The sequence below is a fragment of the Agromyces binzhouensis genome, assembly GCF_042672355.1.
Lineage (GTDB): Bacteria > Actinomycetota > Actinomycetes > Actinomycetales > Microbacteriaceae > Agromyces > Agromyces binzhouensis.
The window spans coordinates 1-109,313 of sequence record NZ_JBHXVJ010000007.1 but is presented as its reverse complement, the minus strand read 5'-3'; the positions used below and the strand labels follow the sequence as shown (position 1 = coordinate 109,313).

Here is a 109,313-nt window from a genome sequence, read left to right as displayed (position 1 = left end):
GCCCGACCGAGGCGATGGGCCGACCCTCGATCGCGTGCAGGGGCGGATCGAACGTCTTCAGTGCCGCGATCGCGACGACCCGGGCGGACGTGATGGCATGCCCCTGGGTGCGCTCGGCGAGGAACTCGGCGAGCGCCTGGACCTCCGGCATCTCCGGCACGGGTCCATGGTGGCACCGGCCGCCGACTTCCGCGACCGGGACCCCTCGATCAGCTCGCGGGCGAGGGCGCCCCTGCGTCCACCCGGGCACCGCCGATGGCGGCCAGCTCCTCGATCGCCTCCGGCGTCAGCTGCAGTCCGCCGACGCCGTTCGCCGAGCGCATGAGGCGCTCGAGCCAGTCACGGACGAGACCGATCCGGTCGTCGGCGTCGTAGTTCACGACGACCGGCATCGTGGGGTGCACGAGCACCTCGTCGCGATGCCCCTCGGGCGAGACCCATCCGACGAGCACGGGCTCGTGGATGCGGAGCTTGGCGATGACGACGGCGTGAACGTGGGCGAGCACGATGTCGGGGAGATCGATCCGCGTGATGCGGCCGACGTGGAGCGTTCCCAAACGGGGTCCTTCCGGGCATGGCGATGGAACGGGTCAGGCCGTCGATCGCCCGGGTGTCCCGGGACGTCCGCGTGGATGAGGATCCGCGCGGTGACCGACGGCCTGTGGCGGGCTTCGGGGACCCGCGCAGTCAGTTCTACGGACTGTTCCCCGATCGCGGGAGGGACTTGACACCGGCCCGTCGCGCGTGATCCGGTCCCCGCTCCGTCAGTTCACGCGGTGCGCGGCCTCGAGCAGCGAGGTGAGCTCGTCGCGGAGCCGCTCGAGCCGTTCGACGGGGTAACCGAGACGCGCGACGACCTCTCCGGGCACTGCGAGCGCGCGTTCGCGCAGCGCCTCGCCGTCGGCGGTGAGCTCGATGTCGATGGCGCGCTCGTCGTCCGCGCTGCGCCGCCGGGTCACGAGCCCGGCCGACTCGAGGCGCCCGACGAGCGGACTGGCGGTGGCCGGCTCGAGGTGCAGGCGGTCGGCGATCTCGCGCAGTCGCAACGGGCTCTGCTCCCACAGTGCGAGCATGACGAGGTACTGCGGGTGGGTGAGGCCGAGCGGATCGAGCGACGGGCGGTACAGCCGCACGACCTCGCGGCTCGTCGCGGCGAGCGCGAAGCAGAGCTGACGGTCGAGCTCGAGCGGGTCGATCATGCGCTCCAGAATAGTCTGTACACTAATCATTCGTGCACGAACAAAAACTGCCGAACCCGTGGAAGGGCGTGCCCGGGTTCTGGTCGCGCGTCAACCAGTTCCTCTATCCCGTCGCCGGGCCCGCTCAGGTCGGCATCGGACGGCCCGAGGCGCCCTACGTGCCGCCGGCCGATCCCGCATGCCCGCTGTGCGGTGCGCCGATGGCCGAGCACCGCATCGATCGCGGGGATGCCACGACGCCGACGCACCTGCACTGCCCCTGAGCGCACGGGCAGCCGGCCCCGATCGCGCCCACCCGGGTCACGTCGACGCGCAGCGCGCACGGTGGCGCGGTGCCGTGCTCAGGCGCCCGCGCCGTCGGTGCAGCGCACCTGGTCGATCCAGCCGAACTCACGGTCGTCGTTGCCGAACACGACCGGCACCGCCTCGTCGGCTCGCACGTCCGACACGAGTCGCGTCTCGGTCTCCTCCGCGACCCACGAGTCGGCGTCGTCGTTGAAGACGAGGGTCACCTCGAGCACGTCGCAATCGGCCTCGGTGAACAGCGCCATCTGCCAGCAGCCCTCCGCGAACCCGATCGCGCAGTCGTCGTCGTAGCGCCCGTCCCAGTACATCTCGATCGCGGAGGGGAACTCGTAGCCGGTCTCGTACGACTCGTACCGTTCGACGTCGGCGCTGACCGCACCCGGGCCGGCCGACTCGGACGACTCGGCGATCGCCGTCTCCGCGACGCCCCGGACGAGGCCGAACAGGCCGATGCCTCCGGCGACGAGCACCGCGACGAGCGCCACCCCGCCGACCACGATCGCCGCGATCGCACCCCCGGAGAGCCGGCGTCGCGGCGCGGTCGCCGCGATCGCTCCCGTCGGCGCGGGCGACGCGAGCTCCGCCACGAGCACCGCTCGGGCGCGGGTCAGCGTGTCGCGCCACGCCTCCGCGGCACGGCGACCGTCGGCGTCCGGGTATCGAGAGGGATGCCGCAGCCAGAACTCGCGCTGGTAGGCGTCGTCGATGAGCTCCATCGACAGCCGGGCGTCGGGCGGGATCTGGAGGGTCGCGCGAGCGGCGTACGGGTCCACAGCGCGATCATAGGGACGACCACCGGCGCCCGGCATCCGCGCGAGGCCCCGGGCGGGCACTCGGAATCCGATCGATACACGGCGGGCCCACGGGAATGCTGGTGACCGCGGCCCGGTGCGCGATAGCGTGACGGCGACGCCGCATCTCGGCGGCCCAGACGGACGGAGCACGAAATGGCGACTCGACCCGGCGGCGTGACCCTCGTCGCGGTTCTCGCGTGGATCTCCGGACTGCTGCAGATCATCGGCGGCGTCCTCACCCTCACCGGAGACGGTTCGGCCGCGACCGGGTGGACGCAGGTGGTGATCGGGGCGATCACGTTCCTCGTCAGCCTGGGGCTGTTCCGCGGCAGCAACGGGGCACGCATCCTCGTCTCCATCGTGTTCGTGCTGAACCTGATCACGGCCGTGTGGGCCATGATCGCGGTTCCGGCCGTGTTCTGGCCCGCGCTGGTGGCCGCGCTGGTCGCCCTCGTCGGGCTGCTGCTGCTCTACACGCGCGCGGCGAACGAGTTCTTCCGCAGCTGACGCGGAGGGCACATGCCGCTGCGAGCATGCTCGCTCGCATAGGGTTGCCGGATGCTCCGAGGTCTCGTCGCCCGCGTCTACTGGGCCTTCAGCAGGTGGTCTCTCGCGGGCGAATCGGCTCCCGGCCGCCCTTCCGTGCTGATCGGCGCCCCGCACACCTCCAACTGGGACTTCGTGCTCATGCTCGCGATCGCATGGCACTACCGCATCGACGTGCGCTGGCTCGGCAAGAAGAGCCTGTTCAGCGGATGGCGCGGCCCGATCATGCGCGGACTCGGCGGCATCCCGGTCGACCGCGACGACCCGAGCCGGGTCGTCGGCGAGGTCGTGGCGCGGATCCACGCGGGCGAGGTGTTCGGGCTGGTCGTGACCCCCGACGGCACGCGCGGCTCGAACGCGTACTGGAAGTCGGGCTTCTACCGCATCGCGCGAGAGACGGGGATGCCGGTGACCCTCGGGTTCGTCGACCGCACGACCATGACGACGGGCCTCGGCCCGACGTTCGAGCTCACGGGCGACGTCGCGTCCGACATGGACCGGATCCGCGCCTTCTACGCGGACAAGGCGGGCGTGCGCCCCGAGCTTCGCACCGAGCCGCGCCTGCGGAACGAGCCGCGCGACGACACCACCGCGGGGCTCGGCTAGCTCCCGTCGCGGTCACGGCACCGGCTGCGGCCGGTCCCCTACTCCTCGAGTCGGAACCCGACCTTCAGCGTGACCTGGAAGTGCGCGACGCCGCCGTCCTCGACGACACCGCGCGTGGAGACGACCTCGAACCAGTCGACGTGCCGCAGCGTCGCGGTCGCTCGCGCGATGGCGTTGCGGATCGCGGTGTCCGTGCCCTCCGGCGAACTCCCGACGATCTCGGTGACGCGGTAGACGTGATCGCTCATGTGCCTCGGCTCCCCCTCCCGCACCGGCGCGGGATGCCTCGACCCTAGCCCGATCGTCCGGGCTCCGACAGGCCGCCCCGCTGTCCGAGTCCCCGGCGCCGGCCTATTCCATCGAGAAGTCGAGCCGCTCCTCGGCGACCGCGACGACGGACCAGGCGCCGCCCTCGGCGTCGGTGAACTCGTACGCCGGGACGACGAGGACGCTGCCGTCGGACTGCCACTGGCTCGCGAGCCCGAGTCGGGCCTCGACGATGTCGACGTCGTTCACCGGCCACGAGATCGCGGTGCCGGGGGCGGGAACGGCGGGCGGCTCGGTCGGCGGCACCCACTCGGCGATGTCGTCGCTCGCCGGCTCGCGGACCGCGAACGGCATGATGGTCATCTGCGCGCCGAACCGTGGATCGGAGAGCCGCTCGAACGCCTCCTGCTCGCTCACGACCGGGTAGTCGCCGAGCGGCACGAGTTCGGCGAGGGCACCGTAGGCGCTGTACAGGCCGTCCTGCGTGACCTCGACCGACCAGCCGGTGTCGACGCGCTGGCCGTCGACGACGGGCCACGCGGACGCCGTGCGGGTGACCGCGCCCTCCCAGGTCTCGGACGAGAACTCGTACGATCCGGGGTCGCGGCCGGCCGATGCGAGGAGGTCGCGCAGCGCGGCGATCGCGGCATCCTCGCTGGGGAGGTCGCCTGTCGGCTCGCACACCCCGGTGCCCTCCTCGCAGACCCAGGGGTCCTTGCCGGGGTCCGAGTAGGAGAAGCTCATCGTGCCGTCGAGCGACACCCACAGCGTCGGTGCGGTGCCGTCCTGCGGGCCGACCGTCCAGGCGCCGTCGGCGAGCACGGGCTCCCCAGCGACGCCGAGCGCCGCGGCGAGCGCCGCGATCGTGTCGGGGTCGGATGCCGCGGGCGCATCGAACGCGTACGCGGCGGCCGTGCCGCGCGTGGTCGACAGCCCGTCCGCATGGAACGCGTTGCGGCCGAACCCGTAGGGATACGACAGGTCGGCGGCGCCCGGTCCGGCCATCCGCTGGTCGACCGCCCCGGGTTCGATGAGGCCGCCCTCGGTCGCCCCGGCGCCGGCGGCGCCCTGGAGCGAGATCGGCGGGGCGGCGGCATCCGCCAGGTTCACGGACGGGCCGGCCGTCGCGCCGACGCCGTACCCGACGGCGCCGACGACCGCGAGCGAGGCCGCGACGGCCGCGATCGGAATCCAGCGCGGGCGCCGGCGGGCGCGCTCGGTCGCGAGATCGGCGACGGGCGGCGAGGCGGATGTCGCGGCATCCGTCGTCTCGGCCGTGGCCTCGTGCGCTGCCGCGCCTGCGGCATCGGCCGTGACGCTCGCGACGACCTCGTCGGCGAAGCCCTCGCGGGGCTCGACCCGGGCGGCCGGGTCGGCGGCGCGCAGCTCCTCCATCGGATCGCGGCGGTCCTCGTCGTCACGCATGTCGCTCACCCTCGCTCGCCTTCCTGCCGGACTGTCTCACCCATGCATGTGTGCCGCGGCCGCGGAACCTTGCACGGCTCAGAAGGACAGCCGCTCGCCCCACGCCTCGCGGAGGCGCTTGCGCGCACGCGAGAGCGCGGCATCCGCCCCCGACCGCGAGATGCCGAGCACCTGGGCCAGCGCCTCGCCGTCGAGTCCCTCCCACGCGTGGAGGAGGAGGATGCGGCGATCGCGGTCGCCGATGCTGTGCAGGGCGCCGCGCAGCTCGGCATCGAAGAGCGCGCTGAGCTCGGGGTCCTCGTCGACGCGCGAGCTGCCCGCTTCGGGCAGGTGCTCGACCGGGAGGTCGACGGACTTGCGCCGGTGGTTGGCGAGCGTGAATCCCGCCGTGCGGTACAGCCACGGCAGCACCGCCTCGCGCGGCACGTCGGCGCGGCGGCGCCACGCGGTGGCGAACACGTCGGCCGCGAGATCCTCGGCGTCCTGTCGCGGACCGCGGCGCGCGAAGTACTTCACGAGCGCGGTCGAGTGCTCGTGCACGACGAGGGTGAACCAGGCCAGGTCCTCGTCGGCGGCCGGCGTGGCGGGCGGTTCCGCGGCATCGGGCATCGCCACCCCCTGGGTCGTGTCGGCGTCTGCGGCGTCGGTGCTGGCGATCCTCACGCCCTGCTTGTGTCGCGACTGCTGCGAGTCTTGCACGCGCCGCGCAGATCGGTCCGGACGCACCCCGGGCATCCCGCGATCCGCTCGCGGTCGCGCCACGCCCCCGCGAGGCGTAGCCTCCGAGCAGCACGGGCTCGCGTGCTCGTCTGCGTGGAGGGACGTGAGGGCATGGCCATCAAGGTGATCGTGGAGTTGACGGCGCACCCGGGTCGGAGGGACGAGCTCGTGAGGTGGCTCGACGACCTCATCGCCTCGCAGGGCGCCGACCAGCCGGGGTTCATCGGCAGCACCCGCTACGAGGTGCTCGGCGACCCCGACGCACTGGTCGAGATCGCGGACTGGGAGTCGGCGGAGGCGCGCGCCGCGCACATGGAGCAGGCCGCAGCGACGGGGGCGTACGCACCCCTGGCGGAGATGCTCGCCGCGCCGTTCCGAGTCACCGTCGTCAGCGAACTCGCGTAACGGCCCCAGACAGCCTGAAAGGCCTCGGCGTCTGTCGACTCGTCGGGGCCTTTCTATGCCGGAGCGTCCTCCGGTGGTGATCACGATCATACGCCCCTGTGCTCAGGATGCAAGCGATTCGTGACACTTGCTCATGTTTTCTGGGCGCCCGATCGAACCGAACGCGGCCGCCCCCGCCGGCGCGTGCGCGACGCTAGACGTTGAAGCGGAACTCCACCACGTCGCCGTCCTGCATGACGTACTCCTTGCCCTCCATGCGGGCCTTGCCCTTGGCACGGGCCTCGGCGACCGAGCCGGTCGCGACGAGGTCCTCGAACGAGATGACCTCGGCCTTGATGAACCCCTTCTCGAAGTCGGTGTGGATCACGCCGGCCGCCTGCGGGGCCTTGTCGCCCTTGCGGATGGTCCAGGCGCGCGACTCCTTGGGCCCCGCGGTGAGGTAGGTCTGGAGGCCCAGCGTGTCGAAGCCGACGCGCGCGAGCTGGTCGAGGCCCGACTCCTCCTGGCCGGTCGAGGCGAGGAGCTCCGCCGCGTCCTCCGGGTCGAGGTCGATGAGCTCCGACTCGATCTTCGCGTCGAGGAAGACCGCTTCCGCGGGCGCCACCAGTGCGGCGAGCTCCGCCTTGCGGGCGGCATCCGTCAGCACCGCCTCGTCGACGTTGAAGACGTAGATGAACGGCTTCGCCGTCAGCAGTCCGAGCTCGGCGATCGGCGAGAGGTCGAGGCTCGAGGCCGACAGCGGCGTGCCCTTCTGCAGCGCCTCCTGCGCCTCCTTCGCCGCCGCGAGCACCGACGGGTCGAGCTTCTTGCCCTTGACCTCCTTCTCGTAGCGCGTGATCGCGCGCTCGAGGGTCTCGAGGTCGGCGAGGATCAGCTCGGCGTTGATCGTCTCCATGTCGTTCTTCGGGTCGACCTTGCCGTCGACGTGCACGACGTCGGAGTCCTCGAAGCCGCGCACGACCTGCGCGATCGCGTCGGCCTCGCGGATGTTCGCGAGGAACTTGTTGCCGAGGCCCTCGCCCTCGGATGCGCCCTTCACGATGCCGGCGATGTCGACGAACGACACGGCAGCGGGCAGGATGCGCTCGGAGCCGAAGATGCCCGCGAGCACCTCGAGCCGGGGATCGGGCAGGTTCACCACGCCGATGTTGGGCTCGATCGTCGCGAACGGGTAGTTCGCCGCGAGCACCGTGTTCTTGGTGAGGGCGTTGAAGAGGGTCGACTTGCCGACGTTGGGGAGGCCGACGATTCCGATGGTGAGTGCCACGGGCGACCAGTCTACCGGGGCAGGGGCACCGGGCCCGTCGCCGGCGAACCCGCGACCTCCCCGTCCTGGCCGGGGAGGTCGTCGCCCGCCGGCTCCATCGCGATGGGCCGGGCCCGCGGCACGCGCACCGTGAGGTAGACGCCCACGAGCACGACGACGCCGCCGATGATCGCGGCCGGGTCGATCGGGCGCCCGAGCAGCAGCGCGATGACCACCGTGAAGACGGGCAGCAGGTTGAGGAAGACCCCGGCGCGGGCGGGCCCGAGGCTCGCCGAGCCGGCATTCCAGAGCGCGTAGCCGGCGACCGAGGGCAGCAGGACGATGTAGGCGACGGCGAGCGTTCCGCCGAGGTCGGAGGGCGTCGTGAGCCCGGTGACCGCGATCACCGGCAGCATCGTGACGGTGGCGAACACGGCCTGCAGCGCGGTGGCGGTGATCGGCGGGGTCGTGAGGCGCCGGGCGATGATGGAGTACACGGTCCACGCGATCACGGCGCCGAGCACGAGCAGGTCGCCCGCGCCGAACCCCTGCGAGAACGCCGCGACCGGGTCGCCTCCCGTGAGCACGACGGCGACCCCGACGAACGCGAGCACGATGCCGAAGCCCTGGGCCCGCGACATCCGCTCGCCCAGCACGACCGCCGCGGCGAGCGCGATCGTCGCCGGGTTGATGGCGCTGATGACGGATGCCGTCACCGATCCCGTCATCCCGATGCCCGCGTACAGCAGCAGCGCGTACCCGGTCAGGCCGAAGACCGACTGCACGAGGTGCCAGGGCCACTCGCGCGCCGCGGCACGCCAGTCGGGACGCTCCGCGATCCACGCCACGACGAGGAGCGGGAGCGCGGCGAGGGACCACCGCCAGAACGTCAGCGAGACCGGATCCACCTGCTCCGCGATGATCGCGGAGAACACGAAGTTGCCCGCCCAGAACAGGTTGGCGAGCGAGAGCACGAGGAACGCGCGGCGACGTGGCACCGGGGAATGCTACGGCCTCGTCGGCTGTGCGGACGCCGTGAGTCGCAACCTGCGCCGCACCGGCGGTTTCGCGGTCGGCTCGCCCCGGTCGACGCGGCGCGGCCGGACCGGACCGGATGGGTCGGCTCGAGCTCGGTGCCCGCCCTGAGGCGGCGGCGACCTCCGCCGCGTAGCGTCCACCTGCGGGCGCCCACTCGGGCGCCCGGATGCCTGTACGGCCGCCGCGCCGTCGAAGGGGGAACGGATGCCGCAGGACGGACGCGTCGCAGCACGGGGAGGCGCAGCGGCGCATCTGCAGGCCGAGCTCACGCCGATCGTGACGGTGGGGTCGACCGCGACGCTCACGGTCCGGTTGGTGCGAACGGATGCCGCGACGGCGCCGGGCGGGCCGACGCCGGTCGACGGCGAAGCCGGGCGGATCGTGGCCGGCGGGCCGGTCACCGTGACGGTCGTCCCCCGCGGCCTCCGATTCCTCGTGGGCGCACGTCGCAGCCGCCTCGTTCGCCTGCCCTCCGGCACGGCCGCGGAGGCGCGGTTCACCATGCTCGCCGTCGATCGCGGCCCCGCGGAGGTGACGGTGCTCGTGCGCGGCGACGGGGAACTGCCGCTCGCGACGGTCCGACTCACGAGCGAGGTCGTCGGTTCGGACGACCACGGCCAGGCCGGCCTGGCGCGCGCATCCGCTCGGATCGCGACGGCCGACCCGCTGATCACGAGCCGTCCGACGCTGCGGATCGACGAGGAGATCGCCCGGGGCCGCTCGATCCTGCACGCCGCCCTGAGCGTCGGCGGCGAGTCGCACCGCTTCCGGATCCGCCTCGCCGACAAGGCGCGGCTCGTGGCGGACGTGCGCGCCTCCCTCGCCCGGGCGAAGGAGGTCGGCGCGGACCTGCCCGCCGCCGAGCGCGCGGACGCGGTCGAGCGCGGACTGCGCGAGGTCGGCGCGCGGCTCGCCGACCAGCTGCTCGACCGGCGCGCGCGAGACCTGCTCTGGGTGCACCGCGACCGCCTCGACGGACTCGTGGTCCAGACGACCGGCGAGACCGAACTGCCGTGGGAGCTCCTCGTGGTGCGCCGCCCGGGCTCGGCACCGTCCGACGCGGACCCGTTCCTCGGCCAGTTCGGCCTCACCCGCTGGCTGTACGACGTCGCGCCCCCTGCCGCGGTGCGCCTGTCGACGACGACGGATGCCTCGGCGCCGCGCCCCGCCACGGCGATCGCCTCCTCGTCCGTCGTCGCCCTCGGTTCCACGGCCGGCGCCGTGGAGGGTGCGGCCGCCGCGATGCGCAACGGCGCGGGCGTGGTCGTCGAGTGCGGCGGCAGCGGCGGACGGGCCGCGCTCTCGGAGACGTTCCTCGCGACCTTCTCGGCCGAGCTCGCCGACGGCTCGCCCGTCGACCGGGCGTCGCGTCGGGCCCGCGAGGCCGCGCGCGCGGCCGGCGAGGCGTGCGCGATCGCGTACGCGGTCTACGGGCACCCGGACGCACGGGCCCGGGCGGCCTGACCGGACGCCTCAGCGCCGGATCGCTCGGAAGCAGTCGGTCACGTACGGCACCGAGAGCTCGTCGGCGCCCGCGACATCCGGATGCGTGACGAGGAGCGTCTCGACGGCGGCGAGCACGGTGCGCTGCTCGCCGGGCGGCGCGGTCAGCCAGCCGCGGCGCGAGCGGACCAGGTCGAGGAACGTCGCCCGCGACATCCGCCGGACCCACTCGACGCGGTGCGACTCGACCGGACCGAACGGACCACCGACCCGGACGGACGGGTCGGACGACGACGGGTCGGGTTGCTCGTGCATGATCTCCCCCGCAGCGACCAGCCAGTCGGGGCTCGTGTCCCGGCGGTTCCAGGCGAGGCCGAGCACGCCGCCGCGGCGGAGCACCCGCGCGATCTCGGGCACGGCGCGCTCGCGCTGGAACCAGTGCCACGCCCGGCCCGCGACGACCGCGTCGACCGAGTCGTCCTCGACGGGGAGGTCCTCGGCCGTACCGAGGATGCGCGGAACTCCGGGCACGCGGACCTCGAGCTCCTCGAGCATCTCCTCCACCGGGTCGACCGCGACGACCTCGCGATCGAGCGCGACGAGCGCCTCGGTCAGGCCGCCGGTGCCCGCGCCGAGGTCGAGCACGCTGGCGGCGTCGCCGACCAGCCACTCGACCGCCTCGAGCGGGTACCCGGGCGCGGCGGCCCCATAGGCGGATGCCACTGCGCCGACCGGGCGCGCACCCCGACGCGGGTCCGGGTCGGACGGATCCACGAGGAGTCCACCGCGCACCGCGGTCGCGCCGTCGCCCTCGCCAGCCATCGCCCACCCCCGGATGCCGCCCACCGCACATTCCACGCCACCCGGGCGCGCGCGTCAATGGCGAGGCGCGCCGACCGGGTCGCGGGCCGCGTCGGCGGCGCGTGCGAGGATGCCCGCGTGCCAGTGAGCTTCACCGCGATCGACTTCGAGACCGCCAACTCCTCCGCCGCCTCGGCCTGCTCGATCGGGCTGGTGAAGGTCGTCGCCGGCCGCGTCGTCGCGCGCGAGCACCGGTACATCCGCCCCCCGTTCCCGCACGGCGACTTCTCGCCATGGAACGTGCGCATCCACGGGATCACGCCCGACATGGTCGAGCGCGCCGACGACTGGCGGACCCACCTGCCGTTCCTCCGCGAGTTCGCCGGCGACGACTGGCTCGTCGCGCACAACGCGGGCTTCGACATGGGCGTCATCCGCGCGACCTCCGAGGCGCTCGGCCTCGACGTGCCCGACTTCAGGTACGTGTGCAGCCTCCAGGTCGCCCGGAGGACGTACCACCTCGACTCGTACCGGCTGACGTCGGCGGCCGCGGCCGCCGGGTTCGACGACTTCGCGCACCACGACGCGCTCGCCGACGCCGAGGCGTGCGCGGCGATCGTCGTGCACGCCGCGGAGCGGCACGACGCCGGCGACCTCGCCCGGCTCGCCCACGTGACGCGGGTGCGGGTCGGCGCGATCGGCCCGGCGGCCTCGCGCGCGCAGGCGTCGCTCCACGGGCCGATGGCCCTGCAGTAGTCCCCCGCCGGGCCCGACGGCCTGCCGGGTCGCCTGCCGACGGATGTCGGGGGCCGCTGCCACACTTGCCGACATGGACATCCTCCTCCTCATCATCGGGCTCGTCGTCGGCGGCACGCTCGGCGCCCTCGTCATGCACGTCGTCGCGCAGCGCCGGCCCGCGGGCGACGGTGCCACGGTCGAGGACCCGGCGCTCGTCGAGGCCCGACACGAGCGCGCCCTGCTCGAGCAGCGCGCGGCCGCCGAAGCGGAACGAGCGCGCCTGCTCTCCGAGCAGCAGGGCCTCCAGGCGGCGCTCCGCGCCGAGCTCGCCGCCGCCGAGACGGCGGCCGCCGGACTGCGCGAGCAGGTGGAGCAGCAGGGGCAGCGCCAGCGCGAGCTCCTGGAGCAGCAGCGGCTCGACCAGGCCGAGCGCAGCGAGCGGGAACGCCGCGAGAGCGCCGTCCTGCAGGCACTCAGCCCCGTGCGCGAGACGCTGTCGACGATGCAGCGCAAGGTGTCCGAGCTCGAGCAGCAGCGCAGCGAGCAGTACGGATCGATCGCCGAGCAGCTCAAGCGCGCGCAGATGTCCGACGCCGAGCTCCGCGCCACGACCGAGTCGCTCGCGAGCGCGCTCCGGAACAACAGCACGCGCGGCGTCTGGGGCGAGACGCAGCTGAGGCGCGTCGTCGAGGCGGCGGGCCTCACGCAGCACGTCGACTTCGAGCTGCAGACGCAGGTCACGACCGATCAGGGCCGCGGGCGTCCCGACATGGTCGTGAACCTGCCCGGCGGCAAGTTCATCCCGCTCGACTCGAAGGTGCCGCTCGAGCACTACCTCGAGGCGTCGAGCATCCCCGAGACCGCGACCGGCGAAGAGGGCGCGCGGCGCAAGTCGCTCATCGAGAAGCACGTCAAGGCGATGCGCTCGCACATCGACGCGCTCGGCAAGAAGACCTACTGGGAGGGGTTGGCGGCGAGCCCGGAGTTCGTGATCGCGTTCATCCCGAACGAGTCGCTGCTCTCGGCCGCACTCGAGGCCGATGCGGGGCTGCTGAACTACGCGTTCGAGCGTCGCGTCGCGCTGGCGTCGCCGGTGAACCTGTTCGCCGTGCTCAAGACGATCGACTACGCCTGGCAGCAGCAGGCGGTCTCCGACGAGGCCAAGAAGCTCTTCGACCTCGGCACGACCCTCTACCAGCGCATCGGCGTGCTCGCCGGCCACGCCGACTCGCTGCGCAAGGCGATCGAGCGCACGGTCGACAGCTACAACAAGTTCGCCAGTTCGCTCGAGTCGCGTGTCCTCGTGACGGCCCGCCAGTTCCCGGGAATCAACGAGACGAAGCTGTCGCTGGTCGAGGAGCCGACGCCCATCCACGAGTCGCCCCGACGCCTGTCGGCGCCCGAGCTGACCGATGGCGATCCGTTCGATGCGAGCGCGGAGTCGGTTCCCGCACTCGAGGTCGAGCAGGACGACGCCGCATCGGCCTCCACGCCGCTCGATGATGCCGATGACGCACTCGCGCTCCCGATCGACGACGACTTCGACGGCGCCGATCTCGACGAGCACATCCGACGTACGGCCTCGTCCTGAGCCCGGCGCTTGCGTCCGTAGCCGAGACGGGATCCGGACGGGCGAACGTTCACTCCTCGTCCGCAGCGACCGTGCGCCCGCCGCCGGGACCGTCGGCTCCGGACGACGGATCGCGGACCGGATGCGGCTCGTCGACCGGCGCGGCGAATCCCGCCGCGGCCTCGGCACCGGTCGTCTGCGTGGCATCCATCGGGCCGTCGTCGAGCGGGTGCGCGAGCTCGTCCTGACCGAGGCGCGCCGTGGCGAGGGTCACGACGGCGAGCAGCGGCGGCACGACCCCGGCGATCAGGAACGCCGGAGCGAGCCCGAGCCACTCGCCGACGGGACCGGCGATCGCCATCGACAATGGCATCAGCGCGAGCGACACGAAGAAGTCGAGGCTCGACACCCGGCCGAGCATCGCCGGGGGCACCCGCCGCTGCAGCAGGGTGCCCCAGACGACCTGCCCGGCGTCGAAGAAGAACCCGACGACGAACGCCGCGACCACCATCGCCCACAGCCACGTCGTCACGCCCATGACGGCGAGCGGCAGGCAGCCGAAGCCCCACGCGAGGATCATCAGCGTGAGGTAGCGCCGCGGCAGCCGGAACGACGACACCAGCAGCGACCCGGCGGCACCGCCGATGCCGAACGACGCCAGCACCAGTGCGAACTCGCCCGCGCCGCCGCCCGTCTGGTCGCGCACCGCGAACGGGATCAGCACCTCGAGCGGCCCGACGACCACGAGCACGAGCAGGATCGAGAACGCGAGAGTCGCGAAGAGCCACCGCGTGCGCAGCAGGTACGCGAACCCGTCGCGGAGGTCCACCGCCATCTGCCGGAGCGGGTGGGCGTCGGACGGCTCGAGGTCGCGCCGCAACGGCGTGGTCCGCATGAGCGCGAGCGCGACGATCGCGACGACCTGCAGCCCGCCGACCACGAGGAATGCGAGCCACGGAGCCTGGACGGCGATGAGCAGGCTCGCGAGCGCCGGGCCGGCGGCGTTCTGGGCGACGGGACGCAGCACGCCCTCGACGCCGTTGGCAGCGAGCAGCTGCTCCGCGGGAAGCAGTGCCGGAAGCCAGGCCGAGTACGCCGGATAGAAGAATCCGTCGGCGACGCCGAGCACGAACGAGAGCACCGCGAGGTGCCACACCTCGATGGACCCGGTCGCGGCGAGGAGGCCCGCCGCCGCGAACACGACGGCGCGCGCCGTCTCGACGACGAGGAGGACCCGCCGCTGCGGCACGCGGTCGGCGACCACGCCGCCGACGAGCACCGCGAGCACCAGGCCGAGGCTCGCACCCACCGCCACGATCGAGAGATCGATCGGCGTTCCGCCGAGCTCGATGACCTGCCACGCGGCAGCGACGATCCACGCCCCCGCGGAGAGCAACGATGCGGCGAGGGCGACCACCAGCCGGCGGTACTGCGCCGAGGAGAACGGCCGCAGCGCACGCGGCATCCGGGTCTCGGAGGTCACCCGACCAGTCTGCGGCACTCCGCCGACATCGGACAGGCTCGTCCGCTCACGGCAGCGCGGCGCGAGCCGGCGGTCGAGGGGTCAGCGGCCGGTGTCGTCGAGCCACTTCTCGACGAGGTGGTCGGCGACGATCCGCCGGATGGTGCCCGACTTGCCGCGCAGCACGATCGACTCGGTGCGGATGATCGGCCCCTTCTTGCGCACGCCGTCGACGAGTTCGCCATCGGTCACGCCCGTCGCGACGAAGAACGTGTTGTCGCTGCGCACCAGGTCGTCGAGCTCGTACACTTGGTCGCAGTCGAGGCCGGCCGCCTCGCCGCGCGCCCGCTCCTCGTCGTCCTTCGGCGCGAGCCGGCCCTGCATGAACCCGCCGAGCGCCTTGATCGCGCACGCCGTCGTGATGCCCTCGGGGCTGCCGCCGATGCCGACGCACATGTCGATGCGCGACTCGTACCGGGCCGCGTTGATGCCGCCCGCGACGTCGCCGTCCGAGATCAGCCGGGTCCCCGCACCCGCCTCGCGGATCTCGGCGATCAGCTGCTCGTGACGAGGACGGTTCAGGACCGCGACGCGCAGCTCGCCGACCTCCTTGCCCTTCGCCTTCGCCAGCGCACGCAGGTTCTCGCCGATCGGCTTGCGGATGTCGACGACGCCGATGCCCGAGGCATCCGTGACGATCTTGTCCATGTAGAACACCGACGACGCGTCGAGCATCGTGCCTCGGTCGGCGACCGCGATGACCGACAGCGCGTTCTGACGGCCGGACGCGGTGAGCGAGGTGCCGTCGATCGGGTCGACGGCGATGTCGCACGCCGGCCCCCGCCCGTTGCCGACCCGCTCGCCGTTGAAGAGCATGGGCGCCTCGTCCTTCTCGCCCTCGCCGATCACCACGACGCCGTCGAAGTTCACCGTGCCGAGGAACGCGCGCATCGCGTCGACCGCGGCGCCGTCGGCGGCCAGCTTCTCGCCGCGGCCGATCCACGGGTACGAGCGGATGGCGGCCGCCTCGGTCGCACGGACCAGTTCGAGGGCGATGTTGCGGTCGGGGTGCAGGTAGAGGCTGTCGTGTTCGCTGCTCGCCATCGAGGGGTCCTCCTGGTTCGTGGGTGCGGCGCCCGCGCGGTTCGCACGACCGGGCCGCCTGCCTTCGAGCCTAGTGACGGGCTTGCCCGAACGGGCCGGTGCGGCCCGGATCGGGCGTGAAAGTTCGTGCATTCTTAACGGGTCGGGACCCGCCACGACTGTCCCGGATCCAGCCGGCTGCCGGGCCCCAGGTCGCACGGCGTCACGGCGGTGAGGAACACCGCCACCCGGTCGCCGCAGAGATCCTCGAGCCCGGAGACCCGGCCGAGGGGGATGCCGGCCGCAGCGAGCCGGTCGGACTCGCCCGCGGACTGCGGCGCCAGCCGCGCCTGCATCCAGCCGCCGAGCGCCCGAACTGCTGCGGCCGTGAGCACGCCTTCGGGCGCTCCGCCGACGCCGACGACCAGGTCGAGGTCGCCGTCCGGGCGCGCGGCGCGCAGGCACCGCTCGACGTCGCCGTGCACGAAGCGCTCGACGTGCGCCCCGGCCGCCTCGGCGGCATCCGCGACCGGAGCGTTCCGCGGCCGGTCCTGGACCGCGACCCGTACGTCCCCGGCGGGCACGCCTCGGACCTCGGCGATCCGCACGATCGCCTCCCGGACCGGCGCATCGATCTCGAGGCCCGGCACCCGGGAGACCAGCTTCGCCATGTAGTGGGCGGGTCCGATGTCGAGGAAGGCGCCTCGCGGAGCGACCGCGAGGATCGCCATCGCTCCGGGGGATCCCGCGGCGGCGAGGCTCGTGCCGTCGACCGGATCCACTGCGACGTCGACGGCGGGTCCGTCGCCGGAGCCGAACCGCTCGCCGAGGTGCAGCATGGGCGCCTCGTCCTTCTCGCCCTCGCCGACGACGACCCGCCCGTCGATCGCGAGCCCCGCGAGCGCCGACCGCATCGCGGCCACCGCGGCGCCGTCCACCGCATCGCGGTCCCCGGAGCCGACGAACGGCACGGCCGCGAGCGCGGCGGCCCGGACCGCAGCGGCGAACCCGTCTGCGAGCGCCGGGTCGATCACGGCGTCCGGGGCCGCGCGGTCCACGTCGGCGGGTCCTGCGTCCTGTGTCACGACTCAATCCTGCCGCGCGAGGCCCGACATCCGGCACCCCTTGCGTCATCGCACCTGAGGCGGACTCGACACGTCGGTAGACTCGTGCCGATCCCACTCACCTCCGAAGGAGCAAGGTATGCCCATCGCAACGCCCGAGCAGTACGCCGAGATGCTCGACACCGCCAAGGCCAAGGGTTTCGCCTTCCCGGCGTTCAACGTCTCGAGCTCGCAGACGCTGAACGCGGTGCTGCAGGGCCTGACCGAGTCGGGTTCCGACGGCATCATCCAGGTCACCACCGGTGGAGCGGACTACTTCGCCGGCCACACGGTCAAGGCCCGCGCCACCGGCGCGCTCGCCTTCGCCAAGTTCGCGCACGAGGTCGCGAAGTCGTACCCCGTGACCGTCGCGCTCCACACCGACCACTGCCCGAAGAACGCGCTCGACGACTTCGTGTACCCGCTGATCGCCGCCTCGGAGGAGGAGGTCAAGGCCGGTCGGAACCCGATCTTCCAGTCGCACATGTGGGACGGCTCGGCCGTGCCGCTCGAGGAGAACCTCGAGATCGCCAAGGAGATCCTCCCGAAGCTCAAGAACATCAACGCCATCCTCGAGGTCGAGATCGGCGTCGTCGGCGGCGAGGAGGACGGCGTCAAGCACGAGGGCTCGAACGAGGCGCTCTACACGACCCTGAACGACGCCATCGCCGCCGTCGAGGCCCTCGGACTGGGCGAGCAGGGCCGCTACATGGCCGCCCTCACCTTCGGCAACGTGCACGGCGTCTACAAGCCCGGCAACGTCAAGCTCCGCCCGGCGCTGCTCAAGGAGATCCAGGACGGCCTGGCCGCCAAGTACGGCACCGGCGACAAGCCGCTCGACCTCGTCTTCCACGGCGGCTCCGGCTCGACCGACGACGAGATCGCCGAGGCCGTCGCCAACGGCGTCGTCAAGATGAACATCGACACCGACACGCAGTACGCGTTCACGCGCTCGATCGCTGGCTACATGTTCAGCAACTACGACGGCGTGCTCAAGGTCGACGGCGAGGTCGGCAACAAGAAGCAGTACGACCCGCGCGCGTGGGGCAAGGTGGCCGAGTCGGCCATGGCGGTCCGCGTCGGCGAGTCCACCCACCAGCTCGGCTCCGCCGGCAACTCGCTCACGGCGTAGGGCGACGGATGACGCAGGACGAGGCCGCTCGGCACGACACGCAGGGGCGCGGCGCCGACGACGGCGCCGCTCCCCCGCCGCGCGACGAGCGGCCTCGCCCGCAGTACGGCGAGTACGCCCCCGAGGGCTGGTCGTGGCAGCCGCCGGGCGACGATCGAGCGGATGCCGCGGCATCCGCCCCGGCACCGCCGCCCCCTCCGCCCGCCGCGATGCGGCCCGGCGCGGAGCAGGATGCGGTCGACGCGTCGGCGAGGCGCCCGCGCACGACCGACCGGTTCTTCACGATCCTGCTGCTCGCGCTCGGCGCGATCGGCGCATGGAACACGTCGGTCAGCCTGCAGCAGCTCCCCGGCGCGATCCAGTCCGTGTACTCCGACCAGGGCGTCGGCACCTACACCCCGCAGCCCTGGCTTCCGACGCTCGCGCTGATCGGCACGGTGTTCATGCTCGCGCTCTACGCGGCGGTGCTCGGATGGTCGATCATGCGGCTGCGCGCGCGGAGGCTCGCGTTCTGGGTGCCGCTCGTCGGCGGAGCGGTCGCGTTCCTCGCGACGATGGTGCTCACGTCGATCGTGTTCTTCACCGACCCGACGTTCCAGTCGTACCTGGAGCGGATGACGGGCGGCTGAGCCGTCACGCCTCGAGCGGCGGGGCCGCTCGAGGCGGGCGAGCGCTCAGGCCGTGGCGCCCGCGCGGTTGCGGCCGCCGATCGCGCGCGCGTCGCGGTTGCCCTGCAGGTCCTTGCGGAGTTCCTTCGGCAGCGAGAACATCAGGTCCTCCTCGGCCGTCTTGACCTCCTCGACCTCGCCGAAGCCGGCGTCCTCGAGCTCGAGGAGCACCTCCTTCACGAGCCCCTCGGGCACCGAGGCGCCGCTCGTGACGCCGACCGTCTCGACGCCCTCGAGCCACTCCTGCTTCACCTCGGTCGAGTAGTCGACCCGGTACGCGGCCTTCGCGCCGTACTCGAGGGCGACCTCGACGAGGCGCACGCTGTTCGACGAGTTGGCCGAGCCGACCACGATCACGAGGTCGGCGTCCTGCGCGACCTTCTTGATCGCGACCTGGCGGTTCTGGGTGGCGTAGCAGATGTCGTCGGAGGGCGGGTCCTGCAGGTTCGGGAAACGCTCGCGCAGGCGCCGCACGGTCTCCATCGTCTCGTCGACCGACAGCGTCGTCTGCGAGAGCCACACGACCTTCTCGGGGTCGCGGACGTCGATGTTCGGCACGTCGTCGGGGCTGTTGACGAGGGTGACGTGGTCGGGCGCCTCGCCGGCGGTCCCCTCGACCTCCTCGTGGCCCTCGTGGCCGATGAGCAGGATCTCGTAGTCGTCGCGGGCGAAGCGCACGGCCTCGCGGTGCACCTTCGTGACGAGGGGGCAGGTGGCGTCGATCGCGTGCAGGCCGCGCTCGGCGGCCGAGTTCACGACCGCGGGCGAGACGCCGTGCGCGCTGAAGACCACGTGGGCGCCCTCCGGCACCTCGTCGACCTCCTCGACGAAGATCGCGCCGCGCTTCTCGAGTTCGGTCACGACGTGGATGTTGTGCACGATCTGCTTGCGCACGTACACCGGCGCCCCGTAGTGGTCGAGCGCCTTCTCGACGGCGATCACCGCCCGGTCCACGCCCGCACAGTAGCCGCGCGGCGCCGCGAGCAGCACCTTCTTGCGCCCCTGCACGGGGATATCCTTGAGCCGGCCGCGCACGCTCGGGATCCGAGGCATGCCGAGGTCGATTCGCGGGGCATCCGTCAAGCTCGTCACGGAGGCCATCCTACGCGGGCGATGATGACGGGCTGCTGGGAGGCGCATGGCCGACGGACCGACGACCCGCGAGACCCCATGGCCCGTCTCGGTGCTCTCGGCGAAGCTCAAGGAGTACCTCGACCGCCTCGGCACGGTCTGGATCGAGGGCGAGATCACGCAGTGGGGCGTCTCTGCCGGCAACGTCTACGGCAAGCTGAAGGACCTCGAGACGGATGCCACGGTGTCGTTCACGATCTGGTCGTCGACGCGCGCGAAGCTCACCGAGCAGTTCAAGGCCGGAGACCACGCCGTCGCCCTGGTGAAGCCGAACTGGTGGGTCAAGGGCGGCTCCCTGACGATGCAGGTGTTCGACCTCAGGCACGTCGGGCTCGGCGACCTGCTCGAGCGGCTCGAGCGGCTGCGCGCGCAGCTCGCCGCGGAGGGCCTGTTCGCCGCCGACCGCAAGCGGCCGCTGCCCTTCCTGCCGCAGGTGATCGGACTGGTCACGGGCAAGGACAGCGACGCCGAGAAGGACGTCGTGCGCAACGCGCGCCTTCGCTGGCCGGCCGTCGAGTTCCGGACGGCCTACGCGGCCGTGCAGGGCGACCGGTGCGCGCCCGAGGTGGTCGGGGCCATCCGTCGGCTCGATGCCGACCCCGAGGTCGACGTCATCATCGTCGCGCGCGGCGGCGGCGACTTCCAGAACCTGCTGGGCTTCAGCGACGAGCGCGTCGTGCGGGCCGCGGCCGCGGCGACCACGCCGATCGTGAGCGCGATCGGGCACGAGGCCGATCGTCCGCTGCTCGACGAGGTCGCCGACCTCAGGGCGTCGACGCCGACGGATGCCGCGAAGCGGGTGGTGCCCGACGTGGCCGAGGAGCTCATCAGGGTCGAGCAGGCCCGCGCGCGCCTGCGCATGCGCGTCACCACGCTCGTGAACCACGAGATCGACCGGCTCGGGCACCTGCGGAGCCGCCCGGCGCTCGCCGACCCGGGCTGGATGGTCGACCGGCGCGCCGAGGAGGTCACGCGCTGGGTCGCGCGCGGCAGCGAGCTCGCCGAGCGCGCGATCGAGCGCGCCGCGACACGTGTCGCCGAGCTCCGCTCGCAGCTGCGCGCGCTCTCCCCGCTCGCGACGCTCGAACGCGGGTACGCGATCGTGCAGCGCGACCACGACGGCGTGCTGACGAACCCCGAGCAGGCCCCGGCGGGCACGCCGCTGCGGATCACGCTCGCCGAGGGACGTCTCGGAGCGACATCTCGGGGAGCGGTCGGCGACGCCGAATAGAATGCCCTCCATGCCCCCCACTTCCACGGATGTCGCCGAGCTCAGCTACGAGCAGGCCCGCGACGAGCTGGTGCGCGTCGTCGCCGAGCTCGAGCAGGGTTCCGCGACGCTCGAGCAGTCGCTCGCGCTGTGGGAGCGCGGCGAGGCGCTCGCGCAGCGGTGCGAGGAGTGGCTCGTGGGCGCCAAGGCGCGACTCGACGCGGCACGAGCCGGAGCCGCCGGCGGACCGGCGGCCCCCGCGTCCGGCGACCTCGACGGCGGCGAGGCATGATGGCCGCGCGCGCCCCGCGGGTCGTCGCCGAACTCGGCCGCCCCGAGACCCCGCAGGAGACGGCCGAACGCCGGGCCGAGCAGTCCCGCAAGCACCGCGAACGGCAGACGCTGCGGAACCTCGTCGGCTCGCTCCTGGCGTGCGTGGCGGTCGTCGCGCTCATCGTCCTGCTGGTCCCGCGCAGCGACACCCCGATCGAGCGCGACATCGACGTGGCCGCGGTCGCCGCGCAGGCGCAGGTCGGCATCGACCCGCCGCTCGCCGTGCCCGACCTGCCCTCCGGGTGGCGGTCGAACGCCGCAGAGCTCCGCACGCGCGACGCCGACGGCATCACCTCGTGGTACGCGGGCTACCTCACGCCGAGCGACGAGTACGCGGGGCTGTACCAGGGGCTCGGTGCGAACCCGACCTGGACCGCCGAGCTGCTGAAGAACACGATCGCCACCGGCGTCGTCACGATCGACGGGGTCGAGTGGACCGCCTACGACAACCGCGAGACCGACGCCGACGTCGGCAACGCGCGCTACGGACTCGTGACCGAGGCGGGCGAGAGCACGTTCGTGCTCCTCGGCACCGCCACCCCCGAGGAGTTCGAGACCCTCGCCGGCGCACTCGCGCCGACGATCGACGCACAGCGCTGAGAGGAGCGGCCGTGAGCAAGTCCGCACCCGCACGACCGACCACCCCCGCCGAGACGTGGCGCGAGCTGCGCGCCGGGAATGCCCGGTTCGTGGCCGGAACGCCCCTGCACCCCCGACAGGACGTCGACCGCCGCACCGAGCTCGCGAACCACCAGCGCCCGCTCGTCGCCATCTTCGGCTGCAGCGACTCGCGCCTGTCCGCCGAGATCATCTTCGACGTCGGCCTCGGGGACGCGTTCGTGGTCCGCAACGCCGGACAGGTGCCCTCGGACTCGGTGCTCGGCTCGCTCGAGTACGCCGTCGCCGTCCTCGGCGTCCCGCTCATCCTCGTCCTCGGCCACGACGAGTGCGGTGCGGTGCGCGCCGCGATCGACTCGCAGGCCGAGGACGCCGCACCGCTGCCCGCTCACATCCGGGGCATCGTCGACGAGATCGTGCCCGCCGTGCGCAAGGTCGCCGGGGTCGAAGACGGGCCGATCGCGCCCGACCACCTCGACGCCGGGTACGTCGGGCGCGAGCACCTCCGCAACGCCGTGTCGCAGCTCCTCGAGCGCTCCGAGGTGATCAGCGACGCGATCGCAGCGGGTACGCTGGCTGTCGTCGGCGCGAACTACCGCCTGCTCGAGGGCCGCGCCGAGACCGACGTCGTCGTCGGTCGCATCTGACGCCGCCGGCGGCATCCCACCGCCGCGCCGCACGTTCCGAATCGAAGGGGAGCACACCGTGGTGGACAACGCCGCCGACTACCGGATCGAACACGACACGATGGGCGAGGTGCGGGTCCCCGCAGCCGCGCTCTATCGCGCCCAGACCCAGCGCGCGGTCGAGAACTTCCCGATCTCGGGCTCCGGTCTCGAGCCCGCCCAGATCGCGGCGCTCGCCCGCATCAAGAAGTCCGCGGCGCTCGCCAACGCGCGCCTCGGAGTCCTCGACCACCAGCTCGCGCAGGCGATCGCCGACGCCGCCGACGAGGTCATCGCGGGAACGCACGGCTTCGCCGAGCACTTCCCGGTCGACGTGTACCAGACCGGCTCCGGCACGTCCTCGAACATGAACATGAACGAGGTGCTGGCGACGATCGCGACGCAGAAGCTCGGCAGCGCGGTGCACCCGAACGACCACGTCAACGCCTCGCAGTCCTCGAACGACGTCTTCCCGACCTCGGTCCACATCGCCGTGACCGCCGCGCTCATCGACGACCTCATCCCGGCGCTCGATCACCTCGCGGTGGCCCTCGAGGCCAAGGCGGAGGCGTGGTCCGACGTCGTCAAGGCCGGCCGCACGCACCTCATGGACGCGACACCCGTCACGCTCGGGCAGGAGTTCGGCGGCTACGCCCGCCAGATCCGCCTCGGCATCGAGCGCGTCCGCACGGCGCTCCCCCGGGTCGCGGAGGTGCCGCTCGGCGGAACCGCGGTCGGCACGGGCATCAACACGCCGGCGGGTTTCCCCCAGCTCGTGATCGAGCTGCTCCAGCAGGAGACCGAGCTGCCGATCACCGAGGCCGCCGACCACTTCGAGGCGCAGGCCAACCGCGACGGCCTGGTCGACGCGTCGGGCGCGCTGCGCACGATCGCCGTGAGCCTCACCAAGATCTGCAACGACCTGCGCTGGATGGGCTCGGGCCCGAACACCGGGCTCGGCGAGCTGTTCATCCCCGACCTGCAGCCCGGCTCGTCGATCATGCCCGGCAAGGTCAACCCCGTCGTGCCGGAGGCCGTCCTCATGGTCGCCTCGCGCGTGGTCGGCAACGACGCCACGATCGCGTGGGCCGGCGCCTCCGGGTCGTTCGAGCTCAACGTGCAGATCCCGGTGATGGGCACCGCACTCCTCGAGTCGATCCGCCTGCTCTCGAGCTCGGTGCGGGTGCTCGCCGACAAGACCGTCGACGGCCTCCGGGTCAACGAGGCGCGCACGACGGCGCTCGCCGGCATGTCGCCCTCGATCGTCACGCCCCTCAACAAGGCCATCGGCTACGAGGCCGCGGCGAAGATCGCGAAGCACTCGGTCGCCAAGGGCATCACGGTCCGCGAGGCCGTGATCGACCTCGGTCACGTCGAGCGCGGAGACCTGACGGAGGCCGAGCTCGACGTCGCGCTCGACCTGCTCTCGATGACGCGTCCGCCCCAGCAGGGCTGAGCCCGCGGCGTTCGCTCGCAGGAGTCGACGACGGCCCCGGAACCTCGCGGTTCCGGGGCCGTCGTTCGTCCGGCGGGTCGGTGTCAGGCCAGGTCGGCGCCGTCGAGCATCTCGGAGACGAGCGCGGCGATCGCGGACCGCTCCGACCGGGTGAGCGTGATGTGGGCGAAGAGCGGATGTCCCTTCAGCGTCTCGATCACGCTCGCGACGCCGTCGTGGCGGCCGACGCGGAGGTTGTCGCGCTGCGCGACGTCGTGCGTGAGCACGACGCGCGAGTTCTGCCCGACGCGACTGAGGACGGTGAGCAGGACGTTCCGCTCGAGCGACTGCGCCTCGTCGACGATCACGTAGGCGTCGTGGAGCGACCGGCCGCGGATGTGCGTGAGCGGCAGCACCTCGAGGATGCCGCGGTCGACGACCTCGTCGAGGACGTTGTCGGAGACGAGCGCGCCGAGCGTGTCGAACACCGCCTGCGCCCACGGGTTCATCTTCTCGCCCTGGTCGCCGGGCAGGTAGCCGAGCTCCTGGCCGCCCACCGCGTACAGCGGTCGGAAGACCATGATCTTCTTGTGCTGCTGCCGTTCGAGCACGGCCTCCAGCCCCGCGCAGAGCGCGAGCGCCGACTTGCCGGTTCCCGCACGGCCGCCGAGCGAGACGATGCCGACCTCGGGATCGAGCAGGAGGTCGATGGCCAGGCGCTGCTCGGCCGAACGGCCGTGCACGCCGAACGCCTCGCGATCGCCGCGGACCAGCCGCACCTCCCGGTCGCCGATCACGCGTGCGAGCGCCGACCCGCGATCGGAGTGGATCACGAGGCCGGTGTTCACCGGCATGCCCGCGACGGCCGCCGTCTCGAGCTGCTCGTGCTCATAGAGCTTGGCCATGTCGTTCGAGCCGAGGTCGACCTCGGCCATGCCGGTCCAGCCGGAGTCGACGGCGAGCTCGGCGCGGTACTCCTGGGCGTCGAGGCCGATCGAGGCGGCCTTGATGCGCAGCGGCAGGTCCTTCGAGACGACGGTCACGGCGACGCCGTCGTTCGAGAGGTTCATCGCGCACGCGAGGATGCGCGAGTCGTTGTCGGCCAGCTGCAGCCCGCTGGGCAGCACCGACAGGCTCGAGTGGTTCAGCTCGACCCGGAGGGACCCACCGTCGCCGACCGGGATCGGGAAGTCGAGTCGCTCGTGCTGCACGCGGAGGTCGTCGAGCAGCCGGAGCGCGGCCCGGGCGAAGTACCCGATCTCGGGGTCGTTGCGCTTGGCCTCGAGCTCCGTGATGACCACGACCGGCAGCACCACGGGATGCTCCGCGAACCGGAACAGGGCGCGCGGGTCCGAGAGCAGGACCGACGTGTCCAGCACGTAGGTCCGTTCGTCCTGCGCGGCACCCCCGGGAGACGCCGCACCGGGACGACGCTGGTGCTGCGCGTCCGGCTCGACCGGTCCGAGGGGCTTGATGGGATCGACAGAGGTCACGACCGCTCCTGCCCCGAGCTCTCGCTCGGCTCACGCGCCGGCCGGCGATCCTCCCACGAGCGGTTCACGAGCCGACTCGACCGGGCGCCTTGCCCGATGTCCTGACGGTACGTCCGACCGGCGACATCCGCAGAAGCGACACGCGGCGCGACATCCCCTGTTCACAATCCGGGGGGTCAGTACGCCGCCGCGGTGTTGAACGAGACGAAGGCGCCGCGCAGCATCTCGATGGTCTCCTCGTCGAGCGCGGCGTGCACGCTGAGGCGCACGGTTCCGAGTCGGGTCGTCGTGGTGAGCCCGTGGTTGTGCAGCGACGCGGTGAGCACGGTGACCTGCTCGGGTTCGGGCTCCAGCACGACGATGCCGGCGCGCTCGCGCTCGTCGCGAGAACTGACCACCGGGACCGCGAACTCGTCGGCGAGGTCGATCACGCGGCTGACGTTCTCGGCCATGCGGGCGTTGACCGCCTCGACGCCGACCTCGGCGAGCTCCTCCAGCGCAGCGGCGAAGCGGGCGGCGGCGACCGGGTCGGGGTTCGACACGCGGAAGGCCCGAGCCCCGGGCGCGGGCGGCGGCACCTCGTCCCACACCTCGTCGTCGACCGTGCCGGTGTAGCCCGAGAAGACGGGCGTGAGCCGCTCGGCCGCGCGCTCGGAGAGGGCCATGACGCCGGTGCCCCAGCCGGCCCGGCACCACTTCTGCCCGCCCGTCACGACGACGTCGGCGGCATCCCACGGCGCATCGACGATGCCGAAGCCCTGGATCGCGTCGACGATGAGCAACCGGTCGCCGATCACCTGCCGGATGCCCTCGAGGTCGCAGAGGTACCCGGTGCGGCTGTCGACGAGGCTCACGGCGACCGCCGCGACGTTCGCCTCGAGCTGGTCGCGGATCAGGCCCGGCGTCACCTTGCCGTGGTCGGTCTCGAGCCAGGCGGGCTGCACCGAGTGCAGGGCCTCGTTCGCACGCACCGCGGCGATCGGCACGCTCGGGAACTCCGCCGGCGAGAGCAGCACCGTGCCGGTGAGCCCGAACATCGCATGCATGAGCCCGGTGGTGGTGTTCGGGATCGCGACGATGCGGTCGGCGGCGATCCCGGTCAGGGCGGATGCCGCGTCGCGGAGCCTGCGGTCCTGGTCGCGGAACGCGTCCATGCTCCCGTGCCGGGCGCGCTCGAGCACCTGCGTGAACGCCAGGGCCTCCTCGGCGGCGACGCGGGCCAGCGGCCCGACTCGTGCGTAGTCGAGGTAGCCGGGCTCCTCGCCGAACCCGGCCAGGTAGTCGTCCATGCTCACGTGCGGTGCCCCCTTCTCCGAGGCATATCCTGACAGACTCCTGATCGGATCGTGAGCGTCGTCAACCGCCGTACCGCCGGTGCCGGCGGGTGTAGTCGCGGACGGCGCGCAGGAAGTCGACCTCGCGGAGGTCGGGTCCGAGCGCCTCGACGAAGTAGAACTCGCTGTGCGCGGCCTGCCACAGCATGAAGTCGCTGAGGCGCTGCTCGCCCGAGGTGCGGATCACGAGGTCGGGGTCGGGCTGGCCGCCGGTGTAGAGGTGCTCCCCGATGAGCTCCGGCGTGAGCGATTCCGCGAGGTCCTCGAGGCTCCGTCCCTCGGCATGGTGGGATGCCACGATCGAGCGCATCGCATCGGTGATCTCGCGACGTCCTCCGTAGCCGACGGCGAGATTCACGTGGAGGCCCTTCTTGCCCTCCGTCCGATGCTCCGCGGCGTCGAGGGCGGCGACGAGCGGCACCGGGAGTCCGGCGTCCGATCCGACGTGCTGGACGCGCCAGTCGCGGTAGTGGCTGAGCTCCTCGGCGAGTTCGGCGATGATCTCGATGAGGTCGGCGAGCTCCTCGGACGTGCGATTGCCCAGGTTGTCGGACGAGAGCAGGTAGAGCGTCACCACCGAGATGCCCAGGTCGTCGCACCACTCGAGGAACTCCCGCATCTTCGCGGCGCCGGCACGGTGGCCGTGCACGGCGGAGTCGTAGCCCAGCTGCCTCGCCCACCGACGGTTGCCGTCGATGATCATCGCCACGTGTCGTGGCAGTTCCGCCTCGTCGAGTTCCCGGCGGAGCCGATTCTGGTAGAGCCGATAGAGAAGGCCGCGACCGGGGCGCTGATCGCTCGTCTGCACCCGACCACGCTACTCCCCTGCGCGCGTTCGGACACTCACAGCAGGCCGTGATGAGGCTCCCCCTACGCTGGCAGCATGACCCAACGCGAACCCGAGGACGTCGCCGAGCACCTGCACCGACCGGCGGCCGAACTCGATCGCGCCGACGCCGCGGTCGCCGCCGACGAGCGCCTCGGCCCCGACATCCCGAACCTCCCCCTCATCGACGCCTCCCCGGAGCATCCGGCCGACGTCAAGCCGACGTGGCGAGGGTGGATCCACGCCGCCACCTTCCCAGTCACCATCGTGGCCGGCATCGTGCTCATCGCCCTCGCCGACGGCGCGCCCGCGAAGTGGGCGTCGGCGGTCTTCGTGCTCACGTCGATGCTGCTCTTCGGCAACTCGGCGCTGTACCACCGGTTCGACTGGAAGCCGCGCACGAAGGTGATCCTGAAGCGCGTCGACCACGCGAACATCTTCCTGCTCATCGCGGGCACCTACACGCCGCTGGCGATCCTCGCGCTGCCGCCGGAGAAGGGCTGGCTGCTGCTCGGCCTGGTCTGGGCGGGCGCGCTCGTCGGCATCGCGTTCCGGGTGTTCTGGATCGGCGCACCGCGCTGGCTGTACGTGCCGATCTACATCCTGCTCGGCTGGGCCGCCGTGATGTACCTCGGCGACCTGCTCGAGGCCAGCGTCGCGATGATGGTGCTCGTCATCGTCGGCGGCCTGCTCTACACCGGCGGCGCGATCGTCTACGGGCTCAAGAAGCCGAACCCGTGGCCCGGCCACTTCGGCTTCCACGAGATCTTCCACGTCTGCACGGTGCTCGCGTTCATGTGCCACTGGACGGCGACCCTGCTCATCGCGATCGACCCCGTGTACCACACGGGCTGACGGGCGGACCGCGTCGACCCGGCCGGACCGCAGGTCCGGCGCGAGGCTGCTACCGCTCGTCTCGGGCCGGACCGCAGGTCCGGCGCGAGGCTGCTACCGCTCGTCTCGGGCCGGACCGCAGGTCCGGCGCGAGGCTGCTACCGCTCGTCTCGCTCCGCCGGCGGAGCATCGGATGCCGGGGCGTCCGCCTGCGACGCATCCGCGTCCTCGACCGGCGTGTCGCCGCCGGCCGCGTCCTCGGCCGCGGCGGCCTCCTCGGCCGCGATGCGCTCGCGCGCCTCGGCCCGATAGTTCACCCGGCGGATGCGTCGGACCATGTCGATCACGAGCAGCAGCACCGCGGCCATGATCAGGATGGTGGCGATGAACCCCACCACGCCGGGAGTGACGTCGTTGGGGTCGAACTCCTCCTCGGCGGCCGCGACGAGCGTGAGCGCCGACGCGAGCGCGGGGCTCATCGGCGGTCTCCGCGAATGGTGACGGCGGGCGCGACGAGCATCGGATTCCCTTCAGGGACGGCGGGTTAGGCTGGGAGCCAAGCCTAGACGATCCACCCGGGAAGGAGCCGCGCGGTGCCCCGACGCGAGTCCGCCGACGCGGCGGCCGAGGACGCCGCACTCGATGGCGTCCCCGCACCGGCGGGAACCCGATCCTCCACCGACGCGAGCGGATCGACCGGCGCACCCGACCTCGCCCGGCGGTACGGCCGCACGCCCGCTCGCCGTCGCCGCGACCGGTCCATCCTCATCGGCGGCGCGATCGCGTTCGCGGCGGTCCTCGTCTCGTGGGTGGTCTGGGCGGGGCTCGACGGCAACACGCCCCTCGTGCAGGCCACCGATCTCGGTCACGAACTCCTCGACACACGCGCGGTCGAGGTGACCTGGCGGCTGTCGGTTCCGTCGGGGAACGCCACCGCGTGCGTCGTGCAGGCGTTCAACGAGGACTTCACCGTCGTCGGATGGAAGGTGGTCGAGATCCCGGCGTCCGACCGGCCGTTGCGCACCTTCACCGAGACCGTCCGGACGGCGCAGGAGGCCAACACCGGTTTGATCTCCACCTGCTGGCTTCGGTAGAATGGGTGATTCGCCCCGGCACACGCTGGGGCGACATGTCTATCCACGGGAGTGTGCACCATGGCGCAGGACGCCACCGTCACCTGGCTCACCCAGGAGGCCTTCGACCGCCTGAACGCCGAGCTCGAGCACCTCTCCACGACCGGCCGGGACGAGATCGCCAAGCGCATCGAGGCCGCGCGTGAGGAGGGCGACCTCAAGGAGAACGGCGGCTACCACGCCGCGAAGGACGAGCAGGGCAAGCAGGAGGCCCGCATCCGCCAGCTCACCGAGCTGCTCCGCCACGCCGAGGTCGGCGAGGCGCCGACCTCGAGCGGCGTCGTCGAGTCCGGCACCGTCATCACCGCGGTCGTCGCGGGCGACGAGGAGCGGTTCCTCATCGGCAGCCGCGAGATCGCGGGCGACTCCGAGCTCGACGTCTTCAGCGAGCAGTCGCCCCTCGGCGCGGCGATCCTCGGCCTGAAGGTCGGCGATTCCACCACGTACACCACGCCGAACGGCCGCGAGATCGCCGTCGAGATCACCGGCGTCGACACCTGGTCCGGGCAGTGACGCGCTGACCCGGTGAATCGCGAACGGCCCCTCCGATCGGAGGGGCCGTTCCGCGTTCCGGGATCAGCCGCCGGTCACTCGGCGATGATCTCCGGCTCGTATCCGGCGCGACGCAGGATCGCGACGACCTCCTCGCGATGCACCGGCCCCCGCGTCTCGACGGAGAGCTGCAGCGCGACCTCGGAGATCTGCATGCCGGCGCCGTGGCGCGTGTGCAGCACCTCGACGACGTTCGCGTTCGCCGCGGCGAGCAGCTCGGAGATGCGCGCGAGCTGGCCCGGGCGGTCGGGCAGCCCGATCCGCAGCGTCAGGTAGCGGTCGGATGCCGCCAGGCCGTGTGCGATCACGCGCTGCATGAGCAGCGGGTCGATGTTCCCGCCCGAGAGCACGACCACCATCGGGCCGTCCGAGCGCACCCTCCCGGTCATGAGTGCGGCCACCCCGACCGCCCCGGCCGGCTCGACGACGAGCTTCGCCCGCTCGAGCAGCACGAGCAGCGCCCGGGCGATGTCGTCCTCGCTGACCGTGACGACCTCGTCGATCGCGTCGCGGATGATCTCGAAGTTCAACTCGCCGGGCCGGTACACCGCGATGCCGTCGGCGATCGTCGGCACGACCGGGACGGCGGTCGGCTCGCCCGATGCCAGCGACGGCACGTAGGGCGAGGCGTTCTGGGCCTGGACGCCGATCACGCGCACCGTCCGGCCGAGCGCCGCGGCCTTCTGCTTGGCCGCGCTCGCGATGCCGGAGGCGAGCCCGCCGCCGCCGATCGGCACGACGATGGTCGTCGCGTCCGGAGCCTGCTCGAGGATCTCGAGGCCGAGCGTGCCCTGTCCGGCGATGACGTCCGCGTGGTCGTAGGGCGGGATCACGGTCGCGCCGGTCTCGGTCGCGAACCGGGCGGCCGCCTCGAGCGTCTCGCCGATCGAGTCGCCGCGGAGCACGACGTCGGCGCCGTACGCCCTGGTCGCCTCGAGCTTCGGCAGCGCGACGCCGACGGGCATGAAGATGGTCGCCCGGATGCCGAGTTCTCTCGCCGCGTAGGCGACGCCCTGCGCGTGGTTTCCGGCGGACGCCGCCACGACGCCCCTCGCGCGTTCGTCGGCGGTGAGCGACGAGAGCCGGTTGAATGCGCCGCGGAGCTTGTAGGACCCCGTTCGCTGCAGGTTCTCGCACTTGAGGTGCACCGGCACCCCCGCGATCGCGCCGAGGTAGCGCGAGGTCTCCATCGGCGTGCGGCGGGCGATGGCGGCGACCGTGCGCTGGGCGTGCTCGAAGTCGGCGAGGGTCGGGCCGGGGAGCGCTGCTCCGGCGGTTCCGCTCACCGCGGCGGAGGTGGTGTCGAGGGCGTGGTTCATGTCACCGTCCGTATCCGGGTCGCTGGGGTACCGTGCGCCACAGCGGAGATCGGATCTCGGCGGGCGGGGGCGGTTCGGCCTGCCTCCAGGCGCCGCCCGAGATGTACATGATCATGACGTTGGCCACGGCGGCGACCGGCACCGCGAAGAGCGCGCCCGGGATGCCCGCGAGGAGCGACCCGGTGGCGACCGCGACGACCACGCCGAGCGGATGCACCTTGACGGCGGTGCCCATGATCAGCGGCTGCAGCACGTGACCCTCGACCTGCTGCACCAGCAGCACGACGCCGAGCATCGCGAGCGCGATGCCCCAGCCGTTGTAGACGAGTGCCACGAACACGGCCAGCGCACCCGTCACGACCGCACCGACGATCGGGATGAACGAGCCGAGGAAGACGAGCACGGCGATCGGGATCGCGAGGGGAACGCCGAGGAGGAGCGCGCCGAGGCCGATGCCGACCGCGTCGATGGCCGCGACGAAGATCTGGACGCGGACGAAGTTCTCGAGGGTCGACCAGCCCGATCGGCCGGCCCCGTCGATCGCGGCGCGCGCGCGGCGGGGGAAGATCCCGACGATCCAGTCCCAGATGCCGCGGCCATCGATCAGGATGAAGAGCGTGGCGAAGAGCGCCAGCAGGAGCCCGGCGAGGAAGTGCCCGATCGACGAGCTCACCGACAGCGCGCCCGACACGAGCACCCCGCTCTGCTGCTGCGCGGCCTCGACCACCTGCTGCACCACCTGGTCGAACTGCTGGGAGGTCACGTGCAGCGGCCCTTCGAGGAGCCAGGCGCGGAAGTCCTCCCACGCCACGACGCTCTGCTCGGCGAGGTCGGCGGAGCCGCGCACGATCTGGGAGATGCCGAGTGTCAGCAGCCCTCCGACGAAGGCGAGCGTCGCGACCATCGCGGCGGCGACCGCGAGTCCCTTGGGCCACCGGTGCCGTTGGAGGAACTCCGAGAACGGCACGAGGAGGGCCGAGATGAGCATGGCGACGAGGACCGGGATGATCACGAGTCGCAGCTGGATGACCAGGAAGATGACGACGGCGAGCACCCCGCCGACGAGCAGCAGCCGCCACGACCACGCGGCGGCGACGCGCATGGGATAGGGCACGGATGCCGCCGCGTCGCGCACGGGCTCGGCATCCGGCCGCTCGGCGCCTCGGTACGCCCGCTCGGACGTGGAGGATCGGCGCACGCGCATCCGCCGCGCACGCGAGGTCCCCTTCGCCTCGGTCACCGTCACAGTCTAGGCGCGGGTGCATGCGCGGACGGCCATGTGTCGGCGGTCATCGCTATGGTCGAGACACCATGGTCGACCAGGTCTCTCCCGCGCTCGCACGTCGCATCGCCCTCGCTGCCCAGGGCTTCGGTCGCGCCGCTCCCGAATCGCCCGGCACGCGACAGCTCGCGGGCGTCGTCGACCGGCTGGGGCTCCTGCAGATCGACTCGGTGAACGTGTTCGAGCGCAGCCACTACCTCCCGGCGTTCAGTCGTCTCGGCTCGTACGACCGCGAGCTGCTCGACCGGATGTCGTGGGGGCGCAAGGGGCGCATGGTCGAGTACTGGGCGCACCAGGCGGCCTTCATCCCGCGCGACCTCTGGCCGCTGTTCGAGTTCCGGCGTGCCGAGTACCGCCGGGAGGGCGCGTCCGCCTGGGGCGGGTGGCTGACCGAGAACCGCGACCTGGCGACCTGGCTGCTGGCCGAGCTCGCCGAGAACGGGCCGATGCCCGCGAGCGCGATCGAGCACGATGCGAACGAGCGTCGGGGCCCGTGGTGGGGCTGGTCCGACGCGAAGCGCGCGCTCGAGTGGATGTTCCGGACCGGCGAGGTCGTCTGCGTCGAGCGCCGGCGATTCGAGCGCGTCTACGCGCTGCCCGAGCAGGCCCTCGAACCGCACCTGCTCGAACACGGGCCATCCGAGCCCGACGCGATCCGCGTCCTCGTCGAGCGGGCCGCGGTCGCGCTGGGCATCGCGACCGTCGCCGACCTCGCCGACTACTGGCGGATGCTCCAGACGCAGGTCCGGCCCGCGATCGCCGACCTCGTCGACGCGGGGGTGCTGGTGCCGGTGGAGGTGCCGGGCTGGGGCAACGGCGGCCGGGCGGCGACCGCCTGGGTGCACCGCGACGCCCGACGACCCCGACGCATCGAGGCCGTCGCGCTGCTCTCGCCGTTCGACCCCGTCGTCTGGTTCCGCCCGCGCACCGAGCGCCTCTTCGACTTCCACTACCGCATCGAGATCTACACCCCGGAGCCCCAGCGCAAGTTCGGCTACTACTCGCTGCCCGTGCTCCTCGACGACCGCGTGGTCGGCAGGGTCGACCTCAAGAGCGATCGCAAGGCGGGCGTGCTGCGCGTCCAGTCCGCCTGGGCCGAGGCCGGCGCCCCCGGAGACACCGCAGAGCGGCTCGTACCGGTCCTCCGCGCAGCGGCGGCATGGCAGGGCCTCGACGACGTGACGGTGACCGGTCGCGGCGACCTCTCGCCTGCCATCCGCTCGGCCCTCGGCGACTCCGCGCGGGCGACGACCGTACCGACGAGCGCCGTCCCGTGACGCCGAGCACCCCGGCCACGACGGAGGCGGTCTAGAAGCTCCGGCCCATCTCGTGCAGTCGCTTCACCCGATCGGGGATCGGCGGGTGCGTCGCGAACAGGCGGTCGATCACGCCGGGCTTCAGCGGGTCGGCGATCCAGAGGTGCGCCATCGACGAGTTCTGGCGCCGCATCGGACGGCCGTACTGCTCGAGCTTGAGCAGTGCGCGTGCGAGCGCGTCGGGATGACGGGTGGTCATCGCGCCCGTGGCATCCGCCAGGTACTCGCGCTGCCGCGAGATCGCGAGCTGGACGAGGCTCGCGACGAGCGGCGCGATGAGCATCGCCACCAGGCCGAAGATCATCACGACCGGGTTGCCGTTGCTGTTCCGCCCGAAGAAGGCCATGCGCACGAACATGTCGGAGATGAAGCCGACGGCGACGACGAGGCCGAACACGATCATGGAAAGCCGGATGTCGTAGTTGCGGACGTGCCCGAGCTCGTGCGCCATGACGCCCTCCAGCTCGGAGTCGTCCATGATCTCGAGCAACCCCGTGGTCGCCGCGACGATCGCGTGCTCGGGGTCGCGCCCGGTGGCGAACGCGTTCGGTGCAGGATCCGAGATGACGAAGACGCGCGGCATCTGCGTGCCGGTCGTGATCGAGAGGTTCTCGACCGTGCGCCAGAGCCGCGGATGCTCCGACACGCTGTGGATCTCGACCGCGCCCGACATGGCGAGGGCCTGCCGGTCGGCGGTGAAGTACTGGAAGAGCGCGTACGCCGTCGCGATGACGAGCGTGATCACGACGATGGTCAGGTCCTGGTAGATCACCGCGGCGAGGTAGCCGAGCCCGCCGACGATGGCGAGGAAGAGCAGGATCGTGAAGACGGAGTTGCGCTTGTTCCGGGCGATCGCTCGGTACATCGGCGGCTAGAACTGCACGCGCGGAGGTTCGGCGATGGCCGCCGCCTCCGTCACCTCGAAGAACTCCCGCTCGTGGAAGCCGAGGCTGCGCACGAACAGCGTGTTCGGGAAGACCTTGATCTTCGTGTTGAGCTCGCGGACGCCGCCGTTGTAGAACCGGCGCGACGCCTGGATCTTGTCCTCGGTGTCGACGAGCTCGGACTGCAGCTGCAGGAAGTTCTGGCTGGCCTGGAGCTGCGGGTACGCCTCGGCGACCGCGAAGATCGACTTCAACGCCTGCTGCATGTGGTTCTCGGCAGCGGATGCCTCGGCCGGGCCACCGGCGGAGAGCGTCTCGGCACGTGCCTTGGTGACGTTCTCGAAGACGGCTTTCTCATGGGCCGCGTAGCCCTTGACCGCCTCGATGAGGTTCGGGATCAGGTCGGCGCGACGCTTCAGCTGCACCGTGATGTCGCTCCACGCCTCGTCGACGCGGACGTTCAGCGTCACGAGGGAGTTGTAGGTCGCCCACAGGTAGATGCCGATCACCAGGACGAGGACGACGACGATGATGAGCGGGATCAGCCATTCCATGGCGGGGACTCCTGAGGCTTCGGCGACGAATTCACTGGACGATCAATCCTAGCGATCGGCCCCGCGAGGCGCCTCAACTCCCATGAGACTCGAAGCGAGCGGAGGCGTCCCTCCGGGGCGTAGGCTCGGCCACGTGGACGAGTCCGCCACCCCGCACGCACGACACCGCGCACCGACGGCGGCCGTGGCCGCGACCGCACCCCGTGGGACGCCCGAGGGCGACGGCGCGGACTCCGTCATCGTCGTCCGCGACCTGCACGTGCGCCGCGCGAGGACGCCCGTGCTCCACGGGCTCTCGCTCACGGTGCAGCGCGGGCGGATCGTCGGCCTCCTCGGCCCGAGCGGCAGCGGCAAGACGACGCTCATGCGCTCGATCGTCGGCGTGCAGGTCGTGCAGTCGGGCACGGTCGAGGTGCTCGGACTCCCCGCCGGCTCGCGCGAGCTCCGCCGCCGCGTCGCGTACGTGACCCAGCAGCCGAGCGTGTACGACGACCTCACCGTGCGGCAGAACCTCGCCTACTTCGCCCGCGTGCTCGGCGTCCGGAGGACGAAGGTCGACGAGGCGATCGCGAGGACGCATCTCGGCGACGTCGAGCGACGCCTCGCCGGCTCGCTCTCCGGCGGGCAGCGGAGCCGTGTCTCGCTCGCCGCCGCACTCCTCGGCGACGCCGAACTGCTCGTGCTGGACGAACCCACGGTCGGGCTCGACCCGGTGCTGCGCGTCGAGCTGTGGGAGCTCTTCCACCAGTTGGCGAACGAGGGAGCGACCCTCATCGTCTCGAGCCACGTGATGGACGAGGCCAAGCGCTGCGACCAGCTCCTGCTGATGCGGAACGGCGAGCTGCTCGCCGACGCGTCGGTCGCGAGCGTGCTCGCCGCGACCGGGACCGACGACATGGAGACCGCGTTCCTCACGCTCATCGAGCGCGCGACCACGCCGATGACCGACGAGGAGACGTCGCGATGACGCCCGCGCGCACGCTCGCGACCGCCGGTCGGGTGCTCAGCCAGATCCGGCACGATCCGCGCACCATCGGGCTGCTGCTCGTCGTGCCGAGCCTGCTCATCGGCCTCGTCGCCTGGATCTTCACCGACACCGACGTGTTCGCGACGATCGGCCCGGCGATGATCGCGCTGTTCCCCTTCATCGTGATGTTCCTCGTCACGAGCATCGCGACGCTCCGCGAGCGGCGTTCGGGGACCCTGGAGCGGCTCTTCTCGATGCCGCTCGGCAAGGGCGACTTCATCCTGGGCTACGCGCTGGCGTTCGGACTCCTGGCGATCTTCCAGACGGCGATCGCGGTGTCGTGGGCCGTCTGGGTGTGCGGCCTCGAGATCGAGGGGTCGATCTGGCTCCTGTTCGCCGTGGCGGTCTCCGATGCCCTCCTCGGCACGGCGCTCGGGCTCCTCGCGAGCGCGTTCGCGCGCACCGAGTTCCAGGTGGTGCAGTTCATGCCCGTGCTGGTGTTCCCGCAGATCCTGCTGGGCGGGATCTTCCTGCCGCGCGACCAGCTGCCCGAGGTGCTCCAGGCGATCGGCGACGCGCTCCCGCTGAGCTTCGCGATCGACGCGCTGACCGCCGTCGCCGACGGTTCGGAGGACGCGGCGTGGATCTGGGGGAAGGTCCTGGTGATCGGGGCCTGGATCGTCGGGTCGATCGTGCTCGGGTCGATCACGCTGCGCCGTCGAACGCCCTGACCTCCGACCGGCCGCCGGCCCCTTCGGCGCCGCCCAGCACGCGGTCGAGGTACGGGTTGGCGAATCGCCGCTCCGGATCGAGTTCGGCGCGCACCGCGAGGAAGTCGTCGAACCGCGGGTACAGCCGCCGGAGGGACTCGGCGGTCTGCGTGTGCATCTTGCCCCAGTGCGGCCGTCCGCCGAGCGAGCGCATGATGTCCTCGACCCCCGCGAAGTACGCGGCAGGGTCCTCGCGAACGTAGCGGTGGACGGCGATGTACCCGGTCTCCCGCCGATACGCGGTCGACAGCCAGTTCTCGTCGGGAGCGGCGGCCCGTACCTCGATCGGGAAGCTGATGCGCCATCCGCGGGTCGCGATGAGGGAGCGGATGGCGCGGAACGCCTCGGGAACCGCGTCGAGCGGGATCGCGTACTCCATCTCGCGGAACCGAACCGACCGGTTCGTCGTGAAGACGTTCGGCGAGAGGTCGCTGAAGTCCCGGTTGCCGGTGAATCGCTCGACGAGGCGCGCGAGGGGCGGCGTGGCACCGGGGGCGACCGTGCCGAGCGCGCACATCGCCCGGTAGACGCCGTTCGCGAGCACCTCGTCGGAGAGCCAGCGCTCGGCGCGACCGAGCGGGTTCCGTCGGGCGTCGCCCGGCAGCCGCGTGTTGGTCTTCGTGAGGGCCGTCACCGTGTGCGGGAACCAGTAGAACTCGAAGTGGTCGTGGGCGCGGACGCGCGGCATCCACTCGTCGAGGACCTGGTCGACCGGCTCGGTCCGCTCGACGGCGTGCAGCACGAACCGCGGCACGAGCTGGAGCGTGAGCTCGGTGAGCACGCCGAGGGCCCCGAGGCCGAGCCGCACCGCGGGGAGCAGTTCGGCCCGCTCGGCCTCGCCGATCGTGAGGAGCTCTCCCGTGCCGGTCACGATCCGAGCGCCGACGACCTGCGTCGCGAGACCGCCGAAGCGGATCCCCGTCCCGTGCGTCCCGGTCGAGGTCGCGCCCGAGATGGTCTGCCGGTCGATGTCGCCCATGTTCGCCATCGCGAGCCCGTAGGGCTCGAGCAGGTGGGGCAGGCGATGCAGCGGGGTGCCGGCGCCGAGCGTGACGCGGCCGGAGGCGGCATCCGCGGCGAGCACGCCCGAGAGGTCGGTGAGGTCGAGCTGGATGTCCGCCGCTGCCGCGATCGCGGTGAAGCTGTGGCCGGACCCGACGGGCTTGATGCGCCGACCCTCCGCGGCGAGCACCGCACGCTGCACCGCACCCTCGTCGGCCGGACGCTCGATCCGATTCGGGCGCACCGCCGCGGTGCGCCCCCAGTTGCGCCAGACCGCTCCGCTCGCCGTCACAGGAATGCCTCCCCCTCTCCACGATACGTCGGCACCGTGCCGACGAACTCGTCGCCGTCGACCACGGCGAACTCGTTCAGGTGCTCGGCGAGCTCCCCGGACTTGGTGTGCCGGAACCACACCCGGTCGCCCGGTCGCAGGCGCCCGGCGCCGTCGCCGGTCAGCGGGGTCTGCACCTCCCCCGCACCCTCGCGCGGCAGCATCCGGAGCCCCTCCGGCCAGACGATGCGGGGCAGCCTGTCGGCCGCGGGAGGGCCGGACGCGACCCAACCGCCGCCGAGGACCGTCGCGTGCCGCGGGCTCGGGGAACGCACGACGTCGAGCGCGAACGCCGCGGCCGGCGCGGGCGTGAAGTGGGCGTAGCCGTCGAAGAGATGACCCGCGAGGATGCCGGATCCCGCGCCGAGCTCGGTGATCGACGGGTCCGCGGCGGTCGCCTCGAGCGATCCGGTGCCGCCGCCGTTCACGAACTCGAGTTCGGCATGGCGCCGCACCGCGGCGACCGCGCGGGCGCGGCGCTCGACGAGTTCGGGCAGCGAGCGGGACTGCATCCAGCGGTTCACCGCCCCGTCGACGGGGCGGCCGCGCGGTGCGTTCGCGACGCCCGCGATCTGCGCCTCGTAGGCCATCAGCCCGACGACGCGGAAGCCGGGACGCGCGGCGACGTACGCGGCGAGCGCGCCGGCGTCCTCGGGCTCGTGCACCGGCGAGCGGCGCACGCCGAGGTGGCCGAGCAGGGGCGCGTGCCAGGATGCGTCGAGTTCGAGGCACACCCTGAGGGTCTCGCGCTGCGCCGGCGGCAGGACCGCGTCCACGAGGTCGAGCTGGGCGGGCGAGTCGACCATGAGGGTGATGCGGCGCGCGAGGTCGGGGTCGGTCGCGAGCCGGCGGATGCCCGCGACCTCGGCGGTCGGGTAGCCGACGACGAGGTCGTCGAGCTGCGGCATCCGCTCGGCCAGCCGGATCGCCTCGCCGAGGGCGTACGCGAGGACGCCCCGATAGCCGGGCAGCGCGAGGAGCGCCTCGACGACCGCACGGACCCGGATCGACTTGGTGGCGATGCGGATGGGCGTGCCGGCGGCGCGGCGCAGCATCTCCTGCGCGTTCCAGCGCAGGGCGCCGAGGTGCAGGGCGCCGACCGGCGCGTCGAGGTGCCGAGTCGCCTCGGTGAGTGCCGGCCAGTGGGCGGACGGCTCGAGCCACGTCCGTGCGGCGGACGGACGGAGGTCGAGCGCGGCCGGAGGCGTCGGTGCTGCGGCGGCGTCGGTCCGGGTCACGTGGGGTCCGCCATTCTCGAGAGCGCGTCGGCGGCCGCACGCGCGGCCGCCAGTGCCGCGCGGTCGTCGCGGTGGACGAGCCAGTTCAGGGTGATGCCGTCGGAGAACGCGACGAGCACGCCCGCGACCTCCGAGACCGAGGCGCGCCACGCGACGCCGGCGCGCTCGGCGGCCAGCGTCAGCGCCTCCTCGGCGAAGTCGGCGTAGCGGCGGTACTGGGCGACGGCGACCGGATGGCGCTCCGGCGCGCGCAGGGCGTGCTGCGTGAGCTCGAGCATGGCCTGCTCGCGCGCCGGATCGGCGCGGAGGTGCTGGAGGTAGCGCAGGAAACCCGCCTCGATGACCTCGCGCAGGTCGCCGTCCATCTCCGGCAACGGCAGCACGGCCTGCGTCTCACGGGCCACGACCGCCGCCGTCAGCTCGTCGAGGAACACCTCGCGCGACGGGAACGCGTAGTGGAAGCTCGCGAGGGACATCCCCGCCTCGGCGACGATGGCCCGCGTGGAAGCACCGGAGATGCCCTCGCGGGCGATCACCCGCAGGCCTGCCTCGATGAGCGCCGGGCGGCGCTCGGCGGCGGACATGCGGGACACGGCACTCCTCTCGACGTGCTCGACTTCGGCGCCGGAGACACGGGAACTGGGACACGCGTCCCAGTCCGACCAAGTATGCAGCCCCCGCGCGCGCCGCACCAGTCGCCCGGTACGCTCGCAGCATGCGCCTCGGGGTTCTCGACGTCGGATCCAACACCGTCCATCTGCTGGTGGTCGACGCGCACCCCGGCGCCCGGCCGATCCCCGCCGCGTCGCACAAGGCGGTCCTCCGACTCATGCGCTACCTGGACGACGACGGGTCGATCAGCGAGGCCGGCGTCGAGGCCATCCTCGAGGCCGTCCGCGAAGCGTCCGCCGTCGCGAAGGAATCCGGCATCGACGAGCTCCTGGCGTTCGCCACCTCGGCCATCCGCGAGGCGACGAACGGCGCAGAGGTGCTCGCGCTCATCGAGGAGGCCGCAGGGATCCACCTCGACGTGCTGAGCGGTGCCGATGAGGCCCGGATCACGTTCCTCGCCGTCCGCCGCTGGTACGGCTGGTCGGCGGGCCGCATCCTGCTCTTCGACATCGGCGGCGGGTCGCTCGAGATCGCCCACGGCGGCGACGAGGTCCCCGACAACGCGCGCTCCGTGCCGCTCGGCGCCGGCCGGTCCACGATCGAGTACCTCTCGACCGACCCGCCGACCGACGAGCAGGTCGACGCGCTCCGCACGCACGCCCGAGCCGTCCTCCGATCGACCGTCGACGAGATCGGCGGCATCCCCGAGGTCGACCACGTGGTCGGGTCGTCGAAGACCATCCGCTCGCTCGCCCGGCTCGCGGGGAGCACCGAGGAGGGCGTCGGCTCGGAGGAACGCAGCATCCTGAAGCTCTCGCGCCTCGACGACTGGATCCCGCGTCTGGCGAAGATCCCGGCCGACGCGAGGCCCAACCTCCCCGGCATCACCGCCGACCGGACGTTCCAGATCGTCGCGGGCGCGGTCGTGCTCTCCGAGACGATGCGCGCGTTCAAGGCGAAGACGCTCGAGGTCTCGCCGTGGGCGCTCCGCGAGGGGCTGATCCTGCGTCGGATCGACCGGTTGTCCTGACCCGCTCGGCAGCGACCGCCGACGCAGCCGGCAGCGACGGCCGATCGAGTGCTCCCGCTGGGATTCGAACCCAGACTGAGGCGAGTTTAAGTCGCCTGCCTCTGCCGATTGGGCTACGGGAGCGCGGTGCCGGCCGAAGGGGCCGGCACCGCGTCACAGCATAGGACGCGCTACTTGGCGGCGACGGCCTTCTCGACCTGCTTGGCCGACTTCGCAGCGGGCTTCTTGGCCTCCGACTTCGCCGGAGCGGTCGGCGCCGCGACCTCGCCAGCGGGCTTCGGACGCGCGGCGAAGCGCTCGAACTCGGCGCGCGGATTCTGCACCGCGCTGAGCGAGACGATGTCGCGCCCGAGCCAGAAGTTGTTCCACCAGCCCCAGAACACGCGGAACTTGCGCTCCCACGTCGGCATCGCGAGACCGTGGTAGCCGCGGTGCGCGAACCACGCGAGCAGGCCCGTGATCGCGATCTTGCCCGACTGGAAGGCGCCGGATCCGATGCCGAGGCCTGCGACCGCGCCGAGGTTCTTGTGGAAGTAGTCCTTCGGCTCCTCACCGCGCAGGACCGCGACGATGTTCTTCGCCATGAGCTTGCCCTGGCGCACCGCGTGCTGCGCGTTCGGCACGCAGTAGCCGCCGACGCCGCCGCCCGTGAGGTCGGGCACGGCGGCGATGTCGCCGGCCGCCCAGGCGTCGGCGACGATGTCGTCCTCGTCGCCCACGCGAAGGTCGGGGCGCGCCTTGATGCGGCCCCGCTCCTCGACGGGCAGGTCGCTCGTGCGCACGATCGCCGGGTTCGCCATGACGCCGGCGGTCCACACGATGAGGTCGGTCTCGAAGGTCTCACCCGTCGAGAGCTCGATCCGGCCGTCGACGGCGCTCGTGAGCTGGGTGTCGAGGTGGATCTCGGCGCCGCGCTGGGCGAGGTGCTTGATCACCCAGTGGCTCGTGGGCAGCGACACCTCGGGCATGATCCGGCCCATCGCCTCGATGAGGTGGAAGTGGGTGTCGTCGAACGAGAGCTGCGGGTAGAACTCGAGCAGCGCGCTCGCGAAGGAGCGGAGCTCGGCGAACACCTCGATGCCGGCGAAGCCGCCGCCGACGACGACGACCGTCAGCAGGCGGTCGCGCTCGGGGCCCGCGGGGAGGTTCGCGGCCTTGTCGAAGTTCGTGAGCAGGCGGTCGCGGATCGCGACGGCCTCCTCGATGGTCTTGAGGCCGTACGCCTGGTCTGCCACGCCCGGGATCGGGAACGTGCGCGAGACGGCGCCGCCCGTGACGACGACCACGTCGTAGTCGAACTGCCACGGCTCGCCGGCCTCGGGCGTGATGGTGGCGGTCTTCGACGCGTGGTCGATGCCGGTCACCTTCGCCGTGATGACGTTGGTCTTCTTGAGGTGGCGACGCAGCGACACGACCGAGTGGCGGGCCTCGATCGAGCCCGCGGCCACCTCGGGGAGGAACGGCTGGTAGGTCATGTACGGCAGCGGGTCGACGACGGTCACCTCGGCTTCGCCGGGACGCAGCCACTTCTCGAGCTTCCACGCCGTGTAGAACCCCGCATAGCCGCCACCGACGATCAGAATCTTGGGCACGGTGAATGGACTCCTTGGATCTGTGATGCCTGCGTCGCCTACGCGTCGGAGCGCGTGGAACGCCTGATGTGCCGAGTGGCGCCGATGCCCAACAGCGCTGCTAGCGTACCAAACCCGGCGACCAGCGAGAGCGGCACCGTGATATAGGACAACGTCCACGGCGTCGGCAGGAGGGTCTTCGCGCTGTCCGCGCGCGGAGGCGGAGGGTCGGCGATGGGCACGATCTCCTGGTCATCGGTGCTCTCCGAGCCGCCATCCGCGTCGGGGAGGTCGGCGCGCCGATGCACGCGGATCCAGTCCTCGAGGCTGCCGAGCGGGTTCTGCTCCACGGCCTCGACCTCGGCCGTGAGCGCCGCGACCGGGTCGATGATGCCGTAGCCGTAGAGCGGGCCGGGCACCTCCTCGCCCTTCGGATCGGAGGTGCGGATGATTCGGTTGATGACGTTCGCGGCGTCCAGCTCGGGGTACGCGGAACGGACGAGCGCGACGAGACCGGAGACGAGGGGCGCCGCAGCGCTCGTGCCGGACCAGACCACATGGCTCCCGTCGGGCAGCACGCCGACCAGGTCCTCGCTCGGAGCGGCGACGGCGATGGTGATGCCCTGCGAGCTCGCGTCGAAGCTCGCGTTCTGGTCGCGGTCCACGCCGGCGACGGCGAGCACTCCCGGGACCGTCGCCGGCGCGCCGACCTGGGTCGTGCCCGACCCGCGGTTCCCCGCGGCGGCGACCACCACCACGTCGTTCTCGAACGCGTAGCGGAACGCGTCGTCCCAGCTCTCCGGCCAGTCCGGCGTGTTCCGAGTCAGCGACATGTTGATCACGTCGGCACCGTTGTCGACCGCCCAGACGACGGCCTCGGCGATCTGGTCGTCGTTGGTCTTCTCCGCCCCCGTGTCGAGACCGAAGGCGACGGATGCCGTCAGCAGGTCGGCATCGGGGGCGACACCGATCACGCCGTTGCCCTCGCCGGTGCCGCGGCCCGCCAGGAGCGAGGCGACCATGGTGCCGTGCTCGTCCTCTTCCCCCACGGGCGTCTGGCCGTCGGACGATCCGATGCCCGAGACATCCGTGCCGCCGATCACGACGCCCTCGAGTTCGGCGACGTCGCCGTTCACGCCGGTGTCGATGATCGCGACCGTCACGTCGTCGCCGCGCGACATCGTCCACGCCTGGGTGAAGCCGTAGTCGTTCAGCCAGTACTGGAGGTCGCGGACCGTGTCGGCCTGCGCGGGGGCGGCGCCCGAGAGCGCGAGCACGCCGGCGACGACGGCCGCGACGCCCGCGCGCCAGATCGGCCGGCGACGCGCACCCGGGAGCGCCCGGCCGACCGGCCGGGTGCGACGGCTGCGGGCACGGCTCACGCGGTCGCCCCCTCTTCGACGTCGTCGACGCCGTAGTCGGGGCACCGGCAGACGTCGGGCGACCAGGTCGACCGCTCGAGCGCCAGGTCGCCGATCGGGTTCACTCCGGGGCCGGCGGCGAGCGCGTGGCCGGCGAGCGCGTGCAGGCACTTGACGCGAGTCGGCATGCCGCCCGCCGAGACGCCCGCGATCTCCTCGACGACACCGAACATCGCGCGGTCGGCGAGGTACTGCTCGTGGGCCGCTCGGTACGCCGTGCGGACGTCCTCGTCGCGGCCGAGCAGGTCGGTGAACTCGACCATGAGCTGCGCGGCCTCGAGGAACGACATCGCGGCGGTCGCCACCGGATGGGTGAGGTAGTAGAACGTCGGGAACGGCGTGCCGTCGGACAGCCGCGGCCGCGTGGAGACGACCGTCGGCGCGCCGCACGCGCAGCGCGCCGCGATGCCCACGACGTCGCGCGCGGGTCGCCCGAGCTGCGCCGAGACGATCCGGAGGTCGCGCTCGGAGACGGGTTCGAACGGCGGGCGGGTCATCGGTTCCCCTCGTCAGCGGGTGGGTCGGTCGGGTCGGACTCGGTTCCGGTCGGGTCGGGCGTCCGCCCCGAGGCATCCGTCGCGCTCTGCGCCAGGCCGGCGGTCATGACCGATCGGAGCATCGTCTGCATCCAGTCGCCGCGCGCCTCGGTCACCTCGGCGGAGACCGCGCGGTCGGCGGTGATCGCCATCGCAGGGTCGCGGTCGTCGATCACGAGGTAGCTCACCTCGCCCGGAAGCACGTAGTAGAGCCGCTCGCGCGCCTGCGTGACGATGAAGGTCTCGTCGTTCCAGCGTTCGCGCTCCTCCGTGAGTCGCGCGACCTCGGCCTCCTGCCGGGCGACGTCGGCCTTCAGCTCGGCGATCTGCTGGCGCTGCGCCGCGTACGCCGCGATGCTCGGGGCGAGCACGACCACGGCCAGCACGAGCACGCCCATCATGATGATCGAGAACCCCGAGAAGCGGATGCCGGCGAGCCAGGTCTCGGCGACCTGGCGGATCGACTGGCCCGGCGCGCGCTTCGCGCCCTTCGGAGCGGTCGAGCGCTTCGGAGCCGTCGAGCGCTTCGAAGCGGTCGAGCGCTTCGCACTCGGCGCGGACTTCGAGCCCCGGCCCGCCTGGGTGCGATCCGGACGCGAGGGACGACGTGCAGCGTTCATCGTCCTCCTCACCTCTGGAATGACCGACGGGGGCGGCCACCGGCCACCCCCGTCGTGCGTCTCAGGTACGCGTCACGCCGTGAAGCGCGGGAATGCCGAGCGGCCCGCGTACTCCGCGGCCTCGCCGAGCTCTTCTTCGATCCTCAGAAGCTGATTGTACTTGGCGACCCGCTCGGACCTGGCGGGCGCGCCCGTCTTGATCTGACCGCAGTCGGTCGCGACCGCGAGGTCGGCGATCGTCGTGTCCTCGGTCTCGCCCGAGCGGTGCGACAGCACGGCGGTGTAGCCGGCGCGCTGCGCGAGCTTGACGGCGTCGAGCGTCTCGGTGAGCGTGCCGATCTGGTTCACCTTCACCAGGATCGAGTTGCCGGCGCGCTTCGCGATGCCGTCCGCGAGGCGAGCCGGGTTGGTGACGAACAGGTCGTCGCCGACGAGCTGCAGCTTCGAGCCGAGCTGTTCGGTGAGCGTCGCCCAGCCCTCCCAGTCGTCCTCGGCCAGCGGGTCCTCGATCGAGACCAGCGGGTACGCGGCGGCGAGCTCGCCGTAGTACGCGCTCATCTCGGCCGCCGTGCGGTCCTGGCCCTCGAAGCGGTACACGCCGTTCTCGAAGAACTCGGTCGACGCGACGTCGAGGCCGAGCGCGATGTCGGTGCCGAGCGTGAAGCCGGCCTTGCCGATCGCCTCGGCGATCAGGTCGAGCGCCGCGCGGTTGCTCGCGAGGTCGGGCGCGAAGCCGCCCTCGTCGCCGAGGCCCGTCGAGAGCCCCTTCGACTTCAGCAGGCTCTTCAGCGCGTGGTACGTCTCGACGCCCCAGCGGAGCCCCTCGGAGTAGGTCGGCGCGCCGACGGGCAGCACCATGAACTCCTGGATGTCGACACCGGTGTCGGCGTGCGCGCCGCCGTTGATGATGTTCATCATCGGCACGGGCAGCACGTGCGCGTTGGGGCCGCCGAGGTAGCGGAACAGCGGCAGGTCGGCCGAGTCGGCCGCGGCCTTGGCGACGGCGAGGCTCACGCCGAGGATGGCGTTCGCGCCGAGTCGGCCCTTGTTGTCGGTGCCGTCGGCCTCGATGAGCGCGGCGTCGACGACGCGCTGGTCGGCGGCGTCGAGGTCCTCGATGGCCGGGCCGAGCTCGTCGAGCACGGCGTCGACGGCCTTCTGCACGCCCTTGCCGAGGTAGCGATCGGCTTCGCCGTCGCGCAGCTCGTACGCCTCGAACGCTCCGGTCGATGCCCCCGAGGGCACCGCGGCCCGCGAGACGGTCCCGTCGTCGAGGAGCACCTCGACCTCGACCGTGGGGTTGCCGCGCGAATCCAGGATCTCCCGTGCGCCGACAGCTTCGATGAATGCCACAGTGAACTCCTCTGTGATGGGGATGTGCGAGGACGACTCCGTCGTTGCCCGCAGGACAGTCTAGGACCCCGGTTCCGAGGCCCGCTCGCGTATGTCGGCGACGGACCGGCGCACGGACCCGAGGGGCGCGCGGGGCCTCAGCCGAGGTCGCGGAACTCGAGCGACGCGGCATCCGTCGTCTCGGCCGTGACGGGAACCCACGCGTCGAAGCCGTCGGCGGTCACGCGGTCGAGCAGCCCGCGCAGGTTCTTCACGCGCCGCTCGAACCGCACGCGCATGCCGGATGCCACGAGCTCGTGCTTGAGCGAGAGCAGCGCGGCGGGTGCGAGGTCGGCGTCGTGGACGAGCACGACCGAGCGCGGGCGCCCGTCGTCGCGCACGGCGAGCAGGTCGACGATGCGCTCGAACCCGATCGAGAACCCGCATGCGGGCACCTCGTGCCCGAGGAAGCGGCCGATCATGTGGTCGTAGCGGCCGCCACCGCCGAGCGAGTAGCCGTGGTCGGGGTGCGCGATCTCGAAGATCGTGCCGGTGTAGTAGCCCATGCCGCGGACGAGCGTGGGGTCGAAGTCGATCGCGGTTCCGGGCACGGCGTCGCGGAGCGCCATGAGCTCGCGGTACGCGTCGAGGTCGAGCCAGGCGAGTGGCGGCGCGACGCCGTCCGCGAGGTGCCAGTCCGCCGTCGCGAGCTGCCGCAGCTCGTCGGCGACATCCGCCTTCTCGACACCGAGCGTCGCGAGTTCGGCGGCGACGCCGTCGGGCCCGATCTTGTCGAGCTTGTCGATCGTGATGAGCGCGCGCTCGCGGAGCTCGCCGGGCACGCCCCACGAGCCGAGGATGCCGGCCAGGATGCGCCGGTCGTTCAGCCGGATGCGGCACCCCTCGAGCCCGAGCGCGTCGAGCGCGCCGACGGTAGCGGTGAGCAGCTCGAGCTCGGCGAGCGGCCCGGCCTCCCCGATGATGTCGATGTCGCACTGCACGAACTGCCGGTAGCGGCCCTTCTGCGGCCGCTCCGCGCGCCACACGGGCGCGATCTGGATGGCGCGGAACACCGGCGGCAGCGCGGCGCGGTGGGTCGCGTAGAACCGGGCGAGCGGCACGGTGAGGTCGTAGCGCAGCCCGAGGTCGGCGAGCGAGAGGGCGTCGCCGGATGCCGCGGCGGCGGCGAGGTCGTCGGGCGTGATGCCGCGCTTCATGACCGCGAACGCGAGCTTCTCGTTGTCGCCCCCGAGCCCCGCGTGCAGGCGTGACGAGTCCTCCATGACGGGCGTCTCGATCTCGTCGAACCCGTGCGTCGCGTACACCCCGCGGATGACCGCGAGCGCGTGCTCGCGGCGGGCCTTCTCGGCGGGCAGGAAGTCGCGCATGCCGCGCGGGGGCGTGACGGTCTGGGCCATGCGCTCCATTCTTCCAGCAGCGGATGGCGCCTCGCGCCGTGCCCGGGGGCGCACGCGCCCGGAGGGAGTTCTCCACATCCGTGCGATCCCCGATCCCCTGACGCCCCTGCGTCGCTAGGCTCCCGTAGCGTCGGTGCAGCGCCGACCCGAAGGAGGTCGGATGGCCGGCATCGAGGTGTCCGGGGTGGCACGCGCGTTCGGCGACGTGCACGCCGTGCGGAACGCGACGTTCACGGTCGAGCCCGGCCACGTTGCCGGGCTCATCGGCCCGAACGGCGCGGGCAAGACCACGCTGTTGCTCATGCTCGCGTCCCTGCTGCGACCCGATGCGGGCACCATCCGGGTGGCGGGCTTCGATCCCGTGACCGATCCGGCCGAGGTCCGCGCGCGGATGGGCTGGATGCCCGACCTGCTGGGATCGTGGGCATCGCTCACCGTGCGCGAGGCGCTCGTCACGAGCGCCCGCCTCTACGGCCGTTCGACGGATGCCGCGACGGCGCGCGCCGACGAGCTGATCGACCTCGTCGACCTCGACGAGCTCGCGGACCGTCCGACCCGCGTGCTCTCGCGCGGGCAGAAGCAGCGGCTGAGCCTCGCCCGCGCGCTCGTCCACGACCCGGAGGTGCTGCTCCTCGACGAGCCCGCCTCGGGGCTCGACCCGGTCGCACGAGCCGCACTGCGCGCGCTCGTGCGGCGGCTCGCATCCGAGGGTCGCACGGTGCTCGTCTCCAGCCACGTGCTCGCCGAGCTCGAGGAGATGGCCGACCAGGCCGTCTACCTCGCCGGCGGCGTGACCGCGGCGGCCGACCAGGTCGCGCGTGCCGAGCGCACCGCGCGGGACTGGCGCATCCGATCCCTCGACCGCGACCGCCTGCGAGGGGCGCTCGAGGCGGCGGGCTGGGCCGAGGCCGCGCGGATCGACAACCTCGGGGCGGTGGTCCCCGTGGCGTCCGAGGAGGAGGCGGCGCAGCTGCTCGCGCACCTCATCGGGTCCAGCGTGCCGGTCTCGTCATTCGCTCCGGCGGTCGGCGACCTGGAGCACGTGTTCCTCGATCTCAGCCGCAACGGGGAGGAGGACGCATGACCGGCTTCCTGCAGGGCCTCTGGCTGGTCGTGACGCTCGACCTGCGCCAACGCGTGCGCACGGCGGCGTGGTACGTGCTCCTCGGCGTGTTCGTCGTGCTCGTCGCCGGCGTCACCGTCCTGCTGGTCCTGGCGACCGACGCGTTCCTCGCCGGCGGCGGCGGGGTCTTCTCGTCGATCGTGTTCTTCGTGCTGCTGCTCGGCACGCTCGTCTCCCCCGCACTCAGCGCGAACGCGATCAACGGCGAGCGCGACGCGGGAACACTCGCGACCACCCAGGTCACGCTCGTCACGACGACCCAGATCGTGCTGGGCAAGTGGGTCGCGGCGTGGATCACCGCGCTCGCGTTCCTCGCGGCGGCCGTGCCGTTCCTCGTGTTCGCGGTCGCGTTGGGCGAGGTCCCGGCGACCACCATCCTCGTCTCCACGATCGTGACCGCGCTCGAACTCGGCGTGGTCGCCGCGATCGGCGTCGGCCTCTCGGGCCTGCTGACCCGGCCGCTGTTCTCGGTCGCGGTGACGTACCTGGTGGTCGCGGCACTCTCGATCGGCACGCTCATCGCGTTCGGCCTCGGCGGGGCGTCGGTGCAGTCCGAGGTCCGGACGACCAGCACGTACGTCGACTGGATGGCGGTCGAGCGCGACGGGGTCCCGCCGGGCGAGGAGCCGCCCTGCCTGCCGCCCGAGACATGGATCTACGACGTGCCGCGATTCGACTACGTGTGGGGCTTCCTCGCGGCGAATCCGTACGTCGTGGTGGCGGATGCCGCGCCGGCGAGCTTCGACGACCGGGGTACGCCGACCGACCTCTTCACCTGGATCGCCGTCGGAGTCCGCCAGGCGCAGCACGCCCCCGAGCCCGAGGTCGTGTACGACGAATGCGCGAACTGGACCCCGAGCGGCGCGATCGTCGACGAGGAGTCCGAGACGCCTCGCGAGGTGTACGAGGACTCGGTCCCCTCGTGGTTCGTCGGCCTGGCCATCCACCTGCTGCTCGCGGCCGGCGCCCTGGTGTGGGCGATCCGGCGCACCACGACGCCCGCGCACCGGCTTCCCCGCGGCAGCCGGATCGCCTGATCGGAGCGCACCGCGCGGGGAGCGTGCGCTCAGGCCTCCGCGGCGCGGACGTCGTCCTGCATCGAGCGGATGGCACCCCTGAGCGCGCGTTCGGCGTCGAACCCCTGGGCGCGGGCCGAGGCCACGAGCGACATGAGCGTATCGCCGAGCTCGCCCTCCGTGGCCGGCGCGAACGCGGCATCCGCCGCCGATCGGGTGACTCCGACCTTCTCCGCCTTGCCGAGGAGCTTCTGCGCGAGCGCGAGCGCCGGCATGCCCTGCGGCACGCCGTCGAGCACGCTCGTGCGGTGCGGCTTCTCGCTGGCCTTGAGGTCATCCCAGAACGCGACGACGTCGGCCGCGGTCTCGGCCTCGCGGTCGCCGAAGACGTGCGGATGGCGCGCCACCATCTTCGCCGTCATGTGGCGGGCGACGTCGTCGATGTCGTAGTCCTCGCCGGGAGTGTGCGCGGCGAGGTCGGCGTGGAAGAGCACCTGGTAGAGCACGTCGCCGAGCTCCTCGATCATCTCTTCGCGACTGCCGGACTCGATCGCGTCGATGAGCTCCCAGCACTCCTCGACGAGGTACTGCACGAGCGATTCGTGGGTCTGCTCGGCGTCCCATGGGCATCCACCCGGTCCCCGCAGACGTCCGACCATGGCGACGAGTTCGAGCAGCCCGTCGCCGTCGACCGGAGCCGCGGCCGCGGCATCCGTCGTCGCCCACTCGGCCGCATCGTGCCCGCCGGTCGTTCGCGTCATGACCCACCGCCCCTCACCGGGCCGTGCGCGACCCGTCGCTGCGAGCCTAACCGCGCCGCCCGATAGACTCGACGGCAGGAGTGCCGGGAAGTCTGGTCGGCCGACGCGTCGCGCGTCGTCGCTGTTTCCGCACGGCTCCGTCGCCGTTTCCGACCCCCGTCAGAGGTGCCATGAACATCCTCCGCTCCGAGCGCGTCTCCGCGTCGCTCCTGCTCGCCGCCGCCGTGCTCGGCCTGATCCTCGCGAACTCGCCGATCGGTCACGACCTCGTCGAGTTCAAGCACGCGCATCTCGCGGTCCCGTTCACGGGCCTCGACCTCTCCCTCGGGCACTGGGTGAGCGACGGCCTGCTCGCGGTCTTCTTCTTCATCGTCGCGGTCGAGCTCCGACGCGAACTCGTCATCGGCGAGCTGAACAGCTTCTCGAAGGCGGCGCTGCCCGCCATCGCCGCGCTCGGCGGCGTCGTGGCACCCGCGCTCGTCTTCCTCGCGTTCGCCGGGGCAGGCCCGACCGCCGACGGCTGGCCCATTCCGACGGCGACCGACATCGCGTTCGCGCTCGGCGTGCTCGCGATGTTCGGACGCTTCATCCCGACGCGCGTTCGCGTCTTCCTGCTCGCGCTGGCCGTGCTCGACGACCTCATCGCGATCCTGATCATCGCGTTCTTCTTCACCGCCGATGCCGACCTCGCCTACCTCGGGTTCGCCGCCATCACGGTCACGCTCTTCGGCATGATGAGCCGGCTGCTCGCGCCCCGGTCGCCGTACGTGCTCGCGCGGCGCGCCCTGTGGCCGGTCATGGTCGGGCTGTGGACGCTCGCCGTGCTCACCTGGTCGTTCGTCTACCTCTCGGGCGTGCACGCGACGATCGCGGGCGTGATGCTCGGACTCGTGATGTCGCGTCGCCCCGCCGGCCGTGCCGTGCACTCGCTCGAGCCGATGTCGAACGCGGTGATCCTGCCGCTGTTCGCGTTCTCCGCCGCGCTCGTGGCCATTCCCGCGGTGCGGCCGAGCGAGCTCGACCCGGCGTTCTGGGGCATCCTCGTAGGCCTCCCGGTCGGCAAGATCGTGGGCATCACGATCATCGGCGGCATCGCCACGCTGTTCGTGCACCGACGGACGGGCATCAAGCCGCTCACCTGGTCGGACGTCGCCATGGTCGGCGCACTGGGCGGCATCGGCTTCACCGTGTCGCTGCTCATGAACGAGCTCGCCTTCCGCGAGTACCCAGAGGTCGCCGACCAGGGCGTCGTCGCCGTGCTCATCGGCTCGGGCATCGCGATCGCGATCTCGGCGGTGTTCGTCAGCCTGAAGTCGCGTGCGTACCGACGGCGCGGCGCTGCGGAGGGCGTCGGCGGACCGCTCGCGCACTGAGCGCGCCGCCCCGGCCGGGTCTCGCGCCTGCGTCAGCCGGCGGTTGCGGCCGTGCCCTCGGCGGGCGCGGCCCGCTGCTCTGCCGGGAAGATCACCCCGATCAGGTTCGAGACCCATCCGATGAGGTCGGCGTCGCCCGGCGCCTCGCCGCCCGGCGTCGGGAACGGCACGAGGATGACGTCGTTCTGCGGGAAGAGCTTCGCACCCGGGTACATGCGCTCGAGCCGCACGCGACGCGAGTCCGGCAGCTTCGCGGGCGCGATGCGCAGCTTGGAGCCCGTCGCGATGACGTCGGAGAGTCCGGCGAGCTGCGCCGTGCGGCGCAGCCGCGAGACGGCCACGAGATGCTCGACCGGTTCGGGTAGCTCGCCGTAGCGGTCGACGAGCTCCTCGACCACCAGGTCGATCTGGCCGTCCTTCGCGGCCGGGCCGCTCGCGGCCGAGAGCTTCTGGTAGGCCTCGAGTCGCAGTCGCTCGCTGTCGACGTAGTCCTCAGGGATGTGCGCGTCGACGGGCAGCTCCAGCCGCAGCTCCGTCTGCCCCTCGGCGACCTCGCCGCGGAACGCGTTGACGGCCTCGCCGATCATCCGCAGGTAGAGGTCGAAGCCCACGCCCGCGATGTGCCCGGCCTGCTCGGCACCGAGCAGGTTGCCCGCGCCGCGGATCTCGAGGTCCTTCAGGGCGACCTGCATGCCGCTGCCGAGCTCGTTGTTCGCCGCGATCGTCGAGAGCCGGTCGTGCGCGGTCTCGGAGAGCGGCTTGGCCGGATCGTAGAGGAAGTACGCGTAGGCCCGCTCGCGGCCGCGGCCGACCCGGCCGCGGAGCTGGTGCAGCTGCGACAGGCCGTACTTGTCGGCCCGGTCGATGATGATCGTGTTCGCGTTGGAGATGTCGAGTCCGGTCTCGATGATCGTCGTCGAGACGAGCACGTCGAACTTGCGCTCCCAGAAGTCCCCGACGATCTGCTCGAGCACGTGCTCGTTGAGCTGGCCGTGCGCGACCGCGATGCGCGCCTCGGGCACGAGTTCGGCGAGCTGCGCCGCGACCCGGTTGATCGAGGACACCCGATTGTGCACGAAGAACACCTGGCCCTCGCGGAGCATCTCGCGGCGGATGGCGGCGGCGACCTGCTGGTCGGTGTAGGGGCCGACGAACGTCAGGATCGGATGCCGGTCCTCGGGCGCCGTCGCAAGCGTCGACATCTCGCGGATGCCGGTGACGGCCATCTCGAGGGTGCGCGGGATCGGGGTGGCGCTCATCGCGAGGATGTCGACGTTGGTCTTCAGCTTCTTCAGCTGGTCCTTGTGCTCGACGCCGAAGCGCTGCTCCTCGTCGATGACCAGGAGACCCAGGTCCTTGAACGCGATCTGCTCGGTGAGGATCCGGTGCGTGCCGATGACCATGTCGACGGTGCCGTCCGCGAGGCCGGCGACGGTCTCGCGCACCTCCTTGTCGGTCTGGAAGCGGCTGAGCGCGCGCACGTGCACGGGGAAGCCCGCGAACCGCTCGGAGAACGTCTCGACGTGCTGACGCACGAGCAGCGTCGTCGGCACGAGCATCGCGACCTGCTTGCCGTCCTGGATCGCCTTGAACGCGGCGCGCACCGCGACCTCGGTCTTGCCGAACCCGACGTCGCCGGCGAGCAGTCGATCCATCGGGATGGGCCGCTCCATGTCGGCCTTGACCTCGTCGATGGTCTGCAGCTGGTCGGGCGTCTCGACGTACGGGAAGGCCTCCTCGAGCTCGTGCTGCCAGGGCGTGTCCTGGCCGAAGGCGTGCCCCTTGGCCGCCATCCGCGCCGAGTACAGCTTCACGAGCTCGACCGCGATGTCGCGCACGGCCTTGCGCGCACGGCTCTTGGCCTGCGACCAGTCGCTCCCGCCCATCTTCGACAGGCTCGGCGCCTCGCCGCCGACGTAGCGGCTGAGCAGGTCGAGCTGGTCCATGGGCACGTAGAGCCGGTCGCCGGGCTGCCCGCGCTTGGAGGGCGCGTACTCGAGCACGACGTACTCGCGCACGGTCTTCGGCGCCGGCTTGATCCCGGCGGTGCGGCTCGGACCGGTCGGCCGGGCGCCGGCGACCTCGCGCTGCACGAGTTCGACGAACCGGCCGATGCCGTGCGTGGAGTGGACGACGTGGTCGCCGGCCTTCAGCTGCAGGGGGTCGACGACGTTCCGTCGCCGGCTCGCGAGCTTCTTGACCTGCCGGGTGTCGTACCCGGCCGAGCGACCGTAGAACTCGGCCTCGGCGATGAGGCCGACCTTCGCCTCGGGCAGCTCGAACCCGGCAGCCGCCTGGGCCTGCACGAGGAACGCGACGCCCGGCTCGAGCTCGTCGGGCACGGTCTCGACGATGCGCCCGGCGAGCCCGTGCTCGGCGAGCACGTCGCGCGCGCGCTCGACGAGTCCGTGTCCGGCGGCGGCGACGACGAGGCTCCACCCGTCGCGCAGCCGTTCGCCGACGTGCGCGACGGCGCCCTCGACGTTGCCCTGGAAGCTCGGCACGGTCGTGGCCGCGACCCGCACGTACGCGGCATCCGCCCCGCCGGCGGTCTCGCCGACGGCCTCGGCCGCGTCGCCCTGGTCGAAGCTCGAGAAGGTCCACCACACGTGGTCGGCGTCGGGCGCGCCGGGAGCGCTGAAGAGCACGGATTCGCGCAGTGCGCGCAGGGTCAGGAAGTCGCCGGCCGCGAGGTCGATGGGCGCCGCGGCACCCGCGGTCGCGGCATCCCACGCCGCCGCCAGGAACTCGCGGTTCGTCTCGCCGAGGCTCACCGCACGACCGGCGACCCGCTCGGGCCCGACCACCGCGACCGCGGCGCCCGCGGGGAGGTAGGAGGTCACGGGAACCAGTCGCTCGACCAGCGCCGGCGCCAGCGATTCCATGCCCTCGACCGGGATGCCCTCGGCGATGCGCTCGAACATGCCCGAGAGGTTGGGGAACTCGTGGACCATTTCGCGGGCGCGCTGGCGCACCGGCTCGGTGAGCAGCATTTCGCGGCTCGGCGCGAGGACCACCCGATCGACCGCGTCGGGCAGCGATCGCTGGTCGGCGACCGAGAACGCGCGGAGCTCCTCGACCTCGTCGCCGAAGAAGTCGACGCGGACGGGGTGGTCGGCCGTCGGCGGGAAGACGTCGAGGATGCCGCCGCGCACCGCGAACTCGCCCCGGCGCGACACCATGTCGACGCGCGAGTACGCGAGGTCGACGAGCCGCAGGGCGAGGTCGGACAGGTCGTGCCCGCGCCCACCCGCGACGAGTTCGACGGGGGCGAGGTCGGCCAGGTTGTCGGCGACGGGCTGCAGCGCGGCGCGCACCGACGCGACGATGACGAGCGGATGCCTCGCGCCCTCGGCACTCCATGCGGCCATCCGCCGGATGGCGTGCAGGCGACGCCCGACCGTCTCGGCGCTCGGGCTGAGCCGCTCGTGGGGCAGCGTCTCCCATGCCGGGAACTCGAGGATCTCGGCGTCGTCGAGGTACGGGGCGAGCGAACTGCGCAGCGCCTCGCCTTCGCGACTCGTCGCGGTGATCACGAACAGGACGGGCGGGTGGCCGTTGGTCGTGCGACGGCCCAGCAGCCCCGCGAGCAGGGGCGCGTCGAGCCCGGCCGGAGCGGAGAAGTCGGCGTTCCGATCGGCCTCCGCGAGGGCTCGGTCGATCGTGGAGGCGCGCGAAAGCGCCGTGTTCAAGCCCTGCAGGATCACCGGAGCAGTCTACGCGCGCGCCCCGACATGACCGCCCGGTCCGCCGAGGTCGGGCGGCCCGTCGGCGCGATCGGGTCGGCGGCCGCCGATAGCATGGTCGCCGCCCGCCCCGACCGGAAGGACCACCGCATGATCATCGCCGCCGCCGACGGCTCCGCCCTCGGCAACCCCGGCCCGGCGGGCTGGGCCTGGTACGTCTCCGACGACTGCTGGGCGGCGGGCGGATGGCCCCGCGCGACGAACAACCAGGGCGAGCTGACCGCGGTGCTCGAGCTGTTCCGCGCGACCGCCCACCTCGACGACGAGCTCCTCGTGCAGTGCGACAGCCAGTACGTGATCAACTCGCTCACGAAGTGGATGGCCGGCTGGAAGCGCAAGGGCTGGCGCAAGGCCGACGGCTCCCCCGTGCTGAACCGCGAGCTGCTCGAACAGCTCGACGCGGCACTCGCCGGTCGCCGCTACCGGTTCGAGTGGGTCCGGGGCCACGTCGGCCACCCGATGAACGAGGCCGCCGACGACCGCGCCCGTGCCGTCGCCGAGGCGTACCGCCGCGGCGGCGACATCCCGGCCGGCCCCGGATGGGTCGGCGCCTGCGAGCCGGAGGCCGATGCCGCCGCCACCGCCGTTCCGGTCACGGCCACCGCTCCTCCCGTGCCCGCGGCGTCGGCGCTCGCCGACCGCGACGCGGAGGACGCGGCGCTCTTCGACTTCGACGAGCCCGAGGCGGACTGGCGCACCCTGTCGCTCGAGCTGACGACCGAGGAGCACACGCGGCTGGTCGAGCGCGCCCGCGCGGCCGGGGTGACCCCGGAGGAGTTCCTGCGCGGCCTGATCTAGCGCCTCCGCCGCCCGACGCCCGGCCGGGCCCGCGGCCGGGGAGCTGCGTGAGCTCCGCCGCGGCCGCGGGGAGGTCAGTCGTCGTGGTGCTCGGCCTCGCGCTCACCGGTGAGCACCGCGACCGGCACCGTGCAGGCATCCCCGCGCCATGCCTCGACGCCCTCGCGGAGCGCGAACCCCGCGATGACGAGCGCGGCGATCGAGTCCGCCCACGCCCATCCGAACAGGCCGTTCAGCAGCAGGCCGGCGAGCAGGGCTCCCGACAGGTAGGCGCAGATCAGCGTCTGCCTCGAGTCGGCGACCGCACTCGCGGAGCCGAGCTCGCGCCCGGTCCGGCGCTCGAACCAGGACAGCAGCGGCATGATCACGAGGCTCGCCGCTGCCAGCGCGAGGCCGACCGGCGAGGGATCGGGATCGGCTGCACCGAGCAGGGCGCTCGCCGCGTCGATCGTGACGAACAGGGCGAGCCCGAAGAACGACACGGCGATCAGCCGGAGCGCGAGGCGTTCCCGCCGCTCCGGGTCGGGCGCGGCGAACTGCCAGGCGACGGCGACGGCGGAGAGCACTTCGACGACGGAGTCCAGGCCGAACGCGACGAGGGCGGCGGATGACGCGATGCTGCCGGCCGTGAGGGCGATGACCGCTTCGATCACGTTGTAGGTGATCGTGGCGGCGACGATCCAGCGGATCCGTCGCTGGAGGATCGCGCGACGCGCCACCCGGGGCGCGGGGACCGGCTGCGACGGCGTCATGCGCAGGCGCACCCGTCGCTCGAGCAGCACTCGGGGTCGACCACCAGCACGAGTCGCAGCAGGTCGCCGAGCGCCGATGAGAGGGCCGGGTCGACGAGGCGGTACGAGGATCGCCGCCCGTCGGGGCTCGCCTCCACGAGGCCGCAGCCGCGGAGGCAGGCGAGCTGGTTCGACATGACCTGCCGCGAGACGCCGAGCGATGCCGCGAGGTCGGACGGATACGCGGGACCATCGCGGAGCTGCAGCAGGATCCGCGCCCGCGTGCCGTCGGAGAGCGCGTGCCCGAGTCGAGCCAGCGCGGCCGTGTGCGTGAGCGTCGTCGTGGTGGTCACGCGTCCGACGATACACGCATTCGTGTACTCACGAGTTCGTGGACGACGCGCGCCTCAGGCGGGCGAGTGGAACCGCTGCTGCGCCGCGACGAGACCGTGCTCGACGATGGCCTCGACCGCGTCCGCGGCATCCGACAGCAGGTTCGGGAGGGCCTCGCGCTCGGGCCCGGCGAAGTCGCGCAGCACGTAGTCTGCGGCATCCATGCGACCCGGCGGACGGCCGATGCCGACGCGCACGCGCGTGAAGTCGGGCGAGCCGGCGGCCTTCTGGATGTCGCGCAACCCGTTGTGGCCGCCGTGGCCGCCGCCGCGCTTGAGGCGCACGGCGTCGAACGGGATGTCGAGTTCGTCGTGCACCACGACGAGCCGGTCGGCGCCGAGCGAGTAGAACTTCAGCAGCGCCGAGACGGGCCCGCCGGAGGTGTTCATGTAGCTGTTCGGCTTGGCGAGCACGAGCTTCGGCCGCCCCGGGCCGAGGAAGCCCTCGGCGACGCGGGAGGGCGTCTTGTGGCTCTTGAACGTCGCGCCGATGCGCGAGGCGAGCTCGTCGGCGACCATCTGGCCGACGTTGTGCCGGTTGCCGGCGTACTGCGCGCCGGGGTTGCCGAGGCCGACCACGAGCCAGGTGTTGTCGGACACGGGGTCGTCCTTCCGGCGATGCAGGAGGCGGTCGATGAGGTTCACGGATGCCTCCGGGCAGGTGTCAGGGGAACGGCGGAGGGCCCGCGGCCCCGCGATCCGAGCGTACCCGGATGCGGCGACGCGGACCCTCGCGACGAAGCGGGATCGACTACTCGGCCGACTCGCCCTCGGCGGCCTCCTCGGCGGGAGCGGCCTCGACGGCCTCCTCGCCCGCGGCCTCGGGCTCCTCGCCCAGGTCGACCTTCTGCGGCACGTGCACGTTGACGACGAGCGAGTCGGGGTCGCCGAGCAGCGAGGCACCCGTGGGCAGCTCGATGTCCTTCGCGAGCAGCTGGGTGCCGTCCTCGAGGCCCTCGACGCTCACGACGACGTTCTCGGGGATGTGCGTCGCCTCGACCTCGAGCGACAGGGTGTGCGCGTCGAGGTCGGCGATCGTGCCGGCAGCGCTCTCGCCCTCGAGGTGCACGGGCACCTCGACCTGGACCTTCTCGCCGCGCGTGACGACGATGAGGTCGATGTGCTCGATGATCTGGTGCACCGGGTCCTTCTGCACGTCCTTGACGAGCGCGAGCTGGCTCTCGCCCTCGATCTGGAGCTCGAGCACGGCGTTCGCCTTGCGGATCAGCAGCGCGGTCTGGTGGCCGGGCAGGGTCACGTGGGTCGGCTCGCTGCCGTGGCCGTAGATCACGGCGGGGATCTTGTGCGCAGCGCGGATCTTGCGGGCAGCGCCCTTGCCGAACGACTCGCGCAGTTCGGCGACGACCTTGTTGTCTTCGTCCATGGTGATGGCTCCTTGCGGGCTCGCGGCCCAGGTTGGGTTCTGTCGTGTCAACTCGAACGCCCGGGGCTGCGCGCGCAGCCAGCGTGAGGAACAGCCGTGAGTCTGATTCCACCGCGTCGATAACGGATGCCGCACCGGGACGAACCCGGCTCCGGCGGCGTCCCTCGCCGAAGTTCAATAGGCCAGTCTACCCGATGCCGTGGCGCGTCCCCGACCCGCATGTGAGACCATCGTGCGCGTGAGCACACCCGGGGCACTGTGGCGGTCGTCGCACCCCGGGCCGACATCGATCGTCACCGCCCTCGCGTCGGCGCTCGGGTGGTCGGCCGGCCTCGACCCGGCTCGCATCGTCCTGCTCGCGCTCGCGGTCCTCGCCGGCCAGCTGTCGGTCGGAATCTCCAACGACGCGATCGATGCGCCGCGCGACCGCATCGCGTCGCGACCGGACAAGCCGATCGCGCGCGGCGAGGTGACCCTCGCCGTCGCCTGGGGCGCCGCCCTCGTCTCGCTCGCGACGGCCCTGACGCTGTCGGCGCTGCTCGGTGCGGGGATGCTCGCCGCGCACGCGCTCGCCCTCGGTTCGGCCTGGGCGTACAACGCGTGGCTCAAGTCGACGCCGGCGTCGATCGTGCCGTTCCTCGTGAGCTTCGGGATCTTCCCGAGCCTCGCGACCCTCTCGGCGCCGCAGCCCGCCGTCGCCCCGGGGTGGACGTGGATCGCCGGCGCCGCGCTCGGGGCGGCGGTCCACCTGACCAACGTGCTCCCCGACCTCGACCAGGATGCCGCGACGGGCGTCCGGGGACTTCCCCATCGCCTGGGGCCGAGGGTGTCGGCGGCCGTCGCCGCCTGCGCGGTGGTCGCGGGCGCGGTGGTCGTGCTGACCGGATCGGCTGGCGGAGAGGCGTCCGGGGTGTCCGCGATCTCGTGGGCGTTCTTCGCGGGCGTCGTCGTGGTCGCGGTCGCGACGCTCCTCGCCGCGCTCCTGCGCCCGCCGTCGCGCACGCTCTTCCGCCTCGTCATGCTGGCCGCCCTGCTCCTGGCCGCGCAGCTCGTCGCGGCCGGTCGCGTGCTCGCCGGGTGACTCAGAACATCGACGGCACGGGCCGGTCCGGGTAGAGCTCCCGCATCGCGCTGTCGTACCTCCGCTTCAGGAGCAGGAGGTAGAGCAGGCGGATCGGCGCGGGGACGTTCGCGTGGTACCACGCCTCGCGCTCCCCCTCGGGAACGCTCGCGAGGAGCAGGCCGAGCTGCAGCGACATCACGTCCCTCGGGAACTCCTTGCGGCGCGCCAAGAGCGTGGCGCGCGTGTGCGCCTCCAGCTCGTCCCACTCGCGCTGGGACATCACCGCGCCCGCGACCGGGAGGATGTCGTCCTCCTCCCGCCCCAGGTGCACCAGGAGCGTGTCCCGGAGGAACTCGATGTCCCCGGCGAACGCGTCGCGGCGCTCCGAGTCGGCGGTCTCGACCCAGGGGGCGAGCTGGGGCTCGATGCGCGCGAGCTGCGACGCGACCTCGGCATGCTGGGCTCGCATCAGCTCCACGTGCGCGGCACAGGCGGGCTCGCGGGCGGCCAGGCGGTCCCAGAGCACGGTGTCCTCCGTGCGGTGGTGGAGGTGGAGCGCGAAGAAGTCGAGCTTCGCGTAGATCCCGACGACCTCGGCGCGCGCGACGTCGCCGGCGCGGACGTCGCGGACCAGCAACGGGAGCTCGCGGTACAACCAGCGGAAGATGCGATGGACGAGGATCATGCCCGACGTGTCGCAGCCCGCGACCTGGCCGTCGGGCAGGGAACCGGACGACGGCAGCTTCTCGGCCATCTTCACCCCGATCTCGCCACGGGGGCTGCGGGTGGATGCCGCATCCGGCGGCGAACACCCGGATTCTACACCCGGGCGTGTTCCGATCCCGGGGCCGGTCGACGCACGACGACCGGACGATTGCGGGCGTCGCCAGCCGCGAAATACACTCACGTCCGTGGGGAGCGAGGCTTCCGCGGGTGAGGTCCCCGTCGACCGACGTCGGCGCGGGCACGAGCCGAGGCTGCGTCGCTGGGAGCGTCACGTCGTCGTGCACGCGACGGTGCACCACCCCGTCGAGGTCGTCTTCCCCTATCTGGCCGACCCGATGAGATGGCACGAGTTCGCCCCGGCCGTCGCATTCCGACGGCAGATCGACGAGGGCCCCATCCGTCTCGGCACGCGCTGGATGTCGACCGACCGGATCGGCCCGTTCAGGGCCCACTTCATCGACACGCTCGAGCACCTCGACGAGAACCGGCGGGTGGTCTGGCTGTCGTCCGCGCCGTGGAACGCGCGCGTCGAGTACGCGTGCCGAGGGACCGGAGGGGTGACGCGGATCAGGGCGGACTACTTCGGCGAGCTGAGCGGCGACCTGCGCTGGCAGGCCGGCTGGCTCCCGCGGTGGGCGACCCACCTGATCCTCGCCGGGGACTTCCGCCGGCTGGATCGCGTGCTCACGCGCAGGGTCCGCGCGGCACGTCGTTGGGAGCAGCAGCACGGGGCCCCGACGAGCTGATCGGGTCGGGATCCTGGGCGGGCGGCGCTCGCCGGTGACGGCCTCCGCCTCGTCGGCGGATCATGCGTCGCGGTCGAATCCCATCGCGTAGGCGTGGGCGAAGACACGTCCGAGCGGGGGCGCGAGCCCCAGGCGCAGGCCGGCACGTCGCGCGGCGTCGCCCGGCGGCGACTGCGGGCGACCGAGCGCGGTGTTCGTGCCCGCCAGCCGCGCGGCGACGCGCGCCGAGGCGACGCGTCGCCGCTCCCAGCGCGCGAGGGCGGACCGCGGCTCGTCTCGCGAGGCGATCCACCCCGCGAGCAGGGGCGCGAGGGTGATCGCATCGAGGAGGCCGAGGTTCATCCCCTGCCCGCCGATGGGGCTCACCTCGTGCGCCGCATCCCCGACGACGACGACCCGGCCGCGCCGCATCGACGGCGCCACGAACCGGCGCACGCCGAACGCGGTCGCCTCGGTGATCGCGTGGGCCGCGTCGGCCTCGCCTCGCACGGCGAGCGCGTGGCGAAGGCGCGCCGCACGAGCCGGGGCGGATGCCTCGGCACCCGGCGAGTCCCAGGCGACGAATCGGCGCCGACCCTCGGGCAGGGGGAAGGACTCGAGCACGCCGGTGCGGTTCAGGTGCACGACCGCGACCTCGGCGTCGGCCCGCTCGCCCACGTCGGCGTCGGCCATGAGGTAGCGGTCGTGGTAGTCGTGAACGACCGCCCGCTCGGGCCGGAACACGAGCCGTCGACCCGATGCCCCCGCGGCCACGACCACGATGCGGGTCCGCCGCTCGACGATGTCGCCCGCGATCGCGGCGCGCACGACGACGTGGTCCGGCCGTGGCAGGACGGCGAGCACCGTCGCACCGCGGACCGGTGGGGGTCCGCCCGCGGCCAGCGCCGCCTCGGTGCGGTGCTGGGGCTGCGTCGCCACGAACGGGAACCGCACGGCCAGGCGGTCGAACGGCACGACGCCGATCACCTCCCCCGCGGCGCGGGCCTCGCCCCGCGAGACGCGCACCGCGCCCTCGAGCAGTCGCTCCGTGATCCCGGACGCCTCGAGCGCGGCGAGCACGGGCGGATGCACGCCGACCGCCCTGCTGCCCTGCCCGGCGACCTCGCGCCGCTCGAGGACCTCGACGTCGAGCCCCCGCCGGGAGAGCTCGGCGGCCAGCAGGACGCCCACCGGACCCGCGCCCACGATGATCACGTCACGCACGACCGCCCCCGGTGCCGGCGAGCGAGCCGGCGCCGGGGGCGTCGGGCGGCTGCACGTGCGCCACGGCGGGTTCGGACGCCGGGCGTGCTCCTCGCGGACATGGTTCACGATATCCACGTCGGGCACCGCCGGCCCACGCCCTGCCCGCAGCCCGCCGATATGCTCGCCGCATGGGTTCCCGCCTGCACGACCTGGCCGTCGAGCACCTCGGCTCGCGGATCGTGTCGGGTGACCTCGAACCGGGCGCGGTCCTGCGCACCGAGGTGCTCGAAGCCGAACTGCGGGTGTCCCGGTCGGTGGTGCGCGAGGCCGTCCGAGTGGCGCAGTCGCTCGGACTCGTCGAGTCGGTGCGCCGCATCGGGATCCGGGTGCGCCCGATGGCGTCGTGGAACCTCTTCGATCCCTCGGTGATCCGGTGGCGGCTCGAGTCCGAGCGCAAGGGCGCGCAGCTGCGGTCGCTCACCGAGCTGCGCACGGCGGTGGAGCCGGTCGCGGCCGAGCTCGCGGCTCGGTTCGCGCCGCCCGAGCAGGGGGCCGAGCTCATGGGCATCGCGGCGGCGATGCGTGCGGCGGGGCGTGCGGGCGAGGCCGGTGCCTTCCTCGAGCACGACATCGAGTTCCACCGAACGGTGCTCCGCGCCTCGGGCAACGAGATGTTCGCCGCGCTCGGCGACGCGGTCGGCGAGGTGCTGCACGGGCGAACGTCGAGCGGCCTGATGCCGGCGCATCCGAGCGAGGACGCGATGCAGTGGCACGTCGACGTCGCCGACGCGATCCTCGCGGGCCGGGCGGATGCCGCGCGCGAGGCCATGCTCCGGGTGCTCGGCCGCACGGCCGACGATGTGGAGCGCACCTGGCGCGACATCCCGAGGTCCCTGCCGACCCCATGAGGCGGGTCGACGACGCGCGATCGCATGACGGGGCGCGTCACGTCGCGCCATCCGTTTTAAATCATACTTATTCGGTGTCATACTGATTGGCGTCTGATTCTTCGGTGGCACCGCCCTGCTAGCGTGGTGCCGGAACCCCCACCCACGCAGGAGCCATGAGCATGCCCGAGAGCACCACCACCGCCCGCGCGAACATCGGAGTCGTCGGCCTCGCCGTCATGGGCTCGAACCTCGCCCGCAACCTCGCGAGCCGCGAGGGCAACACCGTCGCCGTGTTCAACCGCTCCCCCGAGCGCACCCACACGCTCACGGGCGAGCACCCCGAGGCCGGCTTCGTCGCCTCCGAGAGCTACGACGACTTCGTGGCATCCCTCGCCCGGCCCCGCACCGCGATCATCATGGTGCAGGCGGGACGGGGCACCGACGCCGTCATCTCCGAGCTCGTCTCGCGCTTCGAGCCCGGCGACATCATCGTCGACGGCGGCAACGCGAACTTCCACGACACGATCCGCCGTGAGGCCGAGATCAAGCCGACCGGCATCCACTTCGTCGGCGCCGGCATCTCCGGCGGCGAGGAGGGCGCGCTGCACGGCCCGTCGATCATGCCCGGCGGCTCGGCGGAGTCCTACGAGACGCTCGGTCCGATCCTCGCCTCGATCGCCGCGATCGCCGAGGGCGAGCCCTGCGTCACCCACATCGGCACCGACGGCGCCGGCCACTTCGTCAAGATGGTGCACAACGGCATCGAGTACGCCGACATGCAGCTCATCGCCGAGGCCTACGACCTCATCCGCCGCGGCACGGGCAAGAGCCCCGCCGAGATCGCCGACGTGTTCGCCGAATGGAACACCGGCGAACTCGAGAGCTACCTCATCGAGATCACCGCCGAGGTCCTCCGGCAGACGGATGCCGCGACCGGGCAGCCGCTCGTCGACGTCATCCTCGACGAGGCCGGCGCCAAGGGCACCGGCGCATGGACCGTCCAGAACGCGCTCGACCTCGGTGTGCCGGTCTCCGGCATCGCCGAGGCCGTGTTCGCCCGGTCGCTGAGCTCGAAGCGCGCGCAGCGCGAGGCCGCAGCCGACCTCCCCGGCCCCGACGAGGCCTGGTCGGTCGCCCCGGAGGACGCCGACGCGTTCATCGAGGACGTCCGCAAGGCGCTCTACGCGTCGAAGATCATCGCCTACTCGCAGGGCTTCGACGAGATCATCGCCGGCGCCGAGCAGTACGGCTGGAACGTGCACAAGGGCGACGTCGCGAAGATCTGGCGCGCGGGCTGCATCATCCGCGCCCGCTTCCTCAACCGCATCGCCGACGCCTACGCCGAGGACCCGAGCCTCGTCGCACTCGCCGTCGCACCGTACTTCCGCGACGCGATCGCGAACGGCCAGTCCTCGTGGCGCCGCGTCGTCGCGACCGCCGCGCAGGCCGGCATCCCGACCCCGGCGTTCTCCTCGTCGCTCGCCTACTACGACGGCCTGCGCGCCGACCGCCTCCCGGCTGCGCTCGTGCAGGGCCAGCGCGACTTCTTCGGCGCGCACACATACAAGCGCATCGACGCGCCGGGCGTGTTCCACACGCTCTGGTCGGGCGACCGCAGCGAGATCGAGACCACGCCCTCCTCGCACTAACCGATACTGGACGAAGGGATCCCACGCGAGGCAAGGAGGCGCGCAGTGCGCGAACCATCGTGGCGCCGCGACGGCGAGCACCCGGACTACCGGTTCACGCTCGCCAACGAACGCACCTTCCTCGCGTGGATCCGCACCGCGCTCGCGCTGCTCGCGGGAGCGGTGCTCCTCGACCAGTTCGCCACCGCCCTCGAACCGCGCGTCGCGGTGCTGGTGCTCGCGGTCGTGCTCGCGATCGCGGCGGCGGTGCTCAGCGTCGGCGCCTACACGCGCTGGCGCGCCAACGAGATCGCGATGCGGCGGAACGGACCGCTCCCGTTCAGCTGGGTGCTGCCGCTGATCTCCGCCATCGGCCTGCTCGCGGCCGCGGTGCTCGCGGCCCTGTTCGTGGTGACGTCATGACGGACGCCGTCGCCCGCGATCCGGGCCTGCAGCCCGAGCGGACCGCGCTCGCCTGGACGCGCACCGCGTTCGCCGTCGCCCTCAACGCACTTCTCGTCCTCCGCGAGGGGATCGTCAGCGACACGGCCTGGCTCGTCGCGGCTTCCGTGGTCCTCCTGGCCGGCGCGGTCGCGATCCTCGCCGTCGGCTGGCATCGCCGACGGACGCTCGCCGCCGCGGCGGCGCCGCTGCCATTGCCCCTGCCCATGGCCTGGACCGTGCTCGGCGCCACGCTGCTCGCGTGCGTCGCGGCGACGTGGTCGATGTTCGCGAGCTCGGCATGGTGAACCTCGGACCCGCAGGCGGGTGGGAGGAATCCGGCGGCCTCGACGACGGCCCCGTCATCGGTGCACGCCGCAGGCGCGCCATCCGCATCGCCGTGGTCCTCGCGCTCGGCGCGATGGTGCTGCCGGTCGTGCTGTCGGCGTTCGGCGTCGCCCGCTCGGCCGCCGCGAACGCGTGCGCCGTCTACGTCGCCGACCTCAGCCGGCTCGACGACTCGCGCGTCGAATTCGACCTCTTCGCGCGCGGCGGGCCCGGATGGCTGTGCATCGCGGTCGCCCCCTCCGGGTCGAGCACGGTGCTCGGCAACCTCGGGCCGATGCCCGCGTTCCCGAAGCCCGCGGCACCCGGCCGCGACGCCTAGTCGGCCGCCGCCTGACCCGACTCGACCGATCCGGCCAGCAGCTGCTCGCGCACCTGGCGCCGGATCACCTTGCCGATGAGCGAGCGCGGCAGGTCGTCGACCGCGACGACCCGCCGGGGGACCTTGTACGGTGTCAACCGGTCGCGCACCGCGGTGCGGATTCCCTCGGCGTCGAGGTCGGCACCCGGCCGCAGCACGACTGCGGCGACGACCTGCTCGCCCGACCGCTCGTCGGGCAGGCCCACGACGGCGCAGTCCGCGACGTCGGCGTGCTGGCGGATCGCCTCCTCCACCTCGCTCGGCGCGACGTTGAAGCCGCCCGTGATGATGAGCTCCTTGATGCGATCCACGATGCGGATGAAGCCGTCCTCGTCGATCGTGACGATGTCGCCGGTGCGGAACCAGGGAGCGCCGCCCGCGGGGTCGTCGACGAAGACCGCGGCCGTCTCCTCGGGCTTGTGCCAGTAGCCGCCGAAGACCTGCGGTCCGCGCACCACCAGCTCGCCGCGCTCACCGGCCGGCACGTCGTTCGACGGCTCGTCGGGGTCGACCACGCGGCACTCGGTGTCGGGCAGCGGCAGGCCCACCGTGCCCGCCTTGCGGGTCGGAGCGACCGGGTTCGCCATGAGGACGGGCGAGCACTCCGACAGCCCGTACCCCTCGACGAGGTAGCCGCCGGTCTTCGCCTCCCACGGCTCGACGACGGATGCCGACAGCGGCATGGCTCCCGAGATCGCGATGCTGATGCCCTCGAGCGAGACGCCCTGCTCGGCCGCGGCCGCGGTGAGGCGTTCGTAGATCGGCGGAACGGCCGGGAGGAACGTGGGCGGGTGCTTCTTCACGACCTTCAGCACGAGGTCGGGGTCGAACCGCGGGAACAGCACGAGCCGCGACCCCATGCTCATCGCGAACGTGAGGCACAGCGTGAGGCCGTAGGCGTGGAACATCGGCAGCACCGCGTACACGACCGACGTGCCGCGCTCGATGTCGGGCACCCACGCGCGCGCCTGCGCGGCGTTCGCGAGCAGGTTGGCGTGCGTGAGCGTCGCGCCCTTCGGGCTGCCGGTCGTGCCGCTCGTGTACTGGATCAGGGCGACGTCGCCCACGCGCGGCGCGTGGATGTGCGGGGCGATGCGGTCGGATGCCACCAGCTCGCGCCACGGCACGGCGCCCTGCACGCTCGCGGTGAGCGCCGCCCGCGCCTCGCGGGCCCTCGCGATCGGCAGCCGCAGCGCGGCGCGCGTCGCGAACGGCATCGCGCGGGTGAGGTCGACCGACACGATGTGGCGCATCGCGAGGTCGTCGGGGAAGTCCTGGATCGTCGCGACGACGTTGTCCCACGCGATCACGACGCGAGCGCCGTGGTCCTCGAACTGGTGCCGCAGTTCGCGCGGCGTGTACAGCGGGTTGTGCTCGACGACGATCGCGCCGAGGCGGAGCACCGCGTAGAACGCCACGATGTGCTGCGGGCAGTTCGGCAGCACGATCGCGACCGGATCGCCCGGCTGCACGCCGAGCCGCCTGAGGCCCTCCGCGGCGCGGTCGATCTGCTCGCCGAGCTCGGCATACGACGTGACGCGGCCGAAGAACTCCAGCGCAGGGCGATCCGGGTACTGCTCGACCGTGCGGTGGATCAGGTCGATGAGCGACCCCTCCGGCGCGGGCAGCGAGTGCGGGACACCCGGGGCGTAGCTCGCGAGCCAGGGCTTCGCCGTGGCATCCGCCATCAGGCCGCCCCGTCGAACATGCTCGTCACCGACCCGTCCTCGAAGACCTCGTGGATGGCGCGCGCCAGCAGCGGTGCGATGGGCAGCACCGTGAGGCGGTCCCAGCGCTTCTCCTCGGGCAGGGGCAGCGTGTCGGTGACCACGACGCGGTCGATGAAGTCGGACTGCAGGATCTCGGTCGCCGGGTTGGAGAACACCGCGTGCGTCGCCGCGACGACGACGCCGGTCGCACCGTTCGCCTTCAACGCCTCTGCGGCCTTCACGATCGTGCGACCGGTGTCGATGAGGTCGTCGACCAGCAGGCACACGCGGCCGTCGACCTCGCCGACGATCTCGTGCACCGACACCTGGTTCGGCACGAGCGGGTCGCGGCGCTTGTGGATGATCGCGAGCGGCACGCCGAGCTTGTCGGACCAGATGTCGGCCACGCGGACACGCCCCATGTCGGGCGAGACGACCGTCAGGGTCTCGGGGTCGAGCGAGTTCTTGAACTCCTCGAGGAGCACCGGCATCGCGAAGAGGTGGTCGACCGGGCCGTCGAAGAAGCCCTGGATCTGGGCCGCGTGCAGGTCCACCGACATGATCCGATCGGCGCCGGCAGCCTTGTAGAGGTCGGCGACCAGGCGCGCCGAGATCGGCTCGCGGCCGCGGCCCTTCTTGTCCTGCCGGGCGTAGGGGTAGAACGGCGAGACGACGGTGATGCGCTTGGCGGACGCGCGCTTCAGCGCGTCGACCATGATGAGCTGCTCCATGAGCCACTCGTTGATCGGCGCCGCGTGCGACTGGATCACGAACGCGTCGGAGCCGCGCACGCTCTCGTCGTAGCGGGCGTAGAGCTCGCCGTTGGCGAACGTACGGGCGTCGGTCGGGACCAGCTCGCTGCCGAGCTCGGCGGCGATCTGCTTCGCGAGCGCCGGATGCGCGCGCCCCGACACGAGGACGAGCCGTTTCGATCCGGTGGTCTCGATTCCCGACATGGTCACTGTCCTTCCCACCGGCCAGGCCGGGTCCTATTCAGGGTCGCGCTCATCGTTCTCGTCGGTCTCGCCCGCGCCGTGCGCGGCCTCGGCCGCCTGTGCGGCCGCGCTCCCGGCACGGTGCTGCTGGACCCATCCGTCGATGTTGCGTTGCGGGGCCACGTTCACGCCGAGCGCACCGGCCGGCACGTCCTTGCGGACGACCGTGCCTGCCCCCGTGTACGCCCCGTCCCCAATCGTAACGGGCGCGACGAACACGCCGTGCGACCCGGTGCGAACGTGCGATCCGATGGTCGTGCGGTGCTTCTCCACGCCGTCGTAGTTCGCGGTGATCGACCCGGCGCCGACGTTCGAGCCCTCGCCGATCTCGGTGTCGCCGATGTAGGAGAGGTGCGGCACCTTGCTGCCCTCGCCGATGTGCGCGTTCTTCGTCTCGACGAACGTTCCGATCTTGCCGTCGGCGTCGAGCACGGTGCCCGGGCGGAGGTACGCGAAGGGGCCGACCGAGGCGCCGGCGCCGATCACGGCCAGCGTGGCATCCGCTCGCTTCACCTCGGCGCCCTCGCCGACCTCGCAGTCGACGAGGGTCGTGTCGGGTCCGACGACCGCTCCGGTCGCGATCGCCGTCGCGCCCTTGAGCTGCGTGCCCGGGCGGATGGTGACGTCGGGCTCGATGCGCACGGCGAGGTCGATCCAGGTCGTCGCCGGGTCCTCGATCGTCACGCCGTTGAGCTGCCAGCCGCGCACGATGAGCGCGTTCAGCCGCGCCGCGGTCTCGGAGAGCTGGGCACGATCGTTGACGCCCGCGACGAGCCATGCCTCGGAGACCGGTCGCGCCTTCACCTCGGAGCCCGCTTCCCGAAGCAGCGCGATGATGTCGGTGAGGTACTTCTCGCCCTGCGCGTTCTCGGTCGTGAGATTGGCGAGCTGGTCGCGGAGCGCCGAAGCGCCGAACGCGTAGACGCCCGCGTTGATCTCGTCGATGGCGAGCTCGTCGGCGGAGGCGTCCTTCTGCTCGACGATGCGGTCGAACGCGCCCTCGGGGCCCCGGACGATGCGCCCGTACCCGGACGGGTCGTCGTACCGGGCGGAGAGGACCGACGCCGCGAGCCCGTCGGCGCGATGGCGTTCGAGCATCTCGGCCAGGGTGGAGGCGTTGAGCAGCGGCACGTCGCCGTTCAGCACGAGCACGTCGCCGTCGAAGTCGTCGGGCAGCGCGGCGATCGCCTGCTCGACGGCGCGGCCCGTTCCGGCGACCTCGTCCTGGTCGACGATGACCGCCTCGGGCAGTTCGGCCAGGATCGCGCCCGCGACGAGGTCGCGCTCGTGCCTGACGACCGCCACGACGTGCTTCGCGTCGAGCGCGCGCGCCGTGGCGAGCACGTGCGCGATGATCGGCGCGCCCGCGAGCGGGTGCAGGATCTTCGGGGTGGCCGACTTCATCCGCGTGCCCTGGCCGGCGGCGAGCACGATGATCGCGAGGTTCTCATCCATGCTCCGCCACCAGGATTCGAACCTGGTCCTCACAGCTCCAAAGGCTGTCGTGCTGCCGTTACACCATGGCGGACCGCGCACGGGACCGCCCCCGGGCGGCCCTCGGGCGCGGTGTCAAGTCTGCCATGCGAGGCGCGTCCGGCGATGCGCGGCCGGCGGGGCGTCGACCGCCCGCCGGAGTCGAGGTCGCCGGCTCCTGGCGGTCCCCGGGCGTCGGTGGGGAGGACGCTCAGGTCGTCAGCGCCTCGGCGATCCGGCCCGACCACGCGCGGATCTCGTCCCAGTCCCGGAGGTCCTGGTAGTCCTCCGGGGTGTTCTGGAGCATCGCGCGTTCGACGAAGTTCCCGGGGTCCTGCGGCACGCGGCCGCCGAACACCACATGCTCGCGGACGCCGAGCGCCTCGGCCTGCTCGATGACCTTGCGCGGCTCGAGCCACTTGTCGTCGTCGGGCGGCGCATCGGGCTTCGGCTCCCCGATCGGGCCGGAGCTGAACACCCAGAACGGCATCTTCGCGAGCCGGTCGCGTTCATGCGAGAGGAAGTGCCGAGCCTCGCGACGCCAGCGGCCGGCGTACGTCGCACTGCCGAGCACGACGGCGTCGAAGCCGTCGGCGGTCGCGCCCCCGGCCTCCGCCGCCTCGGCGGCGTGGCCCCGTGCGCGGAGTTCGCCGGCGATCGCCCGGGCGATCTCGGCGGTGGACTGGTGCTTGGTCGCATAGGCGACGAGGACGCGTGCCATGTACTCCAGCCTGCGACCGCGGGCGGGCGCGGTCGGGACCTTGGGCCCGTGGGCGTCGACGAGCCGGCGAGCCGCCGGTGGGATACTGGCGGCATGACGACCGGCGACCAGGACGAGGTGGACCGGATCGTCGACGACTGGGAGCGCGAGCGACCCGACCTCGACTTCGCGCCGCTTCAGGTGTTCTCGCGGGTCGGCAGGCTCGCGAAGCTCCTCGATCGGGCGCGGAAGCAGGCGTTCGAGCGATCCGAGCTCGAGTCGTGGGAGTTCGACGTGCTCTCGGCCCTGCGCAGGGCCGGAGCGCCGTTCCGCCTGCCGCCGAAGGCGCTGCTCGCGCAGACGCTCGTCTCGAGCGGCACCATGACGAACCGCATCGACCGGCTCGTCGCCCGCGGCCTCGTGACGCGGCAGACCGACCCGCACGACGGCCGGGGCATCCTCGTCGAGATGACGCCCGCGGGAGTGACCCGGGTCGACGCCGCGATCACCCGCCTCGTCGATGCCGAGGCGGAACTGCTCGCCGGCCTGCCGCCGGCCGAGCAGCGCCGGCTCGCCGCGCTGCTTCGGAAGCTCTCGCTCGGCTTCGCCTGACCGGGCGGACGCCGCGGCGCACGCGCGCGCTCCGGCGCATGCGGCATGCGGCATGTGCACCGGAGCGCGACCCGTGGCCGGGCCTAGCGCCGCAGCACGCGTCGGGCGAGCCAGTTGCCGGCATACTGGACCACCTGCACGAACACGACGATGAGCAGCACCGCCGCCCACGTCACGACGGGCTCGAACTGCCGGAAGCCGTAGAGCTGCGCGAAGTAGCCCAGCCCGCCGCCGCCGATGAGGCCCGCCATGGCCGACATGTCGATCACCGCGATGACGATGAACGTGTAGCCGAGGATCAGCGGGCCGAGGGCCTCGGGCACCGCGACCGTGCGGAGGATCCGCCACGGGCCCGCTCCCATCGACCGCGCCGCCTCGATGACCCCCGGGCGCACCGTGAGCAGGTTCTGCTCCACGATCCGGCCGATCGCGAACGACGCGGCGAGCGACAGCGCGAAGATCGCGGCATCCGTCCCGATGCCGACGCCGATGACCGCGCGCGTGAGCGGCTGCACGGCGGCGATGAAGATGATGAACGGGATCGGCCGGAAGAAGTTGATGACGACGTTCAGCACGTTGTTCACCACTGCGTTCGGCAGCAGGCCGCCGCGCCTCGTGGCGTACAGCCCGAGCCCGAGCACGAATCCGCCGGCACCGCCGAACAGCATCGTGAGCGCGACCATGTAGAGGGTCTCGCCGGCCGCGGCCCAGAACTCGGGGCCCAGTTCGAGGAGGCGATCCATCAGCGCACCTCCGTCACGTCGGTGTGCCGTGCGACCGCGGCGAGCGCGCGGTCGATCGCGGCGTCCTCGCCGCGGACGGCCAGGGTCAGGTGGCCGAACGCGCGGCCGCGGATGTCGTTGATGCCGCCGTACACGAGCTCGAACTCGAGTCCGGCCTCGGCGAGGTCGAGGAACACGCGCGCCTGCGACGCGTCGCCGTCGCGGAAGGAGCACGTGACGATGCGCCCCTCGTGCCGCTCGCGGAGCACCGCGAGCTCGGCGGGCGAGGGCACGCCCTTGACCACCGTGCCGACGAACCGCTGCGACGACGGATGCCGCGGGCTCGAGAACACGTCGAAGACGTCGCCGTGCTCGATGACCCGGCCCCGGTCCATCACGGCGACCTTCGTCGCGATCGATTGGATCACGTCCATCTCGTGCGTGATCACGATGATCGTCACGCCCTGGTCCTCGTTCACGCGCTTGAGGAGCGCGAGCACCTCCTGGGTCGTCTCGGGGTCGATCGCGCTCGTCGCCTCGTCGGCGAGCAGGATGCGCGGGCGCGTCGCGAGGGCGCGGGCGATGCCGACGCGCTGCTTCTGTCCGCCGGACAGCTCGTCGGGGCGGGCGCCCGCCTTGTCGGTCAGGCCGACGAACGCGAGGAGCTCGTCGACGCGCGCGCGGATGTCGGCCTTCGCCCAGCCGGCCACCTTCAACGGGTAGGCGACGTTGCCCCGCACCGTCTTCGCGTCGAAGAGCTCGAACTGCTGGAAGACCATGCCGATGCCGAGGCGGATGCCGCGGAGCTCGCGTTCGCGAAGTCCCGTGATCTCGCGGCCGTCGATCCGGATCGAGCCGCTCGTCGCCGGCTCGAGGGCGTTGACGAGTCGCACGAGCGTCGACTTGCCGGCGCCCGAGTAGCCGATGATGCCGTAGACGTCGCCTGCCTCGATCTCGAGGGACACGTCGTCGACGGCCGTGACGGCCTCGGCCGTGCGGCCGACGGCGGGATAGGACTTGCTGACGTGCTCGAGGGTCACGAGCGCCATGCGGTACCTCCTCCACGCACGCGCGTCCGGGTGGCGACGCCCGGTCGGGGCGCGCCACCCGGGCGCGTGCCGGGTCGTGTCGTGGTCGGGTCAGCCCAGGGTGCGGGTGTCGTCCTCGACGGTGGCGAGCGAGGCCTCGAGCTCGTCGACCGGGGTCGTGAGCGGCACCGCCGTGCCGCCGGAGGCCTCGAGCAGGCCCGCCTGGACCTCGGGGTCGGTCTGGAAGATCTCGACGAGCTTCAGGTACGTCTCGTCTTCGGCGTCGTCGGCGCGCGCGGCGAAGATGTTCACGTACGGCAGCGCGTTGGGGTCGCTTGGGTCGTCCTGCGCGATCGCGTCCGCGAAGGTGAGGCCGGCGTCCTGCACGAAGTCGTTGTTGATGATCGCCGCTGCGACGTCGGGCAGGCTCGTGGGGGTCAGCGACGCCTCGAGCGGCGTGACCCGCACCTTGGAGGCGACCTCGTCGATGTCGTCGACGGTCGAGAAGATCGAGCCGCCGCCGTCGAGCTCGATGAGGCCGGCCGACTGGAGCACGAGGAGCGCACGGGCCAGGTTCGAGGGGTCGTCAGGCACGGCCACGCTCTCGCCGGCGGGGATGTCCTCGACCGAGTCGTACTCCAGCGAGTACAGGCCGAGCGGATAGATCGCGGTCGCGCCGATCGGCACGAGGTCGGCGTCGGCCGACACGTTGTAGTCGGCGAGGTACACGATGTGCTGGAACTGGTTGAGGTCGAGTTCGCCCTCGGTGAGCGCCGGGTTCGGCTGCGTGTAGTCGGCGAAGTCGACGAGCTCGATGTCGATGCCGGCGGCTGCCGCGGCCTCCTCGAATGCGGGCCACTGCGGGTCGGACTTGCCGACGACGCCGATGCGGACGACGTCGTCGCCCTCCGCGGCACCGGCCGACGAGCAGGCCGCGAGGCCGATGACGAGCGGGGCTGCGGCGAGCGCGGCGATGAGCTTGGTGGTGGTGCTGGGCATGGCGGGGTTCCTCTTCCGATCAGCGCGCGCGTTCGGATGCTGGTGGCGGTGGTGCCTGGACATGACGAACCCCACCGCTGGTGGCGGTGGGGCGTCGTTGCCGCGTTCGCGGGCGCACCTCAACGGTAGGCGAAGGATCTGCGCCTGATTGACCACCAGGTCATCGATGGTCACAGATCCTGCGACGTCATCCTTCGAGCTGCTCGGATACTTCGAGCCAGCGCGTCTCCAGGTCTGCCACGGAATCCTCGAGGGACCGCAGCTCGTCGCCGAGGGCGCCGAGCCCGACGTAGTCGGACTGGTCGTGACGGGCGAGCTTCTCGTGGTGCTCGGCGATCTGCGCCTGCAGCTTCTCGAGCCGCCGGTCGATCGACGACAGCTCCTTCTCGGCCGACCGGCGGTCGGCACCCGTGAGGGCCGGGGCGGATGCCGCGGCACTCGCGCCGCCGCCCGCTGCCGCGCCGGGCCCGCCCGCTGGCGCGGTCGGGCGCGTCGCCGCCGACGACGTCGCGGCCGCGGCATCCGTCGCCTGCTGCCGGCGCAGCTCGAGGTACTGGTCGACACCGCGCGGCAGGTCGCGCAGGTGCCCGTCGAGGATCGCGACCTGCCGGTCGGTGACGCGCTCGACGAGGTACCGGTCGTGGCTGACGACGAGCAGCGTGCCGGGCCAGGCGTCGAGGAGGTCCTCGATCGCGGCGAGCATGTCGGTGTCGAGGTCGTTCGTCGGCTCGTCGAGGATCAGCACGTTCGGCTCCTGCAGCAGGATCAACAGGAGCTGCAGGCGGCGCTTCTGCCCGCCCGAGAGGTCCTTGACCGGGGTCGCGAGCTGCTGGCTCGTGAACCCGAGCCGCTCCAGGAGCTGGCCGGGCGTGAGCTCGACGGCCTTCGAGCCCGAGCCGACGACGTACGCCGTCTTCTGCGCCGCGACCACCGCGCTCACGCGCTCCTCGGTCCACTCGGCGAGCTCGGCGAGCTCCTGGCTCAGGACCGCGATCTTCACGGTCTTGCCGCGCTTCACGCGCCCCGTCGTCGGCTCGACGTCGCCCGTCACCAGCTTCAGCAGCGTCGACTTGCCCGCCCCGTTCACGCCGAGGATGCCGGTGCGCTCCCCCGGCGCGATGCGCCACTCGAGCTCGTGCAGCACGGTCCGCGTCGCGGGCGCGCCGGGCGCGGCATCCCGCACGGGGTACTCGACCGACACGTCGAGGAGGTCGACCACGTCCTTGCCGAGCCGCGACACCGCGAGGCGGTTGAGCTCGACCGGGTTGCGCACGGGCGGCTCGTTCTCGATGAGCTCGTTCGCCGCGTCGATCCGGAACTTCGGCTTCGACGTGCGGGCCGGCGCGCCGCGGCGCAGCCACGCGAGCTCCTTGCGCATCAGGTTCTGCCGCTTGGCCTCGGATGCCGCCGCCATCCGGTCGCGCTCGACGCGCTGCAGCACGTAGGCCGCGTACCCGCCCTCGAACGGCTCGACGATGCCGTCATGCACCTCCCACGTGGCCGTGCACACCGCGTCGAGGAACCACCGGTCGTGCGTGACGACGACGAGCGCGCCGTCGCTCGCGGCCCAGCGGCCCTTCACGTGGCGCGCGAGCCACGCGATGCCCTCGACGTCGAGGTGGTTCGTCGGCTCGTCGAGGAAGAGCACGTCCCAGTCGCCGATGAGCAGCGCCGCGAGCCCGACGCGGCGACGCTGGCCGCCCGACAGGTCGCCCACGCGACCCTGCCACGGCACGTCGCCGAGCAGCCCCGCGATCACATCGCGCACCTTCGCGTCGCCCGCCCACACGTGCTCGTCGATGCCGCCGACGACGGCCTCGGCGACCGTGGCGTCCGGGTCGACGGCGTCGGCCTGGTCGAGCATGCCGATGCGGACGCCGCGTCGGACGGTCACCCGGCCGCCGTCGGGCTCGAGCCGCCCCGCGAGCAGCTTCAGCAGCGTCGACTTGCCGTCGCCGTTGCGCCCCACGATGCCGATGCGGTCGCCCTCGTCGATGCCGAGGGTGACCTCGTCGAAGACGGTGCGCGTGGGGAACTCGAGGTGCAGGCGCTCGGCGCCGAGGAGGTGTGCCATGTCGCGCTCAACCCTACTTCGCCGCGCGCAGCGCCGGCCCGCGCTCGGCTCGGCCACGGGCCGACGAGGCGTCACCCTCATGTCGAGGAGATGCCATCCGCACCGGTCACCGCGCCGCGCGGTGCAGATGCCATCCTCTCGTTCAGCCGCGGTCCGTGCCGCGCGCGACGAGTCGCCGACGCACGCGGTCGGCGAATGCCGCCGAGTCGCGCAGCTCGCCGTCCGCGCTGACGTCGTCCGCGGTCGCCTGGACGATCACCCAGCCCGCATCGGCGAGCCGCTCGATCCGGCGGATGTCGCGTCGCCACTGCGCAGTCGACCGGTGCAGGTCGCTCTGGTACTCGATCCCGACCCGACGATCGGGATACGCGAGGTCGATCATCGCGACGAGTTCGCCACGTCCGTCCAGGACCCGGTGATTGGGGACCGGCTCGGGTAGGCCCGCCCTCACGAGGTCGAGCCGCAGCAGCGTCTCCCTGCGCGACAGGGCACCCCATCGTGCGGCGGCCAGGGCTCGACGGAGCGCGTCGATCCCACGACGCCCGGGATGTGCGGCGAGGGCGGACTCGAGCTGGTCCCGTCCGCAGAGCGGTACTCGTCCGTCGAACGGCTGCGATCCGGTGATCAGGTACTCGGCGGCAGCGACGAGGTCGTCGACACGGAGCGATGCGCCGAGCTGCACCCAGGCGCTCGCCGGATCGACCACGCGCAACCCGCCATGCACGATGACCCGCACGGACTCGAACGAGATCACGTGCCCTTCGACGCCGGCGGCGCTCGGTCGCGCCGAGCCACGCGGCACCGCGACGTGCAGGAGCGGGCGCGCCGACGCGCTGTCGGCGACCGGTCCCGGGCGGGCGCGCTCGGCGCGCCTCGGTACGGGGATGCCCCACAGCGCGGCGGCCGTGACGTGACTGAACACCTGCCGGCGAGGCATCCGCTTGGCGTACGCCTCGGCGAGTTCACGGATCGAGGGCTCCGCCCCGACGTGCCGGCGCACGCCATGGAACGTCCGCTCGAGGTCGGGTGCGGCGAGCCGGCGCCACCCCACGCCGTGGCGGTTCGCCTCCGCGCGGGTGAAGGACGGCACGGCGCTGAGGTGCCACGGAAGCCCAGCGGATCTGCTCACGGACCCCAGCGTCCGGGGTCGCGCGACGGCACGGTGCCGGCTGTCCACAATCCGCGGCCTGGATTCATCGAGAGGATGTCACCTGCACCGCCCGCACGGCCGAGCGGTGCAGATGGCATCCTTTCGCTGGCGGCGCAGCACAGGGCAACTGGTTCGCGCCCGCGTCGGGAGGCGCGAGCGTGCCCGCGCGGCGCGGCCGCGGGATGGAGCGGCGCGGCCGGGGGCCGGAGCGGCGCCGCCGGGGGCCGGAGCGGCGCCGCCGCGGGTCGGGGCGGGGCGGGCGGGCGTCAGATCAGAAGGGCAGGACGCGCGCGCCGTGCACCGGACCGTGCACGTGCAACGCCGTGAGGCCCGCCGCCGAGAGCGCCACCTGGAGCTCGAGCGCACCGTCGGCGTCGTCGACGAGGAACGCGACCGTCGGGCCCGAGCCCGACACGAGACCGGCCAGGGCGCCGTTCTGCTCGCCGAGGTCGATCACCTGCGCCAGACGCCCCGCGAGCCCGATGGCGGCCGACTGGAGGTCGTTGTGGAGCGCTGCCGCGAGCTGCCGCGGGTCGCCCGCGCGGAGCGCCTGCAGCACGGCCGCGTCGACGGTCGGCGAGTCGAGCGCGGTGCGCGCGCCGTGGTGCCCGTCCCGCCACTCGGGGTCGAGGCCCGCGTCGCGTCGCCGGTCGAGCTCGCCGTACACGGCCGGCGTCGAGAGCCCGAAGTCGGCCGTCACGAGCACCCAGTGGAACGAGCCGGTGGCCAGCGCCGGGCTCAGCCGGTCGCCGCGCCCCGTGCCGATCGCCGTGCCGCCGGTCAGCGCGAACGGCACGTCGGCGCCGAGCGACGCCGCGAGCGCGTGCAGCTCCTCCTTCGGCAGCGCGGTGCCCCAGAGCGCGTCGCACGCGACGAGCGTGCCCGCGGCATCCGCCGACCCGCCGCCCATGCCGCCCGCGATCGGAACGTGCTTGTCGATCTCGAGGCGCACCCCTCCGGGCACGCCGGCATGGCGGGCGAGCAGCTTCGCGGCACGGAGCGCGAGGTTCGAGGCATCCGTCGGCAGGCCGGAGGTGTCGACCGAGCCGCCGAACGCGACCGAGAACTCGTCGTCGGGCCACGCGCGGATGTCCTCGTAGAGCGACACGGCCTGGTACGCGGTCGCGACGTCGTGGTAGCCGTCGTCGTCGAGGGCTCCGACCCGCATGAAGAGGTTGATCTTCCCGGGGGCTCGGACGTGCACTGCCGCGTCGGTCGCCGGGAACACCATGGCACCACGCTAGCCGACGCGGGCGGGCCGATCGCGCAGCGCCGAGGGCCACTTCGGGGGCCGAAGACCGGCACCGCACCCGGTGTGCGAGGTCAGGCGACGGATGCCGCGGCCCGCGCGATCCGCAGGAAGTCCTCGACGGTCAGCTGCTCGCCGCGCGCCTGGGGGTCGACGCCCGCGCGCTCGAGCACGGCGCTCGCCGTGGCGGCGGATCCGCCGAGCACGCCCGACAGCGACTGGCGGAGCATCTTGCGCCGCTGCTGGAACGCGGCGTCGACGATCGCGAACACGACCCGCCGCTCCGCCTCCGTGCCAGGCGGATCGCCGGGGGCCTCGCCGCGCTCGAATCCGACGAGCACGGAGTCGACGTTCGGCACCGGCCAGAACACCATTCGGGACACCTGGCCGGCCGTGCGCCAGTCGCCGTACCAGCTCGCCTTGACGCTCGGACCGCCGTAGACCTTCGAACCGGGCTCGGCGGCGAGCCGGTGTCCGACCTCGGCCTGCACCATGACGATGCCCGAGGTGAGCGACGGGAAGTGCTCGAGCAGGTGCAGCAGCACCGGAACGGAGACGTTGTACGGGAGGTTCGCGACGAGCCGCGTCGGCTCGCCCGGCAGGTCGGTCACGCGCAATGCGTCCTCGCGGACGACCGTGAGCGACGGGCCCGGCTGCATGACGCTGACCGTGTGCGGGAGCTGGGCCGCGAGGCGCGCGTCGATCTCGACCGCGATCACCCGCGCTCCGGCCTCGAGGAGCCCGAGCGTGAGCGACCCGAGCCCGGGTCCGATCTCGAGCACGGTCTCGCCGCGCTGCACCCCGGCGGTCTGCACGATGCGGCGGACCGTGTTGGCGTCGTGCACGAAGTTCTGGCCGAGCTTCTTCGTCGGCGTGACGTCGAGCAGTTCGGCGAGGTCGCGGATCTCGGCCGGTCCGAGCAGGCGCGGCGTGACGACGCCGCCGCCGTCGGCCTCGTGTCGATGCGCGTTCACGCCCTGCTCCCCCGCACCCTCACGATGCTCCGGCAGCCGGCGGCGCCTGCGCGCGCGGCACGCCGCGTCACGCGGAACCCGCCTCGAGCCCGTCGGCCCACGTGCCGTACGCGCGCTCGGTGTTCGCGGCGACCTGGGCGCACAGCTCGTCGAGGTCGGCACCGAGCGTTGCGGCCATGAACCGCATGGTGTGCGGCACGAGGTACGGCGCGTTCGGCCGCCCGCGCAACGGCACCGGGGTGAGGTACGGCGCGTCGGTCTCGACGAGGATCCGGTCGCGCGGCACGGCCCGCAGGGCGTCGCGGAGGTTCTCGGCGTTCTTGAACGTCACGTTGCCGGCGAACGAGCAGTACCAGCCGGCGTCGCCCGCGAGCCGGGCGAGCTCCCGACCGCCCGAGAAGCAGTGGAAGATCGTCGTGTCGGGGGCGCCGGCCCGGCGCAGCGTCGCCACCACCTCGTCGTGCGCGTCGCGGTCGTGGATCTGCAGCGCGATGCCGTGGCGCTTGGCGATCTCGATGTGCGCCTCGAACGAGCGGAACTGCGCCTCGCGGCCGTCGTCGCCGGTGCGGTAGAAGTCGAGCCCGGTCTCGCCGACGGCCCGCACGCGCGCCTGCGCGGCGAGTTCGTCGATCACCGCGATCGCCGCATCGAGCTCGCCGCGGGCGGCGAGCTCGGGCGCCTCGTTCGGGTGCAGAGCGACCGCGGCCAGCAGTCGCGGCTCGCGGGCCGCGATCTCGGCGGACCAGCGGCTCGTCGCGACATCCGTGCCGACCTGCACGGCTCCCGCGACGCCGACGGATGCCGCGCGCTCGAGGTGCTCGTGCGCCGTGAGCGGCAGCGCACCGTCGGCGATCTCGAGGTGGGTGTGGTTGTCGTAGACGGGCACCGCGAGCGGCTCGGGCGAAGGCGGGTACTCGACGGCGCGCCCGCCGTCGGACCGGGTGCGGAGGTGGTCGGCGCCAGCCGTCACTCGGTCGCCTCCACGCGCGGGAACAGCGGCTCGAGCGCCGAGGTCTGGGTGCCGACGCTCCACTCGTGTGCGCGGTCGATGCGCTGATCCTGCACGGTGCCGGGCGCGCCGAGCGCGGTCCAGAGCTTCGCCGTGGCCTTCGGCAGCACGGGCGAGAGCAGCACGGCGAGCGTGCCGACCCCGTGGTAGGCCGTCTCGAGTACGGCCTCGAGGCGCGCGCGCTTCGTCTCGTCCTTCGCGAGGACCCACGGCTCCTGCTCGGTGATGTACCCGTTCAGGGCGTCGACGAGCCTCCACGTGGCGGCGATCGCCTCGTGGATCTGCAGGCGGTCGATCGCCTGCCACGCGGCGTCCGTCGCCTCCTGCTCGATGCGCCGGATCGCCTCGTCGGCCTCGGTGCGGGCCTCCCCGGTGCCGGTGGGCACGGCGCCGCTGCAGTAGCGGCCGATCATCGCGATCACGCGCGAGGCGAGGTTGCCGAAGCCGTTCGCGAGCTCGGCCTGGTAGCGCGCCGCGAGGTCCTCCCATGAGAACGAGCCGTCCTGCCCGAAGGAGATCGCCGACAGGAAGTAGTAGCGGAACGCGTCGGAGCCGAACGTGTCGGTGATCTGCGACGGCGCGATGCCGGTGAGCTTCGACTTCGACATCTTCTCGCCGCCGACGAGCAGCCAGCCGTGGCCGAACACGCCGGTCGGCACGTCGAGGCCGGCGGCCATGAGCATCGCCGGCCAGATGACGGCGTGGAAGCGGAGGATGTCCTTGCCGACGAGGTGCTGCGCCGGCCACCGGCGCGCGAACCGGTCGTCGTCCTCGCCGTACCCGACGGCGGTGATGTAGTTGAGGAGCGCGTCGAACCAGACGTAGACGACGTGCGTCTCGTCCCACGGGACCTTCACGCCCCAGTCGAACGTGGACCGCGAGATCGAGAGGTCGTCGAGGCCGCGTCGCACGAAGCTGACGACCTCGTTGCGCGCCGACTCGGGCTGGACGAAGTCGGGCCGCTCCTCGTAGAGGGCGAGCAGCCTGTCGGCGAACGCCGACATGCGGAAGAAGTAGTTCTTCTCGTGCAGCAGCTCGACGGGCTTGGAGTGGATGGCGCAGACCAGCTGCCCCTCGTACTCGCCGGTGCCGTCGACGAGCTCGGACTGCTGCTTGTACTCCTCGCAGCCGACGCAGTAGTAGCCCTCGTACTCGCCGGTGTAGATCCACCCCTCGTCGAAGAGGTGCTGGAGGAACCGCTGGACGTTGCGCTCGTGGCGCTCGTCGGTCGTGCGGATGAAGTCGTCGTTGGCGACGTCGACCGTGTCGAGCAGCGGCTTCCACGCGTCGGCGACGAGCTTGTCGGCCCATTCCTGCGGGCTCACGCCGTTGGCGGTCGCGGTGCGCAGGATCTTCTGGCCGTGCTCGTCGGTGCCGGTGAGCATCCACGTGTCGCGACCCGCCTGGCGGTTCCACCGCGCGAGCACGTCGGCGGCCACCTCCGTGTACGCGTGCCCGATGTGGGGCACGTCGTTGACGTAGAAGATGGGGGTCGTGATGTAGAACGAGGAGGCGTCGGCCATGCCGACAATCCTACGGGCGCGCACACGCCCGCTACGCCCGGGCGGACTCCCGCCCGGCCGGACGCCCGCCCGGCCGGACGCCCGCCCGGCTCAGCCGCGGGGACCGCTCGGCTCCACCACGGGGATGGATCCGGTCCGCAGGTGCCGGGCGCGTCCGTCGCCGATGACCGGCGGCAGCACGCCCTCGACCGACATCCGCTCGTGCGGGGTCGGGACGCCGATGGTGAGGTCCTGCTGCTTGAGCCGAGACGGCTTCACCTTCTGGCCGGGGTAGTCGACGAGGTTCATGCCGATCACGATCTTCCCGGGGGCGTCGCGCCGGTCGAGCTCCCGGTAGGCGTCGGCGATGTCGGCGAGCGGGAACACGTCGGCGATCGGCAGTCGGACCTGCCGGTCGGCGATGAGCTGCGCGATGCGCCCGAGCGCGATGGTGTCGCCCGCGTACAGCTTGACCGCATCGTCGTCCTCGACCGCGTCCCAGTCCGTCGTCGTGAACACGCGCGACGCCGGGACCCCGAGCTCCGCTGCCTCCGCGGCCTGGCCTCCGAGGAAGTCGAGGAACGCGGTGACCTGCCGATCGGTGATGCTCCGGATGCGCGATGCGAGGTCGGGCCCGTACGCGATCGGCTCGATCCCGAACTGGCGGACGAAGTCGAACCGCGACTCGGTCGTGGTGCCGATCACCACCGCACCGCGAACCCGCGCGAGCTGCGCCGCGAGACACCCGATCCCGCCGGCGACCGCGGTGATCACCACGACGTCGTTCGGGCCGAGGTTCAGGCCGTCGACGGCGGCGAGCGCGGTCGTCCCCGCGACGTACAGCGACCCGGCGACCTCCCAGGACACCGACGCCGGCTTGGGAAGGAGCTGCGACGCGGGCGCGACGACGAAGGTCGCCTGGGCTCCTCGCGAGACGAATCCCATCACCTCGTCGCCGCGCCGGAACCGCGTCACGCCGTCCCCGATCGCGTCCACCACTCCTGCGACGTCGCGGCCCTGGCCGGATGGGAACTCGACCGGCCAGCGATCGGCGTGATCGCCTCGACGCACCGCCGTCTCCACGGGCGAGATCCCGCTCGCGAACACCTTGACTCGCACTTCCCCTGGGCCGGGCTCCGGGACCGGGACCTCGGTCACCTCGAGCACGTCGGGCCCCCCGAACCGGTTGAATCGCACTGCCTGTGCCATGTCCGTCACCCCCGAAACGACGCTGTTGATTCAGAGTGCGCCCGGATCATGTGAGCGGCGTGGGAGCCACCTGTGATTTCGATACGTGTGCATGGACCGCGGGGGAACGCGAACCGCCGGGAGGGCATCCGGCCGCGCGGGCACCCGGGTCCCTCGGCGTCAGCGGGCGGCGCGGGCGGCGAGCGCGGCCTCGTAGAGGTCTCGCTTGCCGAGGCCCGTCTCGCCGGCGACGAGCGCCGCGGCATCCTTCAGCCTGGTGCCGGATGCCGCGAGCGCGACGACCCGCGCGACCGCCTCGCCCGCATCGGCGACCGGGGCCTCCGTCGCCCCGCCGACCACGACGCAGATCTCGCCGCGGACGCCGGCCTCGGCCCACTCCGCGAGCTCGCGGAGCGGGCCGCGTCGAACCTCCTCGTGCAGCTTCGTGAGCTCGCGGCACACCGCGGCGGGCCGGTCGGCGCCGAATTCCTCGGCGAGCGCGCCGAGGCTCGCCGCGAGGCGCGACGGCGCCTCGAAGAAGACGAGCGTGCGGCGGTCGCCCGCGAGTTCCGCGAGGCGTCGTGAGCGATCGCCAGCCTTGCGCGGGAGGAACCCCTCGAACGCGAACCGATCGGTCGGCAGGCCGGAGACGGCGAGCGCCGTCACGACCGCACTGGGCCCGGGTATCGCGGTCACGTCGACGCCGGCGGCCACAGCCGCCTGCACGAGCGGGAAGCCCGGGTCGGACACGGTCGGCATGCCCGCGTCGCTCAGCACGAGCAGGTCGTCGTCGCGAGCCAGTTCGACGAGGTCGGCCGCGCGTGCGCGCTCGTTGTGCTCGTGCAGGGCGATGAGTCGGGGCCGATTGGCGATGCCCAGCGCGGCGAGGAGACGCTGCGTGACGCGCGTGTCCTCCGACGCGACGACGTCGGCGTCCTCCAGCGCCTGCCGGAGCCGGGTCGATGCGTCGCCGAGGTTGCCGATGGGCGTCGCCGCGAGGATGATCACCGCTCCAGTCTGGCGCACGGATGCCGCGGGAGGCGCGGATACAGTGGAGCGCATGGGTCTCCACGGGGTCGGCGCTGACGCGCGCGACGAGCACGAGGCGACCTCCACCGGACGCGACGGCGGGGCATCCGCCGGATCGAGCGCGACCGCGACCGCGACCGACGCGACCCCGGCGGCCCCCGTCGCCCCGGCAGCCCCCGTCGCCCCCGCGACCCCCGTCGGCACCCGCCTCGACGCGTGGTGGGCGAACCTGCTCCGCACGCCGCGCCGCCGAGCCCTCTGGACCTGGGGCGGCCCGATCGCCGTCACCCTCCTCGCGGCGGTACTGCGGTTCTGGAACCTCGGGAATCCGCAGGCGATCGTGTTCGACGAGACCTACTACGTGAAGGACGCCTGGACGCTCCTCGCCAACGGGTACGAGTCGGCGTGGCCGGAGGGCGCGAACGAGGACTTCGCACGCGGCGACACCGAGGTGTTCTCCGACGACCCGGCGTACGTCGTGCACCCGCCGCTCGGCAAGTGGATGATCGGGCTCGGCATGGCGCTCTTCGGAGCCGACAGCGCGTTCTGGTGGCGCGCGTCGACGGCGCTCGCCGGCACGATCGCCGTGTTCCTCATGACGCTGGTCGGCCGACGCCTCTTCCGCTCCACGCTCGTCGCCGTGATCGCCGGGTTCCTGCTCGCCATCGACGGCAACGCGATCGTGATGAGCCGGGTCGCGCTGCTCGACAACTGGGTCATGCTCTTCGCCCTGTTCGGATTCTGGTTCGTGCTCCTCGACCGCACGGCGTCCGAGTCACGGCTGCGCGAACGGCTCGCCGCGCTGCACGAGGGCGGAGCCGAGCCGCACTGGGGGCCGGTGATCTGGGCGCGTCCGTGGGTGATCGCCGCGGGCGTCGCGTTCGGTGCGGCCACCGCCGTGAAGTGGTCGGGCCTCTACTTCGTCGCCGCCTTCGGCATCTACCTCGTCCTCGTCGACGCGATGGCCCGGCGGCGCGCCGGGCTGGGCTTCTGGGTCGAGGGCGCGCTGTTCAAGCAGGCGCCTGCGACCTTCCTCCTGCTGGTCCCGGTGGCCGGCGTCGTCTACCTCGCGTCCTGGGCCGGATGGCTCGTGACCGACGGCGGCTACTACCGCGGGTGGGCCGACGAACCGGGCAACGCGGCGACGGGGTTCTGGTCGTGGGTGCCGCACTCGCTCCAGAGCCTGTGGCACTACCACCAGGCTGCGTACGGGTACCACGTCGGCGTGGCCTCCCCTCATCCGTGGCAGGCGAACCCGCTGACCTGGCCGATCTCGCTGCGCCCGACGAACATGTACTTCGCCTCGACGATCGACGGGTCGGGGGGCTGCGGCCAGGGGGAGTGCTGGGCGTCGATCATGGGCATCCCGAACCCGATCATCTGGTGGGCCGCGACGCTCGCCACGGGCTACCTCGTCTACCGCTTCGCCCGGTATCGCGAGTGGACGGCGGGCGCCATCCTCGTCGGCGTCGCCGCCGGCTACCTGCCGTGGCTCATGTACCTCGGCCGCACGGTCTTCCAGTTCTACACGATCGCCTACGAGCCTTACGTGCTGCTCGCGCTCGCCGCGGTCATGGGCATCGTGCTCGGCCGGCGCGACCACCCGAGGTGGCGGCGCCAGCAGGGCATCGCCACCGTCGGGGTGTTCCTCGGCGTGGCGGTGGCGGTCTCGATCTTCTTCCTCCCGCTCTGGACCGCGGTGCCCGTGACGCCCGACTTCCGGCAGTTGCACTTCTGGCTGCCGGGCTGGGGATGAACGGTCGGGGGCCCGACGGCCCGGGCCCTGCATCGCGGCGGTGGCGCAGCCGGACGGCCGGCCTCGGCGTCGCGGCGGCCGCCGCCGCGTTCGCCTGGCTGGTCCACCTCGCCGTCCCGGTCGTCCCGCTCCTGACGGTCGCCGTCGCGGCGGGCATCGTGGCCGGCCAGGTCCCCGCCCTGCGCCCCGCGCTCGACGGGGTCCTGCGGCCGGGCCTCGCGTTCTCGGCGCGGACGCTGCTGCGCGCCGGCATCGTCCTGCTCGGCCTGAAGCTGAGCCTCGCCGACATCGCGGGGCTCGGCTGGATCACGATCCTCACCACCGTGGCCGTCGTCGTGCTCACCTTCGCCGGCACGTTGGCGCTCGGCCGTGCCATGCGGCTGCCCGGTCACGAGCCGCTGCTCATCGCGAGCGGGTTCGCGATCTGCGGGGCGTCGGCCATCGGCGCGATGGCGGCGACGGTGCGGGCCCGCGACGACGAGCAGGCCCGTCCGGTCGCGCTCGTCACCCTGTGCGGCACGCTCGCGATCGCCGTGCTGCCCGCGCTGTGGCATCCGCTCGGCCTGTCGGCCGCGCAGTTCGGGCACTGGGTCGGAGCGGGCGTGCACGACGTCGGGCAGGTCGTCGCGACCGCCCAGATCGCGGGGGCCTCGGCGCTCGCCGTCGCGGTGGTCGTGAAGCTCACCCGCGTGCTGCTGCTCGCACCGATGGTGGCGATCGCCGCGGGCGCAGAGCGGCGACGGTCGACGGATGCCTCCGGCCCGCGCCCCGCGATCGTGCCGCTGTTCGTCGCGGGGTTCCTCGTCGCGGTGCTCGTCCGAACGTTCCTGCCGGTGCCCGAGGTGGTGCTGACGGCCGCCGACCTCGTGCAGACGACGCTCCTCGCGATGGCGCTGTTCGCGCTCGGCGCGTCGATCCGCGTCGCCGCGCTGCTGCACACGGGCTGGCGCGCGCTGGTGACCGGCCTCGCGTCGTGGGTGCTCGTCGCGGCGCTCGCCTACGGTGCGGTGCTGCTCGGCTGAGCACCCGCGTCCGGCGTCACCCGGTCCCGCCTCCCCCAGCGTGATCGGATGTCGCGGCGCTCGCCGCGGCGTCGGATGCGGCATCCGCCTGCGCGTCGGGCCGGATGCGGATCGCGACCTTGCCGCGAACCGATCCGGATGCCAGCCGGGCGAGGGCCTCCGGCCCGCGTTCGAGCGGGAAGACCTCGTCGACCACCGGTCGGAGCCGCCCGGCCTCCGCGAGTGCGCGGACCTCGTCGAGGTCGTCGCCGTGGTGCTTGGCCGCCAGCGGCTTCAGGCGGCGCCTCGTGAACGGCGAGCGCAGCGTGGCGGCCGCCATCCGGGGCAGGGGGCCGAAGGTGCGCGAGCCCGTGCCCGCCGAGAGCACGAGCGTGCCGCGCGGCGCGAGGATCCTGCTGAGCGCGGTGAGCGACTGCGCCGCGACGAGGTCGATGATGACGTCGTAGACGGCGGCGTCCCGCGTGGGGTCCTCCGTGCGGTGGTCGATCACGCGGCTCGCGCCGGCGGCGCGCACGTGGTCGGCCTTCGCGCCGCTGGCGACGCCGGTGACCTCCGCGCCGAGCGCCGACGCGAGCTGGACGGCGTACGTTCCGACGCCACCCGACGCGCCGATCACGAGCACGCGGTCCCCCGGCCCGACGCGACCGAGCCGGAGCGCCTGCAACGCGGTCGTGGCCGACACCGGGATCACGGCGGCGTGGACGTCGTCGAGGTTCGCGGGGGCGCGCCGGACGTACCTGGCCGCGACCACCACGGTCTCGGCGAAGCCGCCCCGGTCGGACTCGGCGAACACCCGGTCGCCGACGGCGAGCTCGGCGACGCCCTGGCCGACGGCGGTGACGACGCCGGCGATGTCCCGCCCGATGACGGGCTGCTTCGGGCGCTTCACCCCGAAGGCGGCCCGGATCAGCAGCGGCTCGCCGCGCATGATCCACACGTCGCCGGCGTGGACGCCGGCCGCCGTGACCGCGACCGCGACCTCCCCGCGGCCGGGCGCGGGCTCGGGGACGTCGGCGACCGCGAGGACCTCGGGGCCGCCGTAGCCGTTCTGTACGATCGCGCGCATCATGCCTCCTGGTGTTCGGGCACGGGCGTGACGACGACCGTGCCGGCCTTGTGTCCGGTGTCGACGAGGCGGTGCGCGTCGGCGACCGCGTCGAGCGGGAACACGCGCTCGATGACGGGCGTGAACGTCCCGGCTGCGGCGAATGCGGCGAGCTGCTCGAGGTCGGGCCGCTTGGCCTCGGCCGAGCGGAGTCCGGTGAACATGACCACCGCGCGGCGGTGGCCGAGTCGCGACGTCACCTGCTGGGCCATGATCGCCCACGACGGCACTGTGGTGAGGTAGCGGCCGTCCGGGGCGAGCACGGCTCGCGCCCGCCGGAAGGTCGACTTGCCGACCGCGTCGAACACGATGTCGAAGGGTGCTCCCGGCGCGTCCCGGCGCATCGCGTCCTCGTGCGTGTAGTCGACGACCCTCGCCGCGCCGAGGCCGGTCACGAGTTCGGCGTGCGACGGGCCGCACACCGCGGTGACCTCGGCGCCGAAGTGGACGGCGAGTTGCACCGCGGCTGCGCCGACCGCGCCGGAGGCGCCGTTGACGAGCACACGGCTGCCGCGCCGGACGCGGCCGCCGTCGCGGAGGAACGGCAGCGCCGTCATCGCACCGTCGCAGATCGCGACGGCCGCTTCGACGGACACCCCGTCGGGCAGGGGGACGACGGCGCCGTCCTCCCGGACGACCACCGCGTCGGCATGCGCGCCGCCGTCCGCTCCGGTCGCGCCGAACACGCGATCCCCCACGGCGAAGCGCGTCACTCCCCCGCCGACCGCGTCGACGACACCGGCGAAGTCCGAGCCGAGCACGGCGTTGCGCGGACGGCGCAGCCCGAATGCGAGCCGCGCGAACCAGGGCGAACCCGATCGTCCGGCGGCATCCGCCGCCCCGACCGACGCCGCGTGCACGCGCACGCGGATCTCCCCGGGACCGGGCTCAGGCCGCTCCCGCTCCTCGACCCCGACGACCTCGGGGGCACCGTACCGGTGATACGCGGCGATCCTCATGATGCCGACACCTCCTCTTGGGGGTACTGGAAGACGTCGTCGAGCGGTACCCCGAACACCCGAGCGATCTGGAAGGCCATCTCGAGGGAGGGCGAGTAGCGCCCCTGCTCGATGGCGATGACGGTCTGGCGGGTGACGCCGAGGCGCTCTGCGAGCTCGGCCTGCGTCATCTCGCCGTGGCGGAAGCGCAGCGAACGGATGTCGTTCGTGACCCGCGTGGGCTTCACCATGCGGGCACCCCCCGGCGGTACATCACGAGCTTCGCGACGCTCGACAGGATGCCGGCGAGCACGAACCCGAGGTAGATCGCGTTCGCGATCCAGAACCAGTGCACCTGGAGCATGGCCAGGATGAGCGCGCCGACCCCGGCGGCGACGACGAGCGAGTTGCCCACCTGCTCGCCGGCGCGGTCGATCTGCTTGTCGCGCACGTCGGCGCGGTGGCTCTCGCTCGGCGTGATGACCTCGAGCAGGATCCGCCCGACGATGCCGGCGACGATGGCGCCGCCGATCGTCCAGAGCATGGGGATCGCGTAGTCGACCTCGTCGACGGGCGTCCCGGCGGCGAGCTGTGCGAGCACGAGCCAGAGGTAGATCCCGTAGACCACGATCGTGACCACGAGGAACGACCACGTGCCCTTCTCCTCGTACGACATCCGCGTTCCCTTCGATGTGAAGAATGTTTGACATGCCCAGTGTCAACCATTGTCGACACCATGTCAAGCATTCTTTACACACCGGACGCGGCGCCCGCCCGCCCTCCGAGCGCCGTGCTCGAAGCGATGTCATCTGCACCGCTGGGCGCTCGCAGCGGTGCAGGTGGCATCCACTCGACGACGTGGACCGGCGGCCCGGCGGAGCACGGCGGCGGTCGGCTAGTGGTCGGCGCCGCCGACGAGCTTCAGGCCGACGACGCAGCCCACGAGCCCCGCGATGAGCGCCAGGCGCGCCCACGAGACCTCCGTCTCGCCCGTGATCATGGCCCAGATCACGGTGAGGGCCGCGCCGATGCCGACCCACACCGCGTACGCGGTGCCGACGGGAAGGCCGCGCATCGCCCACGCGAGCCCGCCCATCGAGAGGACGAGGGCCACGCCGAACACGACCGACGGCCAGAGCTTGGTGAACCCCTCGGACTTGCCGAGGGCGGTGGCCCACACGGCCTCGAGCACACCGGAGACGATGAGGACGATCCACGACATGACAAGCACTCCTTCGGCCAGTCTTGTCGCGTTCCGGGTACTGGGTTCCCTCGTCCGGTGCCGCCGTCGGGCGACATGAGCGAGGCTAGCAACGCGACCTGATCAGGCCATGTGCACTGCGAGCGCCTGCGGCGTAGCCTGACGGCATGGCGCGCATCCGCGTGGACGGGGTCGGACTCCACGTCGAGGAGCGCGGCGCGGGAGCGCCGATCCTCGGGATCCACGGCACGCCGAGTTCGGCCGTGCTCTGGGCCGACGCCGCGGAACGGCTCGCCGCGCACGGGCGAGCCATCACGTACGACCGCCGCGGCTTCGCGCGCAGCGCCGGCAAGCGAGCGGATGCCGCGACGGGGCTCGACGACCACGTGGCCGACGCCGCCGCACTGCTCGAACGACTCGGCGCGACGCCGGCCGCCGTCATCGGCCGCAGCACCGGCGGGCTCATCGCGCTCGAGCTCGCGCGCCGGCATCCGGACGCGGTCTCGTCGCTCGTGCTCCTCGAGCCCGCGCTCCTCACGATCGACGACGCCGCCCGGGCCTGGGCCGCGGAGGCCCGCGAGCGCATCGCCGCCGCGGCCGCCGACGCCCCCGACCGGGCCGCAGAGGCGGTGTTCCGCGTCATGCTGGGCGACGACGCGTGGACCGACCTCCCCTCGGAGGTCCGCGACGCGTTGGCGGCGGCGAACGGCGGCGTGCTCGCCGAACTCGCCGGCGACGGCCTCGACCTGTCCGAGCGGCCTCGACGCTACGACGCCGAGGAGCTCGAGGCGGTGCGCGCGCCGACACTCGTCGTGGTCGCGGAGGCGTCGCCTCCGCCGCTGCACCGCGCAGCGGAGTGGATCGTCGGGCACCTCCCGGACGCGCGTCGCGCCGACGTCGGCGGCGGTCATCTCATCGACCCGGCCGATCCCGTGGTGCTGGAGTTCATCGACGCGCACGCCGCGCGCTGACGCGAGGATCAGGTCCCGGCGAGCCCTGTCGGCGAGCCGTCCGGCTGGGCCGCGCGCCCGGCAGCGAACCGCGACGGCGCGGGCCCCGACCCGTCGGCGAGGTCGGCGAGGATCCGCCCGACCACGGGCGTGAACTTGAAGCCGTGCCCCGAGAAGCCGGCGCCGACGACGATCGGTCCGATGCGGTCGAGCACGAAGTGCTCGTCGGGCGTGGTGGTGTACGTGCAGCTGATCGGCGTCGCGGCGTCGGCGTCGACGCCGGGCAGCCAGTCCCGCGCGTAGCGCTGCAGGTCGGCCAGCTGGTCGGGCACGGGGAGGAAGTCGCGCGCGTCGGGATCGACGACCGGCCCGACCCCGTGCCATCCTGCCTTCACGCCCTCGCCCGGCGTGAGCATGCCGTAGACGGGCGAGCGCCAGTAGCCGTACCCGTCGGCCGCCGCACCCGGGAAGTGGTTGTAGCTCGGCCACGGCATCGACTCGTCGCGCACCGCGAAGTGGGCGGGCCCCTCCTGCGTGACGACGAGCGGCGGCAGCGCGAGTCCGTCGACGAACCTCGTGGTCCACGCGCCGAGCGTCACGACGGCCGTCCGAGCCTCGACGACCTGCTCGACGCCGTCAGGGTCGACGGATGCCACGCGCACGCGATCCTCGCCGAGGGTCTCGATCCGCGTGGCCCGCGTCCGGTGCCGGACGTCGGCGCCGGCGGCGGCGGCGGTCGCGTGCAGCGCGGCGATCGCGGCATCCGCGTTCACCCGCCCCGCCCGCTCGTTGAAGAGGACCCGCGTGTCGAAGCGGATGCCCGGCCACCGGCGCGACGCCTCGTCGACCGGCAGGAACTCCGACGGGATCCCGGCCGCGGTGAGGGCGGCGTGGACCGCGTCGAAGTGCGCGGCGGGGCCGTGGTTCGCGACCCCGACGAGCTCGAGCAGGGGCGTTCGCGCCTCCGCCTCGAGCTCGCGCCAGAGCGGCAGCGCCTCGACGAGCATCGCGACGTAGGCCGGGTCGGCGTACCCGACGTTGAAGTTCCGGGAGGCGCCGTGCGACGCGCCGTTGCGGTGCCCCGGCTCGTACCGTTCGAGCAGCACGACGTCGCGGCCACGCCGCGCGAGCTGCCACGCGGTCGCCGCCCCCATCGCCCCGCCGCCGACGACGACGGTCTCGACGCGGGTGACGCCGCTCATCGCGTCGCCGCCGCCGCGGAGGTCGGGTGGATGCCGTCGGTATCTGCGGGTTCGCGATCCTCCGCACCCGCAGATTCTGACGACATCCCGGTCGAAGCCACCTGCCGGAAGTGCTCGACGACCGGGAACGGCTCGTAGTAGCCGTGCAGCAGTTCGCGCCAGCGGCCGTACTCCGGCGCCTCGCGGAAGCCGGGGTCGTGGTCCTCGAGCCGCTCCCAGTGCACGAGCAGCAGGTAGGCGTTCGGCGTCTCGATCGAGCGCGACAGCGTCAGGGCGACGAAGCCGGGCATGCCGGAGATGATGGTCCGCGCCTCGGCGAAGGCGGCCTCGAACTCGTCCTCGCGGCCGGGGACGACGGGCAGGATCGCGTGCTCCAGGATCACGCGGGCCACGCTACCGCGCACCGTTGGCAGCCGCGCGCGGTGGAATGGCAGCCGGCGGCGACGCCCGCGCCGGGTCGCCGCGCGACGATGGAGGCATGGACCTCGACGACACCGCCGCCCTGATCGTGATCGACGTGCAGCAGGGATTCGACGACCCCGCGTACTGGGGCGAGCGCGACAACCCCGATGCCGAGGCGAACATCGCACGGCTCGTCGACGGGTGGGCGGATGCCTCGCGGCCGATCGTGCTCGTCCGCCACGACTCGCGCGAGCCCGGCTCGCCGCTCGCGGCGGAGACGCCCGGCAACGCGCTGAAGCCCGTCGTCGCCGACGCCCCGCACGACCTCTTCGTCACGAAGCACGTGAACTCGGCCTTCTACGGCGACCCCGACCTGCACGCATGGCTGGGCGAGCGCGGCATCCGCCAGCTCGTGGTCTGCGGCATCCAGACGAACCAGTGCGTCGAGACCACCGCCCGGATGGCGGGCAACCTCGGCTACGACGTCGTGCTGCCGATCGACGCGACGCACACGTTCGCGATGGCGGGTCCGGGCGGGATCCGCCTCACCGCCGCCGAGCTCGCCCGCGCGACCGCGGTGAACCTCGACGGCGGCGGCTTCGCACGCGTCGTCACCACCGACGACGTGCTCGGCGGCTAGGCTCCGGCGGCGGCATCCGTTGCCCTGCGTTACGGCCGGGTGCGGATGCGGCGGAACACCGGACTACCGTGTCCCCATGGCAGACCGCGAATACGGCTTCAAGACCCGCGCCATCCACGCGGGAAACATCCCCGACGCCGAGGCGGGCGCCCGCGCGCTCCCGATCTACCAGTCGAGCGCGTTCGTCTTCGACGACACGGCGGATGCCGCCGCGCGCTTCGCGCTGCAGAAGTACGGCAACATCTACTCGCGGCTGGCGAACCCCACGGTCGCGGCGTTCGAGGAGCGCGTCGCGAGCCTCGAGGGCGGCCTCGGCGCGGTCGCGACCGCGAGCGGGCTGTCGGCGCAGTACATCACCTTCGCGAGCCTCGCCGGCAGCGGCGACCACATCGTGGCATCCGCGAACCTGTACGGCGGCTCGATCACGCAGCTGGATGTCACGCTCCGCCGCTTCGGCGTCGAGACCACGTTCATCCGATCGTCCGAGCCGGCCGACTACGCGCCCGCGATCACCGAGCGCACCAAGGCGATCTTCGTCGAGACCGTCGCGAACCCGTCGGGTGAGATCGCCGACCTCGAGGGGCTCGCCGACGTGGCGCACGCCCACGGGATCCCGCTGATCGTCGACTCGACGATCGCGACGCCGTACCTGAACCGCCCGATCGAGTGGGGCGCCGACCTCGTGACGCACTCGGCGACGAAGTTCCTCGGCGGGCACGGCACGACGCTCGGCGGCGTGGTCGTCGAGTCGGGCCGCTTCGACTGGCACTCCGAGAAGTTCCCGCTCTTCGGCGAGCCGGTGCCGAGCTACGGCGGCCTGCAGTGGTCGGGCAACTTCGGCGAGTACGCCTTCCTCACCCGGCTCCGGGCCGAGCAGCTGCGCGACATCGGGCCGGCGCTCGCGCCGCACTCGGCGTTCCTCCTCGCCCAGGGCGTCGAGACGCTGCCGTACCGCATCCAGGCGCACATCGACAACGCGCGCGCCGTCGCGGAGTGGCTCGACGCCGACCCGCGCATCGAGCGCGTCTTCTGGGCGGGACTGCCCGACCACCCGCACTTCGAGCGCGCGGGCAAGTACCTCCCCAAGGGCCCGGGCTCGGTGTTCAGCTTCGAGGTGAAGGGCGGCCGCCAGGTCGGCCAGAAGCTCATCGAGTCGGTGAACCTGGCGAGCCACCTCGCGAACATCGGCGACGCGAAGACGCTGATCATCCACCCCGCGTCGACCACGCACGCGCAGCTCACCGACCAGCAGCTCGTCGACGCGGGTGTGCTGCCCGGCGTCATCCGCCTCTCGGTGGGCATCGAGGACGTCGAGGACATCATCGCCGACCTCGACCAGGCCCTGACCGCTGCGACGCGCGACCGCGTCCTGACCACCGTGGGAGGCGCGCGATGAGCATCGCGAGCGACACCGACGCGACGACGACCGAGGCGGATGCCGCGGCATCCGACGTCGAGACCGTCCGACTCGTCAACGGGCTCTCGTGCGAGCTGCCCGCGACCTCGCCGCTCGCGAAGCTGCTGAAGTCGCAGCGCACGTGGATCGGGCCCGACGCGAAGCAGCGACTGCGCATCCTGAACGCCGCGAGGTCGATCGCGATCGTCGGCGCCTCGCCGAAGCCGCAGCGCTCGAGCTACTTCGTGGGCACCTACCTGCAGCAGTCGAGCGACTACCGGGTCTACTTCGTGAACCCGAACGAGACCGAGATCCTCGGGCAGCCGGCGTACGCGAGCCTGCGTGACCTGCCCGAGGTGCCCGACATCGTCGTGGTGTTCCGGCGCGGCAGCGACATCCCCTCCGTCGTCGACGAGGTCGTCGCCGTCGGCGCGAAGACGATCTGGGTCCAGCTCGGCATCTGGAACGAGCAGGCCGCCTACTACGGCGAGGAGCAGGGCCTCACGGTCGTCATGGACCGCTGCATCAAGGTCGAGCACGCGCGCTTCCACGGCGGGCTGCACCTCCTGGGCTTCGACACCGGGCAGATCACGAGCCGTCGCGGCGGACGCTGACGCGACCTCCCAGCGGCGCCGTCCGATCGCTCATCGCGCGTCGTACTCGGCGCGGAGGTACTTCGGCGCCTGCACGCGCCAGGCCTCGGTCACCAGTTCGGCGAGGTGGGCCGGGTCGATGGCGGCGAGGCGGAACGCGACCTTCGGCTCACCCCAGCTCGTGGTCGTGCGGAGGAACACGTCGGGCGCCATCTGGACCAGGGCGAGGGCGTCGACGCGATCGGCGACCTTCACCCCCACGACGGGCTCGGCCGCGATGATCGCGCGCATGTCGGCGGGGATGCTGGGCCACGGATGGCACTCCCACGCGAACAGCTTCCGGCGGACGAACCAGGCCGCGCCGCCCGTCGTCGCGCGCTCCTCGCTTCCGGGCAGCTCGGCGGCGGTGCGGCGGAGGTCGTCGATGGTGGCCACGCTCCGAGGGTACGGCGCCGCACCGTCAGCCGGCCGGGGCGGTCACACGAGCGACGCGGTCACGCCGCCGGAGCCGTGGCGACGGCCGGACCGCCGGTGGCGCCGGGTACGTCGATCCCGTACGCCAGGATGTGCACCGGCGTGCCGTCGGGGCGCTCGAACGTGAACTCGCGGTCCTCGAGCCGCTCGAAGCCCATCCGCTCGTAGAGACGTCGGGCCGGCCGCATCTGCTCGCCCGTGTTGAGCACGACGCGACGGATGCCGCGACTGGCAGCGAGCGCCATGACGTGCCGCACGACCACTTCGCCGACGCCGCGGCCGCGCGCGTCGGCAGAGACACCGAGGAACCTGAAGTCGAGCTCGTCCTCGTGTCGTGCGACGGCGGACATGCGCCGCCCGGGGCGCGGCGTGGTCACGGTGCCGAGCAGCGCCCCGGTGCCGGCGTCGACCGCGACCCAGACCTCGTGTTCGCGGGCGCGCTCGCCGACGGCCTCGATCTCGTCGAGGTAGGCCTCGGTGAGCTCGTAGTCGCCTGCGTACGCATCGCGGACCAGTCGTCCGACTCGCGGAGCCTCGTGGTCGCGCATGCGGCGCACGACCAGCCCGTCGGCGGTCGAGGCGGGCGGGCGGAACGTCGGGATGGCGTCGGTCGTGGGCATCCGCACCAGCCTACGCGTGGCCGCCTGAGCCCCGACCGAGCGGCGGCGGGACGCACGAACGGCCGGGGTCCATCGATCCCCGGCCGTCCGCGACGGCAGCCCGGCGTCAGCCCGTGAGTCCGACCTGCCACTCGATGAGGTCGCCGATCTTCGCGACGAGCACGTCGTCCTGCAGGCCGTGCGCCTTTCCGTGCGCCTGGCGGAGGATCGCAACGGCGGCCTCGTGGTCGCCGGAGTCAGCGGCGACCTCTGCCTCGGCGAGGTACTCGCCCACGCCGCTGCCGAGCATCTCGGCGCGCATCGATCCGTCCGCGAGCCCGTCGAGCACTCCCCCGACCTCGCCGAACGTCACGCAGTCGCCGCCGCCCTCGACGACGCCCGCGGTCCATTCGATGCCGCCGAGGATGTGGCTGAGGAAGAGCGGGTCGGACCAGGCCGCATCCACGTGCCCCGCGCCCTCGTACCAGGAGCGGCCGCCCTCGAAGTTGTGGCACCACGCGATCGGGTGGTCGGCGCCCATCCTGCCGAAGCCCGGGTTGTACGTCGACTCGTCGAGCGTGATCAGCACGTGCACGTCGTCGCGCGGGTTGGTCGTGAAGTTGTACCACTCGTCGTAGCGCACCCACTCCGCGGGCAGCATCTCGGTCGAGGGGTGGGTCGGGCTCTCGACCCGCATGGTCGCGGTCTGCTGGGCCGGGTGGTTGCGGAAGCGGGCGCTTCCGCCGGTCAGTTCGCTGTACCAGGGCACGGTGTGCATGGAGTCGGTCGCGGCGTGGAGTCCGACGTAGCCGCCACCGGCGCGGATGTAGCCCTGGAAGGCCGCGAGCTCGGTGTCGTTCAGCAGCCGCGGCCGATTCGGGTCGAGGTTGTTCGTCGCATCCACCGGGGAGGCGAAGATGATCGTCGCGTACTTCGAGAGGTCCTCCGCCGTGGTGAACGGCGAGCTGGGGAGGGTCAGCGCGGGCTGGCCCGGCGAGTTGCCCTGCGGCGGGTCCCAGACGTCGACCTCGAAGCCGTGCTCCGCGCCGAGGGCGATGATCGCGTTGGTGGTGTCGTCGATGTGCGAGTGACGGAAGCCGAGCGTCTCGCCGACGACGAGCACCTCGTAGTCGTCGTCCGCTTGGGCGGGGGCCGCGGCGATGCCGAGGCCGAGGGTCAGGCCGACGGCGCAGAGCCCTGTGACGGCGAGCTTGGCAGGTTGGTTCATGGGTCGTTCTCCCCTTCGAGTGGACCGTTTCCGAGATCGCCTGAGGCCGTGAATATGTTGCGTCAGGCGACATATTGCGGGTCCGACACTATGCGCCGCCGGTCGCAGATGTCAATGCCTTTCGTCGATACCTGTGCATTCGCACTGCATCTTTTGTCGGTGCCGGGTTCAAAAGTGCCTAGGGGCTCGGCAACGGTGCATTCCGACGGCCACGGGCGAGGGCGACGCACGATTCTTCGAATCCACGGCGAATGCCTGCGCGTGCTGCGACGTAGCCTTGAGGGGTGACAGCGTTCGTCTCAGCCCTCGACCTGTTCTCGATCGGCGTCGGCCCCTCGAGTTCCCACACGGTCGGACCCATGCGGGCCGCCCGCGTCTTCGCCGAGGGACTCGCCGAGGACGGGCGCCTCGAACGCGTGCGCCGCATCACCTGCTCCCTCTACGGTTCGCTCGGAGCGACGGGACTCGGGCACGGCACGCCCGACGCCGTGGTCGCCGGCCTCGGCGGCCTCGCCCCCCACGACTGCGACCCCGACGACGTCCGCAGCGCATGGGCCCGGCTCGGCGACGGCGCCGAGGTCCTGCTCGCAGGTCGCCACGGCGTGCGGATGTCCCAGTCCGACGTCAGCCTCGAGCCCCGCACGCGGCTCCCCGGACACCCGAACGCGCTCACCCTGCAGGCATGGGGCGACGACGACGCTCTGCCCATCGCCGAGGAGACGTACTACTCGGTCGGCGGCGGCTTCATCCGCCGCGACGGCGACGCGCCCGAGCAGGCCGAGGCGCTGCGGCATCCGCTGCCCTACTCGACCGCGGCGGAGCTGCTCGCGCTCTGCGACGAGCACAGCGTGAGCCTCTGCGACGTCGCCTGGCGGAACGAGGTCGCCGTGCACGGCGAGGAGGGCATCGTCGCCGGCCTCGATGCGATCTGGGACGCCATGGCCGAGTGCGTGGCGAACGGTCTCGCCACCGAGGGCACGCTCCCCGGCGGGCTTCGCGTGAAGCGCCGCGCGCCCGAGGTGCGTCGCCGGCTCGAGGAGTACGACCGCGACGAGCACGTCCGCGACACGTCGACGGAGTGGCTGCACGCCTTCGCACTCGCCGTCAACGAGGAGAACGCCTCGGGCGGCCGCGTCGTGACCGCGCCGACGAACGGAGCGGCCGGGATCATCCCCGCGGTCGGCCACTACTACCTGAAGTACGTGCCCGGCGCCGACCGCGAGGGCATCCGCCGCTACCTGCTGACCGCGTCCGCGATCGCGAGCCTGGTGAAGAAGAACGCCTCGATCTCGGGGGCGGAGGGCGGATGCCAGGCGGAGGTCGGCTCGGCCTGCGCGATGGCGGCCGGCGGGCTCTGCGCCGTGCTCGGCGGCACGCCGCAGCAGATCGAGAACGCGGCGGAGATCGCCATGGAGCACCACCTCGGACTCACCTGCGACCCCGTCGCGGGGCTCGTCCAGGTGCCGTGCATCGAACGGAACGCGATCGCCGCGTCGACCGCAGTGTCGGCCGCGCGCCTCGCCCTGCACGGCGACGGCACGCACATCGTCTCGCTCGACACCGTGATCGAGACCATGCGCCAGACCGGGATCGACATGATGTCGAAGTACAAGGAGACGAGCGAGGGCGGCCTCGCCGTGAACGTCATCGAGTGCTGATCGGGGTCGTGTCCCCCGGATGGGTCGCTTACGGGGTGCCCCGCGATTCTGGGAAGGTAGCCGGGTGGACCCGAACATCGACCCCGGCCTGCTGATGGGCCAGAGCGTCGCCGTGCTCGTCATCGGCTCGCTCATCTACCTCGCCTTCATCGCCCTGAGCATCTGGATCGGCTATCTCATCATCAAGGCGGCGGTGCGCAACGGCCTTCGCGAGCACACGCTCTGGCTGGAACAGCGGCGCGGCCCGCTGCGCTGATCGGGCGCGCAGCCCTGCCCGGCCGGCCGGCCGCACGCGCGAGGCCGACACGTCGCGCGACGCCCGTGTCCCCCTAACAGGCGCATTCGACGACCGGTGCTCCGGTCGCCACGTTGGTCAGCGTGTCGACTGCGCGCCGTTCGCGCACCCCGTCCCGCTCGACCTCGAACCCCTCGCGCACCCAGTACTCGAATCCGCCGAGCATCTCCTTCACGGGGTGCCCGAGGCTCGCGAACGCGAGCGCCGCACGGGTCGCGCCGTTGCATCCGGGGCCCCAGCAGTAGACGACGACCGGCGTCCCCGACGCGAACCGGGTCGGCGCGACCTCCGCGATGCGACGGCCGGGCACGTGTACCGCGCCGGGTATGCGACCCGCAGCCCACGCGGCCTCGCTGCGCGTGTCGACCAGCACGAAGCCCGGGTCGGGGGCGCCGAGCGCCGCCGAGACGTCGGACACGTCGGTCTCGAAGCCGAGTCGCGCACGGAAGTGGCGCACGGCGTCCTCGGGCGTGGCGACGTCGGCGAAGATCCCGACGGCGGATGCCGCGGCAGCGGCGGGCACGGGGGCGGTCGTGTTCGTCATGCTCCGATGCTCCCACCGGCCGCGTCGGGCGCCGGGCGCGAATCCGGCCCGAGTTGCGCGACATCCCGCCAGATCCGACGGGCTCGGGTGGCCGGAGCGCGGCCGGCGTCTCCGGCGGGCGGCATCACGCGCCGCGGAAGTAGGCTCCGATCGCCGCACCGAGCGCGGCCAGGTCCTCGACGTGCGCGAGTTCCCGTGCCGAGTGCATCGAGAGCAGCGGCGGGCCGACGTCGACGGTGCGGATCCCCAGGCGGGTCGCCGTGAGCGGCCCGATGGTCGAGCCGCAGGGGATCGCGTTGTTCGACACGAACTCCTGCGTGGGCACGCCGGCTGCGACGCACGCCGCAGCCCAGAGCGCCGACCCGGCGGCATCCGTCGCGTAGCGCTGGTTCGCGTTCAGCTTCAGCAGCGGCCCGCCGCCGAGCACCGGACGGTTCACGGGATCGTGGCGCTCCGGGTAGTTCGGGTGCACGGCGTGACCGGCGTCGCTTGACACGTGCCACGATGCGGCGAACGCGCGGCGGCGGTCCTCGACGCCGGCGCCGAGGCCGGCGCCGATACGGGCCAGGACGTCCGCGAGGAAGGGGCCGCTCGCACCCGACCTCGACTCGGATCCGAGCTCCTCGTGGTCGAAGGCGGCGAGCACGCTGATGTGGCCGGCGTCGTCGGGCGCGCCGAGGATCGCGGTGAGTCCCGCGTGCACCGACGTGAGGTTGTCCATGCGTCCGGAGGCGAGGAACACGTCTCCGCGACCGAATCGGGCGGGCGCCGCCGCGTCGGCGACGAGCACGTCGTGCCCGACCACCTCCTCGGGATCGACCCCGGCGATCGCGGCGAGGTGGGCGACGACGTCGGTCGGTTCGCCGCTCGTCTCCACACCCCAGATCGGCTGCACGTGGCGCTGCTTGTCGAGCGTGAGCCCGTCGGCGTTGACCCCGCGGTCCAGGTGCACGGCGAGCTGCGGGATGCGCAGCAGCGGACCCGTCTCGACGAGGTGGGTCGCGCCGTCGCGAGTGGCGAGGCGGCCGGCGAGTCGCAGCTCGCGGTCGAGCCAGGAGTTCAGCAGCGGGCCGCCGTAGACCTCGACGTTCGCCTGGGAGAGTCCGGCGGCCGCGCTCGAGGGGTTCGGCTTGAGCTTGAACGACGGCGAGTCGGTGTGCGCGCCGAGGATCCGGAACGGGGTCGTCGCCTGCGCGCCCTCGGGCTCCACCCAGGCGATCACGGCTCCGTCGCGGACGACCACCCGACGCCCCGGACCGCTCGGCCAGGCGTCGCGCTCGTCGAGGCGCTCGAAGCCGGCCTCCTCGAGGCGGCGGGCCACCTCCTCGGCCGCGTGGTACGACGACGGCGATGCCGTCACGAACCCGGTGAAGTCCTCGATGTACGCGTCGACGTCAGGGGTGCCCATCCCTCCATCTTCGCAAACCTCGACGGATGCCCCGGACCGCGGCCGCGGACGACGACGACAGCGACACTGACGGCGACGCTCAGGCGAACCGGATGGCCGCCTGCAGCCGCGCGCGGATCTCCATGACGTCCGCACCGCCGAGGACGGGCGACCCGGGGATGCCCTCGCGGATCGCGCTCGCGAGTCGCGACCGGCGCACGAGCGCGACCGCTGCGCCCCGCACCGATCCCCCGACCTCGAGCGGTGCGCTCGCGTACTCGTCGGGCACGACCACCACGAGCGCGGTCGGCTTCACGCGCGCCGCACGCGTGACCGACTTCGCGCGCGCCGCGAGCAACCGGATGGGCCGCTCCCCCGCGAGCGCCTCGCCGATGAGCTCGCCGCGCTTGAACGCGACCGGTCCGCCCCAGTCCTCTGACTGGATCGCGATGAGCCCGGTCGGGCCCAACACCAGGTGGTCGAGCTTGGGCGGGAAGCCGGGGCCCGCGGCATCCGTCGCGATGTCGTGCCACACCGTGTACGCGATGCCGAGCGTCGCGAGCGAACGCGCGGTCTCCTCCTCGGCGAGCGCGTCGGCGAGCACGTGGCGGATGTCCCGCGGCGCCGAGCGCACGAGCGAGGCGTCGTAGGGGTCGTCGACGGTCACGCCACGGCCCGCCCACTCCCGGATGAGGTCGAGGTAGCGCTCGCGCGTCCACCCGCCCGGGTGCCCGTAGGCGCGCGCCATCGGCCGCGAGTCGCGGCGGGGGCGGGGCGCCGACGGCGCCCACGCCTCGTGCTGGGGCTCCGCCATTCCGCCGCCGGACCCGCGATCGAACGCCGCGCGCGCCTCCGGGGTGCCGACGAGTTCCCAGGCGCGTTGCACGGCGTGGAACCGCGTGGCATCGCCGCCCGTGTCGGGGTGCGCGTGGCGCAGCGCTCGACGGTACGCGAGGCGCAGCGCCGCGGCATCCGCATCGGAGGCGACGCCGAGCACCTCGTAGGGCGAATCGGACAGTGGGGAGTCGGGCATGGGCTCGCTTTCGGTGGCAGCCACGAGGATACCGCCGCCATCGGGGATCTCGCCGTGCGCCGCCTCCGAGGCCGCCTCAGTCGACGACGGGCCGCAGCATCCCGCCCGCGACGAGCTCGCGCGTCGCGGGCGCGAGCTCGTCCCACAGTTCGCCGCGGTCGACCTCGAGCAGGTCGGCGATCGCGTCGACGAGCACGCCGAGCGGCAGTTCGCCGTCGGCCGCCCCGACGAGCGCCGCGAGGCCCGTGCCCGCATCGACGACCCGCCCGAAGCCGCCGCCCTGTCGCAGCAGGATCACGGTCGGCTGCTCGGCGCCCGGCCAGTGGTGGCGCTCCTCGGTCACGTCCCCGGCGACCGCGAGGCGCAGCGCGCGGAGGGCGCCGTCGTCGAGCGCCCCGACGAGGTCGGCTGCCGCGAGGCACGCCTCGAGGTGGGCGGCGAGCCCGCCCGAGACGTCGCCGAGCGGTCCGTGCAGCCGTTCGGCGCGCCCGAGGGCCGGCGCGCGTCCGTCGGCCGGCCTGCGCAGCAGGACGTAGCCGAAGCCGACGGACTCGACCGCGCGAGCCGCGAAGTCCTCGAGCCACGCGCCGTGCAGCGCCTCGAACTCGGGCGTGCCCGGCCGCGTCCCGCCGTCGCGGATCCACGTCACGGCGTACTCGCTGGGATCCTGGCGCTCGCGCTCGACGATCCAGTACTCGAGTCCCGCCTCGGCAGCCCACCCGGCGACGCGTTCGAGCCCGTCGGCGAGGTCGTCGCCGGCGCGACGGTACTCCCAGTTCCCGAGCAGCTGCGCGATCCCGCCGGGTGCGAGGTGGCCGGCGGCGCCTCCGACGACCGCTTCGACGATGGCGTCGCCCACCAGCCCGCCGTCGCGGTAGTCGTACGCCGGGACCCCGTCGCGGCGAGGCGTGATCACGAAGGGCGGGTTCGACACGATGCGATCCACCTGCTCGCCGCCGAGCGGTTCGTAGAGGCTGCCGAGCCGGAAGTCGATGCCGTCGATGCCGTTGAGCGCGGCGTTCAGCCGCGCGAAGCGCAGCGCCCGCGCCGAGATGTCGCTCGCGATGACGCGGTCGCTGAAGCGCGACGCGTGCATCGCCTGGATCCCGCACCCCGTGCCCAGGTCGAACGCGGTCGCGGTCGGCCGCTGCAGCAGGAGGCCGCTCAGCGTCATCGACGCGCCGCCCACGCCGAGCACGTACTCCTCGGGCAGTGCGCCACCGGTCGTCATCTCCCCGGGGTCCGATGCGATCCACCACTCCCCGCTCCCGGCGGCGTCGGTGAACGCGTAGGGACGCAGGTCCATGACCGGCACCGCCTGGTCGCCCTCGAGGCGCACCATGCCGAGCGCCTCGGCCCGGGCGGCGCCGAGGCCCGGCAGTGCTGCGGCGAGGTCGACGGATGCCACGGGCACGCCGAGCAGGAAGCACCGCACGAGCGTCGCCAGCGAGCGCTCGTCGGCCCCGACGTGCGCGAGCGCGCGCAGGGCGGGGACGCGGTGGCCACGGCGGAGCGCCGCGCCGGGATGGGTGGACGTCTCGGCGGCACCGCGCTCCCAGAGCGATTCGATCGCTGCGACCGTGTAGCCCGCGGCGTCGAGGTCGCCCGCGAGCGCCTTCGCCGCCTCGTCGTCGTGCGTGTGGTCGGGGTGGCCCGCGGGTGTGCTCACGCTGGTATTCAACCAGTCGCGATCGGGCGTCCGTCGGAGCCGCCCGACCTCCGGCGAGCTCGCCGGGCGGACGTGTTCACCTTGCGGTCGCCCACGCGTCGTCGCCGCGTCCTCCGCTCGCCGCCTGCGCGTCACCGCGCGTCCACGCGGCGCAGGGGCGTGTAACCCGCACGACACACGCGCCAAGTACCGTCGGTTACCATCGGACGAGCGAGGGGAGGTCGCACATGGCAGAGCCGACCACGCTCGAGCGCCTGCGACAGGACGCGCGAGACGAACTCTCCGCACTCATCGAACTGCGGTGCCGTCTCGGGGAGGACCCGTGGGCGTTCCTGCCCGAGCTGCCCTCGGTCGACGAGCAGGTCGTCGCGACGCTCCGCGAGGAGCGCCTGCACTCGGAGCGGTGGAGCCCCGCGCGTGCGCGCGCCTACCACCCGACCGCCCGGCGCGGCGCCGTCGAGCGCTTCGAGTACGAGATCCTCCGCGACATCGCGATCGACCACCCCGAGCTGAGCACCGCGGTGTGGAGCATGCTCGGCCGCGTGCCGACCAACTGGTGAGGTCCGCCGGGGAAGTCCGCCCCGGTTCGTGGCAGGTCAGGACGCGGCCGGTGCGTCCGCTGCATCCGCCCGTCGCTGCACGCGCATCCACGTGACGAAGCCGATGAGCGTGAACACGCCGTAGAAGAGGTACAGCAGCGCCGATGCATAGAACCCGGCGCTCACGAGCAGCGGAACGCCGACGATGTCGACCGCGACCCAGATCAGCCAGAACTCGGTCCATCCGCGCGCCATGCCCCAGGTCGCGAGCAGCGACCCGACGAAGATCCACGCGTCGGCCCAGACCGGCTCGAACGACCCGAGCGCGCGGAAGATCGGGGTGAGCGCGAGCGTCCCGCCGACGAGCAGCACGGCGAGGAGCACGCGTTCCCGGCCCGTCGCCCAGCGCGGCCTCACGGCCGGCGCTGACGCGTCACCGTGCCGGTTGCGCGACCACTGGATCCAGCCGTAGATCGAGACGATGATGAACATGACCTGACGCGCCGCCTGTCCCAGCAGGTTCACCGGGTTCGGCGTGCCGAACACGGCCCCGAGGAACACGGTGAACAGCAGGGCGTTCCCGATGATGCCGACCGGCCACGCCCACACCCTGCGGCGGAGGCCGCCGAGCGCCGACGCCAGGCCGAACGCGTTCCCGACGATCTCACGCCAGAGGATGACCTGGTCGCCGATCACCAGCTGCGCGTCGAACAGCCACGCGATCGGGTTCACGGCGCGACCGCCGCGCCGTCGGGCGACGCCGAGCGGTCGCGTCGCACCCGCCGCACGAGTGCGGCGACGGCCCGCCATCCGAGCAGGAACGCGGCCAGCGTCAGCGTGGCGACGATGACGAACGCGAACGCCGCACCCGACCCCGTCACGACGCGCAGCAGCATGCCGACGAGCACCGCGGCCAGCCACGCGGCGATGCCGGTCGGCCGTACGGCGAGCGGATGGCGCCACCCGCGCACCACGAGCCATCCGATCGCCAGGCCAAGCAGGAACGGCCACGCCGTCTCCCATACGCCGACCGCGTCGACGACCTCGCGATGGGTGCCTCGGCCGATCGCGGCGAACGCGACCACGAGGACGACGTCGACCGCGCCGGCGACGACCGCCGTGACGGCGGGACTGGAGGCGGGGGCGGGCATGCGACCATCGTAGGTCGCCCGGCACCCCTAGTCGGTGGCGAGCCGCCGGAGCCCGCCGGCGGTCGTCACGGGCAGCGCGCACACGAACGACCGGCATCGGTAGGCCGCGGCGCGGCCGTCCCGCAGCGTCCGCCCGGCGAACAGCTCGAATCCGGCCTCCGCGAGTGCATCGGCCTGCGCCTCGGTGACGACGGCCGTGACGGATGCCTCCTGCCGGCGCGCCTCGTCGACCAGTTCGGCCGCGGGGCGGACCTGTCCGACCGACGTGGCGCGCACGTCCTCGGGGACGATCACGACGAGCTGCAGGAGCGGCGCCGCGAGCCGAGCCATCACGCCGAGCGCCCCGCCGAACGCGATCGGCCGCGTCGGCGCGATGCCGGCGACCACGCGCATGGCCGCCTCGGCCAGGTCCCGGTATCGCTCTCCCGCGCCGATCGCGGCGAGGCGCCATGCCGCATCGGCGCAGGCGGTGAGCCCCGACGGCGTCGCCCCCTCCGCGGGGTCGTCGGCGAAGCCGAGTCCGCGAGCGGCGAGCACGGGGTCGCCGCCACCGGGTGCGGCGAACGGCGGGTGCGCCTGCTCCTCGCCATCCTCGGCCGACGCCGCGCTTCGACTCGACGGGGCGGCCGCCGTCTCGGCCGCGGCGTCGACCAGCCCACGGGCCGCGACGGCGTAGCGCGCCTCGCCCGTCGCCACGGCGAGCCGCACGAGTCCTCCGGCGAGCATCCCGGTGTCCTCGAGGGTGGCGGGCGCACTCGATGCGCGACCGTCGAGGGACGCGCGCACAAGCATTCCGTCCCCGCGCACGTGGTCGACGAGGAGCCGGTCCGCGGCGCGTCGTGCGGTCGAGATCGCCGCGGCGTCGCCGAACACCTGGCCGGCGCGCGCGAGCGCACCGATCGCGAGCCCGTTCCACCCGGTGAGGAGCTTCGCGTCGAGCGCCGGAGGTTCGAGGGGTGCCCGGCCCGCGGCATCCCGCCGGTAGTAGCCGCCCTCGTCGCGGCGACCGTCGATGGTGCTCTCGGAGTCCTGGGCCGCGGCGAAGCCGCCGTCGGGCAGCTGCATCCGGTCCGTGAGGAACGCGACGACGCCCGATGCGAGGGCCTCGAGGAACACCGGGCGGTCGTCCCCCGTGGAGAGCTCTGCGGCGACCTCGAGGAGCAGGGCGTTGTCGGTGAGCATGCGCTCGTAGTGCGGCTCGCTCCAGTCTTCGCGCGTCGCGTAGCGGAAGAACCCGCCCTCCACGGGGTCGCGGAGCGGCGACGCGCCCATCTTGCGCAACGTGCGGATCGCGAGCGCTCGTCCCGTTCCACCGGCCGCGGCGAGGAAGCCGAGGACGGGTGCGACGGGGAACTTCGGCGCCGATCCGAATCCGCCGTGCACGGCGTCCTCGTCGTCGGCGAGTTCCCGCACCGCGTCCTCGAGGGCCGCCCGGTCGGGCAACCCGGCGTCGGTCCGGGCGACGGATGCCGCGGCGATCGCCGCCCCGACGGCCTCGGCGGTGTGGTCCAGGTCGTCGCGGCGTTCGCGCCACGCCTCGCCGACGGCCTCGAGCACGTCGCGGAACGACGGGATCCCCTGCTGCGCGCGCGGCGGGAAGTACGTGCCGGCGTAGAACGCCCGGCCGTCGGGGCGGGCGAAGATCGTGAGCGGCCAGCCGAGTTGCCGGGTGAAGGCGGATGCCGCGGCCAGGTAGCTCGCGTCGACCTCGGGATGCTCCTCCCGATCGACCTTGATCGCCACGAAGCCGTCGTCGAGCAGCTCGGCGATCGACGGGTCGCTGAAGCTCTCGCGAGCCATCACGTGGCACCAGTGGCACGTGGCGTAGCCGATGGACACCAGGACCGGGACGTCGCGGCGTCGGGCATCGGCGAAGGCCTCCTCGCCCCACGGATACCAGTCGACGGGGTTGTCGGCATGTGCGCGAAGGTAGGGACTCACGGCGTCGGCCAGTCGATTCGCCATCGATCCAGCGTATGCCCGCGCCCGCCGGGCTGGGTGTTAAATGCAGAAGAGCCACCCTGTTCGGGGTGGCTCTTCTGGAATGTGTGTCCGGCGGTGTCCTACTCTCCCACAGGGTCGCCCCTGCA

Annotated in this window: 113 protein-coding genes, 2 tRNA genes and 1 riboswitch (1 of these 116 running past the window's edge); of the genes, 42 read left to right on the top strand and 73 right to left on the bottom strand. The window is 72.6% G+C overall.

What is annotated here, in order from left to right; genetic code table 11:
* The 3 genes from ACFVHK_RS13375 to ACFVHK_RS13365 all read right to left on the bottom strand — a co-directional run.
* Positions 1 to 160, bottom strand: partial view of an Fpg/Nei family DNA glycosylase gene (locus ACFVHK_RS13375; protein WP_376929224.1) — the 5' portion only. Its footprint begins 737 nt before the window's first position; only the first 160 of its 897 coding nucleotides appear in the window; it begins with the start codon at positions 158 to 160; the stop codon falls past the left edge of the window.
* A gap of 49 nt (positions 161 to 209) precedes the next feature.
* Complete coding sequence (locus ACFVHK_RS13370) at positions 210 to 557, bottom strand: DUF7882 family protein (protein WP_376929223.1); 348 nt, start codon at positions 555 to 557, stop codon at positions 210 to 212.
* A gap of 207 nt (positions 558 to 764) precedes the next feature.
* On the bottom strand, positions 765 to 1,199 hold the full coding sequence (locus ACFVHK_RS13365; protein WP_376929222.1) for a MarR family winged helix-turn-helix transcriptional regulator: 435 nt from the start codon (positions 1,197 to 1,199) through the stop codon (positions 765 to 767).
* Positions 1,200 to 1,231: 32 nt separating this feature from the next.
* On the opposite strand from ACFVHK_RS13365, the gene ACFVHK_RS13360 reads away from it, so the two are divergent.
* A complete protein-coding gene (locus ACFVHK_RS13360) occupies positions 1,232 to 1,462 on the top strand; it encodes a hypothetical protein (protein WP_207207093.1) in 231 nt (76 codons plus the stop codon).
* 78 nt (positions 1,463 to 1,540) lie between these two features.
* Here the strand turns inward: ACFVHK_RS13360 and ACFVHK_RS13355 are convergent, their stop codons facing one another.
* Complete coding sequence (locus ACFVHK_RS13355; RefSeq protein ID WP_376929221.1) at positions 1,541 to 2,278, bottom strand: hypothetical protein; 738 nt, start codon at positions 2,276 to 2,278, stop codon at positions 1,541 to 1,543.
* A 174-nt stretch (positions 2,279 to 2,452) separates the two neighbouring features.
* On the opposite strand from ACFVHK_RS13355, the gene ACFVHK_RS13350 reads away from it, so the two are divergent.
* Both ACFVHK_RS13350 and ACFVHK_RS13345 read left to right on the top strand, forming a co-directional pair.
* The gene (locus ACFVHK_RS13350; RefSeq protein ID WP_376929220.1) at positions 2,453 to 2,806 is read left to right on the top strand and encodes a hypothetical protein; all 354 of its coding nucleotides are present in this window, start codon (positions 2,453 to 2,455) and stop codon (positions 2,804 to 2,806) included.
* Positions 2,807 to 2,857: 51 nt separating this feature from the next.
* On the top strand, positions 2,858 to 3,451 hold the full coding sequence (locus tag ACFVHK_RS13345) for a 1-acyl-sn-glycerol-3-phosphate acyltransferase (RefSeq protein ID WP_376929219.1): 594 nt from the start codon (positions 2,858 to 2,860) through the stop codon (positions 3,449 to 3,451).
* A gap of 38 nt (positions 3,452 to 3,489) precedes the next feature.
* Here the strand turns inward: ACFVHK_RS13345 and ACFVHK_RS13340 are convergent, their stop codons facing one another.
* The 3 genes from ACFVHK_RS13340 to ACFVHK_RS13330 form a co-directional block, all read right to left on the bottom strand.
* Positions 3,490 to 3,699 (bottom strand): dodecin, encoded by a 210-nt coding sequence (locus ACFVHK_RS13340; RefSeq protein WP_376929218.1) that lies wholly within the window; start codon positions 3,697 to 3,699, stop codon positions 3,490 to 3,492.
* Between the two features lie 103 nt (positions 3,700 to 3,802).
* A complete protein-coding gene (locus ACFVHK_RS13335; protein ID WP_376929217.1) occupies positions 3,803 to 5,152 on the bottom strand; it encodes a hypothetical protein in 1,350 nt (449 codons plus the stop codon).
* A 69-nt stretch (positions 5,153 to 5,221) separates the two neighbouring features.
* Positions 5,222 to 5,806, bottom strand: a complete 585-nt coding sequence (locus ACFVHK_RS13330; RefSeq protein WP_376929216.1) for an RNA polymerase sigma factor — start codon at positions 5,804 to 5,806, stop codon at positions 5,222 to 5,224.
* Between the two features lie 168 nt (positions 5,807 to 5,974).
* On the opposite strand from ACFVHK_RS13330, the gene ACFVHK_RS13325 reads away from it, so the two are divergent.
* Positions 5,975 to 6,268, top strand: a complete 294-nt coding sequence (locus ACFVHK_RS13325) for a putative quinol monooxygenase (protein ID WP_376929215.1) — start codon at positions 5,975 to 5,977, stop codon at positions 6,266 to 6,268.
* Positions 6,269 to 6,461: 193 nt separating this feature from the next.
* Here ACFVHK_RS13325 and ychF read toward each other — a convergent pair whose 3' ends face one another.
* Together ychF and ACFVHK_RS13315 are read right to left on the bottom strand one after the other, a co-directional pair.
* Entirely contained in the window at positions 6,462 to 7,535 is a 1,074-nt protein-coding gene (gene ychF / locus ACFVHK_RS13320; RefSeq protein ID WP_376929214.1) for a redox-regulated ATPase YchF, read from the bottom strand.
* A gap of 11 nt (positions 7,536 to 7,546) precedes the next feature.
* A complete protein-coding gene (locus ACFVHK_RS13315) occupies positions 7,547 to 8,512 on the bottom strand; it encodes a DMT family transporter (protein ID WP_376929213.1) in 966 nt (321 codons plus the stop codon).
* A 244-nt stretch (positions 8,513 to 8,756) separates the two neighbouring features.
* On the opposite strand from ACFVHK_RS13315, the gene ACFVHK_RS13310 reads away from it, so the two are divergent.
* A complete protein-coding gene (locus ACFVHK_RS13310) occupies positions 8,757 to 10,016 on the top strand; it encodes a DUF7363 domain-containing protein (RefSeq protein WP_376929212.1) in 1,260 nt (419 codons plus the stop codon).
* 9 nt (positions 10,017 to 10,025) lie between these two features.
* Here the strand turns inward: ACFVHK_RS13310 and ACFVHK_RS13305 are convergent, their stop codons facing one another.
* Complete coding sequence (locus ACFVHK_RS13305; protein WP_376929211.1) at positions 10,026 to 10,817, bottom strand: class I SAM-dependent methyltransferase; 792 nt, start codon at positions 10,815 to 10,817, stop codon at positions 10,026 to 10,028.
* 117 nt (positions 10,818 to 10,934) lie between these two features.
* Between ACFVHK_RS13305 and ACFVHK_RS13300 the strand changes: the two genes are divergently transcribed.
* Both ACFVHK_RS13300 and ACFVHK_RS13295 read left to right on the top strand, forming a co-directional pair.
* The gene (locus tag ACFVHK_RS13300) at positions 10,935 to 11,552 is read left to right on the top strand and encodes an exonuclease domain-containing protein (protein WP_376929210.1); all 618 of its coding nucleotides are present in this window, start codon (positions 10,935 to 10,937) and stop codon (positions 11,550 to 11,552) included.
* A 73-nt stretch (positions 11,553 to 11,625) separates the two neighbouring features.
* Complete coding sequence (locus ACFVHK_RS13295) at positions 11,626 to 13,125, top strand: DNA recombination protein RmuC (protein ID WP_376929209.1); 1,500 nt, start codon at positions 11,626 to 11,628, stop codon at positions 13,123 to 13,125.
* 49 nt (positions 13,126 to 13,174) lie between these two features.
* Here the strand turns inward: ACFVHK_RS13295 and ACFVHK_RS13290 are convergent, their stop codons facing one another.
* The 3 genes from ACFVHK_RS13290 to ACFVHK_RS13280 form a co-directional block, all read right to left on the bottom strand.
* The gene (locus tag ACFVHK_RS13290) at positions 13,175 to 14,587 is read right to left on the bottom strand and encodes an MFS transporter (protein ID WP_376929208.1); all 1,413 of its coding nucleotides are present in this window, start codon (positions 14,585 to 14,587) and stop codon (positions 13,175 to 13,177) included.
* Between the two features lie 81 nt (positions 14,588 to 14,668).
* On the bottom strand, positions 14,669 to 15,670 hold the full coding sequence (gene glpX, locus ACFVHK_RS13285; RefSeq protein WP_376929207.1) for a class II fructose-bisphosphatase: 1,002 nt from the start codon (positions 15,668 to 15,670) through the stop codon (positions 14,669 to 14,671).
* 134 nt (positions 15,671 to 15,804) lie between these two features.
* A complete protein-coding gene (locus tag ACFVHK_RS13280; protein WP_376929206.1) occupies positions 15,805 to 16,734 on the bottom strand; it encodes a fructose-bisphosphatase class II in 930 nt (309 codons plus the stop codon).
* 118 nt (positions 16,735 to 16,852) lie between these two features.
* On the opposite strand from ACFVHK_RS13280, the gene fbaA reads away from it, so the two are divergent.
* Both fbaA and ACFVHK_RS13270 read left to right on the top strand, forming a co-directional pair.
* Positions 16,853 to 17,884 carry a class II fructose-bisphosphate aldolase gene (gene fbaA, locus ACFVHK_RS13275; RefSeq protein ID WP_376929205.1) on the top strand — a complete coding sequence of 344 codons (1,032 nt, stop codon included), beginning with the start codon at positions 16,853 to 16,855 and terminating at the stop codon, positions 17,882 to 17,884.
* Between the two features lie 8 nt (positions 17,885 to 17,892).
* Positions 17,893 to 18,513, top strand: coding sequence for a DUF6264 family protein (locus tag ACFVHK_RS13270; RefSeq protein ID WP_376929204.1), 621 nt, complete (start codon positions 17,893 to 17,895; stop codon positions 18,511 to 18,513).
* A 45-nt stretch (positions 18,514 to 18,558) separates the two neighbouring features.
* On the opposite strand, the gene ACFVHK_RS13265 is transcribed toward ACFVHK_RS13270, so the two are convergent.
* Positions 18,559 to 19,605, bottom strand: a complete 1,047-nt coding sequence (locus tag ACFVHK_RS13265) for a 4-hydroxy-3-methylbut-2-enyl diphosphate reductase (RefSeq protein WP_376929336.1) — start codon at positions 19,603 to 19,605, stop codon at positions 18,559 to 18,561.
* Positions 19,606 to 19,690: 85 nt separating this feature from the next.
* Between ACFVHK_RS13265 and xseA the strand changes: the two genes are divergently transcribed.
* Genes xseA through ACFVHK_RS13240 form a run of 5 tightly spaced genes read left to right on the top strand, consistent with a single transcriptional unit; the run spans position 19,691 to position 23,965 of the window.
* On the top strand, positions 19,691 to 20,914 hold the full coding sequence (gene xseA / locus ACFVHK_RS13260; protein WP_376929203.1) for an exodeoxyribonuclease VII large subunit: 1,224 nt from the start codon (positions 19,691 to 19,693) through the stop codon (positions 20,912 to 20,914).
* A gap of 1 nt (position 20,915) precedes the next feature.
* Positions 20,916 to 21,185, top strand: coding sequence for an exodeoxyribonuclease VII small subunit (locus ACFVHK_RS13255; protein ID WP_376929202.1), 270 nt, complete (start codon positions 20,916 to 20,918; stop codon positions 21,183 to 21,185).
* Positions 21,182 to 21,826, top strand: coding sequence for a DUF4245 domain-containing protein (locus tag ACFVHK_RS13250; protein WP_376929201.1), 645 nt, complete (start codon positions 21,182 to 21,184; stop codon positions 21,824 to 21,826). The genes ACFVHK_RS13255 and ACFVHK_RS13250 overlap by 4 nt, the downstream gene beginning before the upstream one ends.
* A gap of 11 nt (positions 21,827 to 21,837) precedes the next feature.
* Complete coding sequence (locus ACFVHK_RS13245) at positions 21,838 to 22,491, top strand: carbonic anhydrase (protein WP_353815721.1); 654 nt, start codon at positions 21,838 to 21,840, stop codon at positions 22,489 to 22,491.
* A gap of 58 nt (positions 22,492 to 22,549) precedes the next feature.
* Positions 22,550 to 23,965 carry a class II fumarate hydratase gene (locus tag ACFVHK_RS13240; protein WP_376929200.1) on the top strand — a complete coding sequence of 472 codons (1,416 nt, stop codon included), beginning with the start codon at positions 22,550 to 22,552 and terminating at the stop codon, positions 23,963 to 23,965.
* An 83-nt stretch (positions 23,966 to 24,048) separates the two neighbouring features.
* Here the strand turns inward: ACFVHK_RS13240 and ACFVHK_RS13235 are convergent, their stop codons facing one another.
* From ACFVHK_RS13235 to ACFVHK_RS13225, 3 genes are all read right to left on the bottom strand, one after another.
* Complete coding sequence (locus ACFVHK_RS13235) at positions 24,049 to 25,437, bottom strand: PhoH family protein (RefSeq protein ID WP_376929199.1); 1,389 nt, start codon at positions 25,435 to 25,437, stop codon at positions 24,049 to 24,051.
* A gap of 176 nt (positions 25,438 to 25,613) precedes the next feature.
* Complete coding sequence (locus ACFVHK_RS13230; RefSeq protein ID WP_376929335.1) at positions 25,614 to 26,726, bottom strand: aminotransferase class V-fold PLP-dependent enzyme; 1,113 nt, start codon at positions 26,724 to 26,726, stop codon at positions 25,614 to 25,616.
* A gap of 67 nt (positions 26,727 to 26,793) precedes the next feature.
* Entirely contained in the window at positions 26,794 to 27,579 is a 786-nt protein-coding gene (locus tag ACFVHK_RS13225; RefSeq protein WP_129234427.1) for an isoprenyl transferase, read from the bottom strand.
* A gap of 75 nt (positions 27,580 to 27,654) precedes the next feature.
* Between ACFVHK_RS13225 and trhA the strand changes: the two genes are divergently transcribed.
* A complete protein-coding gene (trhA, locus tag ACFVHK_RS13220; RefSeq protein WP_376929198.1) occupies positions 27,655 to 28,452 on the top strand; it encodes a PAQR family membrane homeostasis protein TrhA in 798 nt (265 codons plus the stop codon).
* A 137-nt stretch (positions 28,453 to 28,589) separates the two neighbouring features.
* On the opposite strand, the gene ACFVHK_RS13215 is transcribed toward trhA, so the two are convergent.
* Positions 28,590 to 28,910 (bottom strand): hypothetical protein, encoded by a 321-nt coding sequence (locus ACFVHK_RS13215; protein ID WP_376929197.1) that lies wholly within the window; start codon positions 28,908 to 28,910, stop codon positions 28,590 to 28,592.
* 114 nt (positions 28,911 to 29,024) lie between these two features.
* Here ACFVHK_RS13215 and ACFVHK_RS13210 point away from each other — a divergent pair, with 114 nt between their 5' ends.
* Positions 29,025 to 29,525 carry a DUF4307 domain-containing protein gene (locus tag ACFVHK_RS13210; RefSeq protein WP_376929196.1) on the top strand — a complete coding sequence of 167 codons (501 nt, stop codon included), beginning with the start codon at positions 29,025 to 29,027 and terminating at the stop codon, positions 29,523 to 29,525.
* A gap of 60 nt (positions 29,526 to 29,585) precedes the next feature.
* Positions 29,586 to 30,077 (top strand): transcription elongation factor GreA, encoded by a 492-nt coding sequence (gene greA / locus ACFVHK_RS13205; protein WP_376929195.1) that lies wholly within the window; start codon positions 29,586 to 29,588, stop codon positions 30,075 to 30,077.
* A gap of 74 nt (positions 30,078 to 30,151) precedes the next feature.
* Here greA and ilvA read toward each other — a convergent pair whose 3' ends face one another.
* Positions 30,152 to 31,435, bottom strand: a complete 1,284-nt coding sequence (ilvA, locus tag ACFVHK_RS13200) for a threonine ammonia-lyase (RefSeq protein ID WP_376929194.1) — start codon at positions 31,433 to 31,435, stop codon at positions 30,152 to 30,154.
* Between the two features lies 1 nt (position 31,436).
* Positions 31,437 to 32,675 carry an AI-2E family transporter gene (locus tag ACFVHK_RS13195; protein ID WP_376929193.1) on the bottom strand — a complete coding sequence of 413 codons (1,239 nt, stop codon included), beginning with the start codon at positions 32,673 to 32,675 and terminating at the stop codon, positions 31,437 to 31,439.
* 71 nt (positions 32,676 to 32,746) lie between these two features.
* Between ACFVHK_RS13195 and ACFVHK_RS13190 the strand changes: the two genes are divergently transcribed.
* The gene (locus ACFVHK_RS13190) at positions 32,747 to 33,994 is read left to right on the top strand and encodes a winged helix-turn-helix domain-containing protein (protein WP_376929192.1); all 1,248 of its coding nucleotides are present in this window, start codon (positions 32,747 to 32,749) and stop codon (positions 33,992 to 33,994) included.
* 31 nt (positions 33,995 to 34,025) lie between these two features.
* On the opposite strand, the gene ACFVHK_RS13185 is transcribed toward ACFVHK_RS13190, so the two are convergent.
* Both ACFVHK_RS13185 and ACFVHK_RS13180 read right to left on the bottom strand, forming a co-directional pair.
* Positions 34,026 to 34,898: a M48 family metalloprotease gene (locus ACFVHK_RS13185; RefSeq protein ID WP_129233868.1), complete on the bottom strand. Its 873-nt coding sequence runs from the start codon at positions 34,896 to 34,898 to the stop codon at positions 34,026 to 34,028.
* 6 nt (positions 34,899 to 34,904) lie between these two features.
* Positions 34,905 to 35,471: a LemA family protein gene (locus ACFVHK_RS13180; RefSeq protein WP_129233870.1), complete on the bottom strand. Its 567-nt coding sequence runs from the start codon at positions 35,469 to 35,471 to the stop codon at positions 34,905 to 34,907.
* A gap of 133 nt (positions 35,472 to 35,604) precedes the next feature.
* On the opposite strand from ACFVHK_RS13180, the gene ACFVHK_RS13175 reads away from it, so the two are divergent.
* Both ACFVHK_RS13175 and ACFVHK_RS13170 read left to right on the top strand, forming a co-directional pair.
* Positions 35,605 to 36,438: an ABC transporter ATP-binding protein gene (locus tag ACFVHK_RS13175; RefSeq protein WP_376929191.1), complete on the top strand. Its 834-nt coding sequence runs from the start codon at positions 35,605 to 35,607 to the stop codon at positions 36,436 to 36,438.
* Positions 36,435 to 37,169 (top strand): ABC transporter permease, encoded by a 735-nt coding sequence (locus ACFVHK_RS13170; RefSeq protein WP_129233874.1) that lies wholly within the window; start codon positions 36,435 to 36,437, stop codon positions 37,167 to 37,169. Before ACFVHK_RS13175 ends, ACFVHK_RS13170 begins: the two co-directional genes overlap by 4 nt.
* Here the strand turns inward: ACFVHK_RS13170 and ACFVHK_RS13165 are convergent.
* The 3 genes from ACFVHK_RS13165 to ACFVHK_RS13155 are packed head-to-tail and all read right to left on the bottom strand — an operon-like array spanning position 37,144 to position 40,363.
* Positions 37,144 to 38,502, bottom strand: coding sequence for a D-arabinono-1,4-lactone oxidase (locus ACFVHK_RS13165; protein WP_376929190.1), 1,359 nt, complete (start codon positions 38,500 to 38,502; stop codon positions 37,144 to 37,146). The genes ACFVHK_RS13170 and ACFVHK_RS13165 overlap by 26 nt on opposite strands.
* The gene (locus tag ACFVHK_RS13160) at positions 38,499 to 39,779 is read right to left on the bottom strand and encodes an alanine racemase (protein ID WP_376929189.1); all 1,281 of its coding nucleotides are present in this window, start codon (positions 39,777 to 39,779) and stop codon (positions 38,499 to 38,501) included. The genes ACFVHK_RS13165 and ACFVHK_RS13160 overlap by 4 nt, the downstream gene beginning before the upstream one ends.
* Positions 39,776 to 40,363, bottom strand: a complete 588-nt coding sequence (locus tag ACFVHK_RS13155; protein WP_376929334.1) for a TetR/AcrR family transcriptional regulator — start codon at positions 40,361 to 40,363, stop codon at positions 39,776 to 39,778. Before ACFVHK_RS13155 ends, ACFVHK_RS13160 begins: the two co-directional genes overlap by 4 nt.
* Positions 40,364 to 40,494: 131 nt before the next feature.
* On the opposite strand from ACFVHK_RS13155, the gene ACFVHK_RS13150 reads away from it, so the two are divergent.
* On the top strand, positions 40,495 to 41,421 hold the full coding sequence (locus ACFVHK_RS13150) for a Ppx/GppA phosphatase family protein (protein WP_376929188.1): 927 nt from the start codon (positions 40,495 to 40,497) through the stop codon (positions 41,419 to 41,421).
* 49 nt (positions 41,422 to 41,470) lie between these two features.
* Here ACFVHK_RS13150 and ACFVHK_RS13145 read toward each other — a convergent pair.
* The 7 genes from ACFVHK_RS13145 to hisS all read right to left on the bottom strand — a co-directional run bounded on the left by ACFVHK_RS13145 (position 41,471) and on the right by hisS (position 48,319).
* A tRNA-Leu gene (locus ACFVHK_RS13145) sits at positions 41,471 to 41,544 on the bottom strand.
* 47 nt (positions 41,545 to 41,591) lie between these two features.
* A complete protein-coding gene (locus tag ACFVHK_RS13140) occupies positions 41,592 to 43,013 on the bottom strand; it encodes an NAD(P)/FAD-dependent oxidoreductase (protein WP_376929187.1) in 1,422 nt (473 codons plus the stop codon).
* A gap of 38 nt (positions 43,014 to 43,051) precedes the next feature.
* A complete protein-coding gene (locus ACFVHK_RS13135; RefSeq protein ID WP_376929186.1) occupies positions 43,052 to 44,374 on the bottom strand; it encodes a S8 family serine peptidase in 1,323 nt (440 codons plus the stop codon).
* Positions 44,371 to 44,910, bottom strand: coding sequence for a DUF501 domain-containing protein (locus ACFVHK_RS13130; RefSeq protein ID WP_129235126.1), 540 nt, complete (start codon positions 44,908 to 44,910; stop codon positions 44,371 to 44,373). Before ACFVHK_RS13130 ends, ACFVHK_RS13135 begins: the two co-directional genes overlap by 4 nt.
* The gene (locus ACFVHK_RS13125; protein WP_376929185.1) at positions 44,907 to 45,569 is read right to left on the bottom strand and encodes an FtsB family cell division protein; all 663 of its coding nucleotides are present in this window, start codon (positions 45,567 to 45,569) and stop codon (positions 44,907 to 44,909) included. Before ACFVHK_RS13125 ends, ACFVHK_RS13130 begins: the two co-directional genes overlap by 4 nt.
* A 72-nt stretch (positions 45,570 to 45,641) precedes the next feature.
* Positions 45,642 to 46,922, bottom strand: coding sequence for a phosphopyruvate hydratase (eno, locus tag ACFVHK_RS13120; RefSeq protein WP_129235132.1), 1,281 nt, complete (start codon positions 46,920 to 46,922; stop codon positions 45,642 to 45,644).
* 137 nt (positions 46,923 to 47,059) lie between these two features.
* Positions 47,060 to 48,319: a histidine--tRNA ligase gene (gene hisS / locus ACFVHK_RS13115; RefSeq protein WP_376929184.1), complete on the bottom strand. Its 1,260-nt coding sequence runs from the start codon at positions 48,317 to 48,319 to the stop codon at positions 47,060 to 47,062.
* A 160-nt stretch (positions 48,320 to 48,479) separates the two neighbouring features.
* Between hisS and ACFVHK_RS13110 the strand changes: the two genes are divergently transcribed.
* Both ACFVHK_RS13110 and ACFVHK_RS13105 read left to right on the top strand, forming a co-directional pair.
* Positions 48,480 to 49,403, top strand: coding sequence for an ABC transporter ATP-binding protein (locus tag ACFVHK_RS13110; protein WP_376929183.1), 924 nt, complete (start codon positions 48,480 to 48,482; stop codon positions 49,401 to 49,403).
* Positions 49,400 to 50,479, top strand: coding sequence for an ABC transporter permease (locus ACFVHK_RS13105; protein ID WP_376929182.1), 1,080 nt, complete (start codon positions 49,400 to 49,402; stop codon positions 50,477 to 50,479). The genes ACFVHK_RS13110 and ACFVHK_RS13105 overlap by 4 nt, the downstream gene beginning before the upstream one ends.
* 29 nt (positions 50,480 to 50,508) lie before the next feature.
* Here the strand turns inward: ACFVHK_RS13105 and ACFVHK_RS13100 are convergent, their stop codons facing one another.
* Complete coding sequence (locus ACFVHK_RS13100; protein WP_376929181.1) at positions 50,509 to 51,219, bottom strand: MazG family protein; 711 nt, start codon at positions 51,217 to 51,219, stop codon at positions 50,509 to 50,511.
* A gap of 170 nt (positions 51,220 to 51,389) precedes the next feature.
* Here ACFVHK_RS13100 and nhaA point away from each other — a divergent pair, with 170 nt between their 5' ends.
* Positions 51,390 to 52,592 (top strand): Na+/H+ antiporter NhaA, encoded by a 1,203-nt coding sequence (gene nhaA / locus ACFVHK_RS13095; protein WP_376929180.1) that lies wholly within the window; start codon positions 51,390 to 51,392, stop codon positions 52,590 to 52,592.
* A 32-nt stretch (positions 52,593 to 52,624) separates the two neighbouring features.
* Here the strand turns inward: nhaA and mfd are convergent, their stop codons facing one another.
* Positions 52,625 to 56,299: a transcription-repair coupling factor gene (gene mfd / locus ACFVHK_RS13090; RefSeq protein ID WP_376929179.1), complete on the bottom strand. Its 3,675-nt coding sequence runs from the start codon at positions 56,297 to 56,299 to the stop codon at positions 52,625 to 52,627.
* A 27-nt stretch (positions 56,300 to 56,326) separates the two neighbouring features.
* Between mfd and ACFVHK_RS13085 the strand changes: the two genes are divergently transcribed.
* Positions 56,327 to 57,136 carry an RNase H family protein gene (locus ACFVHK_RS13085; RefSeq protein ID WP_376929178.1) on the top strand — a complete coding sequence of 270 codons (810 nt, stop codon included), beginning with the start codon at positions 56,327 to 56,329 and terminating at the stop codon, positions 57,134 to 57,136.
* Positions 57,137 to 57,210: 74 nt separating this feature from the next.
* On the opposite strand, the gene ACFVHK_RS13080 is transcribed toward ACFVHK_RS13085, so the two are convergent.
* From ACFVHK_RS13080 to ACFVHK_RS13065, 4 genes are all read right to left on the bottom strand, one after another.
* The gene (locus ACFVHK_RS13080; RefSeq protein ID WP_376929177.1) at positions 57,211 to 57,888 is read right to left on the bottom strand and encodes a cation transporter; all 678 of its coding nucleotides are present in this window, start codon (positions 57,886 to 57,888) and stop codon (positions 57,211 to 57,213) included.
* Positions 57,885 to 58,220: an ArsR/SmtB family transcription factor gene (locus tag ACFVHK_RS13075; RefSeq protein ID WP_376929176.1), complete on the bottom strand. Its 336-nt coding sequence runs from the start codon at positions 58,218 to 58,220 to the stop codon at positions 57,885 to 57,887. Before ACFVHK_RS13075 ends, ACFVHK_RS13080 begins: the two co-directional genes overlap by 4 nt.
* Positions 58,221 to 58,274: 54 nt before the next feature.
* Positions 58,275 to 58,859: an aminoacyl-tRNA hydrolase gene (gene pth, locus ACFVHK_RS13070; RefSeq protein WP_376929333.1), complete on the bottom strand. Its 585-nt coding sequence runs from the start codon at positions 58,857 to 58,859 to the stop codon at positions 58,275 to 58,277.
* A gap of 151 nt (positions 58,860 to 59,010) precedes the next feature.
* Positions 59,011 to 59,643: a 50S ribosomal protein L25/general stress protein Ctc gene (locus ACFVHK_RS13065; RefSeq protein WP_376929175.1), complete on the bottom strand. Its 633-nt coding sequence runs from the start codon at positions 59,641 to 59,643 to the stop codon at positions 59,011 to 59,013.
* A gap of 238 nt (positions 59,644 to 59,881) precedes the next feature.
* Between ACFVHK_RS13065 and ACFVHK_RS13060 the strand changes: the two genes are divergently transcribed.
* Complete coding sequence (locus ACFVHK_RS13060; RefSeq protein ID WP_376929174.1) at positions 59,882 to 60,724, top strand: UbiA family prenyltransferase; 843 nt, start codon at positions 59,882 to 59,884, stop codon at positions 60,722 to 60,724.
* 1 nt (position 60,725) lies between these two features.
* Here the strand turns inward: ACFVHK_RS13060 and ACFVHK_RS13055 are convergent, their stop codons facing one another.
* The gene (locus ACFVHK_RS13055; RefSeq protein WP_376929173.1) at positions 60,726 to 61,460 is read right to left on the bottom strand and encodes a hemerythrin domain-containing protein; all 735 of its coding nucleotides are present in this window, start codon (positions 61,458 to 61,460) and stop codon (positions 60,726 to 60,728) included.
* A gap of 157 nt (positions 61,461 to 61,617) precedes the next feature.
* Here ACFVHK_RS13055 and ACFVHK_RS13050 point away from each other — a divergent pair, with 157 nt between their 5' ends.
* Positions 61,618 to 62,178, top strand: coding sequence for an SRPBCC family protein (locus tag ACFVHK_RS13050; RefSeq protein ID WP_376929172.1), 561 nt, complete (start codon positions 61,618 to 61,620; stop codon positions 62,176 to 62,178).
* 60 nt (positions 62,179 to 62,238) lie between these two features.
* Here the strand turns inward: ACFVHK_RS13050 and ACFVHK_RS13045 are convergent, their stop codons facing one another.
* A complete protein-coding gene (locus ACFVHK_RS13045; protein ID WP_376929171.1) occupies positions 62,239 to 63,381 on the bottom strand; it encodes an FAD-dependent oxidoreductase in 1,143 nt (380 codons plus the stop codon).
* Positions 63,382 to 63,551: 170 nt separating this feature from the next.
* Between ACFVHK_RS13045 and ACFVHK_RS13040 the strand changes: the two genes are divergently transcribed.
* From ACFVHK_RS13040 to ACFVHK_RS13020, 5 genes are all read left to right on the top strand, one after another.
* Positions 63,552 to 64,271, top strand: coding sequence for a FadR/GntR family transcriptional regulator (locus ACFVHK_RS13040; RefSeq protein WP_376929170.1), 720 nt, complete (start codon positions 63,552 to 63,554; stop codon positions 64,269 to 64,271).
* 161 nt (positions 64,272 to 64,432) lie between these two features.
* On the top strand, positions 64,433 to 65,902 hold the full coding sequence (gene gndA, locus ACFVHK_RS13035) for an NADP-dependent phosphogluconate dehydrogenase (RefSeq protein ID WP_376929169.1): 1,470 nt from the start codon (positions 64,433 to 64,435) through the stop codon (positions 65,900 to 65,902).
* Between the two features lie 45 nt (positions 65,903 to 65,947).
* Entirely contained in the window at positions 65,948 to 66,304 is a 357-nt protein-coding gene (locus ACFVHK_RS13030; RefSeq protein WP_129234881.1) for a YidH family protein, read from the top strand.
* The gene (locus ACFVHK_RS13025; protein ID WP_376929168.1) at positions 66,301 to 66,630 is read left to right on the top strand and encodes a DUF202 domain-containing protein; all 330 of its coding nucleotides are present in this window, start codon (positions 66,301 to 66,303) and stop codon (positions 66,628 to 66,630) included. Before ACFVHK_RS13030 ends, ACFVHK_RS13025 begins: the two co-directional genes overlap by 4 nt.
* Positions 66,585 to 66,989, top strand: a complete 405-nt coding sequence (locus ACFVHK_RS13020; RefSeq protein ID WP_129234883.1) for a hypothetical protein — start codon at positions 66,585 to 66,587, stop codon at positions 66,987 to 66,989. Before ACFVHK_RS13025 ends, ACFVHK_RS13020 begins: the two co-directional genes overlap by 46 nt.
* On the opposite strand, the gene ACFVHK_RS13015 is transcribed toward ACFVHK_RS13020, so the two are convergent.
* From ACFVHK_RS13015 to ACFVHK_RS12995, 5 genes are all read right to left on the bottom strand, one after another.
* The gene (locus ACFVHK_RS13015; protein ID WP_376929167.1) at positions 66,986 to 68,716 is read right to left on the bottom strand and encodes a long-chain-fatty-acid--CoA ligase; all 1,731 of its coding nucleotides are present in this window, start codon (positions 68,714 to 68,716) and stop codon (positions 66,986 to 66,988) included. The genes ACFVHK_RS13020 and ACFVHK_RS13015 overlap by 4 nt on opposite strands.
* On the bottom strand, positions 68,716 to 69,693 hold the full coding sequence (locus tag ACFVHK_RS13010) for a ribose-phosphate diphosphokinase (RefSeq protein WP_129234425.1): 978 nt from the start codon (positions 69,691 to 69,693) through the stop codon (positions 68,716 to 68,718). The genes ACFVHK_RS13015 and ACFVHK_RS13010 overlap by 1 nt, the downstream gene beginning before the upstream one ends.
* Positions 69,694 to 69,726: 33 nt before the next feature.
* Complete coding sequence (glmU, locus tag ACFVHK_RS13005) at positions 69,727 to 71,187, bottom strand: bifunctional UDP-N-acetylglucosamine diphosphorylase/glucosamine-1-phosphate N-acetyltransferase GlmU (RefSeq protein ID WP_376929166.1); 1,461 nt, start codon at positions 71,185 to 71,187, stop codon at positions 69,727 to 69,729.
* Position 71,188: 1 nt separating this feature from the next.
* A tRNA-Gln gene (locus ACFVHK_RS13000) sits at positions 71,189 to 71,260 on the bottom strand.
* Between the two features lie 156 nt (positions 71,261 to 71,416).
* The gene (locus ACFVHK_RS12995; protein ID WP_376929165.1) at positions 71,417 to 71,926 is read right to left on the bottom strand and encodes a flavodoxin domain-containing protein; all 510 of its coding nucleotides are present in this window, start codon (positions 71,924 to 71,926) and stop codon (positions 71,417 to 71,419) included.
* Between the two features lie 93 nt (positions 71,927 to 72,019).
* On the opposite strand from ACFVHK_RS12995, the gene ACFVHK_RS12990 reads away from it, so the two are divergent.
* Positions 72,020 to 72,517 (top strand): MarR family winged helix-turn-helix transcriptional regulator, encoded by a 498-nt coding sequence (locus ACFVHK_RS12990; RefSeq protein ID WP_129234422.1) that lies wholly within the window; start codon positions 72,020 to 72,022, stop codon positions 72,515 to 72,517.
* An 83-nt stretch (positions 72,518 to 72,600) separates the two neighbouring features.
* Here ACFVHK_RS12990 and ACFVHK_RS12985 read toward each other — a convergent pair whose 3' ends face one another.
* The 11 genes from ACFVHK_RS12985 to rsmI form a co-directional block, all read right to left on the bottom strand.
* Complete coding sequence (locus ACFVHK_RS12985) at positions 72,601 to 73,260, bottom strand: methionine ABC transporter permease (RefSeq protein ID WP_376929164.1); 660 nt, start codon at positions 73,258 to 73,260, stop codon at positions 72,601 to 72,603.
* On the bottom strand, positions 73,260 to 74,288 hold the full coding sequence (locus ACFVHK_RS12980) for a methionine ABC transporter ATP-binding protein (protein ID WP_376929163.1): 1,029 nt from the start codon (positions 74,286 to 74,288) through the stop codon (positions 73,260 to 73,262). Before ACFVHK_RS12980 ends, ACFVHK_RS12985 begins: the two co-directional genes overlap by 1 nt.
* A gap of 90 nt (positions 74,289 to 74,378) precedes the next feature.
* A complete protein-coding gene (locus tag ACFVHK_RS12975) occupies positions 74,379 to 75,266 on the bottom strand; it encodes a MetQ/NlpA family ABC transporter substrate-binding protein (RefSeq protein ID WP_376929162.1) in 888 nt (295 codons plus the stop codon).
* A 187-nt stretch (positions 75,267 to 75,453) separates the two neighbouring features.
* On the bottom strand, positions 75,454 to 77,340 hold the full coding sequence (locus tag ACFVHK_RS12970) for an ABC-F family ATP-binding cassette domain-containing protein (protein ID WP_376929161.1): 1,887 nt from the start codon (positions 77,338 to 77,340) through the stop codon (positions 75,454 to 75,456).
* 142 nt (positions 77,341 to 77,482) lie between these two features.
* Positions 77,483 to 78,469, bottom strand: a complete 987-nt coding sequence (locus ACFVHK_RS12965) for a hypothetical protein (RefSeq protein WP_376929160.1) — start codon at positions 78,467 to 78,469, stop codon at positions 77,483 to 77,485.
* Positions 78,470 to 78,761: 292 nt separating this feature from the next.
* The gene (locus tag ACFVHK_RS12960; RefSeq protein WP_376929159.1) at positions 78,762 to 79,721 is read right to left on the bottom strand and encodes a 4-(cytidine 5'-diphospho)-2-C-methyl-D-erythritol kinase; all 960 of its coding nucleotides are present in this window, start codon (positions 79,719 to 79,721) and stop codon (positions 78,762 to 78,764) included.
* A gap of 92 nt (positions 79,722 to 79,813) precedes the next feature.
* Complete coding sequence (rsmA, locus tag ACFVHK_RS12955; RefSeq protein WP_376929158.1) at positions 79,814 to 80,713, bottom strand: 16S rRNA (adenine(1518)-N(6)/adenine(1519)-N(6))-dimethyltransferase RsmA; 900 nt, start codon at positions 80,711 to 80,713, stop codon at positions 79,814 to 79,816.
* 67 nt (positions 80,714 to 80,780) lie between these two features.
* Positions 80,781 to 81,683, bottom strand: coding sequence for a TatD family hydrolase (locus tag ACFVHK_RS12950; protein WP_376929157.1), 903 nt, complete (start codon positions 81,681 to 81,683; stop codon positions 80,781 to 80,783).
* Positions 81,680 to 83,245, bottom strand: a complete 1,566-nt coding sequence (gene metG / locus ACFVHK_RS12945; RefSeq protein ID WP_376929156.1) for a methionine--tRNA ligase — start codon at positions 83,243 to 83,245, stop codon at positions 81,680 to 81,682. Before metG ends, ACFVHK_RS12950 begins: the two co-directional genes overlap by 4 nt.
* Before the next feature lie 90 nt (positions 83,246 to 83,335).
* Positions 83,336 to 84,433 (bottom strand): NADP-dependent oxidoreductase, encoded by a 1,098-nt coding sequence (locus tag ACFVHK_RS12940; RefSeq protein ID WP_376929155.1) that lies wholly within the window; start codon positions 84,431 to 84,433, stop codon positions 83,336 to 83,338.
* Positions 84,434 to 84,592: 159 nt separating this feature from the next.
* Positions 84,593 to 85,420 (bottom strand): 16S rRNA (cytidine(1402)-2'-O)-methyltransferase, encoded by an 828-nt coding sequence (rsmI, locus tag ACFVHK_RS12935; RefSeq protein WP_376929154.1) that lies wholly within the window; start codon positions 85,418 to 85,420, stop codon positions 84,593 to 84,595.
* Positions 85,421 to 85,472: 52 nt separating this feature from the next.
* On the opposite strand from rsmI, the gene ACFVHK_RS12930 reads away from it, so the two are divergent.
* Both ACFVHK_RS12930 and ACFVHK_RS12925 read left to right on the top strand, forming a co-directional pair.
* Entirely contained in the window at positions 85,473 to 87,197 is a 1,725-nt protein-coding gene (locus ACFVHK_RS12930) for a dolichyl-phosphate-mannose--protein mannosyltransferase (RefSeq protein ID WP_376929153.1), read from the top strand.
* Positions 87,194 to 88,219 carry a YeiH family protein gene (locus ACFVHK_RS12925; protein WP_376929152.1) on the top strand — a complete coding sequence of 342 codons (1,026 nt, stop codon included), beginning with the start codon at positions 87,194 to 87,196 and terminating at the stop codon, positions 88,217 to 88,219. Before ACFVHK_RS12930 ends, ACFVHK_RS12925 begins: the two co-directional genes overlap by 4 nt.
* Positions 88,220 to 88,235: 16 nt before the next feature.
* On the opposite strand, the gene ACFVHK_RS12920 is transcribed toward ACFVHK_RS12925, so the two are convergent.
* The 5 genes from ACFVHK_RS12920 to ACFVHK_RS12900 form a co-directional block, all read right to left on the bottom strand.
* Positions 88,236 to 89,285 carry an NAD(P)-dependent alcohol dehydrogenase gene (locus ACFVHK_RS12920; RefSeq protein ID WP_376929151.1) on the bottom strand — a complete coding sequence of 350 codons (1,050 nt, stop codon included), beginning with the start codon at positions 89,283 to 89,285 and terminating at the stop codon, positions 88,236 to 88,238.
* Entirely contained in the window at positions 89,285 to 90,283 is a 999-nt protein-coding gene (locus tag ACFVHK_RS12915; protein WP_376929150.1) for an NAD(P)-dependent alcohol dehydrogenase, read from the bottom strand. The genes ACFVHK_RS12920 and ACFVHK_RS12915 overlap by 1 nt, the downstream gene beginning before the upstream one ends.
* Positions 90,280 to 90,513, bottom strand: a complete 234-nt coding sequence (locus ACFVHK_RS12910; RefSeq protein ID WP_129235617.1) for a helix-turn-helix transcriptional regulator — start codon at positions 90,511 to 90,513, stop codon at positions 90,280 to 90,282. Before ACFVHK_RS12910 ends, ACFVHK_RS12915 begins: the two co-directional genes overlap by 4 nt.
* The gene (locus tag ACFVHK_RS12905; RefSeq protein ID WP_376929149.1) at positions 90,507 to 90,938 is read right to left on the bottom strand and encodes a hypothetical protein; all 432 of its coding nucleotides are present in this window, start codon (positions 90,936 to 90,938) and stop codon (positions 90,507 to 90,509) included. The genes ACFVHK_RS12910 and ACFVHK_RS12905 overlap by 7 nt, the downstream gene beginning before the upstream one ends.
* Positions 90,939 to 91,157: 219 nt before the next feature.
* Positions 91,158 to 91,484 (bottom strand): DMT family transporter, encoded by a 327-nt coding sequence (locus ACFVHK_RS12900; RefSeq protein ID WP_376929148.1) that lies wholly within the window; start codon positions 91,482 to 91,484, stop codon positions 91,158 to 91,160.
* A 12-nt stretch (positions 91,485 to 91,496) separates the two neighbouring features.
* A riboswitch (guanidine-III (ykkC-III) riboswitch) is annotated at positions 91,497 to 91,563 on the bottom strand.
* 67 nt (positions 91,564 to 91,630) lie between these two features.
* Here ACFVHK_RS12900 and ACFVHK_RS12895 point away from each other — a divergent pair.
* Positions 91,631 to 92,434: an alpha/beta fold hydrolase gene (locus tag ACFVHK_RS12895; RefSeq protein WP_376929147.1), complete on the top strand. Its 804-nt coding sequence runs from the start codon at positions 91,631 to 91,633 to the stop codon at positions 92,432 to 92,434.
* A gap of 8 nt (positions 92,435 to 92,442) precedes the next feature.
* On the opposite strand, the gene ACFVHK_RS12890 is transcribed toward ACFVHK_RS12895, so the two are convergent.
* The gene (locus ACFVHK_RS12890) at positions 92,443 to 93,615 is read right to left on the bottom strand and encodes an FAD-dependent oxidoreductase (protein ID WP_376929146.1); all 1,173 of its coding nucleotides are present in this window, start codon (positions 93,613 to 93,615) and stop codon (positions 92,443 to 92,445) included.
* Positions 93,612 to 93,998: an antibiotic biosynthesis monooxygenase family protein gene (locus ACFVHK_RS12885; RefSeq protein ID WP_376929145.1), complete on the bottom strand. Its 387-nt coding sequence runs from the start codon at positions 93,996 to 93,998 to the stop codon at positions 93,612 to 93,614. Before ACFVHK_RS12885 ends, ACFVHK_RS12890 begins: the two co-directional genes overlap by 4 nt.
* Before the next feature lie 95 nt (positions 93,999 to 94,093).
* Here ACFVHK_RS12885 and ACFVHK_RS12880 point away from each other — a divergent pair, with 95 nt between their 5' ends.
* The 3 genes from ACFVHK_RS12880 to ACFVHK_RS12870 all read left to right on the top strand — a co-directional run bounded on the left by ACFVHK_RS12880 (position 94,094) and on the right by ACFVHK_RS12870 (position 96,667).
* Complete coding sequence (locus ACFVHK_RS12880) at positions 94,094 to 94,657, top strand: cysteine hydrolase family protein (protein ID WP_376929144.1); 564 nt, start codon at positions 94,094 to 94,096, stop codon at positions 94,655 to 94,657.
* 76 nt (positions 94,658 to 94,733) lie between these two features.
* Positions 94,734 to 96,053, top strand: coding sequence for an O-acetylhomoserine aminocarboxypropyltransferase/cysteine synthase family protein (locus ACFVHK_RS12875; RefSeq protein WP_376929143.1), 1,320 nt, complete (start codon positions 94,734 to 94,736; stop codon positions 96,051 to 96,053).
* On the top strand, positions 96,050 to 96,667 hold the full coding sequence (locus ACFVHK_RS12870) for a CoA-binding protein (protein WP_376929142.1): 618 nt from the start codon (positions 96,050 to 96,052) through the stop codon (positions 96,665 to 96,667). Before ACFVHK_RS12875 ends, ACFVHK_RS12870 begins: the two co-directional genes overlap by 4 nt.
* A gap of 30 nt (positions 96,668 to 96,697) precedes the next feature.
* Here ACFVHK_RS12870 and ACFVHK_RS12865 read toward each other — a convergent pair whose 3' ends face one another.
* The 3 genes from ACFVHK_RS12865 to ACFVHK_RS12855 form a co-directional block, all read right to left on the bottom strand.
* Positions 96,698 to 97,081, bottom strand: coding sequence for an MmcQ/YjbR family DNA-binding protein (locus ACFVHK_RS12865; protein ID WP_376929141.1), 384 nt, complete (start codon positions 97,079 to 97,081; stop codon positions 96,698 to 96,700).
* A 59-nt stretch (positions 97,082 to 97,140) separates the two neighbouring features.
* Positions 97,141 to 97,740: a GNAT family N-acetyltransferase gene (locus ACFVHK_RS12860; RefSeq protein WP_376929140.1), complete on the bottom strand. Its 600-nt coding sequence runs from the start codon at positions 97,738 to 97,740 to the stop codon at positions 97,141 to 97,143.
* A 106-nt stretch (positions 97,741 to 97,846) separates the two neighbouring features.
* Positions 97,847 to 98,947 carry a ThuA domain-containing protein gene (locus tag ACFVHK_RS12855; RefSeq protein WP_376929139.1) on the bottom strand — a complete coding sequence of 367 codons (1,101 nt, stop codon included), beginning with the start codon at positions 98,945 to 98,947 and terminating at the stop codon, positions 97,847 to 97,849.
* Positions 98,948 to 99,231: 284 nt separating this feature from the next.
* Here ACFVHK_RS12855 and ACFVHK_RS12850 point away from each other — a divergent pair, with 284 nt between their 5' ends.
* Positions 99,232 to 100,605: an L-serine ammonia-lyase gene (locus ACFVHK_RS12850; protein WP_376929138.1), complete on the top strand. Its 1,374-nt coding sequence runs from the start codon at positions 99,232 to 99,234 to the stop codon at positions 100,603 to 100,605.
* 64 nt (positions 100,606 to 100,669) lie between these two features.
* Positions 100,670 to 100,861, top strand: coding sequence for a hypothetical protein (locus ACFVHK_RS12845; RefSeq protein WP_376929137.1), 192 nt, complete (start codon positions 100,670 to 100,672; stop codon positions 100,859 to 100,861).
* A gap of 73 nt (positions 100,862 to 100,934) precedes the next feature.
* Here ACFVHK_RS12845 and ACFVHK_RS12840 read toward each other — a convergent pair whose 3' ends face one another.
* The 4 genes from ACFVHK_RS12840 to ACFVHK_RS12825 all read right to left on the bottom strand — a co-directional run bounded on the left by ACFVHK_RS12840 (position 100,935) and on the right by ACFVHK_RS12825 (position 105,533).
* The gene (locus ACFVHK_RS12840; protein ID WP_376929136.1) at positions 100,935 to 101,444 is read right to left on the bottom strand and encodes a rhodanese-like domain-containing protein; all 510 of its coding nucleotides are present in this window, start codon (positions 101,442 to 101,444) and stop codon (positions 100,935 to 100,937) included.
* Between the two features lie 124 nt (positions 101,445 to 101,568).
* Entirely contained in the window at positions 101,569 to 102,852 is a 1,284-nt protein-coding gene (locus ACFVHK_RS12835) for a M18 family aminopeptidase (protein WP_376929135.1), read from the bottom strand.
* A gap of 79 nt (positions 102,853 to 102,931) precedes the next feature.
* The gene (locus ACFVHK_RS12830; protein WP_449224251.1) at positions 102,932 to 103,888 is read right to left on the bottom strand and encodes a DnaJ domain-containing protein; all 957 of its coding nucleotides are present in this window, start codon (positions 103,886 to 103,888) and stop codon (positions 102,932 to 102,934) included.
* 52 nt (positions 103,889 to 103,940) lie between these two features.
* Positions 103,941 to 105,533, bottom strand: coding sequence for a DUF7059 domain-containing protein (locus ACFVHK_RS12825; RefSeq protein ID WP_376929134.1), 1,593 nt, complete (start codon positions 105,531 to 105,533; stop codon positions 103,941 to 103,943).
* A 227-nt stretch (positions 105,534 to 105,760) separates the two neighbouring features.
* On the opposite strand from ACFVHK_RS12825, the gene ACFVHK_RS12820 reads away from it, so the two are divergent.
* Complete coding sequence (locus ACFVHK_RS12820) at positions 105,761 to 106,093, top strand: hypothetical protein (protein WP_376929133.1); 333 nt, start codon at positions 105,761 to 105,763, stop codon at positions 106,091 to 106,093.
* A gap of 36 nt (positions 106,094 to 106,129) precedes the next feature.
* On the opposite strand, the gene pnuC is transcribed toward ACFVHK_RS12820, so the two are convergent.
* Genes pnuC through ACFVHK_RS12805 form a run of 3 tightly spaced genes read right to left on the bottom strand, consistent with a single transcriptional unit; the run spans position 106,130 to position 109,188 of the window.
* Entirely contained in the window at positions 106,130 to 106,804 is a 675-nt protein-coding gene (gene pnuC, locus ACFVHK_RS12815; protein WP_376929132.1) for a nicotinamide riboside transporter PnuC, read from the bottom strand.
* On the bottom strand, positions 106,801 to 107,223 hold the full coding sequence (locus ACFVHK_RS12810; protein ID WP_376929131.1) for a DUF3054 domain-containing protein: 423 nt from the start codon (positions 107,221 to 107,223) through the stop codon (positions 106,801 to 106,803). Before ACFVHK_RS12810 ends, pnuC begins: the two co-directional genes overlap by 4 nt.
* Before the next feature lie 27 nt (positions 107,224 to 107,250).
* Positions 107,251 to 109,188 (bottom strand): thioredoxin domain-containing protein, encoded by a 1,938-nt coding sequence (locus ACFVHK_RS12805; protein WP_376929130.1) that lies wholly within the window; start codon positions 109,186 to 109,188, stop codon positions 107,251 to 107,253.
* Positions 109,189 to 109,313: the final 125 nt, after the last annotated feature.

Excerpts from the sequence above, each read along its gene's own strand:
- ACFVHK_RS13065 (WP_376929175.1), bottom strand. The coding sequence starts at position 59,643 with ATGGACGAAGACAACAAGGTCGTCGCCGAACTGCGCGAGTCGTTCGGC.
- ACFVHK_RS12980 (WP_376929163.1), bottom strand. The coding sequence starts at position 74,288 with ATGGCGCTCGTGACCCTCGAGCACGTCAGCAAGTCCTATCCCGCCGTC.
- ACFVHK_RS13025 (WP_376929168.1), top strand. The coding sequence starts at position 66,301 with ATGACGGACGCCGTCGCCCGCGATCCGGGCCTGCAGCCCGAGCGGACC.
- glmU (WP_376929166.1), bottom strand. The coding sequence starts at position 71,187 with ATGGATGAGAACCTCGCGATCATCGTGCTCGCCGCCGGCCAGGGCACG.
- ACFVHK_RS12810 (WP_376929131.1), bottom strand. The coding sequence starts at position 107,223 with ATGCCCGCCCCCGCCTCCAGTCCCGCCGTCACGGCGGTCGTCGCCGGC.
- ACFVHK_RS13230 (WP_376929335.1), bottom strand. The coding sequence starts at position 26,726 with ATGGACGACTACCTGGCCGGGTTCGGCGAGGAGCCCGGCTACCTCGAC.
- ACFVHK_RS13150 (WP_376929188.1), top strand. The coding sequence starts at position 40,495 with ATGCGCCTCGGGGTTCTCGACGTCGGATCCAACACCGTCCATCTGCTG.
- ACFVHK_RS13055 (WP_376929173.1), bottom strand. The coding sequence starts at position 61,460 with ATGGCCGAGAAGCTGCCGTCGTCCGGTTCCCTGCCCGACGGCCAGGTC.
- ACFVHK_RS12880 (WP_376929144.1), top strand. The coding sequence starts at position 94,094 with ATGGACCTCGACGACACCGCCGCCCTGATCGTGATCGACGTGCAGCAG.
- ACFVHK_RS13250 (WP_376929201.1), top strand. The coding sequence starts at position 21,182 with ATGATGGCCGCGCGCGCCCCGCGGGTCGTCGCCGAACTCGGCCGCCCC.
- ACFVHK_RS13350 (WP_376929220.1), top strand. The coding sequence starts at position 2,453 with ATGGCGACTCGACCCGGCGGCGTGACCCTCGTCGCGGTTCTCGCGTGG.
- ACFVHK_RS12835 (WP_376929135.1), bottom strand. The coding sequence starts at position 102,852 with ATGGGCACCCCTGACGTCGACGCGTACATCGAGGACTTCACCGGGTTC.
- ACFVHK_RS13265 (WP_376929336.1), bottom strand. The coding sequence starts at position 19,605 with ATGCCTCGGATCCCGAGCGTGCGCGGCCGGCTCAAGGATATCCCCGTG.
- ACFVHK_RS12875 (WP_376929143.1), top strand. The coding sequence starts at position 94,734 with ATGGCAGACCGCGAATACGGCTTCAAGACCCGCGCCATCCACGCGGGA.
- ACFVHK_RS12820 (WP_376929133.1), top strand. The coding sequence starts at position 105,761 with ATGGCAGAGCCGACCACGCTCGAGCGCCTGCGACAGGACGCGCGAGAC.
- trhA (WP_376929198.1), top strand. The coding sequence starts at position 27,655 with ATGACCCAACGCGAACCCGAGGACGTCGCCGAGCACCTGCACCGACCG.
- ACFVHK_RS13305 (WP_376929211.1), bottom strand. The coding sequence starts at position 10,817 with ATGGCTGGCGAGGGCGACGGCGCGACCGCGGTGCGCGGTGGACTCCTC.
- ACFVHK_RS12985 (WP_376929164.1), bottom strand. The coding sequence starts at position 73,260 with ATGGATCGCCTCCTCGAACTGGGCCCCGAGTTCTGGGCCGCGGCCGGC.
- ACFVHK_RS12840 (WP_376929136.1), bottom strand. The coding sequence starts at position 101,444 with ATGACGAACACGACCGCCCCCGTGCCCGCCGCTGCCGCGGCATCCGCC.
- ACFVHK_RS13365 (WP_376929222.1), bottom strand. The coding sequence starts at position 1,199 with ATGATCGACCCGCTCGAGCTCGACCGTCAGCTCTGCTTCGCGCTCGCC.
- nhaA (WP_376929180.1), top strand. The coding sequence starts at position 51,390 with ATGAACATCCTCCGCTCCGAGCGCGTCTCCGCGTCGCTCCTGCTCGCC.
- hisS (WP_376929184.1), bottom strand. The coding sequence starts at position 48,319 with ATGGCCCAGACCGTCACGCCCCCGCGCGGCATGCGCGACTTCCTGCCC.
- ACFVHK_RS12905 (WP_376929149.1), bottom strand. The coding sequence starts at position 90,938 with ATGTCGTACGAGGAGAAGGGCACGTGGTCGTTCCTCGTGGTCACGATC.
- ACFVHK_RS13155 (WP_376929334.1), bottom strand. The coding sequence starts at position 40,363 with ATGTCCGCCGCCGAGCGCCGCCCGGCGCTCATCGAGGCAGGCCTGCGG.
- ACFVHK_RS13040 (WP_376929170.1), top strand. The coding sequence starts at position 63,552 with ATGGGTTCCCGCCTGCACGACCTGGCCGTCGAGCACCTCGGCTCGCGG.
- ACFVHK_RS13170 (WP_129233874.1), top strand. The coding sequence starts at position 36,435 with ATGACGCCCGCGCGCACGCTCGCGACCGCCGGTCGGGTGCTCAGCCAG.
- glpX (WP_376929207.1), bottom strand. The coding sequence starts at position 15,670 with ATGGCGAGCAGCGAACACGACAGCCTCTACCTGCACCCCGACCGCAAC.
- ACFVHK_RS13080 (WP_376929177.1), bottom strand. The coding sequence starts at position 57,888 with ATGACGCCGTCGCAGCCGGTCCCCGCGCCCCGGGTGGCGCGTCGCGCG.
- ACFVHK_RS13105 (WP_376929182.1), top strand. The coding sequence starts at position 49,400 with ATGACCGGCTTCCTGCAGGGCCTCTGGCTGGTCGTGACGCTCGACCTG.
- ACFVHK_RS12915 (WP_376929150.1), bottom strand. The coding sequence starts at position 90,283 with ATGAGGATCGCCGCGTATCACCGGTACGGTGCCCCCGAGGTCGTCGGG.
- ACFVHK_RS13110 (WP_376929183.1), top strand. The coding sequence starts at position 48,480 with ATGGCCGGCATCGAGGTGTCCGGGGTGGCACGCGCGTTCGGCGACGTG.
- ACFVHK_RS13100 (WP_376929181.1), bottom strand. The coding sequence starts at position 51,219 with ATGACGCGAACGACCGGCGGGCACGATGCGGCCGAGTGGGCGACGACG.
- metG (WP_376929156.1), bottom strand. The coding sequence starts at position 83,245 with ATGGCCGACGCCTCCTCGTTCTACATCACGACCCCCATCTTCTACGTC.
- ACFVHK_RS12870 (WP_376929142.1), top strand. The coding sequence starts at position 96,050 with ATGAGCATCGCGAGCGACACCGACGCGACGACGACCGAGGCGGATGCC.
- ACFVHK_RS12920 (WP_376929151.1), bottom strand. The coding sequence starts at position 89,285 with ATGCGCGCGATCGTACAGAACGGCTACGGCGGCCCCGAGGTCCTCGCG.
- ACFVHK_RS13310 (WP_376929212.1), top strand. The coding sequence starts at position 8,757 with ATGCCGCAGGACGGACGCGTCGCAGCACGGGGAGGCGCAGCGGCGCAT.
- ACFVHK_RS13010 (WP_129234425.1), bottom strand. The coding sequence starts at position 69,693 with ATGTCGGGAATCGAGACCACCGGATCGAAACGGCTCGTCCTCGTGTCG.
- ACFVHK_RS13345 (WP_376929219.1), top strand. The coding sequence starts at position 2,858 with ATGCTCCGAGGTCTCGTCGCCCGCGTCTACTGGGCCTTCAGCAGGTGG.
- ACFVHK_RS13325 (WP_376929215.1), top strand. The coding sequence starts at position 5,975 with ATGGCCATCAAGGTGATCGTGGAGTTGACGGCGCACCCGGGTCGGAGG.
- ACFVHK_RS13185 (WP_129233868.1), bottom strand. The coding sequence starts at position 34,898 with ATGTACCGAGCGATCGCCCGGAACAAGCGCAACTCCGTCTTCACGATC.
- ilvA (WP_376929194.1), bottom strand. The coding sequence starts at position 31,435 with ATGAACCACGCCCTCGACACCACCTCCGCCGCGGTGAGCGGAACCGCC.
- ACFVHK_RS12900 (WP_376929148.1), bottom strand. The coding sequence starts at position 91,484 with ATGTCGTGGATCGTCCTCATCGTCTCCGGTGTGCTCGAGGCCGTGTGG.
- ACFVHK_RS12855 (WP_376929139.1), bottom strand. The coding sequence starts at position 98,947 with ATGAACCAACCTGCCAAGCTCGCCGTCACAGGGCTCTGCGCCGTCGGC.
- ACFVHK_RS13180 (WP_129233870.1), bottom strand. The coding sequence starts at position 35,471 with ATGGAATGGCTGATCCCGCTCATCATCGTCGTCGTCCTCGTCCTGGTG.
- ACFVHK_RS12805 (WP_376929130.1), bottom strand. The coding sequence starts at position 109,188 with ATGGCGAATCGACTGGCCGACGCCGTGAGTCCCTACCTTCGCGCACAT.
- ACFVHK_RS13270 (WP_376929204.1), top strand. The coding sequence starts at position 17,893 with ATGACGCAGGACGAGGCCGCTCGGCACGACACGCAGGGGCGCGGCGCC.
- ACFVHK_RS12960 (WP_376929159.1), bottom strand. The coding sequence starts at position 79,721 with ATGGTGTTCCCGGCGACCGACGCGGCAGTGCACGTCCGAGCCCCCGGG.
- ACFVHK_RS12930 (WP_376929153.1), top strand. The coding sequence starts at position 85,473 with ATGGGTCTCCACGGGGTCGGCGCTGACGCGCGCGACGAGCACGAGGCG.
- ACFVHK_RS13015 (WP_376929167.1), bottom strand. The coding sequence starts at position 68,716 with ATGGCGGATGCCACGGCGAAGCCCTGGCTCGCGAGCTACGCCCCGGGT.
- greA (WP_376929195.1), top strand. The coding sequence starts at position 29,586 with ATGGCGCAGGACGCCACCGTCACCTGGCTCACCCAGGAGGCCTTCGAC.
- ACFVHK_RS13340 (WP_376929218.1), bottom strand. The coding sequence starts at position 3,699 with ATGAGCGATCACGTCTACCGCGTCACCGAGATCGTCGGGAGTTCGCCG.
- ACFVHK_RS12890 (WP_376929146.1), bottom strand. The coding sequence starts at position 93,615 with ATGAGCGGCGTCACCCGCGTCGAGACCGTCGTCGTCGGCGGCGGGGCG.
- ACFVHK_RS12910 (WP_129235617.1), bottom strand. The coding sequence starts at position 90,513 with ATGGTGAAGCCCACGCGGGTCACGAACGACATCCGTTCGCTGCGCTTC.
- ACFVHK_RS12895 (WP_376929147.1), top strand. The coding sequence starts at position 91,631 with ATGGCGCGCATCCGCGTGGACGGGGTCGGACTCCACGTCGAGGAGCGC.
- ACFVHK_RS13085 (WP_376929178.1), top strand. The coding sequence starts at position 56,327 with ATGACCGCCCGGTCCGCCGAGGTCGGGCGGCCCGTCGGCGCGATCGGG.
- ACFVHK_RS13125 (WP_376929185.1), bottom strand. The coding sequence starts at position 45,569 with ATGAACGCTGCACGTCGTCCCTCGCGTCCGGATCGCACCCAGGCGGGC.
- ACFVHK_RS12995 (WP_376929165.1), bottom strand. The coding sequence starts at position 71,926 with ATGGCACGCGTCCTCGTCGCCTATGCGACCAAGCACCAGTCCACCGCC.
- gndA (WP_376929169.1), top strand. The coding sequence starts at position 64,433 with ATGCCCGAGAGCACCACCACCGCCCGCGCGAACATCGGAGTCGTCGGC.
- ACFVHK_RS12975 (WP_376929162.1), bottom strand. The coding sequence starts at position 75,266 with ATGCCCAGCACCACCACCAAGCTCATCGCCGCGCTCGCCGCAGCCCCG.
- ACFVHK_RS12990 (WP_129234422.1), top strand. The coding sequence starts at position 72,020 with ATGACGACCGGCGACCAGGACGAGGTGGACCGGATCGTCGACGACTGG.
- ACFVHK_RS13295 (WP_376929209.1), top strand. The coding sequence starts at position 11,626 with ATGGACATCCTCCTCCTCATCATCGGGCTCGTCGTCGGCGGCACGCTC.
- xseA (WP_376929203.1), top strand. The coding sequence starts at position 19,691 with ATGGCCGACGGACCGACGACCCGCGAGACCCCATGGCCCGTCTCGGTG.
- ACFVHK_RS13255 (WP_376929202.1), top strand. The coding sequence starts at position 20,916 with ATGCCCTCCATGCCCCCCACTTCCACGGATGTCGCCGAGCTCAGCTAC.
- ACFVHK_RS12860 (WP_376929140.1), bottom strand. The coding sequence starts at position 97,740 with ATGCCCACGACCGACGCCATCCCGACGTTCCGCCCGCCCGCCTCGACC.
- ACFVHK_RS13215 (WP_376929197.1), bottom strand. The coding sequence starts at position 28,910 with ATGAGCCCCGCGCTCGCGTCGGCGCTCACGCTCGTCGCGGCCGCCGAG.
- ACFVHK_RS12940 (WP_376929155.1), bottom strand. The coding sequence starts at position 84,433 with ATGGCACAGGCAGTGCGATTCAACCGGTTCGGGGGGCCCGACGTGCTC.
- ACFVHK_RS12970 (WP_376929161.1), bottom strand. The coding sequence starts at position 77,340 with ATGGCACACCTCCTCGGCGCCGAGCGCCTGCACCTCGAGTTCCCCACG.
- ACFVHK_RS13130 (WP_129235126.1), bottom strand. The coding sequence starts at position 44,910 with ATGACCCGCCCGCCGTTCGAACCCGTCTCCGAGCGCGACCTCCGGATC.
- ACFVHK_RS12925 (WP_376929152.1), top strand. The coding sequence starts at position 87,194 with ATGAACGGTCGGGGGCCCGACGGCCCGGGCCCTGCATCGCGGCGGTGG.
- ACFVHK_RS13190 (WP_376929192.1), top strand. The coding sequence starts at position 32,747 with ATGGTCGACCAGGTCTCTCCCGCGCTCGCACGTCGCATCGCCCTCGCT.
- fbaA (WP_376929205.1), top strand. The coding sequence starts at position 16,853 with ATGCCCATCGCAACGCCCGAGCAGTACGCCGAGATGCTCGACACCGCC.